The 113,239-nt window shown below is 45.5% G+C and carries 97 protein-coding genes (1 of these 97 running past the window's edge); 50 read left to right on the top strand and 47 right to left on the bottom strand.

Going from position 1 to position 113,239, the window contains the following annotated elements; genetic code table 11:
- Window positions 1-702: 702 nt before the first annotated feature.
- The 7 genes from A4R26_RS10745 to A4R26_RS10710 all read right to left on the bottom strand — a co-directional run bounded on the left by A4R26_RS10745 (window position 703) and on the right by A4R26_RS10710 (window position 9,667).
- Window positions 703-1,269, bottom strand: coding sequence for a hypothetical protein (locus A4R26_RS10745; protein WP_133054623.1), 567 nt, complete (start codon window positions 1,267-1,269; stop codon window positions 703-705).
- A 374-nt stretch (window positions 1,270-1,643) separates the two neighbouring features.
- Window positions 1,644-4,028: an ABC transporter permease gene (locus A4R26_RS10740; protein ID WP_081163780.1), complete on the bottom strand. Its 2,385-nt coding sequence runs from the start codon at window positions 4,026-4,028 to the stop codon at window positions 1,644-1,646.
- A 1,066-nt stretch (window positions 4,029-5,094) separates the two neighbouring features.
- Window positions 5,095-5,982 carry a helix-turn-helix domain-containing protein gene (locus A4R26_RS10735; RefSeq protein WP_081163779.1) on the bottom strand — a complete coding sequence of 296 codons (888 nt, stop codon included), beginning with the start codon at window positions 5,980-5,982 and terminating at the stop codon, window positions 5,095-5,097.
- Between the two features lie 8 nt (window positions 5,983-5,990).
- Window positions 5,991-6,995, bottom strand: coding sequence for an aldo/keto reductase (locus A4R26_RS10730; protein ID WP_081163790.1), 1,005 nt, complete (start codon window positions 6,993-6,995; stop codon window positions 5,991-5,993).
- Between the two features lie 451 nt (window positions 6,996-7,446).
- Window positions 7,447-8,082 carry a hypothetical protein gene (locus A4R26_RS10720; RefSeq protein ID WP_081163778.1) on the bottom strand — a complete coding sequence of 212 codons (636 nt, stop codon included), beginning with the start codon at window positions 8,080-8,082 and terminating at the stop codon, window positions 7,447-7,449.
- 120 nt (window positions 8,083-8,202) lie between these two features.
- Complete coding sequence (locus tag A4R26_RS10715) at window positions 8,203-9,027, bottom strand: hypothetical protein (RefSeq protein ID WP_081163777.1); 825 nt, start codon at window positions 9,025-9,027, stop codon at window positions 8,203-8,205.
- A gap of 16 nt (window positions 9,028-9,043) precedes the next feature.
- On the bottom strand, window positions 9,044-9,667 hold the full coding sequence (locus A4R26_RS10710) for a PH domain-containing protein (RefSeq protein ID WP_081163776.1): 624 nt from the start codon (window positions 9,665-9,667) through the stop codon (window positions 9,044-9,046).
- A 537-nt stretch (window positions 9,668-10,204) separates the two neighbouring features.
- On the opposite strand from A4R26_RS10710, the gene A4R26_RS10705 reads away from it, so the two are divergent.
- From A4R26_RS10705 to A4R26_RS10695, 3 genes are all read left to right on the top strand, one after another.
- Window positions 10,205-11,185 (top strand): family 43 glycosylhydrolase, encoded by a 981-nt coding sequence (locus A4R26_RS10705; protein WP_081163775.1) that lies wholly within the window; start codon window positions 10,205-10,207, stop codon window positions 11,183-11,185.
- Between the two features lie 35 nt (window positions 11,186-11,220).
- Window positions 11,221-13,161: a glycoside hydrolase family 97 protein gene (locus A4R26_RS10700; RefSeq protein WP_081163774.1), complete on the top strand. Its 1,941-nt coding sequence runs from the start codon at window positions 11,221-11,223 to the stop codon at window positions 13,159-13,161.
- A 333-nt stretch (window positions 13,162-13,494) separates the two neighbouring features.
- On the top strand, window positions 13,495-14,061 hold the full coding sequence (locus A4R26_RS10695; protein ID WP_081163773.1) for a hypothetical protein: 567 nt from the start codon (window positions 13,495-13,497) through the stop codon (window positions 14,059-14,061).
- 17 nt (window positions 14,062-14,078) lie between these two features.
- Here A4R26_RS10695 and A4R26_RS10690 read toward each other — a convergent pair whose 3' ends face one another.
- Genes A4R26_RS10690 through A4R26_RS10680 form a run of 3 tightly spaced genes read right to left on the bottom strand, consistent with a single transcriptional unit; the run spans window position 14,079 to window position 16,995 of the window.
- On the bottom strand, window positions 14,079-15,188 hold the full coding sequence (locus tag A4R26_RS10690; protein ID WP_165760224.1) for an adenylosuccinate synthetase: 1,110 nt from the start codon (window positions 15,186-15,188) through the stop codon (window positions 14,079-14,081).
- Window positions 15,189-15,200: 12 nt separating this feature from the next.
- Window positions 15,201-16,115, bottom strand: a complete 915-nt coding sequence (locus A4R26_RS10685) for a hypothetical protein (RefSeq protein ID WP_081163771.1) — start codon at window positions 16,113-16,115, stop codon at window positions 15,201-15,203.
- Between the two features lie 10 nt (window positions 16,116-16,125).
- Window positions 16,126-16,995, bottom strand: a complete 870-nt coding sequence (locus tag A4R26_RS10680; RefSeq protein ID WP_081163770.1) for a hypothetical protein — start codon at window positions 16,993-16,995, stop codon at window positions 16,126-16,128.
- Window positions 16,996-17,375: 380 nt separating this feature from the next.
- Between A4R26_RS10680 and A4R26_RS10675 the strand changes: the two genes are divergently transcribed.
- Window positions 17,376-17,768 (top strand): hypothetical protein, encoded by a 393-nt coding sequence (locus tag A4R26_RS10675; RefSeq protein ID WP_081163769.1) that lies wholly within the window; start codon window positions 17,376-17,378, stop codon window positions 17,766-17,768.
- Between the two features lie 22 nt (window positions 17,769-17,790).
- Here A4R26_RS10675 and A4R26_RS10670 read toward each other — a convergent pair whose 3' ends face one another.
- The 3 genes from A4R26_RS10670 to A4R26_RS10660 form a co-directional block, all read right to left on the bottom strand.
- On the bottom strand, window positions 17,791-18,432 hold the full coding sequence (locus A4R26_RS10670) for a hypothetical protein (protein ID WP_081163768.1): 642 nt from the start codon (window positions 18,430-18,432) through the stop codon (window positions 17,791-17,793).
- 283 nt (window positions 18,433-18,715) lie between these two features.
- Window positions 18,716-18,916, bottom strand: coding sequence for a hypothetical protein (locus tag A4R26_RS10665; RefSeq protein ID WP_081163767.1), 201 nt, complete (start codon window positions 18,914-18,916; stop codon window positions 18,716-18,718).
- An 89-nt stretch (window positions 18,917-19,005) separates the two neighbouring features.
- Window positions 19,006-19,566, bottom strand: coding sequence for a type 1 glutamine amidotransferase domain-containing protein (locus A4R26_RS10660; protein ID WP_081163766.1), 561 nt, complete (start codon window positions 19,564-19,566; stop codon window positions 19,006-19,008).
- A 599-nt stretch (window positions 19,567-20,165) separates the two neighbouring features.
- Between A4R26_RS10660 and A4R26_RS10655 the strand changes: the two genes are divergently transcribed.
- The 7 genes from A4R26_RS10655 to A4R26_RS10625 all read left to right on the top strand — a co-directional run bounded on the left by A4R26_RS10655 (window position 20,166) and on the right by A4R26_RS10625 (window position 27,929).
- A complete protein-coding gene (locus A4R26_RS10655) occupies window positions 20,166-21,782 on the top strand; it encodes a GH39 family glycosyl hydrolase (protein ID WP_242674878.1) in 1,617 nt (538 codons plus the stop codon).
- Between the two features lie 276 nt (window positions 21,783-22,058).
- Window positions 22,059-23,531: a hypothetical protein gene (locus A4R26_RS10650; protein ID WP_133054622.1), complete on the top strand. Its 1,473-nt coding sequence runs from the start codon at window positions 22,059-22,061 to the stop codon at window positions 23,529-23,531.
- Window positions 23,532-23,577: 46 nt separating this feature from the next.
- Complete coding sequence (locus A4R26_RS10645; protein ID WP_081163764.1) at window positions 23,578-23,973, top strand: hypothetical protein; 396 nt, start codon at window positions 23,578-23,580, stop codon at window positions 23,971-23,973.
- Between the two features lie 121 nt (window positions 23,974-24,094).
- Window positions 24,095-24,487 carry a hypothetical protein gene (locus tag A4R26_RS10640; protein ID WP_081163788.1) on the top strand — a complete coding sequence of 131 codons (393 nt, stop codon included), beginning with the start codon at window positions 24,095-24,097 and terminating at the stop codon, window positions 24,485-24,487.
- Entirely contained in the window at window positions 24,487-25,164 is a 678-nt protein-coding gene (locus A4R26_RS10635; protein ID WP_081163763.1) for a hypothetical protein, read from the top strand. Before A4R26_RS10640 ends, A4R26_RS10635 begins: the two co-directional genes overlap by 1 nt.
- A gap of 129 nt (window positions 25,165-25,293) precedes the next feature.
- Complete coding sequence (locus A4R26_RS10630) at window positions 25,294-27,273, top strand: tetratricopeptide repeat-containing sensor histidine kinase (RefSeq protein ID WP_081163762.1); 1,980 nt, start codon at window positions 25,294-25,296, stop codon at window positions 27,271-27,273.
- Window positions 27,274-27,287: 14 nt separating this feature from the next.
- Window positions 27,288-27,929, top strand: a complete 642-nt coding sequence (locus tag A4R26_RS10625; protein WP_081163761.1) for a response regulator — start codon at window positions 27,288-27,290, stop codon at window positions 27,927-27,929.
- 155 nt (window positions 27,930-28,084) lie between these two features.
- Here the strand turns inward: A4R26_RS10625 and A4R26_RS10620 are convergent, their stop codons facing one another.
- Window positions 28,085-28,330: a hypothetical protein gene (locus A4R26_RS10620; protein ID WP_081163760.1), complete on the bottom strand. Its 246-nt coding sequence runs from the start codon at window positions 28,328-28,330 to the stop codon at window positions 28,085-28,087.
- Between the two features lie 494 nt (window positions 28,331-28,824).
- Here A4R26_RS10620 and A4R26_RS10615 point away from each other — a divergent pair, with 494 nt between their 5' ends.
- The 6 genes from A4R26_RS10615 to A4R26_RS10590 all read left to right on the top strand — a co-directional run bounded on the left by A4R26_RS10615 (window position 28,825) and on the right by A4R26_RS10590 (window position 39,490).
- Entirely contained in the window at window positions 28,825-31,086 is a 2,262-nt protein-coding gene (locus tag A4R26_RS10615; RefSeq protein ID WP_081163759.1) for an ATP-binding cassette domain-containing protein, read from the top strand.
- A gap of 42 nt (window positions 31,087-31,128) precedes the next feature.
- Window positions 31,129-31,752, top strand: coding sequence for an RNA polymerase sigma factor (locus A4R26_RS10610; RefSeq protein ID WP_165760223.1), 624 nt, complete (start codon window positions 31,129-31,131; stop codon window positions 31,750-31,752).
- Window positions 31,753-31,803: 51 nt separating this feature from the next.
- Window positions 31,804-33,000, top strand: a complete 1,197-nt coding sequence (locus A4R26_RS10605; protein ID WP_081163757.1) for a FecR domain-containing protein — start codon at window positions 31,804-31,806, stop codon at window positions 32,998-33,000.
- 35 nt (window positions 33,001-33,035) lie between these two features.
- The gene (locus A4R26_RS10600) at window positions 33,036-36,290 is read left to right on the top strand and encodes a TonB-dependent receptor (RefSeq protein WP_081163756.1); all 3,255 of its coding nucleotides are present in this window, start codon (window positions 33,036-33,038) and stop codon (window positions 36,288-36,290) included.
- Window positions 36,291-36,301: 11 nt separating this feature from the next.
- Window positions 36,302-37,894, top strand: coding sequence for a RagB/SusD family nutrient uptake outer membrane protein (locus A4R26_RS10595; RefSeq protein WP_207625725.1), 1,593 nt, complete (start codon window positions 36,302-36,304; stop codon window positions 37,892-37,894).
- A gap of 207 nt (window positions 37,895-38,101) precedes the next feature.
- Window positions 38,102-39,490 (top strand): Gfo/Idh/MocA family protein, encoded by a 1,389-nt coding sequence (locus tag A4R26_RS10590; RefSeq protein ID WP_081163754.1) that lies wholly within the window; start codon window positions 38,102-38,104, stop codon window positions 39,488-39,490.
- Window positions 39,491-39,527: 37 nt separating this feature from the next.
- Here the strand turns inward: A4R26_RS10590 and A4R26_RS10585 are convergent, their stop codons facing one another.
- A complete protein-coding gene (locus A4R26_RS10585) occupies window positions 39,528-40,283 on the bottom strand; it encodes a carboxypeptidase-like regulatory domain-containing protein (RefSeq protein WP_081163753.1) in 756 nt (251 codons plus the stop codon).
- 598 nt (window positions 40,284-40,881) lie between these two features.
- Here A4R26_RS10585 and A4R26_RS10580 point away from each other — a divergent pair.
- The 6 genes from A4R26_RS10580 to A4R26_RS36045 all read left to right on the top strand — a co-directional run bounded on the left by A4R26_RS10580 (window position 40,882) and on the right by A4R26_RS36045 (window position 44,997).
- Window positions 40,882-42,135 (top strand): RHS repeat domain-containing protein, encoded by a 1,254-nt coding sequence (locus A4R26_RS10580; RefSeq protein ID WP_133054621.1) that lies wholly within the window; start codon window positions 40,882-40,884, stop codon window positions 42,133-42,135.
- Between the two features lie 114 nt (window positions 42,136-42,249).
- Complete coding sequence (locus tag A4R26_RS10575) at window positions 42,250-42,978, top strand: hypothetical protein (RefSeq protein WP_081163751.1); 729 nt, start codon at window positions 42,250-42,252, stop codon at window positions 42,976-42,978.
- Between the two features lie 2 nt (window positions 42,979-42,980).
- Complete coding sequence (locus tag A4R26_RS10570; protein ID WP_081163750.1) at window positions 42,981-43,445, top strand: DUF6843 domain-containing protein; 465 nt, start codon at window positions 42,981-42,983, stop codon at window positions 43,443-43,445.
- A 150-nt stretch (window positions 43,446-43,595) separates the two neighbouring features.
- Window positions 43,596-44,213 carry a DUF8696 domain-containing protein gene (locus tag A4R26_RS10565; protein ID WP_081163749.1) on the top strand — a complete coding sequence of 206 codons (618 nt, stop codon included), beginning with the start codon at window positions 43,596-43,598 and terminating at the stop codon, window positions 44,211-44,213.
- A complete protein-coding gene (locus A4R26_RS10560; protein ID WP_081163748.1) occupies window positions 44,204-44,638 on the top strand; it encodes a DUF5977 domain-containing protein in 435 nt (144 codons plus the stop codon). Before A4R26_RS10565 ends, A4R26_RS10560 begins: the two co-directional genes overlap by 10 nt.
- The gene (locus tag A4R26_RS36045) at window positions 44,635-44,997 is read left to right on the top strand and encodes a DUF5977 domain-containing protein (protein ID WP_081163747.1); all 363 of its coding nucleotides are present in this window, start codon (window positions 44,635-44,637) and stop codon (window positions 44,995-44,997) included. The genes A4R26_RS10560 and A4R26_RS36045 overlap by 4 nt, the downstream gene beginning before the upstream one ends.
- 389 nt (window positions 44,998-45,386) lie before the next feature.
- Here A4R26_RS36045 and A4R26_RS35830 read toward each other — a convergent pair whose 3' ends face one another.
- From A4R26_RS35830 to A4R26_RS10540, 4 genes are all read right to left on the bottom strand, one after another.
- Window positions 45,387-45,521: a hypothetical protein gene (locus A4R26_RS35830; RefSeq protein WP_278248417.1), complete on the bottom strand. Its 135-nt coding sequence runs from the start codon at window positions 45,519-45,521 to the stop codon at window positions 45,387-45,389.
- Between the two features lie 2 nt (window positions 45,522-45,523).
- The gene (locus A4R26_RS10550) at window positions 45,524-45,724 is read right to left on the bottom strand and encodes a hypothetical protein (protein WP_081163746.1); all 201 of its coding nucleotides are present in this window, start codon (window positions 45,722-45,724) and stop codon (window positions 45,524-45,526) included.
- A gap of 125 nt (window positions 45,725-45,849) precedes the next feature.
- Window positions 45,850-46,332, bottom strand: coding sequence for a YdeI/OmpD-associated family protein (locus A4R26_RS10545; RefSeq protein ID WP_081163745.1), 483 nt, complete (start codon window positions 46,330-46,332; stop codon window positions 45,850-45,852).
- Between the two features lie 629 nt (window positions 46,333-46,961).
- Window positions 46,962-47,414 (bottom strand): hypothetical protein, encoded by a 453-nt coding sequence (locus A4R26_RS10540; protein ID WP_081163744.1) that lies wholly within the window; start codon window positions 47,412-47,414, stop codon window positions 46,962-46,964.
- A gap of 62 nt (window positions 47,415-47,476) precedes the next feature.
- Between A4R26_RS10540 and A4R26_RS10535 the strand changes: the two genes are divergently transcribed.
- Together A4R26_RS10535 and rbp are read left to right on the top strand one after the other, a co-directional pair.
- Window positions 47,477-49,627 (top strand): type IA DNA topoisomerase, encoded by a 2,151-nt coding sequence (locus A4R26_RS10535; protein ID WP_081163743.1) that lies wholly within the window; start codon window positions 47,477-47,479, stop codon window positions 49,625-49,627.
- Between the two features lie 193 nt (window positions 49,628-49,820).
- A complete protein-coding gene (gene rbp, locus A4R26_RS10530; RefSeq protein WP_081163742.1) occupies window positions 49,821-50,153 on the top strand; it encodes an RNA-binding regulator in 333 nt (110 codons plus the stop codon).
- An 88-nt stretch (window positions 50,154-50,241) separates the two neighbouring features.
- Here rbp and A4R26_RS10525 read toward each other — a convergent pair whose 3' ends face one another.
- The 3 genes from A4R26_RS10525 to A4R26_RS10515 all read right to left on the bottom strand — a co-directional run bounded on the left by A4R26_RS10525 (window position 50,242) and on the right by A4R26_RS10515 (window position 51,968).
- The gene (locus A4R26_RS10525; RefSeq protein WP_081163741.1) at window positions 50,242-50,478 is read right to left on the bottom strand and encodes an RNA recognition motif domain-containing protein; all 237 of its coding nucleotides are present in this window, start codon (window positions 50,476-50,478) and stop codon (window positions 50,242-50,244) included.
- A 127-nt stretch (window positions 50,479-50,605) separates the two neighbouring features.
- Complete coding sequence (locus tag A4R26_RS10520) at window positions 50,606-51,325, bottom strand: acyl-CoA desaturase (protein ID WP_081163740.1); 720 nt, start codon at window positions 51,323-51,325, stop codon at window positions 50,606-50,608.
- A 190-nt stretch (window positions 51,326-51,515) separates the two neighbouring features.
- Entirely contained in the window at window positions 51,516-51,968 is a 453-nt protein-coding gene (locus tag A4R26_RS10515) for a cold-shock protein (RefSeq protein WP_081163739.1), read from the bottom strand.
- A 281-nt stretch (window positions 51,969-52,249) separates the two neighbouring features.
- On the opposite strand from A4R26_RS10515, the gene ytxJ reads away from it, so the two are divergent.
- From ytxJ to A4R26_RS10485, 6 genes are all read left to right on the top strand, one after another.
- On the top strand, window positions 52,250-52,603 hold the full coding sequence (ytxJ, locus tag A4R26_RS10510) for a bacillithiol system redox-active protein YtxJ (RefSeq protein WP_081163738.1): 354 nt from the start codon (window positions 52,250-52,252) through the stop codon (window positions 52,601-52,603).
- A 139-nt stretch (window positions 52,604-52,742) separates the two neighbouring features.
- Window positions 52,743-53,498: a hypothetical protein gene (locus A4R26_RS10505; protein WP_081163737.1), complete on the top strand. Its 756-nt coding sequence runs from the start codon at window positions 52,743-52,745 to the stop codon at window positions 53,496-53,498.
- A 663-nt stretch (window positions 53,499-54,161) separates the two neighbouring features.
- Complete coding sequence (locus A4R26_RS10500) at window positions 54,162-55,265, top strand: DUF4856 domain-containing protein (protein WP_081163736.1); 1,104 nt, start codon at window positions 54,162-54,164, stop codon at window positions 55,263-55,265.
- 81 nt (window positions 55,266-55,346) lie between these two features.
- Window positions 55,347-56,471, top strand: a complete 1,125-nt coding sequence (locus A4R26_RS10495) for an imelysin family protein (RefSeq protein ID WP_081163735.1) — start codon at window positions 55,347-55,349, stop codon at window positions 56,469-56,471.
- The gene (locus tag A4R26_RS10490) at window positions 56,458-57,807 is read left to right on the top strand and encodes an HTTM domain-containing protein (protein WP_081163734.1); all 1,350 of its coding nucleotides are present in this window, start codon (window positions 56,458-56,460) and stop codon (window positions 57,805-57,807) included. Before A4R26_RS10495 ends, A4R26_RS10490 begins: the two co-directional genes overlap by 14 nt.
- On the top strand, window positions 57,804-60,197 hold the full coding sequence (locus A4R26_RS10485) for a TonB-dependent receptor (RefSeq protein ID WP_081163733.1): 2,394 nt from the start codon (window positions 57,804-57,806) through the stop codon (window positions 60,195-60,197). Before A4R26_RS10490 ends, A4R26_RS10485 begins: the two co-directional genes overlap by 4 nt.
- Before the next feature lie 174 nt (window positions 60,198-60,371).
- On the opposite strand, the gene A4R26_RS10480 is transcribed toward A4R26_RS10485, so the two are convergent.
- The 5 genes from A4R26_RS10480 to A4R26_RS10465 form a co-directional block, all read right to left on the bottom strand.
- Window positions 60,372-60,788: an SH3 domain-containing protein gene (locus tag A4R26_RS10480; RefSeq protein WP_081163732.1), complete on the bottom strand. Its 417-nt coding sequence runs from the start codon at window positions 60,786-60,788 to the stop codon at window positions 60,372-60,374.
- A gap of 12 nt (window positions 60,789-60,800) precedes the next feature.
- Window positions 60,801-61,169, bottom strand: coding sequence for a BON domain-containing protein (locus tag A4R26_RS10475; protein WP_107685818.1), 369 nt, complete (start codon window positions 61,167-61,169; stop codon window positions 60,801-60,803).
- A gap of 41 nt (window positions 61,170-61,210) precedes the next feature.
- Complete coding sequence (locus tag A4R26_RS10470) at window positions 61,211-61,924, bottom strand: TerB family tellurite resistance protein (protein ID WP_081163730.1); 714 nt, start codon at window positions 61,922-61,924, stop codon at window positions 61,211-61,213.
- A 270-nt stretch (window positions 61,925-62,194) separates the two neighbouring features.
- Window positions 62,195-62,323, bottom strand: coding sequence for a hypothetical protein (locus tag A4R26_RS35825; protein ID WP_278248416.1), 129 nt, complete (start codon window positions 62,321-62,323; stop codon window positions 62,195-62,197).
- 558 nt (window positions 62,324-62,881) lie between these two features.
- The gene (locus A4R26_RS10465; protein ID WP_081163729.1) at window positions 62,882-64,219 is read right to left on the bottom strand and encodes a PQQ-dependent sugar dehydrogenase; all 1,338 of its coding nucleotides are present in this window, start codon (window positions 64,217-64,219) and stop codon (window positions 62,882-62,884) included.
- A gap of 267 nt (window positions 64,220-64,486) precedes the next feature.
- On the opposite strand from A4R26_RS10465, the gene A4R26_RS10460 reads away from it, so the two are divergent.
- Both A4R26_RS10460 and A4R26_RS10455 read left to right on the top strand, forming a co-directional pair.
- On the top strand, window positions 64,487-65,266 hold the full coding sequence (locus tag A4R26_RS10460; RefSeq protein WP_133054619.1) for a hypothetical protein: 780 nt from the start codon (window positions 64,487-64,489) through the stop codon (window positions 65,264-65,266).
- Between the two features lie 125 nt (window positions 65,267-65,391).
- A complete protein-coding gene (locus tag A4R26_RS10455) occupies window positions 65,392-67,833 on the top strand; it encodes an alpha/beta hydrolase family protein (RefSeq protein ID WP_081163727.1) in 2,442 nt (813 codons plus the stop codon).
- A 148-nt stretch (window positions 67,834-67,981) separates the two neighbouring features.
- Here A4R26_RS10455 and A4R26_RS10450 read toward each other — a convergent pair whose 3' ends face one another.
- Window positions 67,982-69,976: a serine hydrolase gene (locus A4R26_RS10450; RefSeq protein WP_081163726.1), complete on the bottom strand. Its 1,995-nt coding sequence runs from the start codon at window positions 69,974-69,976 to the stop codon at window positions 67,982-67,984.
- Window positions 69,977-70,341: 365 nt separating this feature from the next.
- Here A4R26_RS10450 and A4R26_RS10445 point away from each other — a divergent pair, with 365 nt between their 5' ends.
- Window positions 70,342-71,712 carry a baeRF7 domain-containing protein gene (locus tag A4R26_RS10445; protein WP_081163725.1) on the top strand — a complete coding sequence of 457 codons (1,371 nt, stop codon included), beginning with the start codon at window positions 70,342-70,344 and terminating at the stop codon, window positions 71,710-71,712.
- Between the two features lie 150 nt (window positions 71,713-71,862).
- Here the strand turns inward: A4R26_RS10445 and A4R26_RS10440 are convergent, their stop codons facing one another.
- Both A4R26_RS10440 and A4R26_RS10435 read right to left on the bottom strand, forming a co-directional pair.
- Window positions 71,863-72,399: a pyridoxamine 5'-phosphate oxidase family protein gene (locus tag A4R26_RS10440; protein ID WP_081163787.1), complete on the bottom strand. Its 537-nt coding sequence runs from the start codon at window positions 72,397-72,399 to the stop codon at window positions 71,863-71,865.
- A 106-nt stretch (window positions 72,400-72,505) separates the two neighbouring features.
- Complete coding sequence (locus A4R26_RS10435; RefSeq protein ID WP_081163724.1) at window positions 72,506-74,212, bottom strand: glycoside hydrolase family 13 protein; 1,707 nt, start codon at window positions 74,210-74,212, stop codon at window positions 72,506-72,508.
- 334 nt (window positions 74,213-74,546) lie between these two features.
- Between A4R26_RS10435 and A4R26_RS10430 the strand changes: the two genes are divergently transcribed.
- From A4R26_RS10430 to A4R26_RS10405, 6 genes are all read left to right on the top strand, one after another.
- Complete coding sequence (locus A4R26_RS10430) at window positions 74,547-74,756, top strand: hypothetical protein (protein WP_081163723.1); 210 nt, start codon at window positions 74,547-74,549, stop codon at window positions 74,754-74,756.
- 175 nt (window positions 74,757-74,931) lie between these two features.
- Window positions 74,932-76,761: an ABC transporter ATP-binding protein gene (locus tag A4R26_RS10425; RefSeq protein ID WP_081163722.1), complete on the top strand. Its 1,830-nt coding sequence runs from the start codon at window positions 74,932-74,934 to the stop codon at window positions 76,759-76,761.
- A 136-nt stretch (window positions 76,762-76,897) separates the two neighbouring features.
- Window positions 76,898-77,332, top strand: coding sequence for a DUF3276 family protein (locus A4R26_RS10420; protein WP_081163721.1), 435 nt, complete (start codon window positions 76,898-76,900; stop codon window positions 77,330-77,332).
- Window positions 77,333-77,799: 467 nt separating this feature from the next.
- Window positions 77,800-80,205, top strand: a complete 2,406-nt coding sequence (gene lon, locus A4R26_RS10415; RefSeq protein ID WP_081163720.1) for an endopeptidase La — start codon at window positions 77,800-77,802, stop codon at window positions 80,203-80,205.
- A 280-nt stretch (window positions 80,206-80,485) separates the two neighbouring features.
- Complete coding sequence (gene porQ, locus A4R26_RS10410) at window positions 80,486-81,553, top strand: type IX secretion system protein PorQ (protein WP_165760222.1); 1,068 nt, start codon at window positions 80,486-80,488, stop codon at window positions 81,551-81,553.
- A gap of 121 nt (window positions 81,554-81,674) precedes the next feature.
- Window positions 81,675-82,097: a response regulator gene (locus A4R26_RS10405; RefSeq protein WP_081163718.1), complete on the top strand. Its 423-nt coding sequence runs from the start codon at window positions 81,675-81,677 to the stop codon at window positions 82,095-82,097.
- Window positions 82,098-82,272: 175 nt separating this feature from the next.
- Here the strand turns inward: A4R26_RS10405 and bioB are convergent, their stop codons facing one another.
- The 7 genes from bioB to A4R26_RS10370 all read right to left on the bottom strand — a co-directional run bounded on the left by bioB (window position 82,273) and on the right by A4R26_RS10370 (window position 88,944).
- The gene (gene bioB / locus A4R26_RS10400; RefSeq protein WP_081163717.1) at window positions 82,273-83,244 is read right to left on the bottom strand and encodes a biotin synthase BioB; all 972 of its coding nucleotides are present in this window, start codon (window positions 83,242-83,244) and stop codon (window positions 82,273-82,275) included.
- Between the two features lie 122 nt (window positions 83,245-83,366).
- Complete coding sequence (locus A4R26_RS10395) at window positions 83,367-84,875, bottom strand: sulfatase-like hydrolase/transferase (RefSeq protein WP_081163716.1); 1,509 nt, start codon at window positions 84,873-84,875, stop codon at window positions 83,367-83,369.
- A gap of 3 nt (window positions 84,876-84,878) precedes the next feature.
- Complete coding sequence (locus A4R26_RS10390) at window positions 84,879-86,258, bottom strand: class I SAM-dependent methyltransferase (protein ID WP_081163715.1); 1,380 nt, start codon at window positions 86,256-86,258, stop codon at window positions 84,879-84,881.
- A complete protein-coding gene (locus A4R26_RS10385) occupies window positions 86,255-86,434 on the bottom strand; it encodes a hypothetical protein (protein ID WP_081163714.1) in 180 nt (59 codons plus the stop codon). The genes A4R26_RS10390 and A4R26_RS10385 overlap by 4 nt, the downstream gene beginning before the upstream one ends.
- Entirely contained in the window at window positions 86,431-87,546 is a 1,116-nt protein-coding gene (locus A4R26_RS10380) for a M42 family metallopeptidase (protein ID WP_081163713.1), read from the bottom strand. Before A4R26_RS10380 ends, A4R26_RS10385 begins: the two co-directional genes overlap by 4 nt.
- 67 nt (window positions 87,547-87,613) lie before the next feature.
- Window positions 87,614-88,456, bottom strand: a complete 843-nt coding sequence (locus A4R26_RS10375; protein WP_081163712.1) for a UbiA family prenyltransferase — start codon at window positions 88,454-88,456, stop codon at window positions 87,614-87,616.
- 23 nt (window positions 88,457-88,479) lie between these two features.
- On the bottom strand, window positions 88,480-88,944 hold the full coding sequence (locus tag A4R26_RS10370; RefSeq protein ID WP_081163711.1) for a hypothetical protein: 465 nt from the start codon (window positions 88,942-88,944) through the stop codon (window positions 88,480-88,482).
- A 53-nt stretch (window positions 88,945-88,997) separates the two neighbouring features.
- Here A4R26_RS10370 and A4R26_RS10365 point away from each other — a divergent pair, with 53 nt between their 5' ends.
- The 3 genes from A4R26_RS10365 (at window position 88,998) to A4R26_RS10355 (ending at window position 91,089) form a co-directional block, all read left to right on the top strand.
- Entirely contained in the window at window positions 88,998-89,984 is a 987-nt protein-coding gene (locus A4R26_RS10365) for a LuxE/PaaK family acyltransferase (protein WP_081163710.1), read from the top strand.
- A 69-nt stretch (window positions 89,985-90,053) separates the two neighbouring features.
- Complete coding sequence (locus A4R26_RS10360; protein WP_081163709.1) at window positions 90,054-90,422, top strand: hypothetical protein; 369 nt, start codon at window positions 90,054-90,056, stop codon at window positions 90,420-90,422.
- A gap of 190 nt (window positions 90,423-90,612) precedes the next feature.
- Window positions 90,613-91,089: a cupin domain-containing protein gene (locus tag A4R26_RS10355; protein WP_081163708.1), complete on the top strand. Its 477-nt coding sequence runs from the start codon at window positions 90,613-90,615 to the stop codon at window positions 91,087-91,089.
- Here the strand turns inward: A4R26_RS10355 and A4R26_RS10350 are convergent, their stop codons facing one another.
- The 3 genes from A4R26_RS10350 to A4R26_RS10340 all read right to left on the bottom strand — a co-directional run bounded on the left by A4R26_RS10350 (window position 91,090) and on the right by A4R26_RS10340 (window position 94,946).
- Window positions 91,090-92,157 carry an oxidoreductase gene (locus A4R26_RS10350; RefSeq protein WP_081163707.1) on the bottom strand — a complete coding sequence of 356 codons (1,068 nt, stop codon included), beginning with the start codon at window positions 92,155-92,157 and terminating at the stop codon, window positions 91,090-91,092. It lies immediately after the preceding gene.
- Window positions 92,158-92,331: 174 nt separating this feature from the next.
- Entirely contained in the window at window positions 92,332-93,441 is a 1,110-nt protein-coding gene (locus tag A4R26_RS10345; RefSeq protein WP_207625724.1) for a D-TA family PLP-dependent enzyme, read from the bottom strand.
- Window positions 93,442-93,629: 188 nt separating this feature from the next.
- Entirely contained in the window at window positions 93,630-94,946 is a 1,317-nt protein-coding gene (locus tag A4R26_RS10340) for a gluconate:H+ symporter (RefSeq protein WP_081163706.1), read from the bottom strand.
- Window positions 94,947-95,199: 253 nt separating this feature from the next.
- Here A4R26_RS10340 and A4R26_RS10335 point away from each other — a divergent pair, with 253 nt between their 5' ends.
- Window positions 95,200-96,207, top strand: a complete 1,008-nt coding sequence (locus tag A4R26_RS10335) for a metal-dependent hydrolase (protein WP_081163785.1) — start codon at window positions 95,200-95,202, stop codon at window positions 96,205-96,207.
- 164 nt (window positions 96,208-96,371) lie between these two features.
- Here the strand turns inward: A4R26_RS10335 and A4R26_RS10330 are convergent, their stop codons facing one another.
- The 6 genes from A4R26_RS10330 to A4R26_RS10300 all read right to left on the bottom strand — a co-directional run bounded on the left by A4R26_RS10330 (window position 96,372) and on the right by A4R26_RS10300 (window position 104,091).
- Window positions 96,372-97,541: a phospholipase D-like domain-containing protein gene (locus A4R26_RS10330; protein WP_081163705.1), complete on the bottom strand. Its 1,170-nt coding sequence runs from the start codon at window positions 97,539-97,541 to the stop codon at window positions 96,372-96,374.
- A 66-nt stretch (window positions 97,542-97,607) separates the two neighbouring features.
- Window positions 97,608-98,834 (bottom strand): FecR family protein, encoded by a 1,227-nt coding sequence (locus tag A4R26_RS10325; protein WP_081163704.1) that lies wholly within the window; start codon window positions 98,832-98,834, stop codon window positions 97,608-97,610.
- Between the two features lie 1,980 nt (window positions 98,835-100,814).
- A complete protein-coding gene (locus A4R26_RS10315) occupies window positions 100,815-101,438 on the bottom strand; it encodes an RNA polymerase sigma-70 factor (protein WP_081163702.1) in 624 nt (207 codons plus the stop codon).
- Window positions 101,439-101,903: 465 nt separating this feature from the next.
- Window positions 101,904-102,395: an RES family NAD+ phosphorylase gene (locus tag A4R26_RS10310; protein ID WP_081163701.1), complete on the bottom strand. Its 492-nt coding sequence runs from the start codon at window positions 102,393-102,395 to the stop codon at window positions 101,904-101,906.
- A gap of 16 nt (window positions 102,396-102,411) precedes the next feature.
- Window positions 102,412-102,942 (bottom strand): Xre family toxin-antitoxin system antitoxin, encoded by a 531-nt coding sequence (locus tag A4R26_RS10305; RefSeq protein ID WP_081163700.1) that lies wholly within the window; start codon window positions 102,940-102,942, stop codon window positions 102,412-102,414.
- Window positions 102,943-103,059: 117 nt separating this feature from the next.
- Window positions 103,060-104,091 carry a GntR family transcriptional regulator gene (locus A4R26_RS10300; protein WP_081163784.1) on the bottom strand — a complete coding sequence of 344 codons (1,032 nt, stop codon included), beginning with the start codon at window positions 104,089-104,091 and terminating at the stop codon, window positions 103,060-103,062.
- Window positions 104,092-104,271: 180 nt separating this feature from the next.
- On the opposite strand from A4R26_RS10300, the gene rhaT reads away from it, so the two are divergent.
- From rhaT to A4R26_RS10275, 5 genes are all read left to right on the top strand, one after another.
- Window positions 104,272-105,363, top strand: coding sequence for an L-rhamnose/proton symporter RhaT (gene rhaT / locus A4R26_RS10295; RefSeq protein ID WP_081163699.1), 1,092 nt, complete (start codon window positions 104,272-104,274; stop codon window positions 105,361-105,363).
- Window positions 105,364-105,481: 118 nt separating this feature from the next.
- Window positions 105,482-107,605 carry a bifunctional aldolase/short-chain dehydrogenase gene (locus A4R26_RS10290; RefSeq protein WP_081163698.1) on the top strand — a complete coding sequence of 708 codons (2,124 nt, stop codon included), beginning with the start codon at window positions 105,482-105,484 and terminating at the stop codon, window positions 107,603-107,605.
- 170 nt (window positions 107,606-107,775) lie between these two features.
- Window positions 107,776-108,090 (top strand): L-rhamnose mutarotase, encoded by a 315-nt coding sequence (gene rhaM, locus A4R26_RS10285; RefSeq protein ID WP_081163697.1) that lies wholly within the window; start codon window positions 107,776-107,778, stop codon window positions 108,088-108,090.
- A gap of 171 nt (window positions 108,091-108,261) precedes the next feature.
- Window positions 108,262-109,536 (top strand): sugar isomerase, encoded by a 1,275-nt coding sequence (locus A4R26_RS10280; protein WP_081163696.1) that lies wholly within the window; start codon window positions 108,262-108,264, stop codon window positions 109,534-109,536.
- A 141-nt stretch (window positions 109,537-109,677) separates the two neighbouring features.
- Window positions 109,678-111,069, top strand: a complete 1,392-nt coding sequence (locus A4R26_RS10275) for an FGGY-family carbohydrate kinase (RefSeq protein ID WP_081163695.1) — start codon at window positions 109,678-109,680, stop codon at window positions 111,067-111,069.
- Window positions 111,070-111,149: 80 nt separating this feature from the next.
- Here the strand turns inward: A4R26_RS10275 and A4R26_RS10270 are convergent, their stop codons facing one another.
- Window positions 111,150-112,202 carry a TlpA disulfide reductase family protein gene (locus tag A4R26_RS10270; RefSeq protein ID WP_081163694.1) on the bottom strand — a complete coding sequence of 351 codons (1,053 nt, stop codon included), beginning with the start codon at window positions 112,200-112,202 and terminating at the stop codon, window positions 111,150-111,152.
- A 277-nt stretch (window positions 112,203-112,479) separates the two neighbouring features.
- Between A4R26_RS10270 and A4R26_RS10265 the strand changes: the two genes are divergently transcribed.
- On the top strand, window positions 112,480-113,239 hold the 5' portion of the coding sequence (locus tag A4R26_RS10265; RefSeq protein ID WP_081163693.1) for a glycoside hydrolase family 88/105 protein. The gene runs 587 nt beyond the window's last position; 760 of the gene's 1,347 nt are visible here — the first part of the coding sequence; it begins with the start codon at window positions 112,480-112,482; the stop codon falls past the right edge of the window.

Genomic DNA, 113,239 nt, shown 5'->3' with positions numbered 1-113,239 from the left:
TCGAAAGTTGTAACCTACAGCCCGCAGAAAAGCAGAAACGCCTTCAAGTCGTTGGATTTGAAGGCGTTTTTGCGTTCGAAGATGCGAGGTAGATGTTCGTTTTAGTATTACATGCAATGATCGGGCTTTCGGCAGGCGGGGTGGACCATAGTGAAGTAGGATATTATAATGAAACCAGGCTATCTCAGAAGCCCTGGACGTAGTGCCAACCTGCGAAGTGTCACCGAATAAAAAGCCAAAGAGTAACTCCGGGTCCAATAATAGTGGCTAAGACGGCAGTCAGTAGAATAATAGGGTTGCCGGCGTCCTTCTTTGTTATCATTCTTAGGGTTATCCAGGAAGCAACATAAACTAAAATCAAACTCACATAAAAGAATCGTCCGAACAGTGAAATTTGCAGGCCAGTAAGAAAAGCGCCGATAATGGTGCTGATCAAAAGTCCAATGACACTGCCAGAAACAGTTTTACTATCGACTTTGGAATTGAACTGTTGAACAGCATACTGTGATAGCTTTCGATCATCAAACGGGCTCATTGTTATGCATATAGAATAACTAGAGCTCACCTGTGAGGTGCATTATTGACATCTGCACAGGTATGGTGTTCAATGGTACTTAACTGGTCTGAACATTCGAATAAGGAAAACCTGTCAGGTTCGTTTATAAGTTAATTCATATGGCGAACCTGGGGCAACGCCATAGATTATTTTGTTTTTCGTTTCTTTTTCAATGGCTTTTGTTTTTCCACGATCACTGGTTTTTGTTTTTCTACTATCTCCCCATCTTTACGAATCGAAATGGTGGTGGCTACACCCGCAGACGTACCGGGTTCATCATTTTCGTGCCAGCAGTTTCCATAAACTTTTATATTGTTTACCGACAACAGGTTGGCATCGCGGTTATGGCCCCAATGCCGGTTGCCCATAGCGAATTCCAAAAGAGCAATGCTTTTTCCTTCAAAACGATCCGGTTTGTTAGGATCGCGAACTACGGTAAGGAGGTAGCAGTTGCCTCTGGACACGATCACAAGGAACACCTCAACATTATCATTGATCACTTTTGAATGGTTGAGCCGGATAATAGACCAGTCCAAAGTATCCGGCAGTTCAAAATCCTGTTTGTAATACTCCGTGTCAACAATGCCGGAAACGCATGCATATTGGTCTTCCACTATATTTTCCCCATCGCTTAAATGCAGGCAGGTGGCTTTCCTGATGGCCGCCAACGTTTCATCGTTGAATCGAATAGTGTCCCAGTTTATAGATTTCAAATCTGTTGGAAGCGATATGCTCCTTGTTGAAAATAAGTCCTGGCAGGCATCCGATTGTTCTGTGTTTTCGGCAGTTTGTGCAAATGTTGGATAGCTGCATATGAAGGTTAGGAGGAAAACGACCGTTGTTTTCATATGTAATTTGGGGTTAAAGTGATAAATGCGAGGTCAAGATATTCAGCAGGCCGGTCTGTTACAAGCGGCAAGGGGCATTTAACGCAATTTTATAGAAGTAAGCAGTTGCTTTATATTCACTACCCCCCGACAGGGGCATTTTTATTTCCAGCAGCGTGCACCGCTTGCGGGTCAAAGCGGATGGGAATAAGCTATTTGTAATCGGAGTATTTTTATATTAAGGCTGTTGATAAACTATATTACTCCCGCTTCAGGCTGTTTACAGGGTTCAGTATAGCCGCTTTTATTGATTGATAGGTTACCGTTGCCAATGTGAGCAGCAGTGTTCCAAGGATGGCCATTGCAAAAATCCACCACGATATGGTTGTACGGTATTCATACTTCTGCAACCATTCATGCAGGAAATACCAGGAAAGGGGAACAGCTATAGCACATGAAATAATTACCAGCGTTACAAAACCCATTGATAACATATTCCAAACATTGAATACAGACGCCCCTAATACTTTGCGTATGCCAATCTCTTTGGTTCGCTGCTCTGCTACAAATGATGCCAACCCAAACAAACCCAGGCAGGAAATAAAGATGGCGAGAACAGCAAAGATGGTGGTCAGGTTGCCAATACGTTTTTCATCATTAAACTTTTTTGCATATTCTTCATCCGTGAGTTTATACACAAAAGGGCTACCCGGATTATATTTTTTAAATACAGGTTCTAATTTGGCCAATCCATCATGGAGGTTAATACCGGGTTTTATTCGTATGGTGATCAAACGGGCCCAATAAGGATTCAAATGAAAGATGGTAGGCCGAACAGGTTGATACGGAGATTCCATTACCATATCTTTAACTACTCCAACAATGACATGATCCCGATCCAGCCACCTTATCGTTTGTCCTATCGGACTTTTAAACCCTGTCAGCTTTACCGCTGATTCATTCAGTATAAAAGCACCCGTATCAGAAGGAAAATTCCTGGAAAAATCGCGGCCTTCTTTTATTTGCCAGCCAACTGTGTTGCCAAAGTCATGCGACACGGCAATGGTTCCAGGACTAACGGTTATACTGGGATCTTTACCTTTCCATTCAACAATGTTGTTAGAAAATACTTCTGTCGGCGCGCTATTGGAATTCGCCATATCAGCCACCACTCCTGTCTGTAGCAAATCATTCCTCAACGCGTCGTAGTGACCTGCTATCTCAGGTGTATTTATATCTACTGTGATTAGTCCTTCACGGGTATAGCCAACTGGCCGGTTGCCGGTATATTGTATCTGGCGGTAAATGATAATGGTGCCTATGATCAGCGCAACTGATACGGTGAATTGAACTATTACAAGCACTTTGCGCGGAAGGGCGGCAAAACGTCCTGCCTTAAACGTTCCTTTTAACACTTTCACCGGTTTAAACCCCGATAAATAAAAGGCCGGATAGCTGCCTGATATAAGACCAGTAATAAAAGTGAAGGTCAATATCAACAACCAAAAGACGTGATTGCCCCAGGGAATGGACATTAGTTTATCTGACAGCCCGTTGAACAAAGGAAGCGATAGCTGTACCATCACAAGCGACAATATCAAGGCCAGTAAGGTCATTGTCAGCGATTCGCTGAGAAACTGAAGTACGAGTTGCCTGCGCGATGAACCAATGGTTTTACGGACACCGACTTCCCGGCTGCGCTTTTCACTCCTGGCGGTAGAGAGATTCATGAAATTAATACAGGCCAGCAGCAATACAAATGCACCAATGATCCCAATCATCCATACTATACTTATTCGCCCTCCTACCAGTTTGCCTTCCCTAAACTCGCTGTACAAATACCATTTTTTCATCGGGTGCAACAATAGCTCCTCTTTGCTAAACGTGATATGCGGAGTAGGAACACTTCTGATTTTAGCGCTAACCTTATTAAGGTCTGCATGATCATTCAATTGTACATACAACTGGCACATATGATTGTCCCATTGTGTTTGCGAATTTTTTATCCACTCCTCGGTGCCATTTACATATCGCTTCCATGGCAGCAAAAGTTTTACGTCACGATAGGTTGTGTTATATGGTAAATCTTCATATACACCCACTACTTTCATCTCCATTTTATTATCAATTCGCACGGTTTGGGTCAAAGGATCAGCATTGTTAAAAAGCGCTTTAGCCACAGATTGAGCCAACAATATCGAGGAAGGGTCTTTTAATGCCTCGGCATTACCTGTAAGCATTTTTAAAGTAAACATAACAGGAAAAGTTTCCTCTACCCACATGCCTGTTTGTGACAGTTGTTTGTCTCCTGTAGCTACTATATGGGCCGCTTGCCAGGAAACAAGCGATACATGTTTAAAATCACCGGAATATTTGTCGCGCAGTTCGTATCCCATAGGGATGGAAGTAGTCGATCCGGTAAATATCGCATTCCCATTTGCTGTTTTATTTGTTGCCTGAACCATTACCTGCGCCAACTGGTTGTAATTCCTGTGATAGGTATTGAATGAAACTTCATCCCATATCCACAGTCCGATCAGCAATGCTACGGCCATGCCTGTAGCAAGACCAGCTATATTGAGAGAAGAATACATTTTGTTGTTCCGCAGATTGCGCCAGGCTATTTTAAGGTAGTTTTTAAGCATAGGTTTACCTATTTGATTTTGGTGACTGAGAAAATAGCAGATAAAATTTGTTATCACCCAATTTTACCCGGGAGCAGGCACAGAAAAATATGCCAATAATTAACAAGCTGAGTGTCAACCTATTCAAAAAGGGTTGATGGCTTAATCGTTCGTTTATAGAACACTGACTGTTTTGTTTCGTTACAAAGTTGAGCAATTCCTTTACATGGCTCGAAAATTCGGGGGATATCCTATGGTTAAATATGACCGATAGGAATGATGGTCAGTTGCCAGCTACCGGTTTTCGAATCGAAAGGCACAATGTCCAGCGTTTTTTTGTTTGAACCCAATCGGATCAGGTTGAATTTTTGGGGGATTATGGTCAAACATGGTAGGTATGGTACCTGCATTGTACGTTAAAGGTAGCCAGATAGCCGGGGTATTGTACTGAGATACGCCGGGGATTGCCTGCGGCCCCTCTACCGATACCTGGTGTGTGAGGCAATCGCCAGCGTGTCATCAGACAATCTGTAGGTTGTTCCCGGGTTATTCACATAAATACAAATACCCGTTTCAGTATACTTTCATTGGCTTTTATCTATGGTTTAACCGGAGTGCAAGGCCATTGCAAATGCACTCCGAAGCCATTACCATAAGATTTACATCCCGTAAAGGTCTCGTGAAGGTCCCGTGAGGGTCTCGTAAAGGTCTTGTGAAAGTCTCGTGAAGGTCCCGTGAGGGTCTGGCGATTGTCTTGTGTAGAAAGAATGCTGATCGCGGAATGAGTAATAAATGCTGTCAATGGTATAACCTGGTGCAATATACTAAAAAAGGGAAAAATGGCCCGAATACATTCTATATTAAGAATAACCATTCCTGCGTCCCAACATTTCAGCATGATCCGCAATTCCTCCTATCGTAGAAGTAACGGTGTATCATTGGATAAAACGATCTGATGATTTTTAGGCTTAGTTCGCATGATATTCGTCTGTTTGCATAGCCAAATACGCACTGATCGGCCCGGAACGTGGCTGCCGGTAAATATTTCACTGAACAATGTTTTCCCGACACAGTTTGTGCATGGTAATCAGCTAAAAGACTGACGGAATTCCTGCGGCGATAAATTCGTCTTCTTTTTGAAAAGCGTGCTAAAGGATTGCGCGTGCTCAAAGCCCAGGGCATAGGCGATCTCGCTTACCGAAAGACTGGTCGTGGTAAGTTTTTCTTTCGCTTTCGCGATCAGTTTTTCATGAATATGCTGCTGTGTGTTCTGCCCGGTATGAACCCGAAGGAGGTCGCTGAGGTAGTTCGGCGACAAGTTCATCCGGGCAGCGATATATTGTACGGTGAGCAAACCCTGTACGTCGCTTTTAAAGTAGTCATCGATCAGCTGCTCGAATTTGGTCAGCAATGCTGAGTTATTATTCCTGCGGGTCAAAAACTGCCGCTCATAAAAACGGTTGGAGTATTTTAGCAGGCTCTCGATCAGCGTCAGAATGATCTCCTGGGTATGCTTGTCGATATGCCGGCACTCCTTATCAATTTTATGCAGGATCGTAATCAGGTCATCTTCTTCCCCGGCCGACAGGTGCAGCGCTTCGTTAACCGCGTAATCAAAAAAACCGTAATGGTGAATGCTGTTCGCCAGCGTATGTTGTAACAGGAAATCCGGGTGAAAGATCAGGAGATAACCGGATCCACATTCCATATTTTGCAGGTCGAGTTGTTGCACCTGGTTAGGCGCGGTGAAACTCAATACGCCTTTATCGTAATCATAATGCTGCTGTCCGTACCTGATCTTTCCTTTGGCTTCGCGTTTCAGCGCCACGCAATAAAAGCGGTTTACGAAACCTTTCCATATCTCATCTTCCAAAAATACACTGTCCGCCAGATTGATCACGCTCACCAGCGGGTGGCGGGGTTCGGGCAATGACAGCAACCGGTGAAATGCTGATATTGAGTTAATGGCATTCATAACCAAATTTAATCAATTAAGCCCATACTGAACTCATCATAAGGTGCGCCGGTATCCGTACCCAAAGGCACGATGCTTTCCAGATTTGAAAGATCCGCCTCCGTCAACTCAATCTCGGTCGCCGCAAGGTTTTGCTCCAGATACTTTCTGCGTTTCGTTCCCGGGATCGGTAAAATCCTCTTGCTCATGATCCAGGCCAAAGCCAGTTGTGAAGAAGTGACGTTCTTTGCTTCAGCCATAGCTTCAATCGCCTTAACCAGTTCTATATTCTTATTAAACATTTCGCCCTGGAAACGCGGGATCGCTCTGCGGAAATCGTTTTCCGGCAGGTCATCGATGCTTTTGATCTGTCCCGATAAAAACCCACGACCCAATGGTGAGTAGGCTACAAAGCCGATACCCAGTTCCTTTAACGTAGCTAACACCCCGCGTTCTTCCACCGTTCGTTCAAATAAAGAATACTCGCTTTGTACTGCGGTGACCGGGTGCACGGCATGTGCCCGTGTAACCGTTTCAGACGATACTTCCGACAAACCGATATAACCCACTTTGCCTTCTTTAACCAGCCCGGCCATGGCATCAACCGTTTCCTCGATAGGCGTATTTTTGTCAAGGCGGTGCAGGTAATACAGGTCGATGTAATCGGTATTGAGGTTCTTTAGCGAACGCTCTATAGCTTTCTTTACATAATCAGGTTTACCATTGATGGCCCAGGTTACTTTATTGTTGTCATCGATTTCCCAGCCAAACTTGGTGGCCAGAATATACTGATCGCGTTTGCCGCTGATTGCCTTCGCAATGAGCTGTTCATTTTTCAGCGGCCCGTACAGATCGGCAGTATCCAAAAAATTACCGCCCAACTCGAGCGAACGGTGAATCGTAGCGATGGCTTCCTGTTCATCCGCAGGGCCATACATATGACCTTCTTCAAAGCCCGTCATACCCATACAGCCCAGGCCGATCACCGGTACAACCAATCCCTGGCTGCCCAATGCAATTTGTTTTATTTTCATGATCCAAAGGTCGGCAAGCCTGGTCGTGTGCATGTGTGCAAATCCCTGATGCTTGTAAGCAAATCAGGGAATGTTTCATGTATTATTGGGATACTAAATTAATCTGATTGCCAAAAGCATTTACTGTCCACGTCCATAATAGTAAGCTTCCCGCCTTTTGAACCTCCGGTATCTAAGTTATATATGTTCCCAGCTTTTAATGGCTTATCTATTCCCCATTTCATAGTATTCGTATGCCCGATGAATATGTTATTGAATTTCGTCACTATTCCAAATGGCTCAATGTCGCTGTTAAGTTTTGCTTTTGTTTGCCAATTCATTGTTATTTAGATTGTTGATTTTTCATTTCATTGATAAGAGCCTGGTCTCGGCTTAGGAATAGTTTAGGGGTGTTTAGTTCCAGTCGTAATTAAATTGCTTGTATGAAATTAACTGTCCTGTTTGTGCGTTCTCATGGTTGTTTGAGTTGCGAACCGCCTTTATGGGGATGAGATATATAATTTTCAGGCGGGTGGGGGATCGCGCTTTCGCATTTTGTTGAACATATATTGGCAAGTAAAGGCAGCACATCCGTGCCGATCCGTAATGATACCCATAATTGATTTGTTTCCTGCCAGGACAGCTCTTTTTTACAAATGCTGCATTTTACTGAAGTACCCGCATATCTTACAGGGTTATGTGTTAAATTGGGAAATTCCATTCTGTTCTTAAAGTTGCCAAACAAAGCCCTGGTACTAACTCTGCTGTCTTTAAGATTTTTGCAATTGATAATTTCATAAGGAAACCAATGCAGATCATATGATGTATATGGGTCAAAATATTCAAGGGCTTCCATTTCACCAATTTCCGGGGGAATTCGCTTCAGTTTGCTGCCATACAACCAAACCTTTTTTACATTTTTAAGTTTGGATATTGTCTCGGGCAAAGTATATATCTGAGAATAAAGTTCTGGTCCTAATTCTTCAAATGGAGAAAACTTGTCACTCCCTGCTGATGCAATTTTATCGACATAGTCGCAGAGCTTCTTCCAGGCAAGGCTGTTTCTATCTTGAACATCGTTTTTTATTGCAGAAATTCTGTTGTTCATCTACTTTGAATTTAGATGGCTATGCTCGTTAAATTGTTAATTATTCATTCAGCTTCATCTAAGCTTCAACTCTTATGTGAAATTCCGATAAGCTATTTTCAACGTCTGACCCCGCTTGCACTAATACTTTTGTGAGTAGTTTGTTTTACTTTGACTTTTTACAAGTCCTTTGTTCTGGTCTATATCAAATAAATATTCTAAAAGGCTGGCGTGTGTCCAGCTAAGGTCACAACCCGTGCTTACAATATTTTTTGTACCAATTTGTATTTCAAAGTTCGAGGTGGAGCCATCCATTGGACAACCTCGCTTCAAAGGCAATCTTGAAGGCAATGATTTTGAGAGTAAGTTCTTAAAGTTTATCAACTCTTTCATCGTTAACTGTCCACTAAAGCTTCTTGGCTTGGCGTTTTTGTCGGCAGTTGGGTTATTGATACTATATTGAATAGGATTGTCGACAAAGTTCACCCTGCCCAAACTGTCAACTGTTATATTCCTTTCACCGGTCCAGGGACTGCTGTATTCCAATTTTAGAAACCGGAAGTCTGCCACAGGTTCCTTTATTTGTTCAATATTTACAAAAACAAGCGTGTCTTCCCAGTCGTCCGGTTTGTAGCCAAACGGATATTTGTTTTTCAACGTTAGAGAATCCGGAGCAATTTTGATGACTTTGTAACCGTAAAGTCTTTCGATCCATTTTGTTCCGGTTTGGTCAGTCTGCAAATATTTTTGCCTTATGTAGAAGGTGTCATTCCTCAAAAAGAATAGTGCCGTGTCTTTATCACTGTTAATGGATGACCAAAGTGTTGTGTCGTTCAGGATTTTCAGGTATTCCAGTTTTTTACTCACCAACGTCATGTTAGACAAATCTTGCACCCTGTTAAATCCTTGTCCATTGGCGAGTGTCGTAAGAAAAAAGAAAAAAATCAATATAAATACTCTAAGCATGAGCTATTGTTACAAATTATTTAGGGTCGTACTTTGTGTTATAACCTGGATTAGTCTCCGGTCTTAAGGCATTAGGATAATTATAGTCTGTCTTGACGTTTACGGATGTTTGCTTTACCATTTTGAAAACTTCGTAGGGGTTTTCAATTGCACTCCAACTGTCATATAATTTTGTGGTGTTTCCTTCATCTGTTTGTGTTCTGCCGCTAAAAAACCTTATAGTGCCGACATTATACATTTTTTCAACAACACTTACAGTAACTTCCATATCGGATATTTTATCGTAGTCTATTGCTTTAAAGTCTGTTCCAATAAAACCTGTACGCATCATTACTCTTTTGTCTGAGTAGGAATAAACTGTATTAGGAAATGAAAATATTTTTTTCAAAAAGGTAAAAGCGCCTACAATTAAAGGAATAAGTCCGAATAACCAGAAATATGAATTATTGTCGCTGTTTGTACCCCAATTTTTTGCTGATAATATCCAAATTGCGGAAAATGCAAGAATCGCGAGTCCGCCCAAAATCTCTGTAAAAATAAAAGGAATGAATTTTGGCTTTCCCGTCCAAAGAATTTCCTCCTTGTCGTCTTTGATACTATCAAACTCCGGTAATAATATTTTGTTGTTTGTAGATTCCATAAATGTTTAGGGTGTTGTTAGCGGAAGTAAATTTAGTTCTTGCGCTGTTTTATTTTGAGTATAGTTCAACTATCATGAAACGGATGATTTTGGCATTTTCCTCCCTCATAATATTTCCGCTATTATACGCTACTTTTTAGCAGAAAACAATAGTTAAACTATTATTTTTAAGCTACTTAACAAAAAAATGTTGGCTTTCGCATAAGGTAGGCATGCATGTGTCAAAACAGGGCCATTAGCTTTGGCATTTGAGTTAGCGACAACGGTGACGAACTAAAGCTGCATTGATTTTGGATCAGGCGGGTTTGTATTATTTTAATAATGCATTTCATCAATAAGTGCCTGTTCCTCTTTTGTTGGTTCTTCCATTTTATATTTCTTTACCTTCCTGACGGTTAACAGGTCAAGTAGATCTACTGTGCTTTGATAGCTGGTTTGTTTGCCGGGATTTAGTTAGTCTCCCGATAATTATTCGAATTTTCATGTGAATATTGAAATTAAGCGTTAATTTGACATAAATAACGACTTGTCTGGCATATGAAAATTGTATTCTATTCTTTATTGATCCCGGTTTTGTTAACTTCTGTTACAGTGATACAGCGGCCGGGAACCCCGGGAGCGCTCACGCAAACCGATACAACTCACGCACCACCGGCTGTTTTGCCGGGCGTATACGCCGACCCGCATATTGCTGTATTTGATAAAAAGTTTTATATCTATCCCACTACAGACGGCACCGAAGGATGGAAGTCGACCAACTTTTCCTGCTGGTCGTCCTCAGACCTGGTGCACTGGAAAAATGAAAAAGTCATTCTCGATCTGCCCAAAGATCTCACATGGGCGAAGGAGCGGGCCTGGGCGCCGGCTATTGCGCATAAAAACGGAAAATACTACTACTACTTTTCTGCCGATGTAAATATTGGCGTTGCGGTTGCCCGTAAACCAACCGGCCCTTTTAAAGATGCGCTTGGAAAGCCATTGGTGCGAAGAGGAATGCTGGCTGGGCAAATGATAGATCCAATGGTTTTTGTTGACGATGATGGCGCTGCCTATTTGTATTTTGGACAGGGCCGCTGTAATATGGTAAAGCTGGCAAACGATATGGTTTCATTCGATTCAACAAAGATCGTTTCAATTAAACCCCAGGGGTATAATGAGGGCCCTTTTGTATTTAAAAGAAAGGGGAAATATTACCTGATGTGGTCGGAGTATGACACCCGCGATCCCAGGTACTCGGTAGCTTATGCTACCGCTGATGCTCCTTTAGGCCCTTTTACAAAAGCAGCAACCGGTCCGGTTTTGAAGGGCAGGGGAGTGGTAAAAGGCGCCGGTCATCATTCTGTTGTGAAAGTTCCCGGTAAAGACGAGTGGTACATTGTTTACCACCGGTTTAAAATTCCTGATGGCAACGGATATAATCGTGAAACCTGTATTTCTCCCATGAGGTTCGATGACAGGGGTAATATATTACCAGTAGATGTTTTTGAAACAGTAAATCCTGTTAGCATACCCAGATAACATAATTAATAACATCATTCAGCCGATATCAATCCATGTACAAATTATTTTTAACGCTGCTTGTTTGCCTGTTATGTACAACAGGTTTTGCTCAGGATGCCATTGTGTATAGTCCCGATAAGCAATTAATGTTAAGTGTTGGAGTTACGAATGGCAAACCGTTATATTCTGTAACATACAGGGGTAAACCTATGCTCGAAAACTCCCCGCTTGGGTTACTAACCAATGAGGGCGATTTTTCAACCGGTATGAAGTTTTTGGGTAAGGCCGATAGTAGTATCGATAAAAGCTATACCCAGGACAGAATAAAAACCTCGCAAATTCATTACGTTGCCAACAGGCTGACGTTGCACCTGGAGAATGCAAAGCAGAAAAAGATCAGTATCGTGTTTCAGGTAAGTAATAATGATATTGCATTTCGTTATGAAATGCCGGCCTGGAATGAGACGCTTGCCTGTGTAGTGGAAAAGGAGACAACCGGTTTCAGGTTCCCGGCCGCTTCAACTACTTTCCTCTCCACCATGATGGATCCGATGGCTGGTTGGAAACGTACCACTCCCAGCTATGAAAACCCGTATGTGGCCGATGCGCCCATGCATAAAGCAAACAGGGCGAAGGAAGGATATATATTTCCCGGACTTTTTCGTATAGATAATAATGGCTGGGTGTTGATCTCTGAAACGGGGGTAAGCAGTTTGTATTGTGCTTCTCATTTAAGTGAGATCTCAGCCGACGGGGTGTATTTTATTGAGTATCCCAGCCCGAAACATAACAATGGTTTTGGAAGTTCAGGGGCCGCCATATCATTGCCCGGCGTTACGCCATGGCGAACAATAACGGTGGGCAATAATCTTAAACCGATCGTTGAAACCACTATACCTTTTGATGTGGTGGAACCGCTGTATCTGCCTTCGCAAAAGTATAAGTACGGACGGGGTACATGGAGCTGGATCGTTTGGCAGGACAACAGCATGAACTACGATGACCAGGTTAAGTTCATCGATCTGGCTGCATCTTTAAAATATGAGTATATTTTAGTAGATGCTTTATGGGATGCGAACCTCGGCAAAGAAAGGCTGCATGAGCTTGTTAAGTATGCACAGTCAAAAGGCGTCGATGTGCTTTTATGGTATAATTCCAATGGCGCATTTAATGATGCGCCCCAGGGACCAAGGAATAAAATGAATACGTCGGTTGAAAGAAAGAAGGAAATGAAATGGCTGCGGGAAATAGGGGTGAAAGGTTTAAAAGTCGATTTTTGGGGTGGCGACAAGCAGGAGACGATGCGCCTGTATGAAGATGTTCTTTCCGATGCAAATGACTATGGCCTGATGATCTTTTTTCATGGAACTACGTTGCCGAGGGGCTGGGAGCGAATGTATCCAAACTTTGTAGGTAGTGAGGCCGTTATGGCATCAGAAATGCTCGTGTTTCTACAAAGCGTGCGTGAATCGGAAGCTTATAACGCCAGTATGCACCCGTTCATCAGAAATACGGTAGGAAGTATGGAATTTGGCGGAACCTTTCTTAATAAATACCTGGTTAAAAGCAACCGGGAAAGGAATGAACGTTTAACTACAGATGCCTTTCAATTGGCGACAGCTATTTTGTTTCAGAATCCGATACAAATGTTTGCGTTAACGCCTGATAATTTAACCGGTGCGCCGTCGTTTGAAATTGATTTTATGAAGCAGGTGCCTACTACCTGGAACGAAACTGTTTTTATTGATGGTTATCCCGGCAGGTTTTGTGTAATTGCCCGGCGAAGCAACGACCGTTGGTATATCGCTGGTGTAAATGCAATTAAAGAGCCGGTCAAACTAAAAGTAGATCTTCCCATGTTGGCAGGTAAGAAAGTTAAACTTTACAACGATAACAAAAGCAAAGTTACCTATTTAAAAGAAATTGAAATTCCCAAAAACGGCAGCTGCGAAATAGAAATGCAGCCGGCAGGAGGTATGGTAATTACACAATAGCATTTTCACCCCCTGTAATTGTCACATTTGCACAGCTGCAGATTGCTGCTACATGTGTAGCCTGCAGTTCAGTAAATAGCATAGTGTTCATGTTTGTCGCCGGGCCCGGGCTGTGATTTGTTATCCTATTCGTAAAATCCCCATCGTAAAGTTACTGGTTTGGCGCCGGGCGGTTGTCGTTAATGTATAAGTAAGCGGGTGTTCTACAGCGCTTTTTTAAAAATGGCTGCATTTTTGCTATTGAGGTTGTCCGATACAATTTCCAATTCCTGTTTGCCCGTTAGTTAACGCTAACGAAGCATATATGAAAATCTTTAACCCTAATAGCACTTCATGAAAGTTTATTTGTTCTTTGTTTTGAATTTAATTGCCGTAGCCTCCATGGCTCAGAAAAAGCAAACGGTTGGGCCTGCTGACACCGCCCTGGCAACTTATATTCAACATCAGTTCTACTCAGAAAATTTTGTAGACAGTTGTTATACCGGAATTCATTTTCTCGAAGTCAGTTTTTCTTCCAAATCGATGTCTACATTTATTTCAGGCGATTTAAACTCTGTTTATAAAAAACGTATTGAAAGCCTGCTTGCTGATCCGCTGAAGATCTGGGATAAGCAATATATCGCCTATTGCAAAAGGAAAAAAATTCACCTTGTGCTGCCGATCTTGTTTGTAGTAAATGCAAACTGTTACAGGTTGAAAGAGGCGAACAATACGGCAGATCCTTTGAACAAGGCCACTGTAAATGAACTGGCCATCAAAATATTGAGCAGTCAGACTTTATCGCTCAGGCAATCTTTTGATAAAACCGGGCTTCAACAAAAGGGAACACCTACCAATTGCATACTGGTGGCCCCCTGTACTATCAGCAGCCGCTTAAATAAGCAAAAAACAATGATGTAATTATCTGGTTGTGTTGTTTAAGTATCAACCATCATCCGCCGGCTTACCTGCTCCAACGCTCCCGTTTTGGGCGATCGGTTGACATAAAATTCCGATACCGGTAACGGTGTTTGCAGAAAATTAAATAAAGGGACCTGCTTATTATCAATATAAACCATATCGCCGGTTTGATCAACGCAGGTAATGACGAGCTTTTTCCTGCTCACGTCATTTCCGGTATAAACAGCATCGAGTTGTAATGCGTGCTGCAATAAACCGGTTGAATGGTATCCCTGCCTGAACTTCCCCTGCCAGGGATGGGTAATATTGGTTTTATCTTCAAAACAAAGTTCAGCGGTTTCATTGGGCATATACCCGTTACCATGCCTTGTTAAGTAGGCACGCATCACATAATAGATATCCGGTAATGGCAGGTTCTCTTTTTGAATAATGTCCATGGCATTTTTCGAAGTGGTATTACTGCGGGTTACATTGGGGAAGAACCCGAAATCCATATCGAGCATGATGCCCTGCGCCCCTTCGAAAATAATATGCTCATACCTGTTCCTGATACCGGTAAGGGTTGAAATGGAAACATCGCATTGATCGATATACCATAAAAATTCATCGATCTTTTCATTTACATTAACCGCCCTGTAATAATCTGCTATTTGCTTCAGTTTCTGTAACAACAGGGGCCGGTATTGTAAATCGATCGCAAACAGCTTAAATGGCGTTTGCGTATGACGTGCAATGGTAGCGCCGAGGCCCACACCTACCGAGCCATGGTTGTTAACCGACTCAAGCCGGTGGTTATGTTCGTAATCGAATGGTGTGGTTATTATAGCTAACGGATGAATAAAATGAACAGGATTGTATCCGTTTTGCACCAGCGCCTGGCGTTCATTGAAAAAAGATTTCGGACAAAAGGTGCAGTACTCGCTCCAGTAGGTATGGGCGCCATGCAAAGTGCCGGCTCCAAAACTGGAGAAAATATGCCGGTACCGGTTGGTTTCAACGGTATGCCCGGCATTGTGTCCGCCCGAAAATCGAACCACCAGGCTTTGGGGCGATGAAAGGAAGGCTGTTGTCATTCCTTTCCCTTCATCGCCAAAGAAAAGCCCTGTAACAATGCTTGTTTTGCTCATGTACATGCTGTTTTATAAAGAAACGATGCCTGACTGTTTGCCGGTTATTACCCCATTACTTATTTGTACCAGTGCATTCGATACCTGTTTGGCTGTAGTTGTATCGAAGGCCGCTACCACTTCTTTCAGATCGGCGCCCATTACCACGGCTACGGTGGAGGCAATTATTTCTGCTATGTTATTATAATCTTCAACGAGGATCAGTCTTTCCTGCAGCAGTTTTCTCCATCCATCTGTGATGCCGCGTGAGCTGCCGGTAGATGTTTCGGTTACATGCAAATGGAAAACATGATACATCCTTTGCGCTTCGGCCAGTAATTGTTCTGCCGGTATATCTTCATAAAAAGGGTAGCCCAACAGATCGGTAAGAAAATCTCTTTCCAGTGCTTTATGTACGCCTTCGTCGCCAATGGTAAACAAAAAGCCTTTCTGGTTTCTTTTCTCGAAGCAATCAATGGAGGTATGCCGGGCAAAAAACAGCCATGCCAGGGCGTACGATTCCATACTCTGCCCGCCGCCGCCGCCCTCGAGGAAGATCTTTGTAAGCCATTGGTTCAGTTCGTCGGTGCCCGACTCGAACTGGCCTACCTGTAACGGACTGTGGTCTGCATAGTGATCCCCGATGCCGCCAAACAATACCTGTGCGTCGGGTACACCATGCGCAATGAGGGTGTTCATGAGCTCGCCCAGTTTGTGACGCACCAGTATATCGGGAATGGAACCCATGCTGCCGGTTTCATCGAGAAAAACGCCTATTGCCAGGCTTTCGGGATGCGCGTCAGAATCGCGGCTTTCGCGAAACTGTACACCCCGGGGCGACATATCTTTATCGATACTTCTGCTGGTGAAAACCTGGGCGGTTGATTTGTTTGAATAACTGGCCCGTAAATGTTTATAAGCATCATTCGACCATCTTGAATTTCCCATAATATTTGTTTTATATGGTTAATGAATAAAATCCTGTTTTAAAATTCCTGCGTAACAATTGCCGGTATTGGGTTAAACACTGGTACGCATCATCATGCCGGGTAAGTAAGAAATTGATAAAGTCTTCGTTGTGCGTTTTTCTGAATTTTACCGCATTGCCCGAAGCATCGCCTAACAGGTAAGCTGCTATGCGTTTGGCACACTCGAGGTCGGTTACCGGTGACGCTATTTTCGTTTTTAATACCTGCGCCGGATACCAGTTCATATACCGGCCTGATACGGTGTGGATGCTGCTGTTTTTCTTTGCGAGGTGGTAAAACGAAACCACCTGTATGCCATGATCTTCCGGAACGATAAAAACCGATTCGGGGTTAAGGCCGCCATGAACAAAACCACTTTGCGACAGGTAGGCAATGTATTCCAGCAACCTGTTCAGTACCCAGTTTACATGTTCCTGCGGCAGTTGCAATCCTGATAATGGAATGGCCCTTTTTTCAAAAAGAAACCGGAAAGCACCATCCGTCTGCCTGCGGCATTCTTTTGGCAGATATTTTCTGAAATGTACATCTGCGTCGGACCGCAGTTGTTGAAACTTATTGTAATTGTTAACCGATACCGTCAGGTTGGGCAGGGCAGATGAAAAATGGGCCCAATACCCATTCGTTTTGAAAACACCTGCGTCATCTGTAAACGGCTTCCCGTTCTCATACTGGTGCTTCCAGATATTCATTTTTGCAGTTGCTTCCACGGCGCCCGCATCTGTACAGTAATCGGGGTGGATCTGCTTAACGATAGCATTGAACTCCGTTTTAAAATGCGCCAGGTTCAACACCTCTTCTATCTTATTTGCCTTGTTTATTTTGCAGATCAATGCATTCATGGCGGTAAACTTTTTTGGTTGAACACAGAGGGGTCTGTCCGTGCCGCAGCACGGTTTTATCAGCACCGTCTTATGTGTTGTAATAATGCTTTATATGCGAACAGGAGCTATGGATGATCCCGTTGCTTTTATCCGGGTTAGCCGGTTAATTGTCTTTTTGCGTTAATTATACGCAAATATAAACAGGCATTTCGAGATATGCAAGTTTTATGCGTAAAAAAAACGCAAAATGGTGGCAGGTCTGTATGATGCCAGTGTTGAACTGCGGTTAGCGGAATATTTTATGCCCCTCCATTACGTTTACGGCAATGCCTATTTGTTCTTTGAAGATTTCGTATGAATACTTACTATTGTAAATAGTAAGCTTAATTGTATTATCTATGGATATAATAATGGCAAAAACCCCCAATGCCGCTCAGCGTAACTGGTATACCGCAGCCGAATTTCCGTGCTGCCCGCAACAGTATACGAACGAGCCGGTTAAAACGTATGCTGAGAAGCTGGTGCCGGGTTCAATATTCTGCAGAAACGAGATGTATGTATCGCTGGTGGCAAAGCGTGCGCTAGCTGGCAACGGCCAGTCGGTTTATGTAATATCGGAAAGTGATGACGGCTTAAAACCCTGGGCGGTTACCATCATTACTTTTGAAAACGGGCTGTTCATTCATACGAGCCTTGGTACTTTCTTTCAGGAAGATGGGGCCGAAAAAAAATATTGTCTTGCGCAGGGCCTTGAATGGACCGGGGGACACACCTTCGATGATGAGTTTTGATATTTAAAAATGCCTGGCTTTTTTACAGATCATCACTCCTTACAGAATCGAACTTCAACGATACGGTACGCGTTGAACCGCCTTCCAGGATAAGCACACCGGGCAAGATCCTGTTGGGTTGGGGATCGTCGGGCACATAAAAGTCAATGGGGGTGCTGAGGTTGATGATTGCTCCCGATGCAGTTTTGTATTTGTTGTTATAGCTGATCTTTAATGTACCGCTTTTAACTTTTTCATTTGTGCGATATGCCTTGGTTGTGTCGGTGAACTGCTGATAACAACTAACTTCTACGTGTGCAGTATCTGCCAGGTTGTATTCAGGTAACAGCGAACTGAAGTCGGTATCTTTTATCGTTATATGAAAAGACGGTTTCTGTATACCGGAAGAAAGGTCTTCGAAGTAAAATACAACATCATCATTTATTTTTTCCAGAACATATAATTTCAGGTTATCGGAATTTACAGTATACGTTTTGCCGTTGTATTTATTGTAAATGTCGGGGAACTGAGTGGCGTATTTCGATTCAATAATCAGCGTATCCTTCATGGAGAACGTTGCGGTAACCGGCGGCGGCGGCTGTTCGGTATGATCTTTTTTACACGATGTAGTGAGTAGCAGCGAAATGCAGGTTACGGGCAGGATCAGGTGTAAACATTTTTTCATATAAGATGGTTTAATTCTTCAAGTTTACAATTAAAACGGTTTACACATGCATGTCCGGTATGTTTTATCGCCGTATTTATTACTTCTTTAACACCCTTCTTTGCTCAACAACATCGATTGTTTCAGGGCAGCGGGTTCCATTATCTTTTTATAACATTCCTTTTACTATTCCGGTCTGTTCATGGCCGAAAGCCTGTAAACAACGTTAGCCCTTATCTTTGAAAGATAAAGGCTGTTGTGCTCAAATTAAAAAGCGGGTTATTGGTTGATAATGCAGGCTTCGCTATCCGTCTTCCCCATCGGTAACCTCACTTCCGGGGCCCGTGGTAGCTTCAGGGTTATCTTTTTTCTTTTCCTTTTCAGGCAGATTTTCATTGGCCCGTGGATCGGGGTTCTTTTTCACCGATTCAGGCGACTGGCCATTATCGAAGGCGGTTTCCTGCTCTTCTCTTTTTATATCTTCTTCACGTTTGTTCGGGATCATATATTTTTTTAATACTGGTCAAAAAGATTATGCCAGGCAGCACGAATGCGCCTGGCATATTAAAAGTTACAACAAGTATAATTTGATGTTTAGGCATGTTCATGCACTCCTTCACCGATCTCTTCCAGCATTTTTCTGTTGAATGCTTCCAGGTCTTTGGGGCTGCGGCTCGTTACAAGGCCATTGTCTACCACCACTTCTTTATCAACCCAATTCACCCCGGCGTTTACCAGGTCCGTTTTAATGGAAGCATACGAGGTCATGGTGCGCCCTTTTAACAGACCTGTTTCTATCAATAATTGCGGGCCGTGGCAAATAGCGGCAACGGGTTTGCCTTTATCGAGGAAATGCTTTACAAATGCAACGCATTTTTCATTGGCCCTTGCTGTATCGGGATTCATTACGCCACCGGGAACAACCAGCGCATCATAATCATCCGGATTGGCGTTGTCGATCTGTACGTCAACCGGAAGCTCTATCGACCAGTGATCGTGGTCCCAGGCTTTCACTTTGTCCTGTTGCGGCGAAACGATCTGCGCATTGACGCCTGCCTCCTTCAATGCCTGCAGTGGCTGCGTAAGTTCAACCTCTTCAAAACCGTTTTCTGTAATGATCGCCACTCTTTTTCCTGTTAACTTTTGTGTAGCCATAAAATGTATTTTTAAGTATGTACGATTGTAGTTTATGGCATCGGCTCAATGGGCCGGTGCGCCCTTTTTTACACAAAAAAATCGTACCTCGCACAGCCCGGCAGACAGCCGGTAACAGTTGCCGGTCATTCCGTCAGCAACCGATTTGTTTTGCTATATACCTGTATACATCTTTTGGGCGGTTCTGCATTGACATTGTATGAAGGTTGTGAGCGCCTGTTATTATTCTCAGGATGCTTAAACGGTTAATATATATGGCTCTAAATTAATTCCCCACATCATTGCGGTCCCTAATCTGAAACAACCGGGCCCCCTGTTTTCATCTGCCCTTCAATAGTTTTACAGCAACTGGTTTCATCAAAAGATTGGTGTATATGAAAAAAATCGTGCTACCTGTCAGCTATTGCTGTGCTTTTGCAATTAATGACTTATTGGCAGGGTCTCCATCGCTTTTTCCTCATTCCCATCAGATATAATGAGAAAACCAGGATCGTTGCCATTGGTGACCGGAAAGGTGAATACACCGGCATGCTGCGTTACCGGCGCCGAATCTTCCCATACCGGGGATGCACTTATCGCAGGAGGAAAAAATACAATTAATGATGAATAAACGATTTTTATTATTAGTGATCTTGTTGCCCTTTATGAGGGAAAAACTAAATGCACAAACTTCAGGAAAAAGTAAGGCTTTAAAACAGGCCAGGCCTTCCGTTCAGGAGCGGATCATCAATGTGGATTTCAAAAATACAGCCGGTACCCTGAATACTTTCTTCAAAGAGTGCGTGGGCGCAGGAAGAGCCAATGAGGGGTTAAGGGCCGACTGGCAGCAACAATTGGCTTATGTAAGAAAAGAATGCGGCTTCAAATACATCAGGATGCATGGATTGCTTACCGATGATATGGCCGTTTATAAAGAAGACAGCAAGGGAAACCCACAATACAATTACATGTACATCGATCCTTTGTTTGATTTTTTGCATAGCATCGGCATGAAGCCGTTTGTTGAATTGGGATTCATGCCCAGTGCGCTGGCAAGCGGTAGTCAAACCATTTTCTGGTGGCGGGGCAATGTTACCCCGCCAAAGGATTATGATAAGTGGGCGGCACTGATCAAAAATCTCACGGAGCATTTTACAGAACGCTATGGCGCCGAAGAAGTAAAGACCTGGTATTTTGAAGTATGGAATGAACCGAACCTTTCTCCCGGGTTCTGGACGGGAACACAACAGGACTATTTCAAATTGTATAAGTACACTGCCGGGGCAGTTAAAATCGTGAACCCCGAATACCGTGTTGGCGGCCCGGGAACCGCCGGCGCAGCATGGGAGCCTGAAATGATCGGGTTTTGCCACAAGAACAATGTTCCTATAGATTTTATCAGCACGCATGCTTATGGTGTGAAGCAGGGATTCCTCGATGAATACGGGCAGGGCGGAACCGTGCTCGATAAGAACCCAATGAGCCTTAGCGGCGATGTGCTTCAGTCGAGGAAAGAGATCGCAGCATCAACAATGCCGGACCTGGAATTGCATTACACCGAATGGAGTGCTTCTTATACGCCATCCGATCCGATTCATGACAGCTATCATGAAGCTGCGTATGTTTTGCAAAAATTGAAGCAGGTTGGTAATGCAGCCAATTCTATGTCGTATTGGGTGTTCACTGATGTCTTTGAAGAACCGGGCCCTCGTTTCGAACCTTTTCATGGCGGTTTTGGAATGTTGAACACCCAAGGCATTAATAAGCCCGTTTTTTATTCGTACCAATTCCTGAACCGCCTGGGAAATATTGAGCTGGCGAACAGGGATTCGTCGTCGTGGATCTGCAAAGATTCATCCGGCAATATCCAGGCGTTGGTTTGGGATTTTACAAACACCCATCCGGGCGATTCCGTTCACAACCAGAAATATTATGCACAGGACCTGCCTTCGGGGTCAAAAGGAAAATTAAAGATCAACATTGCACAGGTGCCTGATGGTTTGTATGCCCTTGAAATTTTTAAGGTGGGTTACCGCAGTAATGATGCTTATTCAACTTATCTCTCGATGGGAAAACCGGCGCAGCTTACACGGCAACAGGTTGAGCAGATCAAAAGGCAGAATGACGGTTCGCCGGTTTATAAAGAGATCATTACTGTTAAGAACGGGATACCTTTTTCGAAGGAACTGGAACTCCGTGAAAACGATGTTTATTTTCTCAATTTAATAAAACTGTAATTTTGGATCAGGCAGGATGTTGATTTTGCAATAAGGCCCCGGATGTCATTTGAAAGCCAGACAACCCATTGTGGCAAACAAAAAGTTTTGCAACGGAAAAGGTTCGCTATATCAAATTTACAGGCTTAACCCGATTCACACCTGCGTTCATTGAGGCCGGTTGCCGTTTTAAGATCATCCGGCATACCTACAAATGGTGATTTTTTGTTTTACCCGGTTATATGGATGCAGGGCTGTTTTTTAATATACAACTTTGCATGTGCTCAAAAAAGCCTGTTGACCAATCGAAAATGCAGGGCAGGCAGGCCGCTCAAACAGTACATGTTGAATGAATACGAAATAGAACGCTGCCGGTATATACTGGATTTTAACCTGGAAAGGTTTTGGCTGAGGATGGCCGCTTTGATAACGTTTGCGGTGATAACCTTACTGCAATGGCTGATCGTTGCCGGTATATCGGTGTTCGCCGCCCTGGCACTGGATATTGTCATTGCCTGGGTGGTTTCTTTTTATTACCAGGGGCTGCGGCATGCCACACCTAATGGTGGAAATACGAAGCATGTGCGCATCTCTGTTACGGCATTTGTGGTTATGCTGTCAGCTCTCTGGTTTATCCTTATAGGCGCCTGGCAACTGGCGCAACTGAAAAAAGGCGGCGCTTTCAATAAGCCGCTTTTTGCGGCATGGCTGTCAGTTTGTGCCGCAACGCCGGTGCTGATATTATCTATACGATACTGGCGCTGTCATTACAGGCTGCGGCGGCAATACCGCAACTATGTGCGCATGCACCTGCATATTTATCACGATAACGACCTGCCCATAGTACCCGCCAGGGTATCGTTCGTAAACACGGTCAATGGAAGAAGCGTTAACCTCGATCTGAAAGATCTTCAATACGAATATTATTCACAGGAGGAACTGATGACGCTGGGGCTTTCGGGCCGGTTGCACAGGGAGCGGCATATGTTGTTCGGCAGCCCGGTATATATACCCATGCATACCGATACTCTTTACCTGTCGTGGTATTCGCCTGTCGATGGCCGGTACTATTCCGATGCGTTCCCTTTCCCGTTCGAAAAATTCATGCTCACGCCAGATACCCTCGCCGGGGCAGCAGGTATGGGTTATGCCCGCCGCCTGGCCGGTATCGACCTCGACATTGGTTTCGATGGGCACGTTAATCTTTACAGCGGGAATGTAATGCTTTTCTATTACCGCAAAGTGGCGCATGTTGCATTGCCGCAGGAACAACAGGATGCTTATGAAGATAAACTGCGCCAACAACTACTGCCGGGGTACCCGGCTGCTGCTTTTACGTCTTTGATAAATGAAATAAGAACTTCGGAACGGTTGCTGCGGAAACGACGCATACAAGAGAAACGGTTTTTATGGAAGATAACCCTTACAGGTTTGGGCCACCTACGCCATTCCGTTACGATCACCGATGTGAATTGCAATTGTTTCGACCGGTCTGTCACTGCGCTGGCAACGCCCGTGCACTGGTTCCTGCCGCAGCGCCTGCGCCTTTTTAAACGTGTGGATGAAGACCACTATTTTTACCTCACCATTCTGCTGAACTATCATGAATTGTATGATGTGGCGATGTCGCTTACCGCCGGTGATGAAGCAGTGCCTTTGCATCTCTCAATGAATGTGATCGACGCTGCCGGGCAGGAGATGGAATGCAGTATACATGCTGCGGGGCAATCGGTTTGCTTCGGAGAATGGCAGTTATTGACAACGAATTGATGCCTGCCGGTGAAAGCCGGCCTCAAAATGATAAAATAAAGTTACTATGGAAATAAACAACGATCTGCCACCTGCAGATCAGCCTGACTGGGATGGCCCCTACAACTGGGAATGGTTTAAATATCATCATCTTGCTACATTGAATACCCATGCCGATGCTGTCAAAGCGCAATTCGAACAGCTTCCGAAAGGGCAAACGTACCCCCCGGATGAGATCGCGAAATTATTGGCTCACCTCGATGAACTGATCAAACTGCACAACTGGCTGCCGTCCTCATCTGGCGGACAGGGCGGTATGAACGAGATCATTAAAAAGAGAAATGCGCTGGCGCAGGCCGTTCAGCAGAACGATGGGGAAGGCATGAGCTGGTGGGTGGTGCAGGAGATTGATATAATGGTGTTCGATGTGCAAAATTACATGAACGACATGTGTGAAGACTGACCGCTGCGCATCCCTATTTCTAAGTATATCTCAAAATCGCTGTAACAGGCGATTGACCGGCAAAGGGCAGCCTGCTACCTTTGCGATATCACAAATTCAAACTTTTAAAAGCAAGTACACTATGGGATTAGCAGAAAAACGCCTCGCTGAAAGCATTAAAACAGATTCGCTTCCGGCATTTGAATCGAAACTGAATAACCTGGCCGGTTACCCTATTAAAGTGAATATCGACTGGAATACGTTCACTGCTTTTGATACCTATCCGCTCAGCCGCCTCGAGATCGTATTCGGCGACCTCGAATCGTTCGTAAAGAAGATCTGCACCGACGATATGGGAAAGGAAGCGCTGAAAGAGAAGATGAGCGCAATAAATCTTACCAATACCGATAATCGCGACAATGTATCCATGGAACTGAAAGATGCAACGTTGTTCCTCACCGTTCAACTGGCAGGAGACAGCTTCAGTTCACAAACAGATTCACAGATCGCCGGTTACGTTGAAACATTACTGTAATGAATATCGATCATTTAAAAACGTTACCGCTAAAAAGCTTCAGCGCCTGGTTTGCAGAACTGGCTAAACTGGCGGAACAATCAGATGATAATTCCGGTTTGCCCAAACTGGAATTATCATTGCGTAGCGGCCATGTGGTACGGGGCTGTATTCTTCGGATGCAGGAAAATACCCCCGGCCAGATGCTGCTGGTATGGGGCGTGCCCGATACGTATACGAAATCGGAGATCTCATTTGTGCCTGCCGGCGAAGTGGTGGCTTTCACCATTCTGGAACCCGAAACCAGTCTCAGGCAGTTGATGGCGCCCGGCGATCAAAAAGCGGTAGGCGTACTGGAACTGAAACGTGCTGCCAGGAACGTGGAAGCCGAGCTGGAAAAGGTACTGCAGTTCCAGATCACTCTTTTGTTGAATGCAGAGGCATTCCCCGAACAGGCCCGTTGGGATGTGCTGCGCACCATCGGGTTGCTGCCGGGCGTTCTGTCGCAGGTAGCCGCCGATGACCTCGGAAAGCAGCTGGTAAAAGACCGCATCAGCGCCATCAGCATCGCGGTGGCCGCCGGCAATAGTACACAACTCGACAAAAATATACTTACCCTTGGCATTGCCTCCCCGCTGGCGCTTCCGGTGGCCAAAGAAAAAGAAAGATTAAAACGCGAAATTGAAAACGTATTGTAAGATAATCCCTGTTTATCTGAATGCTTTTCATGTATAACGGGCGGCAGAAGATCACCGCCGGCAAAAAATGTATATTTTACATGCGCTAATGCGGTCATTCGGGCGTTATACTATTCAAACGTTTTGTCATTGTCGAAGATCCTCGTATTTATAATCGCAGCGGCTGCATGGTTTCCTTCAACTGGTCAAACTTCCTCTTTACGCAACACGGTTGCCGACAGCCTGTTTGCCATTTGCGAGCAAAAGGTTGCCACCGCCCCTGAAATTGTAATTGATATAGCCACCCGGCTGCTGGCAACGCAGCAACCGGGGTCTTTCAATGCAGGTAAATGCAATTATTACCTGGGCAAAGCCGGAAGGCATGCCGGCCGGCTCGATACAGCGCTCCGCTGCCTGCAGGCAGCCACCGGCGTTTTCAGGGCCTGTGCCGATACGTTGTATGAATGCCGCAGCCTGCGGGAAACCGGCGCCGTTCATTACCTGCTTAACGAGAACGATAAAGCGCTGCATTGTTATTCCCGCGCGCTGGCGCTGGCCAGTGAACGGAAGCTCATACACGAGGTCATTTCACTTAGTAATAACATCGGAAACCTGTACGATAAACAACGGCATTACGATAAGGCCGTTGCGCAATATGAGAACGGGCTGAAGCTGCACCCCGATGCGGAACAGCGGGCTGTTCTTCTATTGAATATGGCCAAAGCGCATACAGGGCTGGGAAAGCTCGATAAGGCATTGCAGCTGTACCGGGAAAGCGCCGCCATTTGCCGGTCGCGCAATGACGCTGCAGGCGTAATTGCCGCATTGAACGGCGTGGCTTCGGTTTACTGGAACCAGGAGCGGGATGGCGAGGTGTTGAAAGTATCGGAATCGCTGTTGCGCCTGCTCAGGCATTCCGGCGCTCCCGCCGACCTGATCGAAACGCATAATCGCATGGGGCTGGCCTACCTTAACCTCGGCAATACCGCCATGGCCATCAATCACTTTATGGAGGCGCTGGCGCCTGCACGCCGCATCGCCTACCCGAATACACATTACATTTATGCCAACCTGGCCTTTGCCTATGAACAGGCGGGGCAGTATAAACAGGCGTACCGGTATTTTACCAAACACAGGCATTTACAGGACAGCATTGAAAATATTGAAAAGCATAAACAACTGGAAGACCTGCTGGCCAAATATGAGGCCGACAAGAAGGAGCGGCAGATAACCCTGTTGAAGCAGGATAAAGAGCTTCAGGCGCTTAAACTGCAGCAACAGCGGGCCGCGTTCAACCGGCAGGCCGTTATCAGGAACAGCATTATCATTATTGCCTCGCTGCTGCTGGTGTTGTCGGTAACGCTGCTGATCTTTTACCGGCAGCGCATGCAGAGCAACCTGCTGTTGGCCGCCAAAACCGAAGAAGTGAACCGGCAGCATATACTCGAGCTCATTCACGGGCAGGAGATCAGGACCATAAAGGCGAATATGGAAGGACGGGAGAATGAACGCCGGCGGATAGCGCGCGAATTGCACGACGGCGTGGCGGGTTCGCTTGCAGGCATCAAACTTCACCTGGTAAAAATTGCAGAAACGCATGCCGGCGATGCCGGGTTGCAAAAGGTAATAAAGAACGTAGATGTTGTTTATGGAGAAGTGCGGAACATTTCGCACAACCTGAACCCGCCGAGGGTGCTCGATACCGCATTCATCGATCTGTTGCGCGGTCAACTGGCGCAGCTGGCCGAGAACAGCGGGCTCCGGATCGATCTTATCTGCCATCCCGAAGAATGGCTTAACCAGTTGCCAAACGCACTGAAAATAGAAGTGTACCGTATTGTTCAGGAACTGGTGACCAACATCGTTAAACATGCCGAAGCCGGTTCGGTGGAGATTCAGTTCACCCGCAATGATGATGCTACCGTAAACCTGATGGTGGAGGACAACGGTAAAGGTTTCGACCGGTCGAAGCTGTCGTTCGGCCAGGGGCTTACCAATATACAAACCCGGGTAAATCAAATAAATGGTACGCTGCATATTGAATCGCATAAGGGCAGGGGAACCATTGTAAATATCGACATTCCTGTACAGGAACAGGAAACACAACCTGTTCCCGCATCAAATTATTAAACGATCTGGAAAAAATGAACAAGAATATACGTATTGTGCTTGCTGATGATCACGCCATGTTCCTGGAAGGACTGCACGCGTTGCTGGCTTCCGAAAACGATATTCATGTAGTGGGGCTTGCCCTCAACGGAAATGAAGTGCTCGACCTGCTGAAGCGCCATGAAGTGGATATTGTGGTTACAGACATCAGCATGCCCGGCATGGGCGGTATTGTGCTGAACAATGCGATCAGGAAACAGTATCCCCATATAAAAACACTGGTGCTGAGCACCTACAGCGAACCCGACATGATCGTTAAGCTCACCAACAGCAAGGCGAACGGCTACCTGTTGAAGAATGCCGAAAAGAGCGAATTACTGAAGGCCATTCATTCCATTCATGGCGGCAGTAATTATTTTTCAAAAGAGATCATGGAAAAATACACCAACAGCGTTTTCAATCCCGGTACCGAAAAAAGCAACGAGCCCACGCTCAGCAAGCGCGAAAAAGAGATACTTAAATACATAGCTGCCGAATTTACCACGCCCGAGATAGCCGAAAAACTTTTCATCAGCCAGTACACCGTCAATACCCATCGCAAGAACCTCATTGCCAAACTGGGCGTGAAGAACGTGGCCGGCCTGGTGAAATATGCTTTTCAGAAAGGGTTGGCGTAAGCTCACCGAAGGCTTTACACCAACCGGTGCGCAGCTATAAAAGAACAGCAGGGTATATAAAAAAAACAGCAGGTTGCCAGGAATAGTATCCATTGACAACCTGCAATCGTTTTTTAAGAATATCTCGGGCTAAATGAAGGCTATTCAGCCGTTTTTCAAGCGAATTCCCTTACTTCTGCTGCTTTTAAATACACAACAATACAATCTAACCCACCTTTAAAGTAATTGTACCGGATCTCTGAAGCCACGCATGTCGTATTGTCGAGGTCTTCAGCTAATTTGTAATTGAAACTGACACTATGACCTTGCTTTGGTATCTCCTCAATAGGCAAAAAGATACAGATATCTTCCTGCTTTGTTTCGATGTGCTGCTTAAAATTGAATATTACCTTTCTATCCATAATTCCGCAAAATTATAAAACACATTCAAAAATTACAGCATGCAGGCAGTTAAAGTGTAAAAGAAACTCTTAATTAGTGGTTTTCCTGTAATATGTCGCTATTGCCGGGGCTAAAAGCGTAACATGCCGGTGGATCGATGTTGAAAAATACGTTTGTGAAACCAACGACTGTTTGTTTTTAGCAGAAAAGTTTTTCTTTTACGCCGGAACCCAATTGGCCCGGTATGCCTTCTGTAAGCATACCTATCTGTTAAAAAGCGACAAATCCGCCATCCGGCGGGTTTGCCGTTAAGATGTAGTTTTACGGATGTTTATATTTATGCGACAGTAACCTGAGGTCTGCCAGGCCCGGTCTGCCCGTCTGTTCCGCCGGTTTTGGCGAACCCTCCGTTGCCCCCATCCCGGGCACTTTTTTTTTACATAGGAACAGGTATTGCATATATACAGAACCGGAAGTAACGCACGAAATATTAATCCTGTTAAATATATGCGATATGAGAACTATCAAAATAACCGGCGCCCGCCAGAATAACCTGAAAAACATTTCCCTGGAAATTCCGAAGAACCGGATAACGGTTTTTACCGGTGTATCGGGCTCAGGAAAGTCATCGTTGGTATTTGAAACAATTGGGGCAGAAGCGCAGCGGCAGATAAACGAAACGCAAAATAGTTTTGTGCGCAACCGGTTGCACCAGTTCGGGATCGCAGATGTTGACAGGATCGAACACCTCAATGTGCCGGTTATCATCAACCAGAAAAGGCTCGGCGGAAATGCGCGCTCTACGGTTGGCACCGCTACCGATATCTATGCTTCATTGAGATTGTTGTTCTCAAGAATGGGTAAGCCTTTTGTGGGATACTCGAACATTTTTTCTTTCAATCATCCGCAGGGCATGTGCCCGGTATGCGAAGGGCTTGGTTTTACCAGCACCATCGATCTTGATAAACTTCTTGATAAGAACAGATCACTGAATGAAGGGGCCATCCTGTTTCCTACATTTCAACCCGGTGGATACCGGTGGATCAGGTATGCCAGATCGGGTTATTTCGATAACGATAAAAAGCTTAAGCACTATACAAAAAAGGAGTGGCAACTGTTGCTTAACGCAGCAGAGCATAAGCCGCCCAACCCCGGCCCGTCATGGGGAAAAACGATGAAATACATCGGGCTGCTGCCCCGTATCGAAAACGATTTTCTTAAAAAGGAATCGAAAGAACATACTTTAAGAAAGAAAGACCTGCAGAAGATAATTGTATCGGGCACCTGCCCCGAATGCAATGGCAAACGGCTTAACAAAAGAGTGCTTTCATGTAAGATAAACGGGAAAGATATTGCCGAGTGTACATCACTATCGGTTGACGAACTGCTGTCGTTCATACAATCGCTTTCTGCTGCGCCGTACGAGACCATCTTAAATGAACTGAAAAAGAAACTGGGCAACGTAATTACTATCGGGCTTCAGTACCTGACGCTTGACCGCGCAACCAATACGCTGTCGGGCGGCGAGTCGCAACGCATCAAGATGGTAAAACATTTTGGCAACAGCCTCGAGGACCTGTTGTACATTTTTGATGAACCCAGTATCGGTTTACATGCCCGGGACCTGGATAGTATTTCGCAGATCATTAAACAAATAAAGGAGAAGGGGAATACGGTGCTCATAGTAGAGCATGACCCCGACCTGATAAAGATTGCCGACCATATTGTAGATATGGGCCCCTTATCGGGCATTCATGGCGGCGAGATCGTATATGAAGGAACGTTTGATGGTCTGAAGACATCGAAAGGCAAAACGGGCACTTATTTTTCTAAAAAGAGAACGTATAATACAGCCCCTCGTAAAGCAACCGGTTCAATCAAAATAGAAAATGCCAACCTGTATAACCTTAAAGATCTTACGGTACACCTTCCGCTTAATGTATTGTGTGTTGTTACCGGTGTTGCCGGCTCAGGAAAAAGCACCCTCATAAGCAAAGTGTTGCCTGCTCAGTTTCCCGGGGTGAATATCATCGATCAATCGGCCATCACCGGTCATTCAAGAGCTACGTTATTGACCTATCTCGGAATTTCAGATAAGATCAGGAAGTTATTTGCCGAAACCAATAAAACAAGTGTTCAGTTGTTCAGCAATAACAGCCTGGGCGCCTGTCCCAATTGCAAAGGGCTCGGTATTGAAAAGATCGATCTGGCGTTTATGGATGATATTGAACAACCGTGTGAGGAATGCCATGGCAGTGGATTCAATCCGGACGTATTAAAATATAAATTCAATGGGAAAAACATTGCGGAGGTTTTGAACCTGACCGTTGAAGAAGCCGGGCACTTTTTTAAGGAGCGGGAATTGTTGACGCATTTTAAGCAGTTAACGGAGTTAGGGTTAAGCTATATGACGTTGGGACAGCGGCTTAGTACTTTTTCCGGCGGCGAGCGGCAGCGGCTAAAATTGACCAGGGAATTGCAATCGAACAATAACATCATTGTACTGGATGAACCAAGTACGGGTTTGCATCCGTCGGATACGGAAAGGCTGATGGCCATTCTGAATAAACTGGTAGATCACGGCAATACGCTGATCGTTATCGAGCATAACCTCGATATAATTTCACAGGCCGACTGGATCATTGACGTGGGGCCGGGTGCAGGTAAATATGGTGGTGAACTTGTTTTCACAGGCACAGTTGAAAAATTATTGAAGGATAAAATATCTGCAACAGCTAAATATCTTAACCGGCACCTGGATGGGGATACAATGTGATCTTCATTTCCCCCAAAATACTTATTTTAGGCGCTGATTAAAGTGTCTACAACTTCCGGTACATATAACGAACAAAGTGTAATACAACGGTTGCAAAGGGGTGACAGCGATGCATTCCTTCAACTGTACAATCATTACCATGCCGCGCTTTACCATTATGTACTTCGTTTTGTTAAATCACCTGCCATCACCGAAGATGTTTTACAGGACGTTTTCCTGAAGATCTGGGAGATCAGGGACCGCATCGATCCCTCACTTTCCTTTAAAGCCTACCTCTATAAGATCTGCCGAAACAGCGTTTTTAAATTATTAAAAAAGATCTCGGTCGATGAAGCGCTGCGCCTGCAGGTTATGCAGCAGTTTACGCAATCGGTTGCAGACGCCGACCTGAAAATTTTATGGCAGCAGTATGAAGAAATTTTACAGGCTGCCATCAATAAGCTGTCGCCCCAACGCCAAAAGGTTTTCAGGCTTTGCCGCGAAGAAGGCAAAAGCTATGAACAGGTTGCAAATGAATTAGGTATCTCACGCAACACGGTGAAGGAGCACATGGTACTGGCCATGAAACAGATCCGCGGGCACTTCGAACAATATGGCGATGACCCGGCTGCCTTTGTACTTTTGTTAATGCTCACATCGGAGATCTCCACTATTTTTATCAGGTAACCCACCCTTCACCCGCACATCGGGATATTATATATAACACAGCCTTGCAATATGCCGGATACGAACGAATATCACGACCAGCTTTTAGCTGATTACCTTAATAATAACTGCACACCCGAACAGGTGGAAGCTTTGATGAACTGGCTTCAACAGGATGGCGCCAACCGGGTGCTTTTACAACAGTTGCAGGCTGAGTTCAATGAAGCTATGCAAACGAATGCGCAGGCGCCGGCCGATGTCAGCAACAGGCTGCGGGAGCGTTTGATGCAATCCATTCAACCGCCGGTCAGGAGAATATACACCCGGTGGTATGTTAAAGTTACCGCTGCCGCCATCCTTATACTTGCTTTGGGCGCCGGCTGGGTTTTCTTGCTGCATAAAGGCCCTGCAAAAGATGTTGCAAGCGGAAAAACAGATCCGCCTGCATCAACCGCTGCAACAAAAAGAACGGGCGCATACATCACACTGTCAGGCGGAAAGGAAATACCGCTTGGCAATACGGTAGACGGAGCAGTAATAGAAGATCTCAACCTCGCCGAAATGTCGGGCAACCGCGTTGCCTACGATACATCGGCCGGCAACATCACCGAAGTAACCTGGCATACATTGACCGTTCCGCGGGGAATCAAAAGGGTACAGGTAACACTCGCCGATGGCACCCTCGTATGGCTGAATACCGCTTCTTCATTGAAGTACCCTACCGCATTTACCGGTAATGAAAGAACGATAGCGCTTACCGGTGAAGCTTATTTTGATGTAAAACACGACGCCGGCAGGCCCTTTACGGTTCAAACAAAAGACCTTACCGTAAATGTGTTGGGTACCGGCTTCAATGTAAGCGCTTATGAAGACGATGAATTCAGCAACGTAGTGCTTGTAAAGGGCAGTGTGGCCTTAAACGCCAACGGCGCGGCGGGAATGCCTGCAACAAAACTCTTCCCCGGTAATATGGCCAGCTTTCAAAGCGGTGCAGGCCATATTGCGGTTACAACTGTTAAAACCGATGAGTATGTTTCGTGGAAAGACGGGTACCTTATCTTCAGGCAGGCGCCACTGGTGCAGATCGTAAAACGCATCTCGCGGTATTACGATGCACATATAAATATGAACGAACTTGTTCATAGCGATGAAACATTCTCGGGCCGGCTCGACCTGCAAAACAACATCGAAGACATTATGAACCTGGTGTGCCTTGGCACTTCCTATATGTATTTACCAAAAGAACAAAAACTGGTAATAAGAAAATAAGAAACCCAACCAATTGTTAAACTAACCGCTAATGTATGAAACTGACTTGCTGTACCTGTCCCGGCAAGGGACAAAAAAAACTACTGTATTTAAAGATCAGGTTCACCGTTTTTTTATTGTTCATAGGTATGCTGAGCGTTTCGGCAAAAACCTGGTCGCAGAATACCAAAGTAAACCTTAACCTGCGCGATGCCACCTTACCCCAATTGTTTGAAGAAATACAAAAACAAACCGGCTACCTGATCTTTTACCGCGACAAACTCCTGAAGAAAGAAAGGAGCAGAACGGTGCATATAAATGTAAAAAACGTTCCCGTGGCCGATGTGCTGAAACAGGCGCTTAATGAAACCGGGCTCACCTGGGCCATCAACGGCCGCCAGATCGTAATTACCCCAAAGGAAGAACCAACGGTTGCCGCTACGCGCAGGGATTCTTTATTGAGCATCAGAGGGCGGGTGTATGATACCCATGAGCCGCCGGTTGCACTAGCCGGTGTTACGGTTACTGTTAAGGGGTCTTCAATGAGCACTACAACAGATGCAGATGGCTATTTCAATATAAAGGCCAATAAATACGATGTGCTTGTTTTTTCGAGGGTGAGTTTTAAGTCCACCGAATTTACGGTATCGAAAAGCGAAAACGCCCTTAATATCTCCCTGAAGGAAGAAGTGGCCGACCTCGAGCAGATCGTTGTGGTTGGTTTGTCGGAACAAAAAAAGAAACATATTGCCAGTTCGGTTGCCCAACTGAACGTTGAATCGAATATCAGGGGAAAACCCATCACTACATTGTCGCAAAGTTTACAGGGCGGTGTAACGGGTTTGCAGGTTACGCAAAACTCCGGCCTGCCGGGTGGCGATGCCGCCACCATAAAGATCAGGGGTATCAGTACGCTGGGTAATTCGAACCCGCTGGTGTTGGTTGACGGCATTCCGATGGATATGAACCACATTGACCCGGTGACGGTTCAAAGCGTTACGGTGTTGAAAGATGCGGCGGCAGCGGCCATTTACGGCGCCAGGGCCGCCAATGGCGTAATTGTCGTTACAACAAAGCGGGGCATTGCCGGCAAGGTAGGGCTTACCTACGATGGCTATGTTGGCATTCAAACGCCGGGCTGTTTGCCAAAAGTGGTTGATGCGCCTGCGTATATGCGTATGTACAACGAAGCCCAGGTCAATGCAGGTAAACAACCTTCCTTTTCCGACAGCGATATTATAAAGACCATTGAAAAAGTTGACCCGGTGAGGTATCCTAATACCAACTGGATCGATGAAGTGATCGATCAGCGGGCGCCTATAACAAGCCATACCATTTCGGTTAGCGGCGGTAATAGCATTGCGCGTTTTGCTTTATCGGGCAACTATTTATACCAGAAGGGCATGCTGCCGGTCAACAATACTTCCCGCTTCAATATCAGGGCCAATACCTCTGTAACGCTGAGCAAAAACTTTGTGGTGAACCTCGATATGCTGGCTATTAAACGGAATACGCTTACGCCCAACCGTACTGCGGGAAATAATGGTAACCGCCTGCTGGAAGACATCTACCGCGTACCGCCTACCATTTTGCCAAAATATCCCGAAGAGAACGGACGCATGGTTTATGGCCGTTATGTCGATATCGTAAACCCGGTAGCCTATGCTGAAAGGGGCGGGCAACGAAAATTCGAAAGCGGGCAAACCAGTATCAACCTGCAACCGAAATGGCGGATAATGCCGGGTTTGAACCTGCGCGGCCAGTTCAGCTTCAGGTTGAACAGCGATATCAGCCGCGATACCCGCAACACCTATAACTTTTTTGATTATTATACCGGCCAGTTATTACAAACCTGGTCGATGCAGCGGGCCGTATCTTCTGCCCGCGGCACTTATTATTACCTCGGCGCCAATGCAGATTATACACTTAACGTAGGCGATCATATGATCTTTGCCATGGCCGGGTATTCACAGGAAGAAACCAATTCCGGGGATTGGGATGTTTCGTCCCTGATCTCAGGTTATGCCAAACTGAATTATTCTTACCGGAATAAATATTTAATTGAAGGAACGGTACGAACAGACGGTTCTTCGCGGTTCAGTGCCGATAACCGCTTCGGGTTTTTTCCTTCGGTTGCCGTTGGCTGGAACCTGCATAATGAGCACTTCCTGGAAGATGTTGGGTTCATCAGTAACCTCAAACTGAGAGGCTCTTATGGTTACCTCGGTAATGAGAATATAGGTTTATACAAATACCAGACGCTGATCAGCGCTTCAAACGGGGTAGAGGCAACGTATGGCAACCCTTACATTACATGGGAAACCGTGCATATGATGGATGCCGGCGCCGATCTCGGTTTGTTTAGCGGCAAACTGGAACTGACCTTCGATTATTACGACAAAATAACCAACGATATCATTCTCAACCCGGCATTGCCGCTCGTTGGCGGTTTTGAAGGCGAAGTGCCGGTGAATGCAGGCAAGGTGAAGAACAAAGGCTGGGAGCTGTCGATGAACTACAATGCCAGTGCAGGTAAAAATGTAAGCATCTCCGTTCGCCCCGGTGTTTCATATAACACCAATACGATAATGAACCTGGTGGCGGGGCCTTATATCAATTCAACGGGCACAACTATTGACCAGGTTGGCAGCAGTATTGGCAGTTTGTATGGTTATAAAACCGATGGCCTTTTACAGGCAGGTGATTTCGACAATACGGGCAAAGCGGTGGTGCCGGTTCTGCCCAATGCAGCGCCCGGGGATATCAAATACCTCGATCTGAGCGGCGATGGGGAGATCAACGCAAAAGATCAAACGCTCATCGGCCGCCCGGTACCGCAATTGAATTACTTCTCCAATTTCAGGGTATCGGTTAAAAAGTTCGATCTTGAATTTTTATTACAGGGCACCGGTAAAAGCGATGCGGTATTGCTCGATATGTTTGCGCTGCCGCTCGACCTCAGTAAAGACGGCGGTGTGCCCACGCAATATTATGCATCGCGGTACTGGACACCCGAACGTACCGGTGCCCGTTTTCCCCGTTTGTCAACTGCACCGGCGAATAACAAGTTGCCGTCAGATTTCTGGTTTCAGAACGGCGCCTACCTGCGGGTGAAATATATTCAGCTTGGGTGGGAACTTACTTCCAACTTTATAAAACGTACGGGTATCAACACCCTGCGCCTGTACTTCAATGCGCAGAACCCGTTCACGTTCACCGGTCTTAAACTGACCGATCCTGAAAGCCGCGGTAACCAATGGACCTATGGTATTATGAAAACCTATACAGTAGGGTGTAACATTCAATTTTAATTCGCCACAACATGAAATACACAACAGTTATTATATCGTTTGTTGCCGGCGCTATCATGCTGTCCGGCTGCAGTAAATATCTTGAGCACGATCACCCCACCAGTATTTCGGATGAAGAATGGTGGAACACTTCTGCCGATGCTACCAATGCGCTCAATTCAGTATATGTAGGAATTCCCGATGGGTCCTCGGGCCGGCAGTTGATGTTCCTGTCTGCTTTAAGTGATGAAGCCGTTGCCCGTCAAAGTACCCGCGGCGATTACGAGTCGTATGTGAAAGGCATCCATAACCCCACATGGGATGTAGGCGCCGGTATTTGGGAAGATGATTTTAAAGATATCCGCCGCGCCTGCCGTTTCCTTGAAAATGTTGACCGCTGCTTTATGGATGAAACACTGAAAGCCCGCTATAAATATGAAGCAAAAGCACTGCGGGCGTATTATCATCTGGAACTGCTGATGTTCTTTGGCGGTATTCCCATTATAACCACATCGGTAACACCGGCCGGCAGTTATCTCGAAAGAAATAAGGAAGCCGATGTATACAACTTTATTGTAACCGAACTCACCGACTGCGCCAATAACCTGCCCGTTACCTATAATAATGCCGATCTTAAAAGAATTACTGCGGGCGCCTGCTGGTCATTGATCTGCCGGCTTTTCCTGTTCTATAAAAATTATGAAACGGCAAAAGAGGCAGCAAAAAAAGTGATCGACCTTGGCGTGTATGAACTGTATAAAACCGCTTCGAACCCAAAGAACAGTTATGCCGATCTTTTTTTATATACCGGTGAACGGAATACAGAACGAATATTCTTCAGGGAGAATACCAGCGGCGGTAATCAATGGAATACGTTTGCGCCGTTAGGTGTGGGTGGAAAAACCGTGCTGTCGCCAACCGCTGCGGTGGTAAATAATTATGAAACCAAACAGGGCAAAACCATCTGGGAGCTGGGGGCAGATTCCATTGCCATTTACCAGCAGGAACCGAATTATAAAACCAACCGTGATCCCCGGTTGACGGCATCGGTGTTGCTGCCCGGGCAAACCTATTCTTCCTATGTATTAAAACCATTCGATGCTTCGCAAACCAATCTCGACCGGCTTGGGGCGCAAAATGCTACGGCTACCGGTTTTTGGGTGAACAAATACCTTGATCCCAGGGACCGTACGGGTACCCGTACACTCGATTATATGATCATCAGGTATGCGGAAATACTGCTCAACTATGTGGAGGCGCTGATAGAGCTCGATCAATGGAGCGATGCCGATGTGGTGAAGTACCTGAACGAGGTGCGCGCCCGCGCCACTATGCCGCCGGTTGATGTAACTGTTTATAATTCGCAGGAAAAGCTGCGGGAGCTGGTGCGCCGTGAACGGCAGTCGGAACTGGCATTTGAAGGCGGCCGTTTTTTTGATATCCGCCGCTGGGGAATCCTTGACGCTGTTATGAACGGGCAGGTATACGGCGCTATTGACCCGGCCACCGGCCAGCCGGTAAAAGTGGAGGTGCGCAATTGCAATGCAGCCCGCGATTTCCGCTGGCCCGTTCCGCAGCGCGAGATCCTGGCGAATCCCAGGATGGAGCAGAATGATTTGTATTAGTTGACGAGTTGACTAGTTGACTAGTTGACGAGGTTGACAAGTTAACAGGTTGATAGAGTTGATAAAGGGAAAGGCAAAAGTAAATGGAAGAAACAGGAAGAAAGGATGGATGAGTTTAATAGCGGGCTATGAGTATGAGCCTTTCACGTTTCACGTTTGCCGTTTTACGATTGCAACCCCAAAAAAATAAAATAAACATATAGAATAATGAACAGAAGAAGTCTCATTAAACAGCTCGGTTTAAGCATAGGCGCCACAGTTATAGGATCAGAAACGATGGCCCGCCTGGCGGATGGTACACTTGTTTATGAGGTGCCCAAAAACCCGTTGCACAAGAAAATTGACAAACCCGTTACCGCTATTACACTTGGGGCAGGCGGCCGGGGAAATGTGTATGGTGGTTTTGCTGCAAAGTATCCTAACCTGTTAAAGATCGTTGGCGTAGCGGAGCCTGTTCCATTACGCAATGACCGGTATACCGCCAAACACCAGATTGCCGAAGCCAATCGTTTCGATACCTGGGAACGGGTATTCGAACGCCCGAAATTTGCCGATGCCATTATAATCACCACGCCCGATAACCTGCATTATGCGCCCTGTATGAAAGCGCTTGAAATGGGATATGATGTGTTGCTCGAAAAGCCCATCGCTCCTACGGAAAAAGAATGCCGTAATATTCTGGCGCTGGCGACAAAAACAAGCCGCATCGTTGCCGTTTGCCATGTATTGCGGTATGCGCCGTACTTCGTAAAAATGCGGCAACTGATAGCAGACGGCGCCATTGGCGAAGTGATGAGCGTGCAGCACCTCGAGCCCATCGAGCATATGCATATGGCGCATTCCTATGTACGCGGCAACTGGCATAACAGCAAACAAACAACGCCCATCATTCTTGCCAAATCATGCCACGACCTCGATATCATAAAATGGGTCATCAATAAACCGGCAAAACAGATCGTTGCCATGGGCGATCTGAAATGGTTCAAAAAAGAAAATGCCCCGGCCGGCAGCACTGCCCGTTGTACAGATGGTTGCGCCGTTGAACGCACCTGCCCGTATTCAGCCATCAGGTCGTACCACGATAAACGGCAACGGGTAGGGGTGCTCGATTTGCCCGATGATAAATCAAAACATGCGGAAGCGATCATGGAAAAGCTGCGCACTACCAATTACGGCCGGTGCGTATACCGTATGGAGAACGATCAGCCCGATCACTATATCACCAATATCAGGTTTGGCGATAATGTTACGGCCAGTTTCTCTATGGAAGCGTTTACATCCTATGGCGGACGCCGTACCCGCATCATGGGTTCCATGGGCGATATGGTAGGCGATATGACCGAACTGGTGGTCACCGATTTCAGAACGGGCAAGAAAAACAAAATGGTGCCCATTGCCGAAGATGTGGAAGGGTATAAAAACAATGGTCATGGCGGGGGCGACTGGCTGCTGGCGCATGATTTTGTACAGGCGGTAGCGCAGCAAAACCCGAAGCTGTTAACCTCTACCATCGCGGAATCTATCGAAAGCCATATAATGGGTTTTATGGCTGAGGAAAGCAGGAAGAAAAATAAGATTATGGATGTTGTAGTGTAGTATAGATGTGGCACACCTCGAAGGTGTGCCACATCTATTAATTCAATCGTAACGTGCTGTCGCCCGGATGATCAATTCTCCACTGCCCTAAGAACGAGCGGCCGCATGATTTTATATAGCTGTAATAATCGTAGTCTGTTTCAAAGGTTTTCAGCATATCGTAGCTGGGCCGGTATTCTTTCATAAAAGCATCCAGCGCCGGCGGGGTAATACCGGTTATGCGTTTAACCAGCGCTTTGGTAAAACGATGATCGACATACTTCTCTTTTTCTTCCCTTTCCAACCGCGCTTTCAACGCTTCCATGCGCCTGAATTTTCTGGCATTGAATAATACATCGAAGCTTACGCCCATTCCAAACCCGCCGGTGGGCGCACCGCCAATTACCGGGTCATAATCGAATACCTTTTGATATTCTTTCCGGTTGGCCAGTGAGTCCATGCGGTAGCTGGGCTGCCGCACGGTAACGGAGGGTAATGAGTCGACCGAAACCGGCAGACTGATATCGAGCGGCAGATCGGGCGGCAGCCTTTTTACCGGGAACTTAGCGCTCATTTTACCGAGGTAGGAAAAATAAATGGAATCATCATTGGGTACTTTAATACTGTAACGGCCCAATGTATCGGTTACCGTTCCGGTGCCTGAACTGGTAAGCACGCTCACATGCGGCACGCCATAACGGGCCTGCTTATCGTATACGGTACCTTTGATCACCACCTGTGCCATACCGGCATGGCACATGAGTACCAAGAGCAGCAGTAAGATCTTTCGTCGAAAAATAATTATACGTTTCATTTTTGCCTGGTTTAGAAGGCATTTAAAACTGATCGGGAATTTTTTCCTGGGTGTGGGGTAAATATAAATCATTCCTGCAATTACCGCACAATATAGGCGTTCACGCCTTGTGCTGCTATTGGTAAAAAGAGGTCAACAGGCGATAAAATCAGATTAAGGTAATTATTTTAAATAGCGCCCCCGGTGTTTCGGGAGCTTTTTATATTAAATTAATTTGTAATCTCATGGGTTAGTCACAGTTAGTTTTGTGAATATTTTAGAAAGCCTGCACACTTATTGCCAAAATCAACGCGCTTTTCTCCGAATTCTGCACGGTTATAACTTTTTGTTTTAAATATTCAATTAAGTTTTACTTTTGTGCCCGGATCAAGATAACAATCTCCACTTACTGGCACGTACCCAATTTCAGATCATACATACGGTAACTTAATACCGGGCAGCAACCCCGTTATTATGCATCTCTTTTTTTACTGGCTATTAAACTGGTACGGGCATTTTATGCCCGGGAGAAAAGCATGTATATAAATGTAATGAGCAGACGTATGCTGGTTGAGTGAAGCAATTGAACCTAATCCATAACCATTGACCAAACTGTTTTGTGAGAACCCTTAAGTATCATCTACCTGATTTGTTTACCTGTCTGGGGGTAATAACCTGCCTGTTGTGCGCCGGATTATCGGTGCAGGCCCAGGGACCTGCACCATACCCCCTAACTACTCTTCAGCCAAATTCTTCGGCTAAGGACTCACTCTATACAGACCTCTCAAAATTCACTACTTACCAGCTTTTTATTCGCCGTGGCGACACCGTAATACGCATAAACAGGATCGTTTGTAAAGGCAATTTCACCACACAGCACATTTTAAAAAATATTCAACCGGTGATGGTAGTTGCCGAAAGAGCGCCTTATGTTCCACCTGCAGCATTAAATAACCAATGGAATGCAACTTCCATGGATGATTATGCGGAAGCCATCAGTTACGATCCGAACGGCAATATTCTGACCTATAATCGTAAAGGTGCACCTGAGGTAGGAAAACCGGTTAGCATGGATGAACTCACATATAATTATGATCTAAATAAAAACCGGTTGAATTATATCAATGATAATATTACAAGTACCTACACGGAAGATATCGAAACGCAAAACAACAACAACCATACCTATGATGCTATAGGTAATTTGAAATCCGATTTTACCGCAGGTGTTACCAATATTACCTGGTCGGTATACGGAAAAATAACGAACATTACAAAGGGTACCAATTCTATCAGCTATACTTATGATGCAGAAGGTAATCGCATTACTAAATCAGCTGATGGAATTACCACTATTTATGTTCGGGACGGTAGTGGCAAGGTGCAGAGTGTATATGTAAAACCGGCAGGTTCGGGCTTACAGCAGTCAGAAGTGCATCTGTATGGCAGCAACCGTATTGGTATAATTGATGGGGCTTCAGCAGTTCCGCCAACCCGAAATCTTGAGAATGGTTATGGTACTGCAACGATCAGCACATTTATCCGTAATGAAAAGACCTTTGAATTAAGCAATCATCTTGGGAATGTGCTGGCGACAGTAGGTGATAAAAAGATACAGAACAGTACCGATAACAGTTCCGTTGAATATTTTACAGCTGATGTAAGAACCGCCAGTGATTATTATCCTTATGGTATGTTAATGCCTGGAAGAAGTTATGCTCCGGTCAATAGCTACCGATATGGATTCAATAGTAAGGAGCAGGACCCGGAAGTGAAGGGGGCGGGAAATCAATATGACTATGGATTTCGTATCTATGATCCTCGTATAGGAAAATTCTTGTCTGTTGATCCGTTGGCCAAATCATTCCCCTAAAACAGTTCGTATGCATATGCCGAAGGTGATGTAATAAGGAGTATTGATCTTGATGGCCTTGAGAAATACATTATTCATCAGAGAAGCTTTGCACCATGGAAATATTTTGGCGATATGAATAAGCCGATGTTCGGCATCCATCTTATGTATTCAGGTGATGATCGGGGATTTACCGTTAATACCTCGACAGAGATAGAGACTAAAGTTGCTACAGCAGTATCTTTAGATCTTAAGACGTTACAAAGTAAGGTTCTGATAAATACACAGATAGGTAGTACTTCAAGATTTGATTCGAAAACGGGAAAGAAGTTGAAAACTGCGCCCACAGTAATTCCTGAACTCTCCTTGTATGATCCGCAGAGAAAAGGAACAAAAACAACTTTAGGTGCTAGAATAGAGGGGAAAGCTCCGCTGGCGCCAGTCGGTATGCTTGATTGGGCGGCCGGAGCCATAGATCAGCCTATTGTATGGATTGGCTTTACGACTATCGATAATCATATCTCTGAAGGGTATATAAATATCAATTATAAGCTTATTGGAAAAGGGTTTCCGGCTTTTGAGGCTTTTATCGAAGATGAGAATGGCACAAAGCTCTTTATAGGATTCTGGCAATCTCCGTCGAAAAAGAAGATCATTCAGTGTCTGTCAAATACAGAAATACAAATAAGCACCGATTTTCAGGTAAAGGTATATACAGATAAGGATGGTAATTTTCTGAGTGTTGCAGGGAAAGATGCCAATGGGAATGAAATTTCAGTAAACCCGGCTGCATATAATCAGGCAATAGAGAACATTCCTCCGGCTGCCGATGTAATGGCAAATAAAGGATTGATAAAACGTTAGATATGAAAAGAGAACTCGCTTTGTTTTTGGTTTGGGCATTGCTGTTTGTTTCCTGTAATGGTGAATTGCAATGCGCAAGGTTCTTTATTCCCGCTGGTTATACAGGGAAAATAGTCGTCTATTTTGATAAGAAAGATGGCCAGAGAGAATTGGATAAGGATGGGTGCATTATTCACCGGTTCTCTGATAAAGGGGAATGTTATACAGCTTTTCCATTTGAGGAAGGTGGATTCGCATATCCTCATAAAACGTTCCGTTTTTTCGAAGTGTTTAAAAATGACAGTACCAGGGAAATGCCTGAGTTTGATCTGAAGGAATACTCAATAGATATATCGCGCAACATGGACAGAAAGTATGTTTTTTATTATAGCAGTGGGTACATTGATACTACAAGCGCGGGTCCGAGTCATATACTTGCGTATTATGTTGATTCCGGTAAGAATTATAGTAAATATGGATTTAAGTAATTGGCCTTATTAACGGCGGGCCGTCAGAGAAAAAGCGAGACTAAAATGATGATCTCACCACCAAAATTAACTAACAAAGGGAATCTTATCTCTATGCAAAATAAGTCACATAACCCACTAACAATTCAAATCTCAAACCCCTGCCGCCGCATGGCGCTACAGCTCGCAGCATTGCTGCTGCTGAGCGTAATGGCCCATGCCGCAGGTGGTTTTGAAAAGAACGGCAGCTATTGGGCTATTAAATTTGCCGGTTATATTTTCAATCATACCCAAACGGTGATCCTTGGTAATGCACCGCAAAAGTTGGAAACATCCGCGGCGCTCGGTAGTTGTAACAGTGGTGGATTTATCTACCAGTGGCAGCAGTCTACCGACGGTGTAAATTTCACCAATATTCCCGGCGCTAACGGGGTGGAGTACCAGCCAGGGGCTATCACGCAAAAAATGTACTATCGAAGGATGGTTTCCTGCGGTTCTGAAACCGCCTATACCAACGTAGCCACCGTTAGTGTGGAGCTCGATGGCGGCTGCATCAGCACAAAGACCCAATGGTTGTTGTTTGGTAACATCCCGGCCAGTATAAACGCAACGGCAGCGCTTTTTGGGCGCGATCCGGGGAATTATTCCTATCAATGGCAATGTTCTATTGATAATATTTCTTTCATAGATATTCCGGGCGCCACCTTACAGAACCTGAGTTTTAGCAGCCCGCTTCCGCAACTATGTGGTTTCAGCGAAAAACGATCTCAGGCGGTGCGATGGATATGACCACAACAAGCGTTAAAGTGGTAATGGCCTCTGTTTTATATCATAGCGTTGTTAAAAGCGGCATTTATACACCTAATAATTGTCCGGCCGGCGCCAGGGCGAATCCTATAACCTATATTGTTGATGCGGGTACCTATATATCAGATGTCAACCAGGCCGATGCGGATGGTCAGGCCCAGGCAGATGTAAATGCCAATGGTCAAACGCATGCAAACAACAATGCCCAGTGTTTGTGGTATAATTTTGCTACGAGTGCACCGTTCGTTAAAAACAATTGCGCCCCGGGTGGAAGCGGAAGTACGGTTACATATCCGGTGGCAGCCGATACCTATTCTTCCGGTATTTCTCAGGCAGATGCTGATGCAAAAGCACAGAACGACATCAATACCAATGGTCAAAACTTTGCAAATAACAATGGTTATTGACCTGGTTGAATACGGTTCAAAGCGGCACCTATACAAGAAACAATTGTCAATCTGGGGCAATCGGTACCAATTTTACGTATACTGTAAATCCGGGTACATACTCTTCTACTATTTCGCAAGCAGATGCCGATCAGAAAGCGATCAATGATGTGAACGCGAACGGACAGAACAATACCAATACGAACGGGCAGTGTATCAATATTTTTGTTAAGATCAGGAATAATGGTGGCAGTCCGGGAACGTTTGGTATATCAATAAAAAATACTTCAGGAGTAGCGTTCCTGTACACAAATTCAAAACGTAAATGTTACACTCACGAATGCATATATGGCTGGATATCCTTATCCTGTGTATGTTGAATTTATTGAAAATGGTGTTTCAAAATATACAGGTACCTTCCCGAATTCACGAACCGGTTCCTCTTCCGTGACTGTTCCGGCCGGCACTTATACATTGAGGTTTACGGTGCCTTCTTCGTAGGCAACTGCACCTATGTCGTTTACGCTGGTTAATACAGGGGCTGTATGGTCGAAGCCCATGGGCTTCAATCAAACGGTAATTACTACGGGGGCGATAACATTTAGTTTTGGAACCTCTTATACCCTCAGGGCATCGGGTGGTATTGATTAATCAGAAAATATAAATTGTTACTAAAGCAACAGGGCCCCGGTGTTATACCGAGGCCCTGTTGCCTATAAGAATAAAGGTCATCTCATGCGAACAAGGTTACACTGGCTGGTAAATGTTTTTACAAACCTGCCTGCAGCCGGTTACTGATCTCCTGTTCCAGCGCTTCGGGTAGCGTAGCTGCTTCGTTATCGATGGCAGATAATCTTTTTAATGCACTATCCCAGGTAAATACATGGTCATCACTTCCATTCACACTTATATAATTCTTAATTCGCCATTGAATGTAAAAGGTTCGGCAATCACTTCATATGGTACCTGGTCAACCCTTATCTCGTACGTTTTGCGATTGACGGGTTTATGTTGCGGTTTGTCATTATGCGGGAACGCTTCCCGGCTTTGCAAACTTGCGCCTCTTCCCGATGTTCCCTGTTTATTGTTATCTCCTCGTCCTGACATAGAATTCTATTTTTTATACAGGTAAATGCACAGTAATTATGCCAGCTGTTATTAGCGGCCGGCTCAACAATTCGAGGAATCTATTGTGCAGAATAGTGAAGCGGGTGGGGGAATCGTTGCCCCGGTTATGGTTTGTCGCGGCCCACGAACCGTTCTTTTCCCAGCAGGAAATCAATTGCCTTGACAACGTTTTTATCGATGCTGGCTTCGGTTTTAAGATGGGCGATATAACGTATGATCTCCAGCTGCAAAGAGGGGCGCAGCTTATCAAAAACCGATCTGGCTTTTTTATTTTTATTTAGCGCAGCGGTCAATTTGGGATGAGGGGCAATGGTTCTGTCGGCCCCATCAAATGCAGCGGTTACTTTTAATGTTGTTCCGATTTTTTTTGGCGAGTCTTTAAGCATTTTAGTGTTTACATACAGGCGCCATTCGCCGGCATATTTGACCAGTGTTTGCGTATAAGGTACTTTATTCACCGTGCCTTTAATGGGGATGGTGCCTTTGTCTTTACCAGCCTGTTTAAAAATGGAAGCGAGTACTTTTTCCGGAACGGACACATATGGATTAATGCCGATGATCTTTAATTCAGCCTCGAAAGCACGCATGGTTAAACGCTTTTGGGATGTAGGTAGGCGCTAAAATATTATTTTATTGTTGGTTTACAAGGGATTGGAAAAATAATCCTTGCCCACTGCTGTCAGAAATGGGCTTTTTATAGCTTGTAGCGTATCATTTCAAGGAGTGAACGGGGTGTTTATCGTTTGTGGCGTACCGTTTATAGTTGTAAACAGGGTGGTAATAGTTTGCGGCGTACCGTTTTAAGTAGTAAGCGAGGTGTTAATAGTTTAAAACGTACCATTTTTGTGAGTAAATGGGGTATTTTCACGTTATATCATACCGCTACAAACTATAAATGGGGTTGCAGGAGTTTGTGATGTACAGTTAAAAGCTTAAAATTGGGTGCTACAGGTTTGTAGCGCACTGTTTTAGACCTAAAATGGGGTGTTTTCACGTTAAATCGTACCGCTACAAACTATTAGCCTGTGAATTGTTTTCGGCTATTTTTATCTATATATCTAGCTAAATGCAGTACGATATAATTATACTTTCTGTAAACGAATATACACTTGAAGAAATAACCAGTGAATTCATCCCTGAAAAATAAATAGTCATACATGTGGAATGAATACCTCGCATAAGCGGTACGCATTCCTGGTATTATTTATAACCGCGGTCACGCTGTTACGCCATTCCCGGCCAGCCGCTTTGCAACCAGTCCGGCCACAATGCCCCCGATGGTATACAGGCCGATGGTAAGGAGTTTCCGGTTCGATGTTGCAGCGGTTGTTGACCTGTTCAATCCCATGCGGCCGGGAAGGTTTACCGCCCCTATACCGGCGGTTGCGCCCAGAATTGTACCTGTAAGCACGGCGCTGGCTGGTTTAAAAGCAGCAGCGCTATAGTACAATGTATTGGAAACAAGGTCTGCCGCCATAGCCGCCGGGTACTGCTTTTCGGCAGGAATATGGTTCCCGCCAATTTTTGCAACGGTTTTATCCAGTGCTTCTTCGCCGAGTTTATCGAGCCGCGGCGCCCCCGAATAATTGCGACGGAGTATTTCATGCAGGATCGTAGTGGTGATTGCCCCGGCCAGTCCGCCGAGCAATCCGGCAATTTTTTTATTCATACCCGCAATAGTGAGAATATTATGCCAGCGCTGTTTACTACATTTGCGCACTTTAATCTACTATGAAGGTTTGCATTGCTGAAAAGCCCAGCGTGGCCAGGGACATTGCAGCGGTGATAGGCGCCAAAGAACGTAAGGAGGGTTACCTTGAAGGCAACGGCTATCAGGTTACCTGGACCTTCGGGCATTTTTGTACCCTGAAGGAGCCCCACGACTATACCGAACAGTGGAAATACTGGCGGCTGGAAGACCTTCCCATGATACCGCCCAGTTTCGGCATCAAACTCATCAATAACGAAGGCGTTCAAAAGCAATTCAAAATAATAGAGCAGCTGGTGACGCAATGTGAAGAGGTGATCAACTGTGGTGACGCCGGCCAGGAGGGCGAGCTTATTCAGCGCTGGGTATTGCTGAAAGCCCAGTGCACTGCGCCTGTAAAGCGATTGTGGATCTCCTCCCTTACCGAGCAGGCCATACGTGAAGGTTTTCAAAAGCTGAAAGAAGCGAGCCAGTACGACAACCTGTATGCAGCGGGCAGCGCCCGTGCCATCGGCGACTGGCTGCTGGGCATGAACGCTACCCGCCTGTTCACCAAAAAATTTGCCCAGGGAAAAACGGTGCTTTCCATTGGCCGGGTACAAACGCCCACCCTGGCCATGATCGTGGCGCGGCAAAAAGAGATCAATGCCTTTCAATCGGAAGAATACTGGGAATTAAAGACCATTTACCGCGAAACCGAATTCACGGCCGCCATCGATCGTATAAAGGTGCAGGACCGTGCCGAAAAAGGACTGGCCTACCTGAAGGAGCATCCCTTTGAGATCACTTCCTTTGAAAAGAAGGAAGGAAAAGAAGGCAATCCCCGCCTGTTCGACCTTACGGCATTACAGGTGGAAGCCAATAAGAAATTTGCCTACTCGGCCGACGATACATTGAAATACATCCAGAACCTGTACGAGAAAAAGATGGTAACCTATCCACGCGTAGATACCACTTATCTCCCCGATGATATGTACCCGAAAGTGGAAGGCATTCTGAGGGATATGACGCCGTATGCCGCACTGATTGCGCCGGTGCTGGCCAATCCCATTCCCAAACTCAAAACGGTTTTCGACGATAAAAAGGTTACCGATCACCATGCCATTATTCCTACAGGGGTATACCCGTCGAACCTGGCGCCCGAAGAAAAGCGCATCTACGACCTGGTGGCAAGGCGTTTCATCGCGGTATTCTATCCTGAGTGTAAGATCTCGAACACTACGGTATTGGGTAAGGTAGGGCAGGTGCCGTTTAAAGTAACCGGTAAACAGATCCTCGAGCCGGGCTGGAAGGAAGTGTATGCCAATGACGTGAGTACGAAGAAAGAGGATAAAGAAAAAGAAGAGGAAGAAGAAAAGATATTGCCGGTATTTACCGTAGGCGAAAGCGGACCGCATACCCCACGGATACATAAAGGAAAAACCACACCGCCCAAACCATATACCGAGGCCAGTTTGTTGCGTGCCATGGAAACGGCGGGTAAACAGGTAGATGACGAGGAAATGCGCGAGCTGTTGAAAGATAACGGGATCGGCCGGCCGTCGACCCGGGCGAACATTATAGAAACGCTGTTCCGGCGAAAGTATATAGAGAAACGTAAGAAGAATATTTTTGCCACGCAAACCGGTATCGATCTTATTGATACCATTCAAACGGAACTGCTGAAAAGCCCCGAGCTCACAGGTATATGGGAACGCAAACTTCGGCTTATTGAAAAAGGTGAATATGCTATCGATACCTTTAAGCAGGAACTGAAGCAGATGGTGATCGATCTTACCGCTGAGGTAAAAACGGCTAACTATAAGATCATCACTGTAGCTGAAGACCAGTCGGGGAAAAAGGAAAAGGAAAACGAAAAAGAAGATAAACCGAAAAAAGAAGCCAAACCAAAAGAACCGAAAAAGGCAGTCGTAATAGAAGAACAACAATGTCCCAAATGCAAATCGCATCCGTTGAAAAAGGGAAATACCGCCTGGGGCTGCGCTAACTTCAAAGTATGCGGTTTTAAATTGCCGTTTGAAGTATTTGGGAAAAAGTTAAGCGACAAACAGATCACCGACCTGCTCACCAAAGGAAAAACCGGTAAGGCAAAAGGCTGGAAGCTTACAGGCGCTGACACAGAAACGGAAGGAAAGCTGAAATTGAATGACAGGTTTGAGCCGGAGATAGAATAGCCGGCGAAAGAAGAATTATAAATAAATAAAACTTTTTGCCTTTCCTATTGAAATATAGCCTATCTTTAGTTGGTGGTTGAGCCTTTGCATCAATTTGCATCAAGTAACCGTTAATTATTCTGCCATTTATCTGCATCTTAATTAGTCTCTTACTCTTTGCTCTCTCACGTTTATCAAATTAAATTTATTAAGTATGAACATTTACGTTTCAAACTTAAGCTTCAACGTACAGGATGAAGACTTAAGAGCTTTTTTTGCTTCTTATGGAGAAATTACCTCTGTAAAAATTATCAATGATAGAACAACCGGCCAGTCAAGAGGCTTTGGGTTTGTTGAAATGGCCAATGAAGAAGAGTCTAAGAAGGCTATTTCAGAATTGGATGGAGCAATGGTTGAAGGACGCGCTATCAGGGTATCGGAAGCGAAAGAAAAAGGTGAAAGAACCGGTAGAAGCACCAACCCATTTCGTAGAAATGACGATGATAAGTACAATAATGCCAACAGTTATAATAAGAACAGGTATTAGTAATTATTTTAAAAGGGCAGTTTTTAGCTGCCCTTTTTTCTTTTATCATTATTTACCACAGCGTGGTAAGATCTGTTAGGTGTAAAAGCTACATCCGCACTTCATATACTTCAATATAGGAGTTCATAAACCGCATATCATGCAATCCTCTTATCGCTGAACTTCCTGAAAAGTTATCCATTTTTATAAAGCCCATCCCCTGGGAAAGCCCGTTGTTATCTTTCCTCACAATTTTTACAGACTTCACCAGTCCGAACGGAATGAAAAGATCCAGCAAATGCGATGCTGTAGTCAGCTTGTTTAAATTACTAACCATGATATTCATATAACATAATTTTTTTACTGTGAGCAGGCTTTTTCTGTAGATACGAATAAGCCGTATAAGGGGGATTATATGAAAGTTAATCCTTTAGTTCCGGTATATCTAATTTATTTTACGGTGAGGGGTAGTATTACAGTTTTATGATACGGCACCAGGCTAAAAAACGTATTACATGAAACACCGGATCTATTTCGTGCCAGCGTTTGCCAAAATTGATAGATGATGGTTGTTTATGGTGATTGTTATGATAAGCCTCTCCCAGCATCAACAGATCAACAGATATCAGGTTTTGGGAAGTGTTCTTCAATCTGAAATTTATGTAACCATATTTATGGGCGAACCAGTTGATGATAGCTCCGTGAAAAGCGCCCATTGACATTACGACCGGCAATAACAATAACAGCCAAAGTGTTGGCGTAAGGAAAATGAACAGTAACGTGTACCCTGCGGCCCATAAAAGCCTTGAAAATGTACTGTGGGCCCATTTGTCGAACAGGGGCCAGTCGGGAATGTTTTTTGTAAAACGTTCCTCGATCGTTATTTTTCCTTTGAATATGGCGCTGTAAATATTCCGCGTACGCCACATCATGCTGAAAATGTTTTTTGAATAACTGGGTGAATGCGGGTCTTTATCTGTATCGGTGTAAGCGTGGTGCATCCGATGCATGATGGCATATGCCCTTGGGCTCATATACGAAGAGCCCTGTGCCAGGTAAGTAAATAAAAAAAATACGCGTTCCCAGAACTTGTTCATGGTGAACGCGCCGTGTGCCGCATACCTGTGCTGGAAGAACGTTTGAAAAAATAACGACAAATACCATAACCCCACTAATACAATAATTAATGCCATGACAATTTTCGGTTGAATTAAAATAGAGAATGTGGAAACTGATTTTTACAAGTCCACTTGAATTGTGAGATGAAGTGGGGGAATGAAAGAAACTATTTACAAATTCTGAAAGTGTAAGATAAACATTAAGGTGTTAACAAAAGCACAATCCCGCCAGGGATGACAGTATACACCTGGCGGTAAATTATAGTTAGATCTTTATGATGTTCACTGCGCCTGGTCCCTTGAGACTATTTTCGATCTCGTATTGTACCCGGTCATTTTCATTGATAATTCCGGAAAGGTTGCTGTTGTGTAAGAATATCCGTTGTTTGCTTTCATCGTCATTGATGAAGCCAAAACCCTTGACGTGATTATAATAAGTGACAACGCCTGTTCTTTTTGCTTCCTTTTGTCTTTGTTCAAGCTTGGGAACGCTTACATGTATTTCTTCCTGGTTGAAGACACGCTTCTTTCGTGGATCTGGTGGAGTAGCTGAAATATTTCCGTTTTCATCGAGGTAGGCGATCATGTCGTTAAGGGATTTGCCGCCCTTTTCTTTGTTCTGCTTCCGCTCCTGCATCTTCTCCCTCTTTTCCTGTTGTTTTCTGGCTTTTTGTTTTTCTCTTTCTCTTTTGTTAGTTGTCTCCTGAGATTTACCCATATTTTTTTAAAATTTAACTCTGATCCGGACATAGATTTTACTGCCGGTAAATAAAGAGAAGCATTATTATAGCTAATATTATCTATCAGAGGTGGTGAAAGAAATGTTAATGTGCAGACCTGCTTCTGGTGAAGGTAACACAATTTATCGGGTATTTTAGGTTTATTTAAGCAGGCATCGTATCTGCCTGATTACAGGCGCATAAGCTTTGCCATTTACAGCGCTGTGACAATGGCAGGCGGCGTTTCTGATAATTTCTACTTATTGCGTATTTTTGCACCATGAATAGTTGGAAAAGCGTAACTGAGAAAGAGCACTTCTATACCCTTTTGGAAAACTCTGCAGATAAGCCGCAGATCATTTTCAAAGACAGTACTTCCTGTGGCATCAGCGCCCATGCTAAATATCGCCTCGAACTGGGTTTCGATGATCACATAGCAGGCAAGGCCGATTTTCATTACCTCGATCTGTTGTCTTTTCGTCCCATCTCTAACCTGGTTGCCCAGGAGCTGAAGGTTACCCACCAGAGCCCGCAGATCATTTTGCTGAAAGATAAAAAGGTAGTTTATACCTCTTCGCATGCAGCCATCGATCCGAAGGTTATTGCGCGGCATTTGTCGAAGGCTGGTAGTTAATAGTAAATGGCTGGTAGGTGGCTATTACTACACTTATTGCCAAAACTGCACGAAAAAAGCCCTAAACGACACACTTATGGGTTGGCATGGTGCGTTATAGTTATTTTTTATAGTTTCGCACCGGTCAATCAAATTCCCTATGTTCCGAAAAGCAAAAGTATCAGCCCTTTCTTTGGTTATATCCCTGTTTGTACTCAATACCGCCTGTAAAAAAGAGTCGACCGGTGGCGTTAGCGGCCCCCAAAAGTTAACAACCTATACCGAAGACATCACCGCAGTGGGAATTGGTCATGTAGTGGAAAAATTTAATGTAAGCTATGACGGCCAGGGCCGTATTACCAGTGTAATATCGGTTAACAAACCCGGCCACCGCTACGTATACCAGTATGTCAACAATAATGCCTTTACTTACGAGCACATAGAAGATAACAAGGTTACGCTGCACCGCGACTATTTCATCGATGGTGAATTGGGAATGGTTGACAGTGTTTACCAGTATAACATCATGAAGGATACCATTGCGTTTAAGTACTTTTATGACAGTGACAACAGGCTCGTAAAACAAAAGGAATATATGCACTCTTACATCTTACCTCCTTTTGTATATAATATCATCAATTATGTGTATGATATAAATGGAACGCTTACAAGGAAAACAGAAAGTTCAGCCGAAACCACGTATCGCTATGATGCGGAATTTTTAAACACTGCCCGCTTGGAGCCCGATTATATTCCCGCGCCCGAAAAACTGCCTACACATACATATTCCACCCGTTTCAATGCAACCAAAACCATAGAGCACAGTTATACCTTCGATGATAAGAAAAGGCTTACCAGCGAAAAAACCGTAGCCAGCGATGGCAGGGTAATGGTGAAAAGTTATACCTATGAGTAAACCCGCATGGCGTTACCTATACAAGCCTGAAAGAACCGGATATTTCAACGATAAATGAGCATTTTTTACGCTGGAGACCAAAGCGAAATTCGGCTGTAATGCTTGCCGGATAACGTTTTTGCAAACCGCGCAACGGGTTTGGCATCATAAAATCTCAAAAAACCTGATTATGAGGGCGGAAACCGGCGCTGTACTTTTACATCATCAACAACGGTAGCACGGCAAGAAGCAAAGAAAGAGAAGAAAGCTACCACGAAGCGAAAGCTTCACCCAAATCAGATTTTACGTTTTTTTTCATATGGCAAGCAATCGTTAGAGGTCGGCTGTTTCTACAGAGGACCTTTTTTCTTTTATAGCCATCTCACACGCTCCCGGCCCCTGAAGGGGGATCCAACGCGCAGGGCTTAACGCCACGCTTTTCAGGCTACACGGCGCACGCCACCCGCTGCCATACGCAAGGCCGGGTTACTATTTAAAATAAATTTTACGTTCCCGGCAACCTCCGGTCTACATGCTGCGTAATACATCTCCTTTTTTACGATTATTATTTTTTGCTAATGTATTTCCCGATCGGGTAAATCGATTTCCCGTTCTCGAAACAACTTGCGGCGCCAGTCCTTTTGCTTTGCATGAAATTTAAAGTAACACCGAAACTAGTAACTCATGAAAAAAAGGACACTGACACTTACTGTAATTGTATGTTCTGTATTTGTTAGCGCTTGCGATAAAGACGATGATATTGCTCCCTACGATGTGCCTGGTTCTTACAACTTTAGCAATGCTGAGTTTGCCGAGGCCACTGCTTCCATCAATATGTGGCAGGGTTTCCAGTTCTACCTCGGCAGAAGCGCCAGCCGCCAGTTGAGCCAGGATACCGTAAACTACCTGTGGAACAACACCAACAATGGATTTACTAACGAGTTCATCACCAACCTGCCCAATACCGCGGTCCAACTGAATGCATCGGGGTTCAAACTGTCGACCAACACCGCCGACCCGGCTGTAATTAAGGCCATGGCCGATTCGATGGTGGTTGTAAGCCAGTTCTATAACACCGCAGGCGCCGAAGGCAAACCCGGCAAACAGGGCAGCCGCCTGTTCAATTTCGCAGGTTTTGAATACAACCAGGGTGTTGCCAAGGGAATGATGGGCGCACTGGCGCTGTCGAAAGTGAACGCCCACCTCGATGCGGCGGTTAATGCCGATAACAATACCGTAATGCCCGGAAAAGGCACGGCCATGGAACATGAGTGGGATCTGGCATTCGGCTATGTGGGCATCCCCGCCAATTACGATACTACAAAATCATATGCGGGCACAGATCCGGAAAGACCGCTGGCCATCGGCGGCTATTTTGCCGAAAGGGGAAAATATATCAAAGCCGGCGGCATCATTTTCGAAGCATTCCGCAAAGGCCGTGCTGCCATTGCCGCAAAGGATTATAAAGTACGCGACGCGGCCAGTGCCACCATTAAAGAATACCTCGAAAAAACACTGGCCGCCGCCTGTTACTATTACGTAACAAGCCCGCAGGCAAAAACCGATAAAGTAGCCCAGTTACACGAACTGTCGGAAGGCTGCGGTTTTATCGTTGCGTTGAAACACCGCGCTTCAACCAGCAAACTCTCCGCATCCAATTATCAAACCCTGGTTGGTATCCTGGGATTGAATCAGAATCTGTATGCGCTTATCAACGATGCCAGTTTCACCAAACTGAAACAGGTACAACAGATCCTCACTACAACCTATGGCCAGTTGCAACCATAATATAGTTGTTAACCAATAGAACTAAGCTCCCGGTGTATTGCCGGGAGTTTACTCATTTTATAAAGGGTATAAAAACATCACATGAAAAGGTCACTTCTACTCTCGTTCCTGGCTGCTGTAGCGTTAACAGCAGGCATTTTTTGCAGCAAAGGCGGCGATGACGGGGGCGATGCCGATAACGGTTTCGATAAAACCGGTATGCTCACCCACTATGCCGATGAGCTCATTCTTCCTGCCTATAGATCGCTGCAGGAAAAAGTGAACAGTTTCGAAACGCTCGCCAACACCTTCCTCACTACGCGGAATACGGCCAACCAGCAGGCCCTGCTCGATGCATATAAACAATTGCATCTTCAGTTCACCAGGGTAGAGGCATTCAATTTTGGTCCGGCCGTAGTTGCCGCATTGGATGTGTACCTGAATTTTAACGGCGGGCTCGATTATAATTTCAATACCAACGGCGAACTGACCGGTTTTTCTATCGACAGCACAACCATCGAAAACAATATCGGTTCCGGCAATTATGACCTTACCCAATACGTGCGCAACACATTTTATGCGCAGGGTTTTGCCGCCATCAATTATCTTTTCTTTGGCCCCAACGCCATTCAAAAGTTCGACGCCAACTCCGCCGCCCGGGTCAAATATGCAAAAGATGTGGTAAGCCGGCTGAAGTTACTGGTCGATAAAGTGAACAACGACTGGATGGCCTACCGCGCGGATTTCATAAGCAACACAAAAACCAATGTGGGCAGCCCCATCGGTAATATGATCAACAACCTCGCTTATTACCTCGATGTACTTAAGGGCCCGCGTATCGGCTGGCCGTTTGGCAAACAGTCGAACGGCACCGCTTTCCCTACGAAAGTGGAAGCGTATTTCGCGGGTAATTCATCGGCGCTGGCACAGGAAAGCGTTCGGAACCTGAAAAAGATCTTTACAGGCGGCGGCAGCGGTAAAGGTTTTTCCGATTACCTGGTTGCGCTGAAAAAACAGGACCTCGCCGGCCAGGTAACTGCCCAGTTCGATATGGTGATCTCCAAACTGGAAGCATTGCCCGATCCGTTATCGGCAACAATTACCAATGCGCCTTCGAACGTGGAAGCGGCCTATAAGGAAATTCAAAAGCTGCTCACATTGATAAAAACGGATGTGGCATCGGCTACAGGCGTTCAAATTACATTCATGGATAATGATGGCGATTAACACGCAACGTTGGGAGCAACCTGTGCCCATTGCGCCACTCGTTACTTTCCGCATCACCTTCGGCTTACTGATGTTTTTCAGTACCCTTCGTTTCTGGTGGCGCGGCTGGGTAGATGCGGTGTATGTTTCGCCCAACTTTCATTTTACTTATTGGGGGTTTGAATGGGTGCAACCTTTTGGAAAACCAGGCATGTACCTGGTGTTTTCCATTATAACCCTGGCCGCATTGCTGATCGCCGCCGGGTTGTTTTACCGGGTGGCGGCTGTACTGTTTTTCATTTGCTTTACCTATGTAGAATTAATTGACGTAACCACCTACCTGAACCATTACTATTTTATCAGCCTGGTGGCTTTTATTATGATCTGGCTGCCGGCCAATCGTTCTTACTCGATAGATGTTTTTATAAAACCCGTCAGTAAAAGGTTATACGTTCCAGCGTGGACGATCGGCATCATTCGTTTCCAGATGGGCATTGTTTATTTTTTTGCCGGCCTTGCCAAGCTGAACACCGATTGGCTCATTCATGCACAACCGATGACAACCTGGCTGCCGGCCAAAAGCCATCTTCCGCTGGTAGGTCCGTTATTGTACAAAGAATGGGTGGCCTACCTGTTCTCCTGGTTTGGGGCCCTCTACGATCTGTTCATTGTTTTCTTCCTGCTGAATAAAAGAACAAGGCCCGTAGCGTATTGTTTTGTATTGATCTTTCATATTGCCACCGCCATCTTCTTCCCGGGCATAGGTATGTTCCCGTATGTAATGATCGTAAGCAGCCTGATCTTTTTTTCAGCGCCCTTTCATCAGCGCTTGTTATCCCTGTTGCCCGGTTATAAACAGGAAGATGCGCCTTCAACGGCATATTCATTTACTTATAAGAAATGGCTGTACGGTACAATGCTGGTGTATATATTCTTTCAATGCATTGTGCCCTTCAGGTATTTGTTATACCCCGATCATTTGTTCTGGAGCGAAGAAGGGTATCGCTTTTCCTGGCGCGTAATGCTGATGGAAAAAGCGGGCGCGGCTTATTTTACCGTAAAAGACAAAACCGGAAAACAGTTTTATGAGGTGAACAATGCCGAGTTCCTTACGCCATTGCAGGAAAAAATGATGAGCACCCAGCCCGATATGATCCTGAAGTATGCGCATTACCTCGCCGGCGTTTATGAAAAAAGAGGAATAGCGCAACCCAGGGTGTATGGGGAAGTATATGTATCGCTAAATGGCGCCGGCTCGCGCCTGTTTATAGATTCCAGCGTAAACCTGGCGGCGGAGCCGTTCAGCTGGAAACATTATCATTGGATATTACCGTATAAAACAGAGAGACTGAAATGAAAATATTGTTTTGTTTTGTTACAGGCATGATTTGTATGACGACGGTTGTGGCGCAGCGTTCCTTTACTATCAGCGGAACGGTGAGCATACAAAATGAACCGGCTGAACAGGCCACTGTAATATTATTACCGCAGGGTATTCAGCGCGTCACGAACGAGAATGGTTTCTTCAGGTTTGCGAAACTGGATACCGGCGTATATGAATTAAAGATCACCTATGTGGGACATGCCGCGCAAACAATAGCTGTGCGCATTACCGGTAAGAACGAGAACCTGCAGATTGCATTGGCGCCTGCAACCAGCCTTGAAGATGTAATTGTAGCCGGTAAAAAGAATGAGAACATCTCAGGCAAACTGCAGGATGTTTCGGGTACAGCCATCTATGCAGGCAAAAAAACGGAACTGATCAATTTAAAAAATATCAATGCCAACCTGGCAACCAATAATACCCGGCAGATCTATGCGCGCATACCGGGGTTGAATATCTGGGAATACGATCATGGCGGTTTACAGTTAGGCATCGGTGGGCGTGGGTTAAGCCCGAACCGCTCATCGAATTTCAATATCCGCCAGAACGGGTACGATATCAGCGCCGATGCATTGGGTTACCCAGAAAGTTACTATACCCCATCAACGGAAGCGCTCGACCGCATAGAGATCGTACGCGGCGCGGCCAGTTTGCAATACGGTCCACAGTTTGGCGGACTGGTTAATTTTGTAATGAAAGAAGGGCCAAAGAAGGAGCGGGTGCGCTTCACTACCAGGCAAACATTTGGTTCATTCGGTTTCTTCAATTCATTTAACAGTGTTGGCGGCACCATTGCCAACAACAGACTGAATTACTATACCTTTTATCAATATAAGAAAGGGGATAGCTGGCGGCCCAACAGCCACTACGATCAGCACAATGCCTATGTTCACCTGGCATATAACCTTACGCCAAAGTTTAAGGTCACGGGCGAATACACGCTCATGAAATACCTGGCGCAGCAACCCGGCGGCTTAACCGACGAGCAGTTTAAGGAAGATGCTTCGGTTTCGGTAAGAGCGCGCAACTGGTTTAAGGTGAACTGGAACCTGATCAACCTTACGCTCGATTATCAGTTCAACGAGCATACGCGTTTGAACTGGCGCAACTACACCTTACAGGGCGGGCGCGATGCGTTGGGGATGCTCACGTATATTAATCGTCCCGATAATGGCGGTAACCGCGACCTGTTATCCGATACGTATGATAATTACGCATCGGAGCTGCGCTTCATACATGATTATAATCTTTTTGGTAAACAAAATACTTTTTTGATCGGTGGCCGGTGGTACAAGGGGTTAACCGACCGTAAGCAGGGCCGGGCCAATGATGGCAGCGGCGCCGATTTCGACTTCATTGGGGAAGAACCCGATGCTTCCGCTTTCCGGTTTCCCGGAAATAACCTTGCCTTTTTTGCTGAGCATGTTTTCAGGATAACACCGCGCTGGAGCATTACGCCCGGTATTCGTTTTGAACATATCGATACAAAGGCCGACGGGTATTACTATAAGCGGAACATTTTTATTGCCGATGAAAAGATCATGGAAGAAAAAACAAACCCGCGTTCATTTGTGCTGCTGGGTTTTGGCAGTGCCTTTAAGTTTAAGAATAGCATCGAACTGTACGCCAATATTTCGCAGAACTACCGCTCTATCAATTTCAACGATATACGGGTGGTGAATGCTAATGCCAAAGTTGACCCTGCGCTGAAAGACGAAGATGGGTTCAATATCGATGCGGGGTTCAGGGGGAATTATAAAGGCTGGCTGTATGCCGATGTAAGCGTGTTCATGCTGAAATACAATAACCGCATCGGTTCTGTATTTACCCGCGATACCAGTTTTATGACCTACCGGCTGCGCACCAACGTAAGCGATAGCCGCAATGTCGGCGCCGAGATCCTGCTCGATGGCGATATTTTAAAAGCGATAAGGGCTAACTCGCGATACAAATTGAATGTGTATACCAGCTTTTCATTGATTGATGCGCGGTATATCAATACAAAGAATACCGCTATTGCCGATAAACTGGTTGAGAATGTGCCGCCCGTGGTATTCAGAAGCGGTATAAGTTTCAGTGATCCGCATTTCAATATTTCATTCCAGTATGCGTACCAGGCCAAACAGTACTCCGATGCCACGAACACCGAAACAACGCCAACGGCGGTAGATGGCGCCATTCCTGCCTTTAGTGTAATGGACCTCAGTGTAAGTTATAAATGGCGGCATTTCACGGTATATACCGGCATCAATAACCTGGCCGATGAAAAATATTTCACCCGCCGGGCCGATGGCTATCCCGGCCCCGGTATAATACCTGCCGACAAACGGAACGGGTATGTGACCGTACAGTTTAGTTTGTGATGTACAGTAGCCGTTGAGAAATTATTCCGGTATCCACAACTGTTTCCAGTTTGGCGCCTTGTTGCGCCATTTCAAGCGCCATGCCTTTCCAACGCCGCTGGAAGCGCCGGTGATCACGATGGTCTTTGTATTCATCTTCCTGCATATTATTCCTTATTCCTGTATTGAATCATATTAAGCCTGCTCAAGGTATTGTGAGTAAACATATCCTTCAGCGCCGCTGTCGGTTCGTATAAACGACCACTGGTCGTTCGTTTTGTTGATCACGGTTACAATTTCATGATGCGCCGCTTTGCCAACGATCTGTTGGTCAGTTCCCGGTCCCTTCCTGATATTCAGGTTCGATTTTTCGGTAACGACCTTCGCTTTTGTGCCTTCCGTAATTTTTGCATTTACATCCAGCACCAGGTCGCCCGCCCTGAAATCGGGGTCTATCCTATTGTAAATATTCCACAGGTTGTCCTTTGTTTTTGCATCGGGCGCTTCGCCGGTGATATGCAAAACATTATTTTGTTCGCTCACCTGCAGGTTTTGAACGCCTGCGCTTTTGGCGTTATCTATGAGCTCTTTGTATTTATCCTGCAATGCCATGATAACCTCCTTTTATTTAATTGACAGGTTATTGTTCACTTTTTTAGGATTCAGCGCCTGTACCCTTTGCATCAGTTTAGGCAGCTGGTCTCTTTCGATAGAGCCGGTAAGCGTTACTTCGCCATTGTTAACTGTTGCCGTTACATTGGGATAGTCTTTTATTGCATCCCGTAACTGATCTTCGTTCACTGTCATTGAATCGGTAGTAGTCGTTATAGGGGATGTCGCTGTTGATGTATCGCCGGTTACATCGCGGCCGGTATTTTCAGTTGACGTAGCGTCAATGCTTTTGTCTTCTTCCTTTCCCTTACAGGAGAATGTAAACAACGCAGCCAGTAACATAAATGTCATTACAGTTCCCTTCATTGTAGGTAGTGTCATAGTTGAAGTTTTAAAACTTTACATTGAAATATTATAAAAGGTTAGAAACGTCTGCCCAGTATTCTTCCCAATAATCCGCCTGAATTCCTGAAGCCTCTGCCGCCGCTGAGCATACCTATAATGGAGCCAAGCCCGGCACCACCTATTAAACCGCCCATACCGCCTAACATTCCGGTGCTGCGTCCTCTTCTGCGCATGGCGCCCGATACAATGCTGCCGAGGATGATCGGTCCCGCAATGCCCAGCAAACCTTTCATCAGGCTGTTCGAGTTGATGCCTGCATTTTTTAATTTATCGTTTAAACCCAGTGACGACAAAAACGACGGGCTGGCTTTTTCTTCCGCAGGAACATCTTTGGCGGCTGCTTTGTCGGTAAATTCATTGAGAAGGGAAAATTGATTTTGATCAACGCCCAGGTATTGCGAGATCTCTTTTACTTTTTGTTGTTCTTCTTCAGCATAATGATTATCGGCTTTTGCAAAAGCGATTATGTCTGTTACCAAAGCGTATTTAAGCTCACTGTTCTTTAAGATATCGAGGCATTTTTTCAATTCATCGCCGCTTAATTCGCTGGCGGCCCGAACTACCGCATCTTTTTGTTGCGCTGAAATGCCGGCGGCATCGCACAACGTAACAATGTATTGCATCTCTTCTTCAGATGCAGCCCGATCTGCGGTAGCGATGGAAGCCACTGCGCCCAGGTACGCTCCTTTTTCCTGGTCGCGATAGCCTTCCAGCACATGTGTGTTCTCCATATGGAAGATTTCTTACATGTGCTCTAATTTTCATGCCACTGGTTGACTTTACCTTATTACAGGGTTTGTTGTTTGCACTTTGTGTGTTCAAAATGTTTCCGGGTATGAAATATAACTATGCCGGAATGCAGGCGATAATTGAAAACAAAAAATTATATAGGGAATTTTACGTGCTGGAGACCACTGGCAAAATCGGCTGAAAGTATTGCCGGGCAAAGGTTTTGTGTTTCGTGAAATGGCTTTGCGATCATAAAACAGGCAAAAAGCTAATTATGAAAGTGAAGAGCGGCGCTGTACTTTTACATCATCAACAACGGTAGCAAGGTAAGAAGCAAAGAAAGAGAGGAAACTACCACGAAGCAACGCTTCACTCAAATCAGATTTTACGTTTTTTTTCATATGGCAAGCAATCGTTAGAGGTCGGCTGTTTCTACAGAGGACCTTTTTTCTTTTATAGCCACCTCACGCCCCCCGGCCCTCATTAACCGCTTCCCGATAAAATTTTTTAAAAAAAGTACAGATCCCTTTAGTCAAAGAGGTCTGTTTAGTTGTTTTAATAGTACACTAATTAGTACTTTAACTGAAGCCCCGATGTGTCTACACCGGGGCTTTCTTTTTTAGCAAAGTTCTTTAGCTGCTTATTTCCGGTGTAACCTGGTTGCTTGCCACTCATAATCAATGCTTTGTGGATTAATAATTACCGGCAATTTCCCGCCTTGCTATACTTTTGCCCTGCTAAACAGCATTTGTCGTATGGAGTATTCAAAAATCTACACGGTAAAAGACGAACATATAGATTTTCAGAATATAATGGATGGACTGTATTTTCACCTTCCGGCTAGCTGTATGCTGTATTTGCTTTAGGTTTTCGGCCTTCGGCTTTCAGCTGTATTCTGAGAACTTATTGCAAAGGCTGGCCGGTGCGCCTGAGTGAGATGGAGAACTATAGGTTACCGTTTATTGTTTACCGGCAGCCTTTACCCACCAGATGGTATTGCTGGCATCATCAGTTACCAGCATATAATTTTTTGTAAAGAATACGCCTACCGGCCGCCCATATACTTCCTTGTTAGCTTCATTGGCTACAAAGCCCGTCAGGAACGGCCGGGCGCCGCCGGAAGGCGCTCCGTTTTGAAAAGGAACAAACACTACCTGGTAACCGCTGAATTGGGAGCGGTTCCACGAGCCGTGCTGAGCAATATATGCGCCGCCGGCCCACGGTCCCGGCATAATGCGCTTTTCATCAAAGGCAAGCCCGAGGGAAGCGGTATGAGAACCCAATGAGAAGTCGGGCACCAGCGATTGCTTTACCAGGTCGGTGCGTTGTTTGTCATTCATACGCGGGTCGGGATGCTGGCCCCAGTACGCATATGGCCAGCCATAAAACCCGCCTTCATAAACGGCGGTCATATAATCGGGCACCAGTTCGTCGCCCAGTCCATCCCGCTCGTTAACCGTAGTCCACAGCATTTCCGTGCCCGGCGCCCAGTCCATACCCACGGGGTTCCTTACCCCCGATGCATAAATGCGTTCGCCCGAACCATCGGGATTTACTTCCAGTATGCAGGCCCTTCGTACTTCATTTTCCAGTCCATGCTCCGCCACATTACTGCCCGAACCAACGCTGATATATATTTTTGAACTGTCTTTGTTGGTGATGATATTCCGCGTCCAGTGATTGTTATAACCGCCTGCCGGCAGTTCAACGATCTTTTTACCGGCGGCGCTGATTTTCGATTGGCCATATTCGTATGGATACGCCATCAGTGCGTTGGTATTGGCTACATAAAAGGTTTTGCCAATAATAAGCATACCGAATGGCTGATTCAACCCGGTAAGGAAGGTGCCGCGAAAATCGGGGGCGCCGTCGCCGTTCGTATCGCGGAAAAGCGTGATGCGGTTGGCGGAATTACCCAGGTTCTGCGATTTCGATTTGCCGCTAAGGGCGCCTTTTATTTTTTTGACGGCATTGGCTTCGGCCGACGCTTCAGATACAAAGATGTCGCCATTGGCGGCTACATAGATCCAGCGGGGATTGTTCAGGCTGTCGGCAAATTTGCCCACCTCGAAACCCGCCGGGGCGGTAGGCGTTCTCCCCGCAGGCCAGCCGATGACCTTACTGAAGTTCTGTACCGATTTGGTAGCGAAAGGCGGCGGCAGCTCCACACTTTGCCTGTAGGCAGTGGCTACCGTATCGGGGCTTTCCACATTTTCGGTTTTTCTTTCCGATGGGTTATTGCCGCAGCTAAATAAAAAAACAGCGGTCAATGCCGGTAATAACGATCTGCATTGCATAGTAGATAGTGTTGCCTGAAAGCTGCAAAACACATACCCGCTTAACCTGAACGGTTATTGCTGGCACCACTGGCCGGCTTATCAATATAATTTACTTTTAATGTAGTGTGAAGTACCCGCTAATGTCATTAGCCATTGGAAAAATATCCATAGGCAAATTGGCTGTTACATTGTTTCTTTACCTTAAAATTGTTTCAGAACTATCCGATGCCTGTGAAACAGATCTGCTGCTCCGGTAGGAAACCAACCCAGCCATAAACAATGAAAATGAGAACATCCCTATTATTTATCATATCGCTATTGAGGGGTATGTTCGTATTCGGCCAGGATACGGCAACGTTGATGTTTTTATTCAGGCCGGATCCTGCTGAAAATAAACAGGAAAAAACGGTGTTGGTTCATGGTAAGCCAGACAAAGCATTGCAGCTTCTTATCAACGCTGCTGAAAAGAACGGCAATTTTATCATCCTGCATGTAAAAAATGTCAATTATGCTGCCAATAAGATTGAAAAGTTGCCTGAAAAAATAGCCAACCTGTTATTCCTGAGTCACGGAGATGCACAAAACGGGCACAAGGCATTTTTCTCAATTGGCGCTACCAAATTACAATCGAAAGATGTGATGCAGTCCCCGGCGCTGGCGCGCATAGCTAAAAAAATGCATAGCACGCCCGGCCCATTACCCAGTTACGCCCAGGTAGTTGTGTTTGCCTGTGGTTCAGGCGCTAGGTTTAATGGCGGGGTTGAGTTGTTGGCGGCTTTGGCAAAAAAGCTTAAAGCCACAGTTTTTGGGCCACAGGGTTTTGCTATGATAAATTCCAGCATATTTAGCACCAATACCCCCTGGATCCAGCAAAGGTCTGTCAATGATCACGATCCGGGTGTCTTCTCCAGGGCCTTGCGGGATCACGGCAACTGGACGAAAGTTTATGAATACGGTTCTTTTTACCGGTCAATAACAATCAATAACGTTTATTTTGATAATACCGGGCGAATAAATTACACCCCCGTTACCGATATTTACAATATTCCGTTTCTGTCTGATTGATCATTGCGGCCACGTGAATAAGATCGCCGAATGCGGGCTGGAGGAAGAGCGGGCAGACATTTCTACCCTTAACTACAGGTTTTCCGGCTTTACGCCGTCAAATTGAAGAACTTTAAAAACATCACATGAGAACGGTATTACTGCTTTTTACCCTTATTGCTTTTGATCGCTGTTTTGCCCAGGATGAGGGCTACAAAACGCCGCCTGCTGCCATAACGGAACTGCTGCTGGCCAAACCAACGCCCGCTGTAAGTTTTAATGATAAAGGCACCTGGATGCTGCTGATGGAACGCAATAGCTATCCCTCTGTGGAAGAACTGGCGCAGCCCGAGTTGAAGATAGCCGGACAGCGCATCAATCCGAATAACTTTGCGCCCAGCCGCCAGAATTTCATCAATAACTTCACATTAAAAGATATACAGGCCGGAAAAGAATACCCCGTTGCCGGTTTGCCCGCCAATATGCTGGCCGGTAATGTAAGCTGGAGCCCCGGTGAGAAAAAGATCGCATTTACCAATACCTCCAATAAAAGCGTTGACCTGTATGTGATCGACCTTGCTACCCGCAAAGCTTCAAAGGTGAACAAACAGCCGCTGAACCTGATCCTTGGCGAAGACTTTGTGTGGATGGATGACAATACCCTCTTATACAAAAGCACGTTACAGCCCGCAACTGCCGCGCCTGTAAGGTCGCTGATGCCTGCGGGACCGGCCATTCAGGAGAACCTTGGCAAAGTGGCGCCCAGCCGTACCTACCAGGACCTCATTAAATCGCCGTACGATGAAAAACTGTTTGCATTTTATACCACCGCGCAGTTGGTGAAGAATGTAAACGGGGTAGAATCGAAAATCGGCAGGCCTGCCATTTATACGTCATTCAGATTGTCGCCCGATAAAAAATTCCTGCTTACCCGTAACATCCGCAAACCGTTCTCTTACCTCGTAACGGCTTATGGTTTCAATTCAACCGTAAGTATAACCGATCTTTCAGGCAAAGTGGTAAAAGTGGTAGCGGAGGTGCCTTCTTCTGAATTGTCGCCTTCAGGTTATGATAATGTATTGAACGCCCCGCGTGGTTTTGAATGGCGCGACGATGTGGCCGCAACCATTGTTTGGTGCGTCCCCCTCGATAGTGGTATTTACAAAAGCAAAACTGATTTTCATGATGCGGTATATGCTTTAAGTGCGCCATTTACCGGTGAGCCCGCCCTGCTTTTTAAAACAGGCTGGCGGTATAGCGGCATCACCTGGGGCAATGAAAAATTTGCCCTGGTAGGAGAGCGTTTGCGAAGCAAACAAAATACCCGGTTCAGCCGGTATGACCCATCAACCGGCCAGCTTGAAACTTTGCTTGAGCGCAATGCCACCGATGCGTATGGCAATCCCGGGATACCGGTAACTGTAAAGAATCAATTTGGCCGCCAGGTGATAAAGCTGATCGATAACAATACCAGGCTGCTTATGAATAACCAGGTGGGCAGTTCGCCCAGCGGCGATCTGCCGTTCATTGCCAAATTCGACCTGGCCACAAAAAAGAATGAGATCATCTGGCGTTGCCAGGAGGGAATGTTTGAAATGGTGACCGATGTGCCTGATGTAGATAAGCTGGTATTGATCACCCGCCGCGAATCGCAAAAGGAGATGCCGAACTATTTCCTGCGGAACCTGGTATTGCGCATCGCCGACCGGCCGCTGACGAATTTTGCCAACCCGTATCCTTCACTGGAAGGCATCAGTAAACAAAAGATCGCTTACAAGCGGGCCGATGGCATTGACCTTACCGGCGACTTGTACCTGCCCAAAAATTACGATGCCAAAAAGGATGGCCCGCTTCCCGTATTGATGTGGGCTTATCCGCGCGAATTCAATTCTGCTGCGGATGCCGCACAGGTGCGTGGCTCAAAAGAAAAATTTACCATGGTTAGTTATGGCGGCCCGGTTTTTTGGGTAACCCAGGGGTATGCGGTGCTCGATAATACCGAAATGCCCATTGTATCGACCAGTACCGATAAAAAGCCAAATGATAATTTTATAGAACAGTTGAAGATGAATGCAGAGGCCGCCATCAATAAGCTGGTTGAAATGGGGGTAGGGGATAAGGACCGTGTGGCCATTGGCGGACATAGTTACGGCGCATTTATGACCGCCAACCTGCTGGCGCATACCAACCTGTTCAAAGCAGGTATTGCACGCAGCGGCGCGTATAACCGCAGTCTTACCCCATTCGGTTTTCAAAATGAAGACCGTACCTACTGGCAGGCGCCCGATCTGTATTCGGCAATGAGCCCCTTCAGTTATGCCGATAAAATAAAAACGCCTTTGTTGTTAATACATGGTGAAATGGATGATAATCCCGGTACGTTCCCTATTCAAAGCGAGCGTTTGTTCAATGCGGTAAAAGGCCATGGCGGAACCGTACGTTTTGTAAGCCTGCCCTATGAAGCCCATGGTTACCGCGGTAAAGAGAACCTGTTGCACATGTTATACGAACAAAACGCCTGGCTGGAAAAATATGTAAAGAATGCGGGTAAGAACGCTACAGGCGGCAGTAATAAAAAAGCATTTTGACAATAAATAACATATGACCGGAACGGATGAACCGATTGCCGCGTTTCATTTATCGGCTGCCTTTTATATTGTAGCCGCATCAGGAAAAGGTTCATCCGTTCTATTGCATGTACCGGGAGATAAAATTATGGTTTATCTATTCCTTCTATCAAAATTTACGCAGGTTCTGCAGCAAGGGGTCTGAGCTATTACTGTTGGTGAATATTGCATAACCCATCTTCAGGTCTTTATACACTTCAAACTTGCATTTGAAATCGCCGTTGTTGCCGCCATGCCCGAATGATTTTCCAAATGGTGTTTCGCGTATTTCGAGGCTCATGCCCATGTATGTCGGGTTCTTCGGTTTTGGCGAATGCTCATCCCGGGGATATTCGGAGTGTTTCGATAATACGGTTTCATATGTTTCGGGCTTTAGTCCCTTCTGCTCCAGTAAATACAACATGAACCGCGTAAAGATCTTTGCTTCCGTATGCATTGACCAGGCCATACCTGGGGCATCGGGCATATCGGCTTCCGTGGGCAGATTATCATAATGGCCGTTCGACTTTACCCCTGCCAGTGAATCGTTCTTTGAGAACCAGGTATGATATAATCCTATCGGTTCAATTACTTCTTCCTGTAATACCTGCTCCACTTTTTTACCGGTGATCTTTTCCACTACCAGTTTCAGGTATTCGAACCCTTCGCCCGAATAACCATAACCCGTACCTGGTGTAAATTTGAGATCTAGTTTATTGTCGGGGTTCATACTGCGCCAGTTGGGAAAACCGGTACGATGTGTCAAAACATGGCGGGCGGTGATGAGTTTATACCGTTCATCGTATTCAATGTCTTTATAAGGCAGGTATTCATACAACGGTTTGTCGAGGTCAATGATGCCGCGGTCGGCCAGGCGTTCTACCGCAAATGCAAATACCGGTTTTGTAATGGAAGCCGCCTCAAACAAAGTTTGTTCTTCTACTTTGTCGCCGGTGATGGTATTGCGAACACCATATGTTTTGTAATACACCAGTTTGCCATCTTTTATCAACGCCATTGAAACGCCGGGAATGCGATAGTAGTTTTGATAGGTTTCAATGAACCGGTCGATCTGGGTTGTGTTTGACGGGGTGAAATCGAACAGCACGCCTTTCTCAGGTACCAGGTCGGGAGCGGCGGCAATAGGGATTATGATCTCCGGGGCAACCGTTTTACCACCGGGTTTCGTAATAACCGTTACCGGTTTTTTAAGCGTAATAAATAGTTTATCCTCCTCATTCCGGATATAATTATCGGGTAGGGCGATGGCATATTTGCCGGCAGGAATGGCTGTTGAATAATTGCCGAGGCTGTCCAGCGCGGCATCGAACCATAACTTCGGGTTCGATACGCCATTGAGCCTTACCTGGCCTGGTAACTTTACCACGGATGGTTTATCCCAGTGCAGTTTTCCTGAAAGGGTGGCCAGCTTTGCCCCGGAGGGCATAATGATCACATCGCCAAGGCTGTTGGGGTTCATATATTTCTGGTAGCCTTTGCCCCAGGCCGACCAGGAAAAACTGCCGTCGTTATCTTTATCGAACACATGAAAATCGAACCCCACCGATTTGCCTGCCGCCAGTTCATTGCCTAACTGTATACGCCACTCGTAAAAACGGGTTGTGCCCTCCTGAACCATCACCACTTCCATAATATCCCACGATGCGGTACTGGCAAAAGGATCATAAAAAGCCTTGTTGATGTTGCGCAGTTTTTTACTGTACATGAACGATGCTACGCCCGAACCTGAAAGCAGGTGGCGCGCATCGATGCTCAGCTCGAGGCCGTCCTGCGTGTTCCAGCGTACGCTTTCGGTTGTGTCCTGTAAAAAATCATCGTCGGTAACGGTAAAAGCAATATATAATGAATGATTGTCGAGCCGGTAACCGATCTGAAAGAAGCCCGAAAAATCGGCCTGGTCTTTTGGTTTGGTGTCTGAGATATGCATTGCGATCATATACTTTGTGACGTTGGCCGGCCAGTCGCTGAAGTTTCCGTCGACCGTTATTTTGCCCGCAAGCGGATAGGCAAAGGCCACACTGCCGTTATGAGCGAATATATGAATGCATAAAGTGCAGCAAATGCCAAGAATGGGAATGGTTTTGATCAATGGTTGCAATTTCATATTACCGTGGTTTGAAATGTGAAATGACAAAATACCCCCGATATCCTGCTTATGACGATGGGGTGCCTGGTTATGTTACAGATGCAAAAAGAAATGTCCCTCGTTAAAAGTAACTTTTATTAACAAATTGTTGCATGCAGGGCGGGTAATGTCAGGCGCGCCCGTCATATGCAGCTTTTGCCCACAAATGTTCCCCCACCGAAGTTTACCCGTTGGGTACGATGATCATTATTCAATGTCCGGTATTGTGCGGAACGAAAACCCCAATTATTCACCTGCGCTTTTGTAACGGTTCTCCTTAAATGTGAACAATAAATTAAAGTACGTGGTATATTAATTGAGGCTATACATTAAAATGATATTGTATGGCAAAGGATAGAGAAAAACCATCGAAAACCGACAAAGGCAAACCGTCAGGCGCGAATAAGAGTGAACCGGAATTACCAGCCGGCCTGCCGGTACGCCACCCTAACAGGAATACCAGCAAAGGAGAAGAATTTTCAAAAACCGAATCAACGCAGAACAAAAGCAGAAATGAAACTTATACGGAGGATTTCACCGATACCATTCCCGAAGAATTAAGTGGCAATCTTACCAAAGAGCTGTTTGTAGAACTGGCGGCTTACAACCAGCCCCCGTGTATAAGCATATTGATGCCTACGCATAAGGCAGGTATGGAGGTAAATGAACAGCTCGATATGACGGCATTCAAGAGCGCCCTGCAGCAGGCTGAAAAGGCCCTGAAGGAAAAAGGCGCCGATCAGATGCTTATTAAGAAAATGCTGAAGCCCGGATACGATCTGTTGAGAGATGATAAGTTCTGGTATGCCATGAGCGATGGCCTGGCGGTGTACATTGCCGATGGCCTGTTCAGATTTTTAAAACTGCGGGCACCGTTAGTACAACACGTAGTGGTAAATAATTCATTTTATGTAAGCCCGCTGGTGCCGTTTATGGTTCGGCCCGAATATTTTTACATTCTTGATATCGCTAAAAAGTTTCCGAGGTTTTACAGGGCCGATGCACTGGGTATTGAACATCTACAGGTAGAGGAATTGCCTGCAGGCGTTAGTGACGTGGTGCATTTTGAAGAGAAAGGCGGTAAAGAAGTTTTCAGAACGGGCGATACAGGCGGCACAGGCAGCGCCAGTTACCATGGTATTGGCGCAGGCAGGCCCGATGAAAAAGAGAATATAAAGCTTTACCTCGAAGAAGTGGACGACACTATCTGGAAGAGCCATCTCAATAAAGAGAATGTGCCGTTGTTACTGGCCGGACAGGATTTCCTGATCCCTATTTACAGATCGGTTTCAGATTATAAGAACATCTGGCCCGAAGCCTTGACCGGCAACCATCATCAGCAAAATGATAATGAGTTGTATGAAGATGCAATGAAGGTAATGACGCCGTTCTTCGAACAACCATTACGGCGGGCGTTGGACGATTATGGAAATAGGTCGGCCACCGATTTAACTTCAACCAATTTAAGCCTGATAATACCAGCCGCATATTATTCAAGGGTGTCGCATTTGTTTGTAAGAAAGGGAAGCCGGATCTGGGGTATGTTCAACGAGCAGGAGAATAAACTTGATATCCTGGATCATGAATCGGATACAGTAGAGGATCTTATAGATAAAGCGGTAATCAAAACAATACAGAATGGCGGTGAGGTATATTTTCTCGAGGCAAATGAAATGCCGGAGCCGGGTGAACTGGCTGCTATATTCAGATATTGATCTTTAGATTCAAATAGAGGCAGGACGAAGTATAACCGGCCGGAAGTAAGATGTAAGAAGTAAGAAATAAGAAGCAGGAAGTATGAAATGCGTGCGCATCGTACTTCCTGCTTCCTGCTTCAGTTTATCTCAATCGTTAAATCAGTTCAATTACATAGAGAGTTTACCTTCTATTGAATCATCCATTGTTTTACCCGTAACTGCGCCCACCGTCATTTTCAGGAACGCGATCGCTTTACCATGTTTGGTATCCCAGTAATAACCTTCTTCAGGTACAAACTTTATCACCGATATACGCGGGTCGTCTTTGCCTTCGGTAAACCAGGTCTTCATAATGGGCTCCCATAACTCATCAATTTTATGTCTGTCCTGAAGGATCTCTGCTTTACCGGTGAGATACATAAAATCGGAATGGGCAGAACCCTGGAAGAACAGTTTTACGGAATGATCCATTGCTATTTCCTGGTTTTTATGGCTGTCGTTGGCGCTTAGGAACCAAAGGGTGCCGTCATCATCTATTTGTTGCACACTCATTGGTCGTACCCCGTTTGAATCGGCTACAGGGTGGCCGGTATCAAAAAAGCAGGTCTTCGTACTATCAACCAGTTCGCGCAATTTTTCAATAGCGGCTTCCCTGTTCAGGTTTTCCCGGTTCTTTTCCTGCTGTTGTTTATTAATGCTATCCATAATGTTTGATTTACTGTACGTTCGTTCAACAAACATGCCGGGCAGGCTTTTGCTCAAAACGTACGGGTTCTTAAATATGGTTTGTGCCCCTGTTGTCTTTATTCTACTATTTCAGCTTGAATATAAGTGCCTGCCAGGGCAGCAGGGCAAGTTCATGACCTTCCTGTTGCAGAGAGGTTTCGTTATTGCTGATAAGCTGAAACTCTTTTTTATGCAAGGTTTTGGGAATAAGGTATTGCACCAGGTCGTTTGAGAAATTAAGGATGACCAGTGTGGCGGTTTTCTCGAGGGTGCGGGTATAGGTATATACCTGTTTGTGATCCGCATCGTACAAATGATAGTCGCCATAAATAAGCTCGAGGTGATCTTTTCTTAACTGCACCAGGTGACGGAAATAATTAAGCGGTGAATTGCCGTCGGCATCCTGCGCTTCCTGGTTTATGTATACATGGTCGGCATTTACCCGTATCCAGGGGTCACAGGTAGAAAAGCCCGCGCAGGGAGTGGCATTCCACTGAAAAGGCGTGCGGCTGTTATCGCGTGCGCCGTATTGCTGGTCTTTGATGAATTGATCTACATCTTCATTCTGCGCCTGCAGGTAATGGAACATGTACAGTGTTTCAATATCCCGGTAATCCTGTATGCTTTCAAATTTTATATTGGCCATTCCCAGTTCATCGCCATTGTAAAAAATAGGGGTTGAACGCATGGTGAGCAGGAAGGTCATCAGTAGTTTTGATGAAGGCACCCTGAACTCCGGCGCATCGTTTCCCCAGCGGCTAAGCATACGCGGCTGGTCGTGGTTGCCGAGGTAAATAGTGCCCCAGCCTTCTTTCGCAAATACATCGTTCCATTCGGTATATAATTTCTTGAATTCGGGAAGCGAATATCCTTTGGGGTCGGGCCGTTTAAAACCCTCTTTTGAATAACCAAGCCCCATGCCTTTGAAATGATACAACATGTGCAGTTCCTTCCTGTCGTCATGTACAAATTTCAGGGCGTCTTCTTTTTCAATGCCCGGTGTTTCGGCAATGGTTACCATATTGGGGTATTTGCTCAAAACCTCCTGGTTCATTTCATGCAGGTATTCGTGCAGTTTAGGTCCCCTGGCATAGAAGTACGACCAGTCATTATCGTATTTTTCAACCAGCTCCTTTTTCGTGAGCACCGGCCAGGTAGTATCTTTTGAAATATAGGAAATGGCATCGAGCCGGTAACCGTCAATTCCTTTATCGAGCCAGAACTTCATCATTTGATATATTTCCTGCCGAACCTTTGGGTTTTCCCAGTTAAGATCGGGTTGTTTATTGCTGAAGTAATGCAGGTAATACGAATCTGTTGCGGCATCATATTGCCAGGCTTCCCCTTTCTTATCGAAAAAACTATAACGGTGCGGCGGTTTGCCTTTTTCTGCGGGCCACCAGTGGTAGTAGTCCCGGTACTGGTTATCCCGCGATTTCCGCGATTCCACAAACCAGGGATGTTCATCACTGGTGTGGTTCACTACAAGGTCCATCACCAGTTTTATTCCCCGGGCATGTAAACCTGCCAGCAGTGTATTGAAGTCGGAGATTGTGCCAAATATGGGTGATATGGCTTCATAGTTACTGATATCGTACCCGTTATCGTCATTGGGCGAGGCATAAATGGGGTTGAGCCACACCAGCCCAACGCCAAGACTTTGAATATAATCGAGTTTTGAGATCAGTCCGGGTAAATCGCCAACGCCATCGCCGTTACTGTCTTTAAAACTGCGGGGGTACACCTGGTAGATCACCGTTTCCTTCCACCATTCTTTATCCTTTATATGCATATGTTAAACTTTTTTGATCTGTCACATTTTTGCAATTACAATACCACGCAGAAGGCAGAACGCTTAACGCTGAAGGCTGAAGGCTTAACGCCGGTGTCCTAACATTCGAAACCGGCTTAAAGACCAAAGGCTTAGCGCTTATGCAGCTTCCTGATGCTGCGGTTCATGTGGGGGCGGTCTGCCTCGCCAGGCATACAACCAGCCACGTGACCTGCCGCCTTCCGCGTTCCGCTTTCCGCGTTCCGCTTTCTGCATTCTGCCTTATGGCTTCCGCGTTCCGCCTTTAGCCGCCCGCATTGCCCACCCGGGTATAAATTTTGAATAATTCTTATCTATGGAAAAGAATAAAAACAAACAGGATGGCCTGAAAGAACAGGTCCACAGTGAATTTGAGACAAGCATCGGCAGCCATTACGATGTGGTGCGCGAAGAAACGATGAAAAAAAAGCGGGAAAATGATGAGGAGGGGCCGCTGAATCAGCTGCCCGATGAAGATGCCGCTAAAGATGAGCAGCAGCCGGAGGAAGGAAAGTCGGCGGAATAGTTGATAAGTTGATAAAGTTTAAAAGGTGATAAAGTTTGATTAAGGTGCGCTGGATAAGGCGGGCGTTTGCGCAGGGGCGAGTTAACAAATAATTAGAAAGTTGAGCAGAGGCAGCCTTTATCAACTTGTGAACCCTGTCAACTTTTCAACTTAAATTTGCCCCAAATTCCTGCGGTTGAAACATTTAAAAGCGCTTGATGTATTTTTCTGGAAATACCGGTACCGGCTTTTCCTGGGAATAGTGTTTATTGTTATTTCCAATTATTTTGCCGTGCTGGCCCCCCAGGTAACGGGTTATGTGTTCGATGTGGTGCAACGGGCCTTCGGCATAGAACAAAAGAAAACGGCTGTACAGTATGATTGGCTGGTGAAGTATTTCATCGGTTTTGCCGAACAGCATAAAGGCATCTCCGTTATAGCCTTATGCGGCATCGTGATCCTGGTGCTGGCCCTTATACGCGGTATTTTCATGTTCCTGATGCGGCAGACCATTATAGTAATGAGCCGCCATATCGAGTTCGACCAGAAGAACCAGATCTTCCAGCATTATCTCACCCTCGATACCAATTTCTACAAAACGCATAGTACCGGCGACCTCATGAACCGCATTGCCGAGGATGTAAGCCGGGTTCGGATGTTTTCAGGGCCGGCCATTATGTACCTGATCAACCTGGTTTCGCTGATCTCGCTGTCGGTTTATTATATGGTGAAAAAAGACCCGCTGCTTACCCTGTATGTACTGGCGCCGTTGCCCATTCTGGCAGTGACCATTTATATCGTAAATACCATCATCAATAAAAAGAGTGAACGTATTCAGGCATTGTTGAGCGATTTAACCACCAATGCACAGGAATCGTATTCGGGCATCAGGGTAATAAAATCATTTGTGCAGGAAAAAGCGATGTTCGAATTCTTTGATAAGAACAGCGAGGAGTACAAATCGAACGCTATTGCACTGGCTAAAACAGAAGCGCTGTATTTTCCATCCATGACGCTGCTCATTGGCCTCAGCACCCTGCTTACCATAATGATCGGCGGTATTTATGCCATTTACGACCCGGCCGGCACTTCAATAAGCACCCTCGCCGAGTTCGTGATGTACATAAATATGCTCACTTTTCCCGTAGGCGCTATTGGGTGGACGGCCAGCATGATACAACGGGCGGCTGCATCGCAAAAACGGATCAATGAATTTCTGCATACCGAACCTGCCATCGGGAACCCCGCCCAGGCGGTGAAACCCGCACTGGAGGGAAGTATCGTTTTCGATAATGTTGATTTTGTTTATCCCAATACCGGCATACAGGCACTTACGCATTTCAACCTCCATATAAAGAAGGGACAAAAGATCGCCATCATTGGGCATACCGGTAGTGGCAAAACCACTATAGCGCAATTACTGTTGCGCATGTATGATCCTACTGTGGGTAATGTAACCATCGATGGCACCAACCTGAAACAGATGGACCTGCAGGAACTGCGCCGCCAGATAAGTTATGTGCCGCAGGACGTATTCCTTTTCAGCGATACCATTAAAAATAATATCCTGTTCAGCCCGCCGGCTGGCGGGGAAGTAAATAACGAAACCGCCGTAAAGGCCGCCCGTTATGCCAGTGTTGAAAAGGAAATAGAGCATTTTCATGAAAAATACGACACCATGGTAGGGGAGCGGGGCGTAACCCTCAGTGGCGGACAAAAACAACGTATTTCCATAGCACGTGCACTTGCCAAAGACCCGCAAATTGTAGTGTTCGATGATTGTTTAAGTGCGGTTGATGCGCGAACCGAAAAAGAAATACTGGGCAATTTGAGTATCTATCTTCAACATAAGACTGCCATCATAATCACCCATCGCATCTTTACACTTTTCGATTTTGATGCCATCGTAGTGCTCGATGATGGCAAAATTGTGGAGACCGGAACACATAACGAATTATTGTCATTGAACGGTTTGTATGCGTATTTATACGAACAACAGCTGCAACAGGAGCGGGAAGAAAGCTAAAACCACCCACAATTGGGGATAAATAAGGGAAATTACTTCGTAAAAGGCTAATGAAATTTTGTTGATTCTAAAACAATATTATATTTGTAACGCTTTTTTTTGTGAAAATTTGATAATTGTTAACTGCAAAACTTAAATGACTGTGGCGTACGAAAACAACGACAAACGAATGGAAAGCGTTTATAGCAAACGCATAAGAGCTGGGAAAAGAAGAACCTACTTCTTTGATGTGAGGGCTACCCGTGGAAATGATTACTACATTACCATTACGGAGAGCCGCAAAAAATTCAATGAAAACGGGTACGACAGGCACAAGATCTTCCTTTACAAAGAAGACTTCAACAAATTCTTAAAAGCATTGACCGAGGCGGTAGATTATGTGAAAACCGAGCTGATGCCCAATTTTGATTTTGACGCCTACAATCACGATCAGGTGGAGGTTGCAGAAAATGATATCGATGAAGTTGCTGAAGCTCCGGCTTACCAGGCCAGCGCTCCCGCCGCCACCACCGCTTCAAGCAATGGTGCAGGTTCAGCTGCTGACGCAGGCGAAGAAGTTGATAAATGGTAATTACCCCCATAAAACGGTTTGATCTGGCAAGCTCCCTCCCCAAAGAGGGGCTTTTTTGTTTTATCTTGTACCCTTACATTACAATTGAAATGTAAGTGATATTAAGTTGCTGTTTCAGGGTACCGGTTACCTGTTTCCGGGGTCCTTAATGCGGTGTGGCCGCCTGTATGCTGCCTGCTATTAGTGTCAGCCCTGGTACCGCCTCCTGTAAACCACCCGGCAACCGGCGCCAGGTAACTGCCAACAACAACCGCCGTCATCATATCATAACAATTTCCCCCCTGTTATACCCCTGATATTCTTTCTATTAAACCAGGTTGTCTGAAATTTCTGCCAAAACAGGTATCAATCGCCTTGATTACTATGCCTTTATTGCACTGGCACTATACTTGACATATATGGCAATTGCCTTCAATTCATGGTATTTTAAGTAAGAGTATGTTATTTTGTCACAGATAATCTAAGTAATGAAAGAAGCGAAATATTTATTCACGCCTGAAGATGAAATGGATTTTATACCTATTATTCCCCTGAATGAAAATGAAGGAGATAACAATACAGATATAGTCATTCCATCAGAACTGCCCCTGTTACCACTACGTAATACAGTATTGTTCCCCGGTGTGGTGCTGCCAATAACCGTGGGTCGCGATAAAAGCATAAAAGCCGTAAATGACGCTTATAAAGCTGACAAACTGGTAGGTGTGATAGCGCAAAAAGACAGTAATGTAGAAGATCCTGTAGTTAAAGACCTGGAAGATATTGGCACTGTAGCCAAGATCATTAAAATGATCAAAATGCCCGATGGCGGCACCACCGTTATCATTCAGGGCAAACGCCGGTTCAAGGTGATGAAAATAACGTCCGAAGATCCGTATTTCAAGGCCCAGGTAGAGCTGCTGGAAGAAGACGAAGCCCCTAAAAATGAAGATTTTAGCGCCTATGTGGCCAATATCAAGGAACTGGCGGGACAGATCATTCAGCTTTCGCCCAATATTCCTTCCGAGGCTTCTATCATCCTGCGCAATATCGAGAACCCTTCCTTCCTTATACATTTCATTTCGAGCAACCTGAACACCGAACTCACCGAAAAACAGAAGCTGCTTGAACTGAACAACATTGAAACCCGCGCCGATCTGTTAATGAAACTGTTACAGCGCGAATTGCAGTTTGCCGAACTCAAGAACAAGGTGACCACCAAAACCAAAACGGAGCTCGATAAACAGCAACGCGAGTATTTCCTGCAACAGCAAATGAAGAGCATTAAAGAGGAGCTGGGCGGCGATAACAATGAGCGGGAAATAAAGGAAATGCAGAAAAAGGCCGAAACCAAAAAGTGGCCCGAGTCGGCAAAGGAAATGTTCAAAAAGGGTATTGAGAAGCTGGAGCGGATGCATCCCAGCACCCCCGATTATTCGGTGGTGTATAATCACCTCGATCTTATGCTCGACCTGCCCTGGCATGAGATAACCGAAGACCAGTATGATCTGAAGAAAGCGAAAAAGGTGTTGGATCACGACCATTACGGAATGGATAAGGTGAAAGAGCGCCTGCTCGAATACCTGGCCGTGTTGAAACTGAAGGGTGACATGAAAAGCCCGATCCTGTGTTTTGTAGGCCCGCCCGGTATTGGTAAAACCTCGCTTGGCCGCAGCATTGCCACCGCCATTCAACGTAAATACGGCCGGGTGAGTCTCGGCGGTTTGCATGATGAAAGCGAAATCCGCGGCCACCGCAAAACCTATATCGGCGCCATGCCGGGCCGGGTTGTTCAATTGCTGCGCAAACTGAAATCATCGAACCCGGTTATCATCCTCGACGAAATTGATAAGGTAGGGAACGATTTCCGCGGCGATCCGTCCTCGGCTTTGCTTGAAGTGCTCGATCCTGAACAGAACCATTCTTTCTACGATAACTACCTCGAGCTGGAATATGATCTCAGCAAGGTATTGTTCATTGCAACGGCCAACGACCTCAATAATATTCAACCTGCCCTGCGCGACCGCCTCGAGATCATTCACCTCAGCGGGTATGCGGTGGAAGAAAAAGTGCAGATTGCGAAACGCCACCTGGTGCCAAAACAAAAAGACGCGCATGGTTTGAAAAAGGTCGATTTTAAAATAGGCGATAACATACTGCAAAAGATCATTCAGGATTATACAAGGGAGAGCGGCGTGCGTGAGCTCGATCGCTACCTCGCTTCCATTATGCGTTATGAAGCGAAGGAGTATGCCATGAAAGATGCAGTAAAGCCAACGCTTACCGAAAAAGATGTTGAGAAGATCCTCGGCAAGCCTAAATACAATAATGAAATATACAAGGTAGCTAACATACCCGGCGTATCGATAGGGCTGGCCTGGACCTATGTAGGCGGGGATATTTTGTTTATGGAAACCAGTTTGAGCGATGGCAAAGGCGAACTGAAACTCACCGGTAACCTCGGTAATGTGATGAAGGAAAGCGCTACTACGGCATTGACCTGGCTGCAATCGAATGGAAAAAAGTCAGGCATCGATAATATAATGTTCGAAAAGAAAAATATTCATGTGCACGTGCCCGAAGGCGCTGTACCCAAAGACGGTCCCAGCGCAGGCATCACCATTATGACCAGCATTGCATCGGCATTGACCGGTAAACGGGTAAAACCCTACCTGGCCATGACCGGTGAAATTACCTTACGCGGTCAGGTGTTGCCGGTAGGGGGGATAAAAGAAAAAGTACTGGCTGCCCGCCGTTCAGGTTTAAAGGAAATCGTCTTATGCTGGCAGAATGAGCGCGACATTAAGGAAATTGAACCGGCATTTATTAAAGGGCTCACTTTCCATTATGTGAAAACCATGCAGCAGGTGCTTGATATTGCGTTGAATGCTTAACGCGCGGAAACGAGCGTTCAGCGTTGCGCTTTAGGCGTTCAGTCTCTTTAACAAGATTTTAATCTGATGTTTAAGAACATCATTGAACAAATAAATATTAAACCCTGTTATAAATATTCAACCGAGATTTTTTTTCATGTTGGTTGTTTTAAGGGTTAAAGAAATTCCTCCATTTCAATGGAGGAATTTTTTTTTGCAGGTGTGCCACGTTTGCTCTCAGCGATGCGGGAAAACGTGGCACACCTTTCTCGCTTTTTGCCTATTTTCGTACCAGCCGTACATGCGCAACAAGCTGCTTATATTAGTTTTTTTATCCATCTTTATGCCGTGCCTGCACGATGCAAATGCGCAAACATTAGGTGGTAATACTGTTTATAATTTTCTTAAGCTTGCCAATACCCCCCAGCTCACCGCGTTAGGCGGCATTAACATTTCAAATCAAACCGCCGATATCGGCCTTGCTTTCAATAACCCGGCTTTACTGCGCCCGGCCATGCATACCCAAACATCGATGGTATTTAACAGCTTTTATGCGGGTATAAAGAATTATCATTTAATGGCGGGGTTTCACCAACCAACTATCGCTACCACCTTTGCTGCAGGTATTAATTTTTATAGTTATGGGTCTGTTGCCGAAACCGATATGGCAGGCAATGTATTGGGCACCATGCGGCCGAACGATTATGTGGTACAGCTAAGCGCTGCGCGGCAGTATGGCGAACACTGGCATTATGGAGTAACTGCTAAATTTATTCATTCGGCGTATAGCATATATCGTTCGTCGGGTATTGCTATGGATGTTGGCATAACCTATAGCGATACCGCCCATTTATGGCAGGCATCGCTGGTTGCTAAAAATATGGGGGCGCAGGTAAAGCATTATGCGGGCAGCAGCGCCGGTGATCTGCCGTTCGACCTGCAACTGGGTATTTCAAAAAGGCTGGCCAAAGCGCCATTACAGTTTTCTTTAACTTTTTTCCAGTTACATCAGTACAATACTCGTTACGATGACACTTTATTTAACGATGAAACCGGCCTTGCACAGGATAGCAAGAAAAAAAAATATATATTTGACAAGTTTTTCAGACATGTTATACTTTCCACGCAGTTATACATTGGCGATAAAGTAGAGATAACTGCAGGATATAATTACCTCCGCCGAAAAGAATTGAATGTAACGAACGCCGGCAACGGACTAAACGGTTTTTCAATGGGTGTTGGCGTGTTATTCAAAAAAATCCAGATCCGCTACGCGAGGAGTTATTATCAAAATAATTCTTCCTATAACCAGTTCGGCTTAAACCTCAGGCTAAACGATTATTTCGGCCAGGGCGGGCGAAATAAGTAATTGTTTCCCCTTAAATGATATTAACCGCTTTCCTTAAACTTTTAAAATTTAAGGGGTATGAAATATTGTTTATCCTACAAATTGAGTAATCTTAATTTTTGCCATTATAAACCTTTTCTTAATGATCAAAGTGATTATAGCAGATGATCACAAACTGGTACGGGAAGCCTGGAACCTGCTGCTAAGCAGGGATAAACGGCTTTCTATTATTGCCATATGCGAAAACGGGTCACAGGTCATAGACGCCTGTAAAACGCTTTCGCCCGATGTCGTTTTGATGGATATCAATATGGAGCCCATCAGCGGAATTGAAGCCACCCGGGCAATCCGCGATTTCACCGATGACATTCGCATCATTGGCATCTCGGTTCACACTGATCTTCCCTACGTAAGCGCCCTTATGCATGCCGGCGCCAACGGCTATGTTACCAAAAATTCTTCCGGCGACGAAATGGTGAAGGCCATTATGCTGGTAATGGATGGCAAGCAGTATTTCTGTAAAGAGATAGCCGATGTGCTCGATAGCAATACTTTTAGCAAATAAGATCGTTTTGTGCTTCGGAGGTGTGTGAACACGGAATCGGGAGGTAAGAAGTACGTTGGCATCGAATATATGAATCAGCAAAAGTAAAAGTCCGAAACCGGTGTTTGCGTTACCAGTTTCGGACTTCTGCATTTTTGTATTTCCTACTTCTTATTTTCTACTTCATATTCCACAATCACGCAAGTACCTTATCTTCTTTGAAAGCTTCTCTTGGCGTAAGCCCCAGCAGATCGAACATCGCTTTATCTTCATCGAAAGATGGGTTCGGTGTGGTCAGTAATTTCTCACCGGTGAAGATGGAGTTGGCGCCTGCCATAAAACATAATGCCTGGTCAGAAACGCTCATGGTAGCACGGCCTGCGCTTAAGCGTACCATGGCTTTGGGCATCAGGATGCGGGCGGTTGCTATCATTTTCACCATATCCCAAACGTCAACTTTCTGATTGCTTTCCAGCGGTGTGCCTTCTACCGCAACCAATGCATTGATGGGCACGCTTTCAGGATGCTCGGGCATGGTGCACAGCGTATGCAGCATTTTAATACGGTCGGCATGGGTTTCGCCCAAACCAACGATACCGCCGCAACAAACGGAGATACCGGCTTTACGCACATTGTCGAGCGTTTCGAGGCGGTCGTCGTATGTACGGGTAGAAATGATCTCTTTATAGTATTCTTTCGACGTATCGAGGTTATGATTGTACGCATATAAACCGGCATCGGCCAGTTTTTGAGCCTGCGTATCGGTAAGCATACCGAGTGTACAGCAAACTTCCATTCCCAGTTCATTCACTCCTTTAACCATTTCGATAACGCGGTCGAAATCGCGGTTATCCCTTACTTCACGCCACGCAGCGCCCATACAAAAACGGGTAGAACCGGCAGCTTTTGCTTTGGCGGCGTATTCCATAACCTGTTCCTGCTTCATCAACGGATGCACGTTCACGCCTGTATTATAGCGGGCTGCCTGCGGGCAATAGGCGCAGTCTTCAGAGCAGCCGCCCGTTTTTATCGAAAGCAATGTACATACCTGTACTTCACCGGTATTGTTGTATTGACGGTGAGTGCTGGCAGCACGAAAAACCAGTTCGAGCAGCGGAGAATTATAAATTTCCTGTATTTCCTCAATTGTCCAGTCGTTTCTGATCATGCTGTTTCATTTAATTATTGGCGAAGATACACCGTTGAACGGTTCCTGAAAAAACGCCAAAAAGGTAAAAATATTCCCCGAAAATATGTACAAAATCAATATGAAAAACGGTGTGTGTTTTTTTAATTCGCGGGGTGGCTGTCATCCCGGTCAATTAAATAAATAGATGAATCCTTTAACACCGGCAACTTTTGTTGAAGCAGCTTGTTCAGGACAACCCTGAACTGGTTAACGCCGGAGACGCTGTCGTACAGCATTTTATAATCGTTATCGGGATAATATACCGCATTCAGGTTCTGAAAATGGCGAATGGGGAAGGCCTCGTTGGTTATATCCCTGTTGCCATGATCGCCCATTAATATTATTACGGCCGATGGGTTCTGTTGCTGTATGGATGTGACCATTTCCCTGATGCGGCTATTGGCATAGGTTAAATATTCCAGGTAGGAGCTAATGGGAAATGAAAGGTTTTCGCGGGTAATGGTAGCAACGTCTTTGAGTTTGCCATTTTTGTCGTAATAGAACGGACTATGCGGCATGTTTAAATGTGCATACACAAAGCGGGGCTTTGTGCTTTTAACGGCCGGGTGTGTTTTTATAAGCTCAATCAAACGCTGGTTATTGCGATTGGCCTGCATTACATCAAACGACCAAAACCATTTAAACGGATACCAGGTCGCCAGTTTCCAGCCAATGTCTTTTCTGACATGCGCAAACAGCGTTCGTTCTGTGATGAGCCGGGTATTTAAAGGCAGAAAGCTTTGTTTGATAAGAGAGGGATGCCCGGCCAGGTTGAAAATGGAATAATTTACTATATCATATCCCGCCGCGCCAAGCATTTTTATCACTTCATTGTTCCTTATCAATACTTCGCAGTTCGCATAGTCGTTAACCGTTACGGCCTTTGTATTCTTTATGCCATTGAGGTACGACATGTTCAGGATGGAGGCCATGGAGAATGGCGTGAAATTGTAATTGGAGCGGCTGTTGGTTTGTATGCTGAATTTCTTCTGCAGCAGAAAGCTGTCGAGATCGTTGTGAAAATTATAATATTGAGCCAGGGCGGCTGTACTGGCATACCCATCCATCAATATAAAATAAATGTCGGGCCTGCTGCAGGTATCGCATGGCGTATATGTATTGTCTTTTGCAAAGGAGTATACCGATAAATCCCTGACTACCCCCGACCGGAAAGTTTTTGAAAGAAGGTTGCCGGTATCGATAAGTAAATAAATAAGAAAAAGAATGTTCAGAAAACCGGTGAGTGGTTTAAACGATCTGTTGCTTTTCTTGAGGTAAATGGTAAATACAATAAGCAGAATGAAAAAAGCGCTCAGTAACACACTGTAACCGGCAACAGCGGGGAAATGTTTCTTTAAGAAGTCACGCAGTACGCCAAAGAAAAAATAATAAGCCATTATCACAAATGCCGCGAGGGCCGCTTTATGCATATTGCGAAAGAACAGCCAGCATATTACTGCCAGTATAAGGGTGCAGGCAAGATAGGTGATGGCTAAAATGGCCAGTTCGCCGGGGCTTATAAAGCCATAGTTTTCCAGGTAACCATGGAGTACAAAAAAAACAGGTAATAAAAAAAGGTAAAGAGAATACTGCTGCAGTTTTGAAAGCATATGCTATTTTCTTTTCATTCTGTATAGGGTTCTGGTGGTACCAGGTATCCCTTTTTTTTCAGCAATATTAAAATAAGTTGAGAAGTAGTGCTCAAAATGCTCCTGGTCGTAGTCGATAAAAGTGTCGGGCCTCGTTTTCAGCATCTGCTGTACTTTTTCATCTTCCTTCGGCACAAATTCAATGATCAGTTCGGGTGCAATGCCGTTGAAATACGCCGCCAGCACCGGCAGGGAAATGTTTTTCCCGATCACCAGGTGGTGAACAAGCGCCAGGGCTGCTACCAGGTCGGTTTGCACACGATCGTGAAAGGCCGCGCGTTCCTGGTTGTTGAAACCGATGGCGGGGGAAGGGTTGGCAATATCCAGGATCAGCGGCAGGATGTTTTCTATTTTGTCTTTTTTTACCTGCTGGTACAGGTTGGAGATACAACGGTTGTCCGAGTCGGTGGCGATCACCTGCATTTGCCGGCCGGCAAATAATTTGGAAAAATAACCGTCATTGGCCCCCAGGTCGAGCACCGTGCGGGCATTTGTTTGCCCGCACATGTCATTTATGATGGCTTCTTTCCGTTTCAGGTATTCTTTACTAAGGATAGTGTCCTCGTAATAATTGCTCCAGGTTGTTTTATATGTTTTATTGGCCGGGAAACTGGTAATGATGCTGGTAAGATGGCTTATGACATCGAGCAGCTTCTTTTTGCTGAATGCATTCGTTTTATTATTGCCATTAGCCGCCCGGGTACTGGTTGTTGCCGTATGTTGCAGGTAAACGTGCAGCCAAACGCCAAGGCTCAGGCGGCTTTTGAGCGGCAGCAGTTTGGCAATGATGTCAACCGGAATGCCGTCGATATAGGTGCTGAGTATTTTTTGAATGTCGGTCTTCAGGTAATGTTCAAGGTAAAGCGGAAACAAAAAACACTGGCAGAACTGGCGGTAAGCGATCCACGGTTGTTTGGGATCGTAGGTATCGAACGACAGGGTGTCGATGAATATCGGCCGCCCTTTGTGAAACTGAATATTATAGGGGGTGGCGTCTTTCAGGATCATACCATGCTCCAGCGCTTTTTTCAATACAGAAAGCGTGAGCAGGGCCGCATCCTGCAGCTGTTCAAAACACCATTCGTATGGGTATGAAATGGTTTGAACAGGTTCGGGCAGCAAGGTCGTATACCAGTGGGCCGACCCGGTTACATTCTCGGCGCTTTCTTCGTGGGCGATAAGTTTTCCCTGGGTTACCAGCTGGTTGTACAGGCCCGAATCGATAAGCTGGCGGTACTGTGCGGCATAGTATTGGTTTACCTGCCGGTACAATTTCCCTTCCGATTCAAATACAAAACCTGAAGGATCTTTAAACGATGAAGGATGACGTGTATATTTTGTCATTTAGCAATATCCTCGCCCTCTGCATCCTCTTTTTTCGGCTTCCAGAAAAATGCCCTGATCTTCCACCAGATATTTTTGAAGTAGAACAACGCCCCCAAAATAGCGGCAATGATCATCTGTATCAGATAACTGCCGCTACCGGGATCGACGTATAAAAGGATGCATGATTGTATCACAAATAGCTCAGATTTGTTTTGGGTGTCAAAGTTAATAATGTCTCGTACATTAATTGAATGGTTTGCTCTATATCGCTTTTATGCAGCATTTCGACCGTTGTGTGCATATAGCGTAACGGAATAGAGATCAGAACCGATGGACAGCCATCATTTGCATAGGCGAATGAATCGGTATCGGTGCCGGTGCTGCGCGATACGGTGCGCATTTGCAACGGAATTTTGTTCTTTTCCGCCACTTCCTCTACCAGCTTCAGCAGCTTGTTGTGTACTGCCGGGCCATAGGCGGGGGAAGGACCTCTGCCGCAGGCCACATCGCCTTCGATGATCTTGCTGATCATGGGGGTATGCGTATCGTGCGTTACATCGGTAATGATGGCCGCATTGGGTTTTATGCGCCGGGCTATCATTTCCGCACCGCGTAAACCAACTTCTTCCTGTACCGCATTAACAACGTATAAACCGAATGGTAATTGTTTTTTATTTTCTTTCAGCAGGCGGGCCACCTCGGCGATCATAAAGCCGCCGATGCGGTTATCGAATGCGCGGGCAATGTAATAGTCATTGGCCAGCTCGTCAAAACCATCCTGGTAGGTAACCACTGCACCAACATGGACGCCCAGCTCTTCCGTATCCTTTTTTGAGCGCGCGCCAGTATCGAGAAACAGATTTTCCACCTTGGGCTGCGGGTCCTTGGCATCGGGGTTATGCAGGCGGGTATGAATGGCAGGCCAGCCGAAAACGGCTTTTACCGGGCCTTTCTTCCCATGAATAAATACGCGTTGCCCGGGCGCTATCTGGTGGTCTACACCGCCATTGCGTTTCAGGTATATTAAACCTTCGGGGGTAATATAGTTTACGAACCAGCTGATCTCATCGGCATGGGCCTCAAGTACCACTTTAAACTCCGCCTTGGGATTCACAATGCCAACGGCCGTGCCATAAGGGTCAACAAACGTGGTATCAACCAGCGGTTTTACATATTCTAACCATACTTTTTGTCCGCCGCTTTCGAAGCCAACGGGGGAGGGGGTATTGAGGTAATTTTTGAGGAATTTCAGTGATTGATCCGGGAGCTTGTAGCCGGCAGGAGCGGGCGTTTTACTTTTAGCCATATTTACTGTATTAAAAGATAAATCCTGTTCTATATATTATAAAATTATCGATTTAATTGGCGCAAAACTACTTATTTGATATGAATATAGTCAATAGCGACGAAAACATCATCAGTCCGTCGAGTACAAAATAATACAGGTAGTCGCTGAAGTTCTTCTTTGCTATGGGGTACAAAAAGGCAACTATTATACCGGGCACCACCAACAGAATAATGGTCATAACCGAAAATTCATAAAAGTAAAGTAGTATAGTACTTGTAACGAAACCCGCCATTGAAAGAGCGAACAGGTTATTGATGCCGCGCTCGTTAAAATACGTGATCATACTTCGAATACCCGCTTCTCTGTCATAATCGCGGTCGCGGTAATCGAAGATGATACAAATGGCATAAATAAGCAGGAAGCGGCTTGTGCAGAATAAGAAGGCGGCAGCATTCCAGTGACGGCCGTCGATGGCAATGGGCAAAAAGGTGGTTACATACATCCACACAAAGGCGAGGAACAGGGTTTTTCCTACCGCTATTTTACGAAGCCAGGCGAAAGGGCCAGAATGCAGTTTGGGCGCTGAATACAGGAAGGTTAGCAGAACGGCGCCGCCCAGCCAGAACCAGTGATGAATAAAATGAAAGAAATACCACGCAGATCCAATGGCGCCAATGGCGGTCAGTAGGAGGTGTAATATCTTATGATGCTGCGTCCAGCGCACGCGGGCGTTCTCACTGGTTGCATCGGCGCTTAAATACCAGTGAAAATTATAACTGCAAAGCGTGGAAAAAAATACAAACACCAGGTAACCGGTACTATCATATTGCAAATGAAGCAACTGATCGGTTTGTAATACCATCAGCAAGGCACAACCGGCAATAAAACAACTGGTGAACAGAAACAGATCGAATAAATATTTCAACATCCTTTGGCACTGAGGTGCGCAAATTAAGATCTTTCTATTATAAGTTGTTGGGTAGTTGTTGTGTCACTTACATTTCCCGATTTGTCTCTTACCACGATCTTAAACTGAATGGTATCGGGTTCCTTGCCAAATGGCTCATCTGGTTTGCTGCTGGGGTTGGCTGTAGCAGCCAGGTCTGTATTATATAATGTTACTTTCAATACACCCTTCGACTTTTCGGGAAACTTGGGAACCGGGTAGGGTAAGAATGGGGCCAATATGGGCTTTACCAGTGTGTTAAGCCGTTCTTTAAACAAATACACCGAATCCAGGTCGCCCTGCTTATCGGTGAACTCCATTTCAATTTCGGTATAAGCGCCGCTTAAGGCTGTGACGTAGGTGGGACTTATTGACTTAATTTCAATGGTAGGTTTGTCCTGAAACTTATCTTTGCTGCAGGCGGCAATCACTATCAAACACAGGCTGCTATATAAAACAAGCTTTTGCATATATTTTTAATTGTCGTGTACAAAATTATAGGTCAAAAGTCTGCAATAATTTTATGATTTGTGAAATAGAAGATAAAATTTTTACGGTTGAACCGGCTGATTTTGAACAACTGGCGCTTGAGGTCTTCCAATTCCAGTACAATAATAATGCTATTTATCAGCAATACGTAAATGCATTGTCAATAGTTGGGTCGAATGTGCGGTCAATTGACCAGATTCCCTTTTTACCCATCCGGTTTTTCAAGACGGCCGCCATAAAAACCACTGTTTTTGAACCGGAAGCCGTTTTTGAGAGCAGCGGCACCACCCAAACCGTCAACAGCCGGCATTATGTAAAGGACCTGAATTTGTACCGGCAAAGCTTTTTAAAAGCCTGGTCAATGTTCTATGGCCCGGTGGAGGACTGGTGTATCATAGGCCTGTTGCCTGCTTATCTCGAACGGGCGAACTCTTCGCTGGTGGTTATGGTTAATGATATGATAAAACTGAGCCCACACCCGCATAGCGGGTTTTATTTATATGAGCACGATAAGCTGGCCCGGGTGTTGCAGGAACTGGAAGCGCAGGGGCAAAAGACCTTGTTAATTGGCGTTACGTTCGGCCTGCTCGAGTTTGCGGAGAAATATCCCATGCCGTTACAACATACCACCATTATGGAAACCGGTGGCATGAAGGGCCGCCGTAAGGAAATGACGCGGGAAGAAGTGCACGGGTTGCTTACAACGGCCTTTCAAACCAATGCCATTCATTCAGAATACGGCATGACGGAGCTGTTATCACAGGCTTACTCATACGGAAACGGCATTTTCAACAGCCCGCCCTGGATGAAGGTTCTGATGCGCCAGGACGACGACCCGCTCGATGTTCGGGTAACCGGCAGCGGCATAATCAATGTCATCGATCTGGCCAACCTGTATTCGTGTTCGTTTATTGCTACGGATGATGTAGGCGCCTTATTGCCCGATGGTACATTTGAAGTGCTGGGCCGCGTTGATACCAGCGATATAAGAGGTTGTAATTTGTTAATAGCAGGTAGGTAGATTTTAACAGCACCTGATGCAACGATACCTGCATGGTTGAAGTCAAAGGTGTAATAAAAGGAAAACGTTATGAAAGTATTATTGTTTTTGCTTGCCTTACCGGTGATGGCCTCTAAATGTAGCAAGACCAAAGAAAGCGACACGCAACTTAAAGGAAGGGTAATTCGGGTTTCATGTGCCAGTTTTGTTGTTCAGGTTTTAAATGATGATAAAATAGGAGAAGACGGCTGGAAGGATATGTCGAATAACAACGCAACGTATGATAATGTATTCAACGCAAACAACGCGTGTAAAATACCTGCGGGTATAAAGGCAGGCACTACCATTCGCTTTAATGTAAGCAGCCCTGCGCAGAATGATTGTGTAACGTGTATGATGTTTGATGGTCCGCCAAATGTAAAATACGACATCACCGATGTGTCAATTGTAGAAAAGTGATATTGATCGTGTAGTGTGACCGGCGGGTGAGCTCTACCACAGGGGGCTCACCCTTTTTGTTTATAGGGTATCGTGCGTCGCCTGCCAACTGGTGCATGGCTCACCCTTTGCGGTTTTCACCAACTTCCCTCAGGAAGTATGCGGTAATTTTTGTAACTTCAGATAACAACCCTTTTAACCAAAATACGTCATGGAGACCAAAGCAACGCATGGATTTAAGATTGATGCGGGCACGGATCGCTTCAATGAGAAAGTTAGTTTTTTGGGGGGCACCTATCAATGCAAAGTGTCAGCCGAAGACAGCCGTGAAGGTTTTTGCGTTTATGATACTTCAAAAATGGAAAAAGGCGGCCCGCCTTTTCATTTCCATTATACGCAGGACGAATGGTTCTACATTCTGGAAGGTGAATTCGTTTTTAAGATCGGGGATGATGTTTTCAATGCCAAACCAGGCGATGCGGTTTTTGCACCGCGCCAGGTGCCGCATACCTTCGCCCGTGTTGGTGAAGCACCGGGCCGCATGGTGCTGATGTACCAGCCGGCCGGCACTATGGAAGCATTTTACCTGGAAGCCAACCAACTGCCCAATGGCACCCTGCGCGATTATGAACGGTTATATCGCATTCATGGCATGGAGATAGTAGGCCCGCCATTAAAGTTCGAGTAATTACCGGTATTCAACATTCATCAGCCCTTCGCAGGCAATGGTGCTTTGTTTTTGATGGCTCTCATTGGCCAGCTCTATCAATCGAATGGTATTGTACCCATGTTCTATTCTTTCGCGCAACGGTTTGTGGTGAACTAAAGTTTCAAATAAATTTTTGTAATAGGCGGCATAATCGCCTTTCTGTGAAGGATATGTTTCGCGAATGATCTTACCGTTCATTTCGGTATGCAAAATGCCGTAGATGTCTTCTTTTTCTTTGCCCCAGTCGTCCCCAACAGGCAAGGCGCCGGCGCGCAATAATGCTTCCTGCGGGTCTTCACCCGATTTTACAAATGAACCGTTGGTGCCGTGTATCAAATAACGTGGGCCCGGTTCACGTACCAGCATCCCGGCCTGTAGTATCACTTTCAGAAAACCATAATCGAGCCGAAGGTCAAAATAATCATCCACTCTGGCATGCGGGCGTTGCATGCGTATATCGGCGGTAATGGTATGCGGTATTCCGAATAAGTAAAGCACCTGGTCAATCAGGTGCGGACCAAGATCGAACAGGATGCCACTGCCGGGTAAAGCGTGCTCGCGCCACGCCTGGGGGCGTGCTTCTGCACGGTAGCGGTCGTAATGGCCTTCAAAAGTGTGCACGTCGCCCAGCAGTTTTTTATCGAGGATCTCTTTTATGGTTAGAAAGTCGCTAACATAGCGGCGGTTCTGATAAACGCTTAACACCCTGCCCGAACTTTTTGCGATTGCTGCCAATTGTTTGGCTTCCTGCGTTGTATTGGTCACCGGTTTTTCCAGTACCACGTTTTTACCGGCCTCCAGCGCTGCTTTGGCATAGGGGAAATGCGTTTCATTAGGTGTGGTGATCACTACCAGGTCGATGTCTTTGTTTTGCAACATCTCGTCAATACTTCTTACCACCTGCACACCGGGAAATTTTTCTTTCGATTCCTGTTTGTTGCGTTCCAGCACACTAACCAGCTCAAAGTTTTTATCGGTTGAAATAAAAGGCGCATGAAATACTTTTGCTGAGATACCGAAACCAACTAGTCCAACTTTTATACTCATGAATAATTTTTTTAGGAGGGTTCTTTTGTAGGCTAAGGAACAGTTTATGGTTTATTGTTTATGGGTTGTTGTTCGTTAATTCGGGATGAATAAATAATATATGACCTTCCCGATTTTTCGGCAGATAGTTAGCCAGCCTGGAAATGGAGGCAACCACAAACCACAAACCACAAACTACAAACCAATCTTCCTGTCTCTGGCAAGTATCTTCCATTCGCCGCTCAACTTCCCGTTTTCAACCGTATACGCTCTTTCGTACAAAGCAACCGTTGGACATACATGCAGGGGAAAACCATACAACACATCGCCGGGTTGAAAGGTGTGTCCTTCGCCGGCATATAACACCAGGTGTTCTTCACTTTGTGAAATAGGTTGTAAACCGGGCGCATCGGGAAAGAAGACCCTTTTTGTTATTTCATTCTCGGCGGCTATTGATTTATGGCCAAGATCGATACAGATATGTGTGGGGTTGGGTAATGAAATGACGCGTGTAACTACGGCCGCCGCTATTTGAAAAGGCTGCTCGGGGCATTGATCGAGATAGTTCTTATCCCAGAAAATAAATGTACCCGGACTGCATTCCACCACCGGCCTTCTGGCATGAATGGGAAAGCTGGGTGAGCCGCCGGCAATGATGTTGATATCGGTATGCCCCATGGCCAGCAGTGTTTTTTTCATTGCCTCCGCCTGGGCAAATGCTTCGTTACTGGCAATGGTGCGTTCTTCCAAAGTGCCTTTAACATGTCCGTCGTAGGCATGCAGCCCGCGAGGCGATAAACCGCTGGCGTCTGCGCAAAAATTGTATAGCACAATGGCTTTGTCGCCGGGAGTGATACCGGTTCGGTTCTGCCCTATATTGAGATCGATATAAACACCAATTGTTTGCGCGGCCGCAGCAAAGGCGCTTGCAATTTCCTGTGCGCTGGCCGGGTTATCAATTAAACACGAAAACCGGGTATTGGGGTAGTGTTGGGTTAGCTTTAGCAGGCGTTTCAGCTTGGGGCCAACCGGCTGGTAGGCCAGCACTATATCGGCCGCGCCGCATTGGGCCAGCATCTCGGCCTCGGCAATGGTGGCGCATTTGAACTTGTTGATGCCGGCGGCCATCATCAGTTGCGTGGCTTCTTTATTCTTGTGTGTCTTGGCGTGGGGGCGCAGTCGCAACGGGTCATCGATCATTGCTATCAGCGTTTCGATATTTGCCTGCACCCTTTGAGGATAAATAACCAGGGCCGGAGAATCCAGTTCATCGATATTATCGATGCGATACCAGTTTTCTTGCATTATTGGTTGTTTAATATGATCGTGAATCGGCAAACTTTAGCACGGCCTACGTCGGCAATCGGTGCGAATATCGGGCGGCGCAAGGTCGTGAATAAGTTCCAAATTTCGCGAGCCCTTTCACGTTTCACGTTTCGCGAGGTCATTCACGATTCACGTTCCCAAAGGTAGTAAATGTGCAGTTTAGCATTTTATATAAAGATGTCCATTATAAGAACGCCGATCAGTCCCATTACTGATACGATGGTTTCCATAACCGTCCATGATTTTATGGTATCGCGTATGCTGAGGTTGAAGTATTCTTTATACATCCAGAAACCGGAATCGTTTACATGCGATAACAGCAAACTGCCCGCACCGATCGATAATACCATCAGGTTGGGGTTTACCTGCATCATGGGCATTACCGGGCCAATGATGCCTGCGGCCGTTAAGCCGGCCACCGTGGCAGAGCCAACACAAACCCTGATGACGCCGGCGATCACCCAGCCCAGAACCAGCGGATGGATCTGCCAGCCTTTTATGCTTTCGGCAATCGTTTCACTTACGCCGCTATCGATAAACACCTGTTTCAGTATGCCGGCGCCCGCCACAATGAGCAGGATCAAAGCGATGTCTTTGATGGCCTCGCCATAAATATCCATAACGGCTTTTATGCTGCGGCCGGTAAAAATGCCTAGTGTAAAAGTGGCTATCAGCAGGGAGATCAGCATTACGATATTCGCATCGCTGATAAACTGGTGCAGCTCCAGCGACACGCCCGATAAGGTTGTTACGAATGGTATAATGGTGGTGATGGTGAGCAGTATAACCGGCAACAAAGCAGTTAAAAAGCTATTGGCGGCGCTGGGTAACTGATTGTCGGGTACCGTTTTGGGCTGAAAGGCCTGCAACGGTGTGCTGCGAATATGCTTCAGCGTTTTCGAGAAGAGCGGGCCGGCCACAATGATCGCCGGAATGGCCAGTAACAAACCATATAACAGGGTTAAGCCCATATCGGCCTTTAGTTGTAATACCAGTGTGGTAGGCGAGGGGTGGGGCGGTAAAAAGCCATGGGTTACCGATAATGCCGCCAGCATGGGCAATCCAATGTATACCGCGGGAAGTTTATATTGATATACCACTGAAAAGATCAGTGGCACCATAAGTACAAAACCTACATTGTAATACAGGGGAATGCCCACCACAAAGCCTGTTGCCATCAATGCCCATTGTAAATGCTTTTCGCCGAAAGTGCGCATGAGCACCCGGGTGATCTTTTGCGCGGCGCCACTTTCCGCTACCAGTTTTCCCAGCATGGCGCCCAGTCCAATGATCACGACCAGCGAGCCAAGCGTATCGCCAATGCCTTTCTGCACCGATGCCGAAAGCTTTGTAAGCGGTATGCCCAGGAACCAGCCAGTGATTAAGGATACTATAAGGAATGCTAAAAAAGGATTGAATTTTGCCCATGATATAAGCAGAACAATCGTTATGATGCAGGCAAGAATGATCAGGAATGTTGTCATGGTAAATGGATATGGTCGTAACGGCGCGATTAAGCGATTTCCCCAGTTAGTGACTTAATTTCCCCCCGCACTAATATACCAAAAGGGAATGAGAAATGAGAAATGAAAAATAAAAATCAGAAAGAGAAGGCAGGGTGCTGTCGCCATAATTAATGACAAAACCATATTTCAGGTTCCGGAAACTAAGAGTTGACAGCTGGTCCTCTTTTTGCGGCTAGGTTTTTTTAGCGGTTTTTTTATTTACTTTGATGCTATGGATTCACTTACGCATATAGTATTAGGTGCTTGTATCGGCGAAGTTTTTATTGGGAAAAAAGCAGGCAAGCGGTCGTTGTTCCTGGGCGCTGTTGCGCAAAGCCTGCCTGATATAGATTTTGTGGCCTCCTTCTTTACATCGCCTACCCAGGACCTTATTGCGCATCGTGGCATCACCCATTCCTTATTGTTCGTATTGCTGGTAACGCCGCTGCTGGCCTGGCTGGCCGATAAATGGCGGCGGCCCCATGATATTGCTTTTTCTACCTGGCTCTGGTTTTTCGCCGTTGAATTACTTACGCATTTGTTGCTCGATATCTTCAATGCCTATGGTACCGGTTTGCTGGAGCCTTTTTCGCACCGGCGTTTTTGCGTACATGCCATGTTTGTGGCCGATCCGCTGTTCTCGATCTTTCCGGGCATCGTTACAGTGGCGCTGCTGTTTATGAGAAGGGATTTCAAAAGAAAGCGCTGGGCCTATATTGCCATTGGCTGGTGCGTTTTTTACCTCGCCATCGATGTATTCAATAAATCCATTGTTGAAGGCGCTGTGCAGCGGGCGGCAAAAGAACAGAAAATAGAATACCGCCGGCATTTCACCACCCCCACGCCATTGAACAATTTGTTATGGTATGTGGTGCTGGAAGGTGATAAAGGCTATCATATAGGGTACCGGTCGGTGTTTGATAAAAAGAACACGATCGACTTCACTTATTTCCCCCGTAACGATTCCTTATTGAACCCGGTAAAAGACCTCGATGAATTGAAAGACCTGTTTATTTTTTCACAGGGCTACTACACCATTGAGCGGGAAGAAAATTACCTGGTGTTTAACGATCTCCGGTTCGGCCAGAGAGTAGGCTGGTACAAACCGAAGGCCAGTTTCGTATTCCATTATTACCTGCAGCGGCCCTATGGCAATAATATGGTAGTGCAAAGAGGCCGTTTTGCCGGGTGGGATAAAGCTGCTTTTGCATCGATGATTGAACGGATAAAAGGAGAATAATTAATTAGCTAATGTGATAATGCTTTCATTTCGGAGCTCGCGAAAATCCTCAACAGCCTGCCTGCAGTGGGATCTGTATTCCATTATCACATTATCGAATTGTCACATTATCAAATTGACTAATGCTGTATTTCCATTAGCACATTAGCACATCAGCACATTAACTACTGTTGTTTAAAGTAAAAAGTAAATAAATAGAAGATGATGCGCACCAGCCAGTAGGAACAATACTGGATGAACCGCTGAAAGATATTGTACTTTTTATTGTACTCTTCTTCGGTTATCTGCACACAATCATTTTGCATGATGGCTTCCAGTTGCTGATGCACATTAGTGGCAAATTCCGTATCATTTACATCGATGTTCAACTCAATGCTGGCATAGGCGCTGATGTCATTTACGTTGTAGGAGCCAATGGTAACCCATTTTTTATCGCGGGTAGCCATTTTACCATGTAGTACCGATTTGGTGTATTCAAACAGGTTAATGTTGCGCTTCAGTAACCAGCGGTACATGTAACGTTCGGCATGTTTAGCCAGTTTTACATCCGATTTTTCGGCCACGATAACCCTGATATCGATACCGCGCTTCGCCGCTCTCGACATATGGTGCCTGATGATGGTGCCCGGTAAAAAATACCCCGACATAATGATCACACTCGAAGAGGCTTTTTTGAACATTTCAATATAACTACGCGAGATCTGGTTTTTGCTTTTTACCCAGTCGTTCCTGCGAATGCGGAGCGGACTGCTGCCTGTTGCCGGAAGGTTAGGCAGTTCATGCCGCATGCTTCTTTTCAGCGCCAGTTGTGCAGGTTTTGCCCACAGGTCGATACAGATCTTATGCAACGCGCCGCAAACCGGGCCCTCCATATAAATGGCCCAGTCCATCCACGCCGGCTCATCATCGATATCGTTATACCGGTTGCTGATGTTGATGCCGCCAACCAGACCGTAGTGGCCGTCAACCACCAGTACTTTCTGGTGCATCCGGCGGCCGAAATAAAAATGTTCGCTTTTTAACAGCGGCTCGTAAAAACGGAAGTATACACCGGCCGACTGAAGTTCTTTAATAAAACCAGCCGATAATTCTTTAGAGGCATAGCCGTCGGCCAGCAGGTAAACCTTTACCCCCCGCTTTGCGGCTTCCATCAGTGCGGAACCGACGGCCCTGCCTGTTTCATCATCTTCATAAATGTAAACCTGAAAATGGACGGTATCCTGCGCCTGGCTTATTAATTGGGGAAGAAGTGTAAAGTATTCTCTTCCGCCTCTGATCAGTTTGGTTTTGTTATTGGAGATGTAAGCCGACTTTTTATTATTTCCGCGCAACATAGCTGGCAAGCTATAAAAAAAAAATTACGCGGTAAAATACACGATCGGAATATAAAAGAGAAGGTGTTACTTTTTACCGGGGTGCACGGTAATGATGCGTTTTGAAATGGTGAATCTTACGCCACCGGTATACTCGAGCATTTGCAGCACTTTATTTATATCCGACTCCCGTTGCACTTCACCGCTGAAATGCAGGGAAGGCACACCGGGGGCGTATGCAACATCCATGTCGTACCAGCGGGCCAGTTCGTTCATCACCATTTTAAGCGACGTATTATGAAAAACAAATTCGCCATTCTTCCAGGCGGTCTCCTGTTTTATGTCTGCATCCTCAATGGTAACGGTGCTGTCGGAGGTAATTAATTTTTTACCGGGTTGCAGCATATTTGACTGGTTGTTCCGGTTCACTTTCACCAATCCTTCCACTACGGTTGTCTGCGTACGGTTATCTTCCCTGTAAGCCGAAATATTGAATGCGGTGCCTATGGCCTGTACTTCCATATTGTCGACCGATACAATAAATGTTTTTTTGTGGTTTGTTTGGGGGTTCACGGCTTTGGCAACTTCAAAATAAGCTTCGCCGGTTAGTACAACCCGGCGATCGCCTGAATTGAAATGAACGGGAAATTGCAGCGAAGAGGCGGAATTCAGCCAGATCCTTGTGCCGTCCTCGAGCAGCACCTGGTATTCGCCGCCACGCGGCGTACGCAATACATTGGTACCGGCAATGCTGTTGGCCTCAGCTGTTGATCTGTATTCCAGTAGTCCATTCTGTTTTTTATGAATGGTTACATGACCTTGTTGTGCAATGTTGCCATCATTGATCTCACTTAATGGTATGGTAGAGCCGTTGGCCAGTATCAGCACCGCTTTTCTGGTATCGGGCGGCGTGCCTGGTGTTTTCTTTTGCGCAACAATGACCGATTGCGGAATGGATGTTTTGACTGGTTTATTCAAGGCGAAATAGGCAATGCCTCCGGCAACCAGCAGCAACAGGGCCGCTGCCGTATACCACCATATTTTAAAGTAAACCCGTTTGCCGGTAATTTTTTGCGGGAAGATCTTTTGAGTTAATTTTTCATATGCAAGATTGGGATCATATTTATGTAATTCATTTAAGTCGTTACCCAGTTTCTCCTGGTCCATCAGTTCTTCATATAAAAGATAATTATCGCCATTCTCCTGCAGCCAGGAGTTCAGTTCCTGACGCTCATCGGTGGTCAGTTTATCCTGCATATCCCCGACAATGAGCGAGGCGATGTGCGATATTTTTTCTATGTGTTGTTCATTCATAAGAATAAGTTTGATTCTTGTTTTTGATAGCCAGGTTTAACATGAAACCGGTGGGTTTGAACCGGTTAACTAATAGGCTATAATAGTTTTTAAATAATTCACCTTCCCTGCGCCATCATAAATTCATACAGCAATTATGGTGTTGTGAACTGATATTATTGTAAAAACAACAATTGTAATGAGTTGTACTAAAGGGTTTGGAAAAATCTTTAATAAATTGACAGGTTTACAGAAAATTATTTAAGGATTGGGTAGGAATGCTAATGGTTTAGCTATGATACCCGGGGTTTACGTTAAAAAATTTCGCAAGCCAGGATAAATTTAATGTGTACGGAAGGGGTGAAGGCAGGTTTGACAGACAATTTTGAATTCAGGAAGCGATCATTGGGAACTTCAAAATGCACCCCCATATATTATAAAACAGTTTATGTTTACGATTTACCTAAACAAAATGGTAAAAACCTGAAAGGATATGATTATAATCAAGCAAAGTAGAGGAATTGTTTATATGAAGAAGGGTTTTGTGAACTGATAGGGGTATTTGCGGGATATTGTAGTTTGTTGTTTGTTGTTTGTGGTTTGTGGTTTGTTGTTTGTGGTTTGTTGTTGCCTGTTACCAGATACCAGTTGCTGGTTGCCGGTTACCAGTTATGGGTTGCTGGTTGGCAGTTACAGGTTATCGGCGCCAGTTGCCGGTTGCCCGGTTTGAGGATGCCGGTTATGGGTTGCTGGTTGGCAGTTACGGGTTATCGGCGCCAGTTGCTGGTTGCCAGTTGCCGTTACCAATTACCAATTACCGGTTGCCAGGCTTTACTCGGGGCTGCTGGTAGTATTCAGGCTTTCCCGATTTGCGCCTTATAACGATTGTCAATTGCTGATTTATTCGGTTCTTAATACATAATAGCCGGCCCGGAAACCCGCGGAACTTGTTAACCAGTTAACAAGTTAACTCGTCAACCCGTCAACTTCCTTCCTTTTATATAACCCAAAAAGCAAATGGTGATAATCTATAGCAGTTCAGGTTATAAATCCAGTGATATTCATCTTTTGAGGACTCTAGTCAACCAGTCAATCCGTCAACTCGTTAACTAGAAATATATATATAAAGGAAAGCCGGGTAAGACTACCCGGCCGTGGGGGATTCCTGCGCCTCTTCTGTACCAGGAAGAGGGTAATTGATGCACATTGAGGAATGCGAATGAGAAAAAAACTAACTAAGCATTTAGGAATAATATTATTATTATCCATTGCAAACAATCAATGCTTGCATGGACATAGATCTCCTTTAAACATACTAATCAGAAAGTGCCTTTGGAATTGAACTACTAATGTGGAGCCTTCAGATGAATGTGAAAATACACGGAATATGTTCCAGTGTGTATTGAAGGATTCGGTTTCATTTTTTACCTGACGAAGCAGGGATTAAGGGTGTAACTTTTTATAGAGATGTTCTTAGTTTTTAAAAAAAAGGGAGAGTAGAAACACTCCCTTGTAGTGACCCAACCAAACAGTCACATGAGATTCCCGCTCGACATTCCGTCTTCTCGTCTGGCTGAAAGAACGAAAAGTACAGATGCATACATCGGGCGGACAAAAAAGGCCTTTTGACAGGCTAATTGTTCATTTATTGTTCAGGGTTATATATAACCCAAACACAGGTTACAGTTTAAAGAGCTTCGTTTACGCTGCTACTACAGTTGTACTGTTTAATCATGTACAACGTTTACTGTATCTTCTTAAATATTATTTAATAAAATTGCCAAAGTGTTTTAGATGGCTATACTTTATAAACAATCTCATTAAATATATTTAAGAGTAAAGAGCTGTTAGATCCCGCACGGCCGAATAAATTAACCAGTTTAGTATTAAAACAACTTTAGTGGCTTTTATTACTATTCCAAATGGAAAAATTTTTTATAAAAATGTTTGAATGAGTAGTTATACCTATCAAAATCATGCTTTTGGTCATAAAAATGCACCTTAAGCCGGCAGTGGCAGGTTTTGACAGTGGTCTGAAGTTGACCGTAGAAAGGAACATAGAAGAAGTAATGACATAAGATCGCGATCGCGCAGTCTTATTTTTAATAATTGTATGGCCCTGGCTTTTTGATTTTTAACGGTATGAACCGAAATATTAAGCAGGCCGGCTATTTCCTGGTTCTTCATGCCTTCGAGATAGCCCATCTTTAAAACTTTACGGCATTGTTCGGGTAAATTATTGATCTCCTGCATGATCTCTTTCAACACCTCGGCCCTGATCATTTCATTCAATATGAATTCCTCTTTTTCGCCGGTTAAATAAGCCAGTTGCTTTTTACTGAGCGAATCGCGTTTGGCCTGTTTTAACTGATTTAAACAGGCATTACGTACCGTTATATACATGAAGGCTTTTAAATTCTGCAGGCTTTCAAAGTCTGTACGCTTATTCCATAATTTTACAAAAGATTCACCGACAATATCTTCTGCGGCAGCACTATCGGTCAGCAGCCGCTCTGCAAAAAGACATAAAGGACCATAGAACAGCTTTAACAGGGATTGTAAAGCATCGGGACTTCCTTTCCTGAATGAAACGATAATGTCATTATCCAACGGAAGTGAACGCATTAGGAAGAGTGTTTTTTGCTAAGCTTGATAATAAAGTACATTTAATTTACAATGAGTTACGGTAATTTATAAACGCATTGGGTTACGGGTATGGCATGCTCTTGTGTTGTTTCGGGTAATAGGCTGAATAAAACAATTACAATGGTTATCAGGCTGGCATGGGTGCGCAATTATATTTCTTAAGCTAAAAATTGTACCGCGCATTCGATGCGCTAATTAATCTGCAGGCAAATTACAATGGTTATAAGATTGCAAATCATAGGGAAAGTTTTAGCTACAAGATTACATGTAAAAAACAAATATTCAAAATCAAGTATAGATTAGGGTGATTTTCCTGATGCCGGTACCGTTATATCATACATTGTAGTAGACAATTTTTTGGCAAAATTCGCATTTCACCTTTCATTAAAGACATAACCGGGGAACTATTAGCTGCAAAACATAACGGTCGTCATAGCAAAAACATTATTGCATGCCCTGGAGAGGGGAACCTGTTCGGGCTTTAGGCGAAATGATCGCATTGGCCATGACCTTTGTAACCTCGGCAATTTTTACCGCACTGATCAGCGGGTGCCTGGTATTTAGTATAAAATTGAATTCCTGCTCTATTATCACGGAAGGAAGTTGTAACAGCAGATGATCGTTTTTTGTCAAATATGCCGATCCTATGTCCTGGCTTGCTTTACTATGCGGCTGTTTTAGCCAGTCTGCGGGCAGTTCGTTTACCGGCAGTTGCCTGATGGAACTGTCGGGCACTTCAAGCGTAATGAAGGAAAGGGTAGGGGGAAGGGTTTTAATGGAAGTATGTGCAACATATTCAAGCAGCGATAATGCCCTGCTTTCTGCCAGGTAAATACAGGGTATACCTGCATGGTTCCATCTTCCGCCGCTCAGTTTGGCGCCCCCACCCGTTAGATCATGAGCATATTTTGTCTTTATGATCCGGTACAATCGCATAGGGATAAACCGTTAGTTAGTATACGCCGTATTCAATTCGGCTTAATTCTTTTTTCACCTCTTCAATGCCATATACTGTATCCAGTAGTTCGAGCGGCGTTTTGTTGCCCAGCGCCATACTTGGTTGTTTGATCCAGGTATTGAAGCGTTCCCTGCTTTCAAATACTTCGCGCCCATAGCTGATAAACTCAGCCAGTATCATAATGCGCTCGCTGGTAGGCTGATCGAATCTTTCATCGCCTTTCTTTTTAATAAGCGTGGTGCGCGAAACGGATAACAGCCCGCTTAAAGTATGATAATCAAAATCGGTTTCCGATTTAATGGCTTCCAGTTGATTCTTGGTAATGCCATTCTTTATGATGCCGATCTTATAGTGCGAGGTTAAAGCGCTAAAATTAAAGGGGCCTGCAGGGTTTTTATTTGTACGTGGTACCCGCGTGGTAGTTTCGGGCGTTGCTGTCTGTGGCGATTCGTGCGGGTTGACACCTTCAGGCATGTTATCTATACATACATGAGTATCTTCCTGGAGTTTCTTATTCCCAGTCATAAGGTTAATGGTTTTAACCAAAGCTAGGTAACTTTTTCCGCGTTTATGAACACCGTCAACAATATCTCGCCATTTTTTGATTTAAAGCAATTTCTTCCCCGCTCGTTAGTTTGTTCGTTATAGTGATGCACGCTGTGTAAGGTAAAAGGGGATCTCTATGTGCTCGGTGGATTGTTCAAGTATCAGTTGGGCGGTTTTTTCTCCCATCATCTGAAAATCGGTAGAGATGGTAGTGATGCCATTCAGGATGATCTTTTTAAGCGGTGTTTCATTGTACGAGATAACACCAACGTGTTTGCCTACTTTTAGTTTGGTAGCCAGTATTTTTTCTATCAGTATCACCAGGTCGTTTTCCATGAGGTTGATAAAAACCTCGCCTTCCTTGATGGGCTCATTGGCAATGTCGTGCACTACCTTATAATTAAAAGCATACTGCTGGCAGAACCGGTAAAATCCTTTCAGGATCTCAACGGGGTGATAGGTGTATTCGGGGAAAATGATCTTGATGGTATGGTATTTACTCAGCGGTTCAAGCGATTGCTCGAGGGCATCATAAATATCTTTTTCAAAATTTTCATAAACTGCCCCATATTTGCCTTCTACGCCGGGTACCAGTTTATCCATCAGGATAAGCTTTTCCTTAGGCAGGGTATTGATGATCTCAACGGCATTTTCACCACCGTCGAGGAAGTGCGGGATGATCACATAATGGCTGTAATCGTTCTTCTTATTATGAATAAGCCGTTTGAAGAACGCAAAGTCGTTATTATAAATATAAAAGTCAACGGAGGCCATTTCGCCGAGCGAGGCCACAAAGGCGTCGTATATTATTTTCTTGTGCGGGCTCAGTTTATTGAACAGCAGGAAGATCTTCAGGTGTTGTCCCACCTCGGTATTTTTTACAAAGTATCCCTTGCCGGGCACTGAACCAAGGATGCCGATCTTCTTCAGGTGTTTGTAACCTTTTTCGGCCGTATCCCTCGAGATCTCAAATTCAAAGCTCAGTTCGTTGATCGAAGGCAGCAGCTCGTCTTTCATGATCTTGCCCTCGCCAATTGCCTTTATGATGGAATTGGCAAGCTGCAAATACTTGGGGGTAGCTGAATAGTAATCGATAAATAAATGCTGAAATACGCTATCTTTTTTCATGTTGGCTTTGTAGTGGGTATGGCCGTTAATAATCCTTGCCAAAATTAGTTAAAGCGTTAAATATTAAGCAGGTTTAAATAAAAAAGACCATGATGGGGCATGACGGACTAATAATCGGTATCTTATACTTTCACCTTTTTAATCCGGCACAGGCTGGCCATATAGAAAAAATTGCTACAAATGAATGCTATTCTTGGAGTTATATTTCATTTTTTAGGAGGTTTCGCATCCGGAAGTTTTTATATACCCTATAAAAAAGTAAAAGGTTGGGCCTGGGAAAGTTACTGGATCGTGGGTGGCCTTTTTTCGTGGCTGATAGTGCCGCCATTGGCCGCCTGGCTTACCATCCCCAACTTTTCAGAAATAATCGGTCAGGCTGGTGGTGCCACATTAGGCTATACGTTTTTGTTTGGAGTGCTGTGGGGCATTGGCGGGTTAACTTACGGCCTTGGTGTTCGTTACCTGGGTGTGTCCCTGGGCAGCAGCATTATCCTTGGTCTTTGTATGGTATTCGGGTCCCTTATCCCCTCTATTTATTATGATGTGTTCCCTGCAAAGGGTAAAGATACATTCAGTATGCTGGCAGGCACCCCCTGGGGCCTTACCGTTTTATTGGGTTTGGTATTGTGTGTGGTGGGTATTGTCATTTGCGGTAAAGCCGGCACCCGTAAAGAAAAGGAACTGGCAAAAGGCGGAACCGACCCGCATGGCGCAGTAGTGAAAACAGAGTACCGGTTTGGTCTTGGTTTGGCGGTATCCATTATTTCAGGTGTGTTGAGCGCCTGTTTCAATTTTGGGCTCGAAGCCGGTAAGCCGATGGCCGATGTGGCTAACAATTTATGGAAGGCAGCCAATGCCGGCCAGGGCGAATTCCTTTACCAGAACAACGTTACCTATGTAGTGGTGTTATGGGGCGGTTTAACAACCAACTTTATCTGGTGTATGATCCTGAATGCCCGCAATAAAACATTTGGCGATTATACCAATAAGAAAACGCCGCTGTTGAGCAATTATGTGTTTGCCGCTCTGGCGGGTACAACCTGGTTTCTGCAGTTCTTCTTCTATGGTATGGGCGAAAGCAAACTGGGTAACGGCCCTAGCAGTTGGATCCTGCATATGGCCTTCATCATTTTAACGGCCAATGCATGGGGGTTGATCCTGAAAGAATGGGCAGGCGTAAGCAAGATAACGAAGACAACGGTTATTATAGGCATCATTACTATCATTTTGTCTGTACTGGTAGTAGGATATGGTAATTCGTTGCGTCCATAGCCCGGGCCGGGTAAAGAGGTGTGCCACACCTTTTTGCGTTGGCCGGGAGGTGTGGCACACCTAAAGAAATGTCACATCTTAAAGAATACATTTAAACGAATAAAATAAAGATCAGACTATGTCAGCAACAAGTGCAGTAAAGTTTAAACATGTAAGCTATTTGTGGGACGATGCCAAAGCGGCTGCCCTGCAAGGCGATGAAGTAGCATTGTTAATTTACCGGAGTAATCTGCTGGGCGCCGATCTGCGTCTTACAAATTACGGCGGTGGCAATACCTCATGTAAAGCCATTGCAAAAGATCCTTTAACCGGTAAAGAAACCGAAGTGATGTGGATCAAAGGTTCCGGAGGCGATCTGGGCACCATGAAGAAAAGCGGTCTCGCTGCTTTATATGTTGATCGTTTACGCAGCCTTAAAAATGTTTATCGTGGTATAGAGCATGAAGATGAGATGGTAGAACTGTTCAATCATTGTATTTTCGACCTCGCGTCAAAAGCGCCTTCTATCGATACACCCCTGCATGGTTTCCTTCCTTTCAAACACATCGATCACCTGCATCCCGATGCAGCCATTGCGATCGCCGCAGCGAAAGACGGGAAAAAAATAACACAGGAATTATTCAACGGTACCATAGGATGGGTTGAATGGCAGCGTCCGGGTTTCGACCTCGGGTTGAAGCTGGCCAAATGCCTTGAGGAAAACCCCGGCATCCGCGGCATCATGCTCGGCTCGCATGGTTTGTTCACCTGGGGCGATACGGCTTATGAAAGCTATATCAATACCCTTGAAGTGATAGAACGCTGCGCTGAGTACATCGAAGAAAAAGTAAGCAAACAAAAAGCTGTTTTCGGCGGCGCCAAAGTTACTTCGCTGCCAAAGGAACAACGTACTTCACAAGCTGCCGCACTGGCGCCTGTATTACGCGGTTTTTGTTCGAGCTACCAGAAAATGGTTGGCCATTTCACCGATGACGAAAGAGTGTTGAACTTCATCAATTCAAAAGATCTCGAAAAACTGGGGCCTATGGGTACCAGTTGTCCCGATCACTTCCTGCGTACAAAGATCAGTCCGCTGGTGTTGAACCTGGCGCCCGGCGAAGACCTGAGCGATGTAAGCAAAATTAAAGAGAAACTGACGCCACAGTTCGAAGCATACCGCGCCATGTATGCTGAGTACTACAATACCTGCAAACATCCTAACAGCCCGGCTATGCGCGACCCCAACCCGGTGGTGATCCTGTACCCCGGCGCAGGGATGTTCACTTTTTCGAAAGACAAACAAACCGCCCGTGTGGCCGCCGAGTTCTACATCAACGCCATTAACGTAATGCGTGGTGCAGAAGCCATCTCTGAATATACATCACTGCCCCGTCAGGAGGCTTTTAATATCGAATACTGGTTGCTCGAAGAAGCAAAGCTGCAGCGCATGCCAAAGCCAAAAGCTTTAAGTGGCCGCATTGCACTCGTAACCGGCAGCGCCGGTGGTATAGGGAAAGCTATAGCCAAAAAATTTGCCGACGAAGGCGCTTGTGTTATCATCAACGATAACGATGCAACCCGCCTCGAAGGTGCAAAAGAAGATTTCAGCAAACAATACGGTAAAGACGTATTTGCCGCCGTTGTGCTGGATGTTACCAAAGCCGGCGATATCAAAGGCGCTACAGATGCCGCCGCCCTGGCATTTGGTGGACTGGACATCGTTGTAAACTGCGCCGGTCTGTCAATTTCAAAACCCATCGAAGAGCATACCGAAAAAGACTGGGATATCCTGTACGATGTACTGGTAAAAGGCCAGTTCTTCGTTACCCAGGCCGGTGTTGAAGTAATGCGCAAACAGGCTATCGGCGGCGATGTTATAAACATCGTGAGCAAGAACGCCCTGATGAGCGGTCCCAACAACGCCGGTTACGGTTCTGCAAAAGCCGCCCAGTTACACCTGAGCCGCCTGAATGCCGCCGAACTGGGTAAAGACCATATTCGCGTAAACGTTGTTAACCCCGATGCGGTTATCAGCGACAGTAAAATATGGGAAGGTGCGTGGGCTGAAGGCCGCGCCAAAGCCTATGGCATTAAAGTAGAAGAATTGCCCGGTTACTATGCCAAACGCACTTTGCTCAATGAGATCATCTTACCTGAAGATATTGCCAATGCATGCTTTGCGGTAACGGGTGGTTTGCTGAATAAGTCAACCGGAAACGTTATTAACGTTGATGGGGGAGTAGCTACGGCGTTTGTAAGATAATACAATAGTTTGTGGTTTGTCGTTTGTGGTTGCTTCGCATTCGGTATGACCGATAGCATGCAGCTTCCCGCCATTCGAATTGTTTTAACCGCGGTGTGTAAGCTATTGTTGGCGAGGCTGCACCTGAATAACTATAAACTATAAACCATAAACTATAAACAAACATTGCCATGCCAAGAATAGGAATTAAAATGCAGCTTTTCAGGGGGCAGGAAGCCGAATACAAAAAACGTCATGACGCTTTATGGCCCGAATTAAAAGAGCTGTTGCATGCAACCGGCATCAGCGAATATTCGATCTTTTTGGATGAAACTACCAACAGCCTGTTCGGTGTATTGAATGTGACCGACCCGGCTGCCCTGGATAATTTACCCGCTCACCCCGTTATGCAAAAATGGTGGGCGTATATGAAAGATATAATGGAAAGCAATGCTGATAATTCACCTGTTTCAGTATCACTAAAGGAAGTTTTTTATTTGCCTTAAGCATTGAGGATGTAGAAAGCGATTTACGATTTCGGGATTTTGCGATTTCTTTTGAGCTCAGCCTCGCGACAAATCTCAAAATCCCTAAATCTCAAAATCAGAAATTCTTCGAAGTATCTTTGGTGCACATAAGAACCAGGTTATAAGCAATCATACCTAAAATAACGAGCCATGCAAATAGATAAGTATAAAATAGACGAGTTCAATAATAGCGTCCTTAAAGAACATAAACGCCGGTTCGATTTTGCCGCAGAAGGGGTGAACGGTTTAGACGGCATTCTCAAAAAATTAGTTGATTTCCAGATAGCCATTCCCAGTTGGGCATTAGGTACCGGCGGCACCCGTTTCGGTCGCTTTTCAGGTGGCGGCGAACCCCGCACCCTCGAAGAAAAGATAGAGGATGTTGGTTTGCTGCACTCGCTGAACAAAAGCGGCGGCGCCATTTCACTGCATATTCCCTGGGATATTCCAAAAGACGCAAAAGCGATAAAAGCGCTGGCAGCACAACACGGCCTGCGTTTTGACGCCGTAAACTCCAACACGTTCCAGGATCAGCCCGATCAAAAGCTGAGCTATAAATTCGGTTCCCTGCAGCATGTTGATAAAGCAACCCGCAAACAGGCCATCGATCATAATATTGACGTAATAAAACATGGGGTAGAACTGGGATCAGATTCCATCACCGTTTGGTTATCTGATGGCAGCTGCTTCCCCGGCCAGTTGAACTTCCGCAAGGCCTATCAACGCACGCTGGAAAGCCTCCAGGAAATCTATGCAGCGCTGCCAGAGAACTGGAAAATGTTCGTTGAGTACAAAGCCTTCGAACCGAACTTCTATTCGATGACCGTCGGCGACTGGGGACAATCACTCCTGTACGCCGGCAAACTGGGTCCCAAAGCGTATACACTGGTTGACCTTGGCCACCATTTGCCCAATGCCAACATTGAGCAGATCGTAGCCCTGCTGCTGGCCGAAGGCAAACTCGGTGGTTTCCATTTCAACGATTCAAAATATGGCGATGACGACCTCACCGTAGGCAGCATCAACCCATACCAGCTGTTCCTGATCTTCAACGAACTGGTTGAAGGGATGGATGCCCGTGGCATGCAACATGCTACCGACCTCGGTTGGATGATCGATGCATCGCACAACGTAAAAGACCCGCTCGAAGACCTGCTGCAATCGATAGAGGCCATCAAGATCGCTTATGCACAGGCGTTGCTCGTTGATTCAAAGGCATTACAGGCTGCACAGGAAGCCAGCGATGTGGCCAAAGCGCAGGAAATACTGCAGCAGGCTTACCGTACCGATGTACGTGCGCTGGTAGCAGAAGCCCGTTTACAGGCCGGTGCCGCTTTACAGCCTTTACAGTTATACCGTCAGCTTAAAGTGAGAGACAACCTGATCAAGGAACGTGGTCAGAAAACAGTGGCTACCGGATTATAATTAAGTTCCTGGTATTAATAATATGGTTGCCAGTTACCAGTTACCGGTTCCCGGGAGCCAGTAACTGGCAATTTATAGTATTCCCGGCATCTGGTAACCGGTACCCGGTAACTGAAATCAAGTGAGAGAAATAGCTTTCTAATGAGTAGAACTCCCGTCATAGCAATTTTCGATATTGGCAAGACCAATAAAAAATTATTCCTTTTTGATGAGCAGTACAATATCGTGCTGGAGAAAAGTGAGCAGTTTGCTGAAATAACCGATGAGGATGGAGATGCGTGTGAAAACCTTGCCGCCCTCACGCAATGGGTGCTTACCTGTTTGCACGATGTGTTTCATGACAATAAATACCAGGTGCGCGCGCTCAATTTCAGCACCTATGGCGCCAGTTTCGTTCATATAGACAAAGAAGGCAAAACGGTAGCTCCTTTATACAATTATCTGAAACCATATCCTGCCGCGCTGCAGGAAGGTTTTTATAAAAAATATGGCGGAGAGATCTCATTCTCCATTCACACCGCATCGCCGATACTGGGAAACCTCAATTCGGGCATGCAATTGTACCGGTTAAAACATCAGCACCCGGCGTTGTTTGAAAAAATTCATTACTCCCTGCATTTGCCCCAATACATGAGCTTCCTGGTAACAGGCCGTGCTTATTCCGATATTACCAGCATTGGCTGTCATACCGGCTTATGGAATTTTCCGCAGAACCATTACCACGAATGGATCTACCGCGAAGCCATCAATGAAAAGCTGGCGAATATTTTCCCATCAGATCAACTGATGCCATCGCAGTTTCAGGGAGAGGCACTGCTTACCGGGGTGGGACTGCATGATAGTTCTGCCGCCCTCATACCATACCTGTTCCACTTCACAGCGCCGTTTGTATTGTTGTCAACCGGTACCTGGTGTATAAGCCTGAACCCGTTCAACCAAACCAGGCTTACGTATGAAGAGCTGCAGCAGGATTGTTTGTGTTATATGGAATACCGCGGTAAACCCATCAAGGCTTCACGCCTGTTTGCCGGTTATGAGCATGAGCAGCAAACGAAACGCCTGGCCGCGCATTTTAACGTTGCACCTGATCATTACAAAAACGTGGCCTTTAATGCCGACCTGTTGCCAGGCGGGGCACAAACAGCCGGCATCGCTGCTAACAGCAGGGACGCCAGATCTGCCATGGTACAGGGATCGGCCTTTGGCACGCGCGATCTCAATAATTTTCCAACCTACGAAGCCGCTTACCACCAGTTTATGGCCGATTTAATGACGCAGCAGGTAGCATCGCTTAACCTGGTGCTGCATAACAGTCCGGTTAAAAAGATCTTCGTTGACGGCGGTTTCAGCCGCAATCCGTTATATATGAATTTGCTGGCGAATGCATTTCCGCAGCACGAAGTGTATGCCGCTTCCATGGCGCAGGCATCGGCCATGGGCGCCGCCCTGGCTGTGCATTCCTCCTGGAACAAAGCCAATCCATCATCTGATTTAATTGAATTGAAAGCGTATACGCTGGCCGAAAGCCGTTAGGTAGGCTGTTGGCAGGTTGATAAAGGTTATAAGTTGACAAGCGCTTTCCGGGTTGTCAACTTGCTGCCATGCCGGCTTCTTTATTTCAAATGATTTCCCGCTACCAGCTCTTCCAGCTCCGCCAGTTTTAAATCCCACTTAAAGATCTTCCCTTCTCTATCGAGCAGAATATGACAGGGAATGGCTTCAATGCCATAGTAGCTGATGATGGCGTCTTTTTTATCAAGCGCCTGCGGCCAGGGCAGGTCTTTATTGCTCATTGTATTGATCCATTTTGAAAAATCCCTGTCGGTAGAAATGCCTAAAATCTCGAGGTTGTTATTCCCGTATTTGGTATAGAACGCTTTGATGTCTGGTTGTTCCCTGATGCAGGGCGCACAATGACTGCCCCACAGAACGATATACAGATATTTGCCTTTGTACCGGTCGGTATTGACAGTATTGCTGTCCCTGTCGATAAGTGCAACATTTTTAAAGGCGTTGCCGATAACTATATGTTCCTGGTAATTTTTGTGTCTGGCAATCAGTTTTTCTGTTTGCGCTGTTTCATAACTGTTGGCAAGGGCAGGAGCCAGCAATTTGTACAGGGTTTCGAGTTTTTCAACGGGCAGGCTGTAGGCTTTACTTATAAGATATGGGCTTACTTTACTGCCCGGGTTATTTTGCACAACGGTCATCAGTTGCTGATAATATTGTTCGTTGACCGCTTTTTCATCGAGCCCCGATTTCGACAGTTTATCTAACCACGATTCAAAATTCCGTTTTAATTCTTCCGTGCGCGAACCCTTCACCTGGGTTATCTGGAATATATTGAAACTGTCATTGTTCCTTATCTCATTGGTGCAGGTGATTTCCATTTTGGGGCCCTCGAGGTATACGTCGGCTATAGGGGAAAAGCGGCCGAGAAAAAGCCTGCCAAGCACCGGGGCCTGCCGGTTAAGCTTAAAATAAAACCTGCCATCGGTAACCGGGGAGCTGATGCTGTCTTTCCGTTTATATTCGTCCTCGAAAAAAATATAGATTTTACTGTTATACGATCCTGAAATGGTGCCGGAGATCTCGATAGAATGATGCTGGGCCTGCAGTTTGAAGAATAACATGCATAGTGACAGGATAAAATAAGGTATTTTCATTGGCTCGTTTTAGGGGAAATGTGGGATTATTTTCATTTAAAAATAGGTAAATACAGAAAGCGGATCTTCTATAATTTTCTTAAAGTTCTTCAGGATAGCGCAGGATTGTAGAGTGTCTATTAGTTTGTAAGTTGTTCAGTTATTCAGTTAGTGAGTTCCTTAATTTCTCAGCGATTAGTAGCGAGTTTCTAACTGAATAACTGAATAACTGAATAACTGAATAACTGAATAACTGAATAACTGAATAACTGAATAACTGAATAACTCAGAACGCCATATGAAGAAAATAACCAACACGTTACTTTTATCACTGATTGCAACCTCAACTTTCTCCCAGGTTACCAAACCAGCCAACGACGTTACCGCGCCATTACACGCATTGCAGCCCGATTATCCCGTTCCATACAATGCCATGAGCGAAGGGGATATCAAAAAGGTACTTGATAAAGTATATACCTATCTCGACGCGGTTACCCCGCCGCAAATGATCAATAAACAAACCGGTCAGGAAATAACCGATGCCTCGAAGTTCGATACCGTATATGGAATAAAACCGGGCGATTTCCGGCTCACTGCTTACGAGTGGGGTGTAACCTATAGCGGAATGTTGCTGGCGGCGGAAACCAGTGGCGATACCCGTTACAGCGATTATGTAAAACAACGGTTGTCGTTTATTGCTAAATGGGTGCCAGCAATTAAAAAGAAGGTGGCCGAAGGATCATTGAAAGGCAATTATGTTTTCCGGCAGCCTGTTGAACCGCATGCGCTCGACGATGCCGGCGCGGTTTGCGCGGCGATGATCAAAGCAACCCGCAGCGGTTTGAATAATGACCTGCGTCCATTGATCGATAACTTCATCAATTATATCAGCACAAAAGAATTCCGTTTGCCCGATGGTACGCTGGCACGCAACCGTCCGCAGAAAAATACCATCTGGTTAGATGACCTGTATATGAGCGTTCCGGCCCTTGCCCAAATGGGTAAACTAACCGGCAGAACTGCTTATTACGACGATGCGGTAAAACAGATAAAACAGT

The sequence above is a fragment of the Niastella populi genome (genome assembly GCF_002078015.1).
Lineage (GTDB): Bacteria > Bacteroidota > Bacteroidia > Chitinophagales > Chitinophagaceae > Niastella > Niastella populi.
The sequence above is the reverse complement of the archived record's forward strand: the minus strand, read 5'-3'. Positions and strand labels throughout refer to the sequence as shown.

Bases quoted from the DNA above. Each gene is read 5' to 3' on its own strand.
- A4R26_RS10740 (WP_081163780.1), bottom strand. From the start codon at position 4,028: ATGCTTAAAAACTACCTTAAAATAGCCTGGCGCAATCTGCGGAACAAC.
- A4R26_RS10735 (WP_081163779.1), bottom strand. From the start codon at position 5,982: ATGAATGCCATTAACTCAATATCAGCATTTCACCGGTTGCTGTCATTG.
- A4R26_RS10730 (WP_081163790.1), bottom strand. From the start codon at position 6,995: ATGAAAATAAAACAAATTGCATTGGGCAGCCAGGGATTGGTTGTACCG.
- A4R26_RS10720 (WP_081163778.1), bottom strand. From the start codon at position 8,082: ATGAACAACAGAATTTCTGCAATAAAAAACGATGTTCAAGATAGAAAC.
- A4R26_RS10715 (WP_081163777.1), bottom strand. From the start codon at position 9,027: ATGCTTAGAGTATTTATATTGATTTTTTTCTTTTTTCTTACGACACTC.
- A4R26_RS10710 (WP_081163776.1), bottom strand. From the start codon at position 9,667: ATGGAATCTACAAACAACAAAATATTATTACCGGAGTTTGATAGTATC.
- A4R26_RS10705 (WP_081163775.1), top strand. From the start codon at position 10,205: ATGAAAATTGTATTCTATTCTTTATTGATCCCGGTTTTGTTAACTTCT.
- A4R26_RS10700 (WP_081163774.1), top strand. From the start codon at position 11,221: ATGTACAAATTATTTTTAACGCTGCTTGTTTGCCTGTTATGTACAACA.
- A4R26_RS10695 (WP_081163773.1), top strand. From the start codon at position 13,495: ATGAAAGTTTATTTGTTCTTTGTTTTGAATTTAATTGCCGTAGCCTCC.
- A4R26_RS10690 (WP_165760224.1), bottom strand. From the start codon at position 15,188: ATGAGCAAAACAAGCATTGTTACAGGGCTTTTCTTTGGCGATGAAGGG.
- A4R26_RS10685 (WP_081163771.1), bottom strand. From the start codon at position 16,115: ATGGGAAATTCAAGATGGTCGAATGATGCTTATAAACATTTACGGGCC.
- A4R26_RS10680 (WP_081163770.1), bottom strand. From the start codon at position 16,995: ATGAATGCATTGATCTGCAAAATAAACAAGGCAAATAAGATAGAAGAG.
- A4R26_RS10675 (WP_081163769.1), top strand. From the start codon at position 17,376: ATGGATATAATAATGGCAAAAACCCCCAATGCCGCTCAGCGTAACTGG.
- A4R26_RS10670 (WP_081163768.1), bottom strand. From the start codon at position 18,432: ATGAAAAAATGTTTACACCTGATCCTGCCCGTAACCTGCATTTCGCTG.
- A4R26_RS10665 (WP_081163767.1), bottom strand. From the start codon at position 18,916: ATGATCCCGAACAAACGTGAAGAAGATATAAAAAGAGAAGAGCAGGAA.
- A4R26_RS10660 (WP_081163766.1), bottom strand. From the start codon at position 19,566: ATGGCTACACAAAAGTTAACAGGAAAAAGAGTGGCGATCATTACAGAA.
- A4R26_RS10655 (WP_242674878.1), top strand. From the start codon at position 20,166: ATGATGAATAAACGATTTTTATTATTAGTGATCTTGTTGCCCTTTATG.
- A4R26_RS10645 (WP_081163764.1), top strand. From the start codon at position 23,578: ATGGAAATAAACAACGATCTGCCACCTGCAGATCAGCCTGACTGGGAT.
- A4R26_RS10640 (WP_081163788.1), top strand. From the start codon at position 24,095: ATGGGATTAGCAGAAAAACGCCTCGCTGAAAGCATTAAAACAGATTCG.
- A4R26_RS10635 (WP_081163763.1), top strand. From the start codon at position 24,487: ATGAATATCGATCATTTAAAAACGTTACCGCTAAAAAGCTTCAGCGCC.
- A4R26_RS10625 (WP_081163761.1), top strand. From the start codon at position 27,288: ATGAACAAGAATATACGTATTGTGCTTGCTGATGATCACGCCATGTTC.
- A4R26_RS10620 (WP_081163760.1), bottom strand. From the start codon at position 28,330: ATGGATAGAAAGGTAATATTCAATTTTAAGCAGCACATCGAAACAAAG.
- A4R26_RS10615 (WP_081163759.1), top strand. From the start codon at position 28,825: ATGAGAACTATCAAAATAACCGGCGCCCGCCAGAATAACCTGAAAAAC.
- A4R26_RS10605 (WP_081163757.1), top strand. From the start codon at position 31,804: ATGCCGGATACGAACGAATATCACGACCAGCTTTTAGCTGATTACCTT.
- A4R26_RS10600 (WP_081163756.1), top strand. From the start codon at position 33,036: ATGAAACTGACTTGCTGTACCTGTCCCGGCAAGGGACAAAAAAAACTA.
- A4R26_RS10595 (WP_207625725.1), top strand. From the start codon at position 36,302: ATGAAATACACAACAGTTATTATATCGTTTGTTGCCGGCGCTATCATG.
- A4R26_RS10590 (WP_081163754.1), top strand. From the start codon at position 38,102: ATGAACAGAAGAAGTCTCATTAAACAGCTCGGTTTAAGCATAGGCGCC.
- A4R26_RS10585 (WP_081163753.1), bottom strand. From the start codon at position 40,283: ATGAAACGTATAATTATTTTTCGACGAAAGATCTTACTGCTGCTCTTG.
- A4R26_RS10575 (WP_081163751.1), top strand. From the start codon at position 42,250: ATGAATAAGCCGATGTTCGGCATCCATCTTATGTATTCAGGTGATGAT.
- A4R26_RS10570 (WP_081163750.1), top strand. From the start codon at position 42,981: ATGAAAAGAGAACTCGCTTTGTTTTTGGTTTGGGCATTGCTGTTTGTT.
- A4R26_RS10565 (WP_081163749.1), top strand. From the start codon at position 43,596: ATGGCGCTACAGCTCGCAGCATTGCTGCTGCTGAGCGTAATGGCCCAT.
- A4R26_RS10560 (WP_081163748.1), top strand. From the start codon at position 44,204: ATGGATATGACCACAACAAGCGTTAAAGTGGTAATGGCCTCTGTTTTA.
- A4R26_RS10550 (WP_081163746.1), bottom strand. From the start codon at position 45,724: ATGTCAGGACGAGGAGATAACAATAAACAGGGAACATCGGGAAGAGGC.
- A4R26_RS10545 (WP_081163745.1), bottom strand. From the start codon at position 46,332: ATGCGTGCTTTCGAGGCTGAATTAAAGATCATCGGCATTAATCCATAT.
- A4R26_RS10540 (WP_081163744.1), bottom strand. From the start codon at position 47,414: ATGAATAAAAAAATTGCCGGATTGCTCGGCGGACTGGCCGGGGCAATC.
- A4R26_RS10535 (WP_081163743.1), top strand. From the start codon at position 47,477: ATGAAGGTTTGCATTGCTGAAAAGCCCAGCGTGGCCAGGGACATTGCA.
- rbp (WP_081163742.1), top strand. From the start codon at position 49,821: ATGAACATTTACGTTTCAAACTTAAGCTTCAACGTACAGGATGAAGAC.
- A4R26_RS10525 (WP_081163741.1), bottom strand. From the start codon at position 50,478: ATGAATATCATGGTTAGTAATTTAAACAAGCTGACTACAGCATCGCAT.
- A4R26_RS10520 (WP_081163740.1), bottom strand. From the start codon at position 51,325: ATGGCATTAATTATTGTATTAGTGGGGTTATGGTATTTGTCGTTATTT.
- A4R26_RS10515 (WP_081163739.1), bottom strand. From the start codon at position 51,968: ATGGGTAAATCTCAGGAGACAACTAACAAAAGAGAAAGAGAAAAACAA.
- ytxJ (WP_081163738.1), top strand. From the start codon at position 52,250: ATGAATAGTTGGAAAAGCGTAACTGAGAAAGAGCACTTCTATACCCTT.
- A4R26_RS10505 (WP_081163737.1), top strand. From the start codon at position 52,743: ATGTTCCGAAAAGCAAAAGTATCAGCCCTTTCTTTGGTTATATCCCTG.
- A4R26_RS10500 (WP_081163736.1), top strand. From the start codon at position 54,162: ATGAAAAAAAGGACACTGACACTTACTGTAATTGTATGTTCTGTATTT.
- A4R26_RS10495 (WP_081163735.1), top strand. From the start codon at position 55,347: ATGAAAAGGTCACTTCTACTCTCGTTCCTGGCTGCTGTAGCGTTAACA.
- A4R26_RS10490 (WP_081163734.1), top strand. From the start codon at position 56,458: ATGATGGCGATTAACACGCAACGTTGGGAGCAACCTGTGCCCATTGCG.
- A4R26_RS10485 (WP_081163733.1), top strand. From the start codon at position 57,804: ATGAAAATATTGTTTTGTTTTGTTACAGGCATGATTTGTATGACGACG.
- A4R26_RS10480 (WP_081163732.1), bottom strand. From the start codon at position 60,788: ATGGCATTGCAGGATAAATACAAAGAGCTCATAGATAACGCCAAAAGC.
- A4R26_RS10475 (WP_107685818.1), bottom strand. From the start codon at position 61,169: ATGACACTACCTACAATGAAGGGAACTGTAATGACATTTATGTTACTG.
- A4R26_RS10470 (WP_081163730.1), bottom strand. From the start codon at position 61,924: ATGGAGAACACACATGTGCTGGAAGGCTATCGCGACCAGGAAAAAGGA.
- A4R26_RS35825 (WP_278248416.1), bottom strand. From the start codon at position 62,323: ATGAAAAAAAACGTAAAATCTGATTTGAGTGAAGCGTTGCTTCGTGGT.
- A4R26_RS10465 (WP_081163729.1), bottom strand. From the start codon at position 64,219: ATGCAATGCAGATCGTTATTACCGGCATTGACCGCTGTTTTTTTATTT.
- A4R26_RS10460 (WP_133054619.1), top strand. From the start codon at position 64,487: ATGAGAACATCCCTATTATTTATCATATCGCTATTGAGGGGTATGTTC.
- A4R26_RS10455 (WP_081163727.1), top strand. From the start codon at position 65,392: ATGAGAACGGTATTACTGCTTTTTACCCTTATTGCTTTTGATCGCTGT.
- A4R26_RS10450 (WP_081163726.1), bottom strand. From the start codon at position 69,976: ATGAAATTGCAACCATTGATCAAAACCATTCCCATTCTTGGCATTTGC.
- A4R26_RS10445 (WP_081163725.1), top strand. From the start codon at position 70,342: ATGGCAAAGGATAGAGAAAAACCATCGAAAACCGACAAAGGCAAACCG.
- A4R26_RS10440 (WP_081163787.1), bottom strand. From the start codon at position 72,399: ATGGATAGCATTAATAAACAACAGCAGGAAAAGAACCGGGAAAACCTG.
- A4R26_RS10435 (WP_081163724.1), bottom strand. From the start codon at position 74,212: ATGCATATAAAGGATAAAGAATGGTGGAAGGAAACGGTGATCTACCAG.
- A4R26_RS10430 (WP_081163723.1), top strand. From the start codon at position 74,547: ATGGAAAAGAATAAAAACAAACAGGATGGCCTGAAAGAACAGGTCCAC.
- A4R26_RS10420 (WP_081163721.1), top strand. From the start codon at position 76,898: ATGACTGTGGCGTACGAAAACAACGACAAACGAATGGAAAGCGTTTAT.
- lon (WP_081163720.1), top strand. From the start codon at position 77,800: ATGAAAGAAGCGAAATATTTATTCACGCCTGAAGATGAAATGGATTTT.
- porQ (WP_165760222.1), top strand. From the start codon at position 80,486: ATGCGCAACAAGCTGCTTATATTAGTTTTTTTATCCATCTTTATGCCG.
- A4R26_RS10405 (WP_081163718.1), top strand. From the start codon at position 81,675: ATGATCAAAGTGATTATAGCAGATGATCACAAACTGGTACGGGAAGCC.
- bioB (WP_081163717.1), bottom strand. From the start codon at position 83,244: ATGATCAGAAACGACTGGACAATTGAGGAAATACAGGAAATTTATAAT.
- A4R26_RS10395 (WP_081163716.1), bottom strand. From the start codon at position 84,875: ATGCTTTCAAAACTGCAGCAGTATTCTCTTTACCTTTTTTTATTACCT.
- A4R26_RS10390 (WP_081163715.1), bottom strand. From the start codon at position 86,258: ATGACAAAATATACACGTCATCCTTCATCGTTTAAAGATCCTTCAGGT.
- A4R26_RS10380 (WP_081163713.1), bottom strand. From the start codon at position 87,546: ATGGCTAAAAGTAAAACGCCCGCTCCTGCCGGCTACAAGCTCCCGGAT.
- A4R26_RS10375 (WP_081163712.1), bottom strand. From the start codon at position 88,456: ATGTTGAAATATTTATTCGATCTGTTTCTGTTCACCAGTTGTTTTATT.
- A4R26_RS10370 (WP_081163711.1), bottom strand. From the start codon at position 88,944: ATGCAAAAGCTTGTTTTATATAGCAGCCTGTGTTTGATAGTGATTGCC.
- A4R26_RS10365 (WP_081163710.1), top strand. From the start codon at position 88,998: ATGATTTGTGAAATAGAAGATAAAATTTTTACGGTTGAACCGGCTGAT.
- A4R26_RS10360 (WP_081163709.1), top strand. From the start codon at position 90,054: ATGAAAGTATTATTGTTTTTGCTTGCCTTACCGGTGATGGCCTCTAAA.
- A4R26_RS10355 (WP_081163708.1), top strand. From the start codon at position 90,613: ATGGAGACCAAAGCAACGCATGGATTTAAGATTGATGCGGGCACGGAT.
- A4R26_RS10350 (WP_081163707.1), bottom strand. From the start codon at position 92,157: ATGAGTATAAAAGTTGGACTAGTTGGTTTCGGTATCTCAGCAAAAGTA.
- A4R26_RS10345 (WP_207625724.1), bottom strand. From the start codon at position 93,441: ATGCAAGAAAACTGGTATCGCATCGATAATATCGATGAACTGGATTCT.
- A4R26_RS10340 (WP_081163706.1), bottom strand. From the start codon at position 94,946: ATGACAACATTCCTGATCATTCTTGCCTGCATCATAACGATTGTTCTG.
- A4R26_RS10335 (WP_081163785.1), top strand. From the start codon at position 95,200: ATGGATTCACTTACGCATATAGTATTAGGTGCTTGTATCGGCGAAGTT.
- A4R26_RS10330 (WP_081163705.1), bottom strand. From the start codon at position 97,541: ATGTTGCGCGGAAATAATAAAAAGTCGGCTTACATCTCCAATAACAAA.
- A4R26_RS10325 (WP_081163704.1), bottom strand. From the start codon at position 98,834: ATGAATGAACAACACATAGAAAAAATATCGCACATCGCCTCGCTCATT.
- A4R26_RS10315 (WP_081163702.1), bottom strand. From the start codon at position 101,438: ATGCGTTCACTTCCGTTGGATAATGACATTATCGTTTCATTCAGGAAA.
- A4R26_RS10310 (WP_081163701.1), bottom strand. From the start codon at position 102,395: ATGCGATTGTACCGGATCATAAAGACAAAATATGCTCATGATCTAACG.
- A4R26_RS10305 (WP_081163700.1), bottom strand. From the start codon at position 102,942: ATGACTGGGAATAAGAAACTCCAGGAAGATACTCATGTATGTATAGAT.
- A4R26_RS10300 (WP_081163784.1), bottom strand. From the start codon at position 104,091: ATGAAAAAAGATAGCGTATTTCAGCATTTATTTATCGATTACTATTCA.
- rhaT (WP_081163699.1), top strand. From the start codon at position 104,272: ATGAATGCTATTCTTGGAGTTATATTTCATTTTTTAGGAGGTTTCGCA.
- A4R26_RS10290 (WP_081163698.1), top strand. From the start codon at position 105,482: ATGTCAGCAACAAGTGCAGTAAAGTTTAAACATGTAAGCTATTTGTGG.
- rhaM (WP_081163697.1), top strand. From the start codon at position 107,776: ATGCCAAGAATAGGAATTAAAATGCAGCTTTTCAGGGGGCAGGAAGCC.
- A4R26_RS10280 (WP_081163696.1), top strand. From the start codon at position 108,262: ATGCAAATAGATAAGTATAAAATAGACGAGTTCAATAATAGCGTCCTT.
- A4R26_RS10275 (WP_081163695.1), top strand. From the start codon at position 109,678: ATGAGTAGAACTCCCGTCATAGCAATTTTCGATATTGGCAAGACCAAT.
- A4R26_RS10270 (WP_081163694.1), bottom strand. From the start codon at position 112,202: ATGAAAATACCTTATTTTATCCTGTCACTATGCATGTTATTCTTCAAA.